Source organism: Methylomonas sp. Uni0009 (genome assembly GCF_054188105.3).
Map to the genome: position 1 here is coordinate 2,126,599 of NZ_JBTAFN010000001.1, position 111,916 is coordinate 2,238,514.

The 111,916-nt window shown below is 52.5% G+C and carries 116 protein-coding genes, 1 other RNA gene and 2 pseudogenes (2 of these 119 running past the window's edge); 71 read left to right on the plus strand and 48 right to left on the minus strand.

The annotated features are described in order from the left end of the window. Nucleotides 1-44, plus strand: partial view of an IS5 family transposase gene (locus ACWAU0_RS10025; protein ID WP_129871393.1) — the final stretch only. Its footprint begins 706 nt before the window's first position; 44 of the gene's 750 nt are visible here — the last part of the coding sequence; its start codon lies off the left edge, out of view; the stop codon is at nt 42-44. Here ACWAU0_RS10025 and ACWAU0_RS10030 read toward each other — a convergent pair. Beyond that, a complete protein-coding gene (locus ACWAU0_RS10030) occupies nt 25-807 on the minus strand; it encodes a hypothetical protein (RefSeq protein ID WP_458139057.1) in 783 nt (260 codons plus the stop codon). The two genes, ACWAU0_RS10025 and ACWAU0_RS10030, sit on opposite strands and share 20 nt — an antisense overlap. A 1,392-nt stretch (nt 808-2,199) precedes the next feature. On the opposite strand from ACWAU0_RS10030, the gene ACWAU0_RS10035 reads away from it, so the two are divergent. Together ACWAU0_RS10035 and ACWAU0_RS10040 are read left to right on the plus strand one after the other, a co-directional pair. After that, a complete protein-coding gene (locus ACWAU0_RS10035) occupies nt 2,200-3,231 on the plus strand; it encodes an agmatine deiminase family protein (protein ID WP_313733325.1) in 1,032 nt (343 codons plus the stop codon). Nucleotides 3,232-3,246: 15 nt separating this feature from the next. Then, on the plus strand, nt 3,247-4,131 hold the full coding sequence (locus tag ACWAU0_RS10040; protein ID WP_101054376.1) for a carbon-nitrogen hydrolase: 885 nt from the start codon (nt 3,247-3,249) through the stop codon (nt 4,129-4,131). Nucleotides 4,132-4,197: 66 nt separating this feature from the next. On the opposite strand, the gene ACWAU0_RS10045 is transcribed toward ACWAU0_RS10040, so the two are convergent. Next, the gene (locus ACWAU0_RS10045) at nt 4,198-6,432 is read right to left on the minus strand and encodes an Rne/Rng family ribonuclease (protein WP_319962391.1); all 2,235 of its coding nucleotides are present in this window, start codon (nt 6,430-6,432) and stop codon (nt 4,198-4,200) included. Between the two features lie 418 nt (nt 6,433-6,850). Here ACWAU0_RS10045 and rluC point away from each other — a divergent pair, with 418 nt between their 5' ends. The 8 genes from rluC to ACWAU0_RS10085 all read left to right on the plus strand — a co-directional run bounded on the left by rluC (nt 6,851) and on the right by ACWAU0_RS10085 (nt 12,563). Continuing rightward, nucleotides 6,851-7,810 carry a 23S rRNA pseudouridine(955/2504/2580) synthase RluC gene (gene rluC / locus ACWAU0_RS10050; protein WP_458139058.1) on the plus strand — a complete coding sequence of 320 codons (960 nt, stop codon included), beginning with the start codon at nt 6,851-6,853 and terminating at the stop codon, nt 7,808-7,810. Next, nucleotides 7,794-8,441 (plus strand): HAD-IIIA family hydrolase, encoded by a 648-nt coding sequence (locus ACWAU0_RS10055; RefSeq protein WP_319962393.1) that lies wholly within the window; start codon nt 7,794-7,796, stop codon nt 8,439-8,441. The genes rluC and ACWAU0_RS10055 overlap by 17 nt, the downstream gene beginning before the upstream one ends. A gap of 7 nt (nt 8,442-8,448) precedes the next feature. Further along, nucleotides 8,449-9,432, plus strand: coding sequence for a signal peptide peptidase SppA (gene sppA / locus ACWAU0_RS10060; RefSeq protein ID WP_458139059.1), 984 nt, complete (start codon nt 8,449-8,451; stop codon nt 9,430-9,432). A gap of 116 nt (nt 9,433-9,548) precedes the next feature. Further along, nucleotides 9,549-9,645, plus strand: an RNA gene (ffs, locus tag ACWAU0_RS10065) — signal recognition particle sRNA small type. Between the two features lie 33 nt (nt 9,646-9,678). Then, nucleotides 9,679-11,277, plus strand: a complete 1,599-nt coding sequence (gene dnaX / locus ACWAU0_RS10070; protein ID WP_458139060.1) for a DNA polymerase III subunit gamma/tau — start codon at nt 9,679-9,681, stop codon at nt 11,275-11,277. A gap of 16 nt (nt 11,278-11,293) precedes the next feature. Further along, nucleotides 11,294-11,617 carry a YbaB/EbfC family nucleoid-associated protein gene (locus tag ACWAU0_RS10075; protein WP_026147014.1) on the plus strand — a complete coding sequence of 108 codons (324 nt, stop codon included), beginning with the start codon at nt 11,294-11,296 and terminating at the stop codon, nt 11,615-11,617. A gap of 2 nt (nt 11,618-11,619) precedes the next feature. Beyond that, on the plus strand, nt 11,620-12,216 hold the full coding sequence (recR, locus tag ACWAU0_RS10080; protein WP_033157800.1) for a recombination mediator RecR: 597 nt from the start codon (nt 11,620-11,622) through the stop codon (nt 12,214-12,216). Nucleotides 12,217-12,224: 8 nt separating this feature from the next. Further along, nucleotides 12,225-12,563, plus strand: a complete 339-nt coding sequence (locus ACWAU0_RS10085; protein WP_033157801.1) for a histidine triad nucleotide-binding protein — start codon at nt 12,225-12,227, stop codon at nt 12,561-12,563. A 67-nt stretch (nt 12,564-12,630) separates the two neighbouring features. On the opposite strand, the gene ACWAU0_RS10090 is transcribed toward ACWAU0_RS10085, so the two are convergent. From ACWAU0_RS10090 to ACWAU0_RS10120, 7 genes are all read right to left on the minus strand, one after another. After that, nucleotides 12,631-13,623, minus strand: coding sequence for a polysaccharide deacetylase family protein (locus ACWAU0_RS10090; RefSeq protein ID WP_051670173.1), 993 nt, complete (start codon nt 13,621-13,623; stop codon nt 12,631-12,633). Beyond that, entirely contained in the window at nt 13,620-14,477 is an 858-nt protein-coding gene (locus ACWAU0_RS10095; protein WP_458139061.1) for a hypothetical protein, read from the minus strand. The genes ACWAU0_RS10090 and ACWAU0_RS10095 overlap by 4 nt, the downstream gene beginning before the upstream one ends. Nucleotides 14,478-14,529: 52 nt before the next feature. Then, entirely contained in the window at nt 14,530-14,796 is a 267-nt protein-coding gene (locus tag ACWAU0_RS10100) for a hypothetical protein (RefSeq protein WP_033157803.1), read from the minus strand. A gap of 30 nt (nt 14,797-14,826) precedes the next feature. Further along, nucleotides 14,827-15,930: a 2-oxo acid dehydrogenase subunit E2 gene (locus ACWAU0_RS10105; protein WP_101054365.1), complete on the minus strand. Its 1,104-nt coding sequence runs from the start codon at nt 15,928-15,930 to the stop codon at nt 14,827-14,829. Nucleotides 15,931-15,939: 9 nt separating this feature from the next. Further along, nucleotides 15,940-17,967: an alpha-ketoacid dehydrogenase subunit alpha/beta gene (locus ACWAU0_RS10110; RefSeq protein WP_101054363.1), complete on the minus strand. Its 2,028-nt coding sequence runs from the start codon at nt 17,965-17,967 to the stop codon at nt 15,940-15,942. Between the two features lie 122 nt (nt 17,968-18,089). After that, nucleotides 18,090-19,001, minus strand: coding sequence for a ribosome small subunit-dependent GTPase A (rsgA, locus tag ACWAU0_RS10115; RefSeq protein ID WP_101054360.1), 912 nt, complete (start codon nt 18,999-19,001; stop codon nt 18,090-18,092). Further along, nucleotides 19,001-20,251, minus strand: a complete 1,251-nt coding sequence (locus ACWAU0_RS10120; protein WP_033157806.1) for a M48 family metallopeptidase — start codon at nt 20,249-20,251, stop codon at nt 19,001-19,003. Before ACWAU0_RS10120 ends, rsgA begins: the two co-directional genes overlap by 1 nt. A gap of 89 nt (nt 20,252-20,340) precedes the next feature. Between ACWAU0_RS10120 and orn the strand changes: the two genes are divergently transcribed. The 4 genes from orn to ACWAU0_RS10140 all read left to right on the plus strand — a co-directional run bounded on the left by orn (nt 20,341) and on the right by ACWAU0_RS10140 (nt 23,454). Next, entirely contained in the window at nt 20,341-20,886 is a 546-nt protein-coding gene (orn, locus tag ACWAU0_RS10125; protein ID WP_033157874.1) for an oligoribonuclease, read from the plus strand. Next, a complete protein-coding gene (gene crcB / locus ACWAU0_RS10130) occupies nt 20,886-21,593 on the plus strand; it encodes a fluoride efflux transporter CrcB (protein WP_033157807.1) in 708 nt (235 codons plus the stop codon). The genes orn and crcB overlap by 1 nt, the downstream gene beginning before the upstream one ends. A gap of 42 nt (nt 21,594-21,635) precedes the next feature. After that, nucleotides 21,636-22,907 (plus strand): serine--tRNA ligase, encoded by a 1,272-nt coding sequence (serS, locus tag ACWAU0_RS10135; RefSeq protein ID WP_033157808.1) that lies wholly within the window; start codon nt 21,636-21,638, stop codon nt 22,905-22,907. Between the two features lie 157 nt (nt 22,908-23,064). Beyond that, complete coding sequence (locus ACWAU0_RS10140) at nt 23,065-23,454, plus strand: group I truncated hemoglobin (RefSeq protein WP_033157809.1); 390 nt, start codon at nt 23,065-23,067, stop codon at nt 23,452-23,454. 52 nt (nt 23,455-23,506) lie between these two features. Here the strand turns inward: ACWAU0_RS10140 and ACWAU0_RS10145 are convergent, their stop codons facing one another. Together ACWAU0_RS10145 and ACWAU0_RS10150 are read right to left on the minus strand one after the other, a co-directional pair. Then, nucleotides 23,507-25,537 carry a methyl-accepting chemotaxis protein gene (locus ACWAU0_RS10145; protein WP_458139062.1) on the minus strand — a complete coding sequence of 677 codons (2,031 nt, stop codon included), beginning with the start codon at nt 25,535-25,537 and terminating at the stop codon, nt 23,507-23,509. Nucleotides 25,538-25,656: 119 nt separating this feature from the next. Beyond that, complete coding sequence (locus ACWAU0_RS10150; RefSeq protein WP_033157811.1) at nt 25,657-25,926, minus strand: hypothetical protein; 270 nt, start codon at nt 25,924-25,926, stop codon at nt 25,657-25,659. Between the two features lie 193 nt (nt 25,927-26,119). Between ACWAU0_RS10150 and ACWAU0_RS10155 the strand changes: the two genes are divergently transcribed. Next, nucleotides 26,120-26,845: a pentapeptide repeat-containing protein gene (locus ACWAU0_RS10155; RefSeq protein WP_458139063.1), complete on the plus strand. Its 726-nt coding sequence runs from the start codon at nt 26,120-26,122 to the stop codon at nt 26,843-26,845. Between the two features lie 38 nt (nt 26,846-26,883). Here the strand turns inward: ACWAU0_RS10155 and ACWAU0_RS10160 are convergent, their stop codons facing one another. Beyond that, nucleotides 26,884-27,666, minus strand: a complete 783-nt coding sequence (locus tag ACWAU0_RS10160) for a symmetrical bis(5'-nucleosyl)-tetraphosphatase (protein WP_458139064.1) — start codon at nt 27,664-27,666, stop codon at nt 26,884-26,886. 564 nt (nt 27,667-28,230) lie between these two features. Between ACWAU0_RS10160 and ACWAU0_RS10165 the strand changes: the two genes are divergently transcribed. Beyond that, complete coding sequence (locus ACWAU0_RS10165) at nt 28,231-28,500, plus strand: hypothetical protein (protein ID WP_033157813.1); 270 nt, start codon at nt 28,231-28,233, stop codon at nt 28,498-28,500. A 224-nt stretch (nt 28,501-28,724) separates the two neighbouring features. On the opposite strand, the gene ACWAU0_RS10170 is transcribed toward ACWAU0_RS10165, so the two are convergent. Both ACWAU0_RS10170 and ACWAU0_RS10175 read right to left on the minus strand, forming a co-directional pair. After that, nucleotides 28,725-29,132, minus strand: coding sequence for a DUF805 domain-containing protein (locus ACWAU0_RS10170; RefSeq protein WP_458139065.1), 408 nt, complete (start codon nt 29,130-29,132; stop codon nt 28,725-28,727). A gap of 45 nt (nt 29,133-29,177) precedes the next feature. Further along, nucleotides 29,178-29,357, minus strand: a complete 180-nt coding sequence (locus ACWAU0_RS10175; protein ID WP_458139066.1) for a hypothetical protein — start codon at nt 29,355-29,357, stop codon at nt 29,178-29,180. Here ACWAU0_RS10175 and ACWAU0_RS10180 point away from each other — a divergent pair. Next, nucleotides 29,351-29,629, plus strand: a pseudogene (locus tag ACWAU0_RS10180) (transposase); the annotation flags it as partial. The gene ACWAU0_RS10175 and the pseudogene ACWAU0_RS10180 overlap by 7 nt on opposite strands. 19 nt (nt 29,630-29,648) lie before the next feature. Here ACWAU0_RS10180 and ACWAU0_RS10185 read toward each other — a convergent pair. Next, entirely contained in the window at nt 29,649-30,398 is a 750-nt protein-coding gene (locus ACWAU0_RS10185) for an IS5 family transposase (protein ID WP_129871393.1), read from the minus strand. 88 nt (nt 30,399-30,486) lie between these two features. On the opposite strand from ACWAU0_RS10185, the pseudogene ACWAU0_RS10190 reads away from it, so the two are divergent. Next, nucleotides 30,487-30,954: pseudogene (locus ACWAU0_RS10190) on the plus strand (IS5 family transposase); the annotation flags it as partial. A gap of 132 nt (nt 30,955-31,086) precedes the next feature. After that, a complete protein-coding gene (locus ACWAU0_RS10195) occupies nt 31,087-32,292 on the plus strand; it encodes a cyclic di-GMP phosphodiesterase (RefSeq protein ID WP_033157815.1) in 1,206 nt (401 codons plus the stop codon). 92 nt (nt 32,293-32,384) lie between these two features. On the opposite strand, the gene ACWAU0_RS10200 is transcribed toward ACWAU0_RS10195, so the two are convergent. From ACWAU0_RS10200 to gpmI, 3 genes are all read right to left on the minus strand, one after another. Beyond that, the gene (locus ACWAU0_RS10200) at nt 32,385-32,726 is read right to left on the minus strand and encodes a hypothetical protein (RefSeq protein WP_033157816.1); all 342 of its coding nucleotides are present in this window, start codon (nt 32,724-32,726) and stop codon (nt 32,385-32,387) included. A 182-nt stretch (nt 32,727-32,908) separates the two neighbouring features. Continuing rightward, nucleotides 32,909-33,706, minus strand: coding sequence for a cobalamin-binding protein (locus ACWAU0_RS10205; protein ID WP_033157817.1), 798 nt, complete (start codon nt 33,704-33,706; stop codon nt 32,909-32,911). 114 nt (nt 33,707-33,820) lie between these two features. Continuing rightward, nucleotides 33,821-35,461, minus strand: coding sequence for a 2,3-bisphosphoglycerate-independent phosphoglycerate mutase (gpmI, locus tag ACWAU0_RS10210; RefSeq protein ID WP_458139067.1), 1,641 nt, complete (start codon nt 35,459-35,461; stop codon nt 33,821-33,823). A gap of 474 nt (nt 35,462-35,935) precedes the next feature. On the opposite strand from gpmI, the gene ACWAU0_RS10215 reads away from it, so the two are divergent. Continuing rightward, on the plus strand, nt 35,936-36,892 hold the full coding sequence (locus ACWAU0_RS10215) for a cupin domain-containing protein (RefSeq protein WP_458139068.1): 957 nt from the start codon (nt 35,936-35,938) through the stop codon (nt 36,890-36,892). 69 nt (nt 36,893-36,961) lie between these two features. On the opposite strand, the gene ACWAU0_RS10220 is transcribed toward ACWAU0_RS10215, so the two are convergent. After that, nucleotides 36,962-37,711, minus strand: coding sequence for a hypothetical protein (locus ACWAU0_RS10220; protein WP_458139069.1), 750 nt, complete (start codon nt 37,709-37,711; stop codon nt 36,962-36,964). Nucleotides 37,712-37,785: 74 nt separating this feature from the next. On the opposite strand from ACWAU0_RS10220, the gene ACWAU0_RS10225 reads away from it, so the two are divergent. Beyond that, nucleotides 37,786-38,523, plus strand: a complete 738-nt coding sequence (locus tag ACWAU0_RS10225; protein ID WP_458139217.1) for an IS5 family transposase — start codon at nt 37,786-37,788, stop codon at nt 38,521-38,523. Nucleotides 38,524-39,131: 608 nt separating this feature from the next. Here ACWAU0_RS10225 and ACWAU0_RS10230 read toward each other — a convergent pair. The 7 genes from ACWAU0_RS10230 to ACWAU0_RS10260 form a co-directional block, all read right to left on the minus strand. Next, nucleotides 39,132-40,097, minus strand: a complete 966-nt coding sequence (locus ACWAU0_RS10230) for an IS110 family RNA-guided transposase (RefSeq protein ID WP_415880128.1) — start codon at nt 40,095-40,097, stop codon at nt 39,132-39,134. A 481-nt stretch (nt 40,098-40,578) separates the two neighbouring features. Next, nucleotides 40,579-41,676, minus strand: a complete 1,098-nt coding sequence (locus tag ACWAU0_RS10235; RefSeq protein WP_458139070.1) for an IS5 family transposase — start codon at nt 41,674-41,676, stop codon at nt 40,579-40,581. Nucleotides 41,677-41,784: 108 nt separating this feature from the next. Then, nucleotides 41,785-42,117 (minus strand): type II toxin-antitoxin system HicB family antitoxin, encoded by a 333-nt coding sequence (locus ACWAU0_RS10240; RefSeq protein ID WP_458139071.1) that lies wholly within the window; start codon nt 42,115-42,117, stop codon nt 41,785-41,787. 33 nt (nt 42,118-42,150) lie between these two features. Next, entirely contained in the window at nt 42,151-42,447 is a 297-nt protein-coding gene (locus tag ACWAU0_RS10245) for a type II toxin-antitoxin system RelE/ParE family toxin (RefSeq protein WP_458139072.1), read from the minus strand. Next, entirely contained in the window at nt 42,441-42,629 is a 189-nt protein-coding gene (locus tag ACWAU0_RS10250) for a hypothetical protein (RefSeq protein ID WP_458139073.1), read from the minus strand. The genes ACWAU0_RS10245 and ACWAU0_RS10250 overlap by 7 nt, the downstream gene beginning before the upstream one ends. A gap of 20 nt (nt 42,630-42,649) precedes the next feature. After that, nucleotides 42,650-46,144, minus strand: coding sequence for a transcription-repair coupling factor (gene mfd, locus ACWAU0_RS10255; RefSeq protein WP_458139074.1), 3,495 nt, complete (start codon nt 46,142-46,144; stop codon nt 42,650-42,652). Between the two features lie 147 nt (nt 46,145-46,291). Beyond that, the gene (locus tag ACWAU0_RS10260) at nt 46,292-47,041 is read right to left on the minus strand and encodes a flagellar brake protein (protein WP_458139075.1); all 750 of its coding nucleotides are present in this window, start codon (nt 47,039-47,041) and stop codon (nt 46,292-46,294) included. 79 nt (nt 47,042-47,120) lie between these two features. Between ACWAU0_RS10260 and ACWAU0_RS10265 the strand changes: the two genes are divergently transcribed. From ACWAU0_RS10265 to rimO, 4 genes are read left to right on the plus strand one after another with little or no spacing between them, the layout of a single operon-like run. Next, nucleotides 47,121-47,441 carry a DMT family transporter gene (locus tag ACWAU0_RS10265; RefSeq protein ID WP_020483456.1) on the plus strand — a complete coding sequence of 107 codons (321 nt, stop codon included), beginning with the start codon at nt 47,121-47,123 and terminating at the stop codon, nt 47,439-47,441. Then, nucleotides 47,441-47,734, plus strand: coding sequence for a DsrH/TusB family sulfur relay protein (locus ACWAU0_RS10270; protein WP_458139076.1), 294 nt, complete (start codon nt 47,441-47,443; stop codon nt 47,732-47,734). The genes ACWAU0_RS10265 and ACWAU0_RS10270 overlap by 1 nt, the downstream gene beginning before the upstream one ends. Next, a complete protein-coding gene (locus ACWAU0_RS10275; RefSeq protein WP_458139077.1) occupies nt 47,725-48,057 on the plus strand; it encodes a TusE/DsrC/DsvC family sulfur relay protein in 333 nt (110 codons plus the stop codon). Before ACWAU0_RS10270 ends, ACWAU0_RS10275 begins: the two co-directional genes overlap by 10 nt. A 21-nt stretch (nt 48,058-48,078) precedes the next feature. Further along, complete coding sequence (gene rimO, locus ACWAU0_RS10280) at nt 48,079-49,389, plus strand: 30S ribosomal protein S12 methylthiotransferase RimO (protein WP_458139078.1); 1,311 nt, start codon at nt 48,079-48,081, stop codon at nt 49,387-49,389. Between the two features lie 38 nt (nt 49,390-49,427). On the opposite strand, the gene ACWAU0_RS10285 is transcribed toward rimO, so the two are convergent. The 5 genes from ACWAU0_RS10285 to ACWAU0_RS10305 all read right to left on the minus strand — a co-directional run bounded on the left by ACWAU0_RS10285 (nt 49,428) and on the right by ACWAU0_RS10305 (nt 58,064). Then, the gene (locus ACWAU0_RS10285) at nt 49,428-49,637 is read right to left on the minus strand and encodes a cold-shock protein (RefSeq protein WP_020483452.1); all 210 of its coding nucleotides are present in this window, start codon (nt 49,635-49,637) and stop codon (nt 49,428-49,430) included. A 458-nt stretch (nt 49,638-50,095) separates the two neighbouring features. Continuing rightward, nucleotides 50,096-51,382, minus strand: coding sequence for a sodium:proton antiporter NhaD (nhaD, locus tag ACWAU0_RS10290; RefSeq protein ID WP_445369922.1), 1,287 nt, complete (start codon nt 51,380-51,382; stop codon nt 50,096-50,098). A 500-nt stretch (nt 51,383-51,882) separates the two neighbouring features. Then, complete coding sequence (locus ACWAU0_RS10295; RefSeq protein WP_458139079.1) at nt 51,883-55,530, minus strand: pyridine nucleotide-disulfide oxidoreductase; 3,648 nt, start codon at nt 55,528-55,530, stop codon at nt 51,883-51,885. 48 nt (nt 55,531-55,578) lie between these two features. After that, on the minus strand, nt 55,579-56,508 hold the full coding sequence (gene secF / locus ACWAU0_RS10300; protein WP_033157829.1) for a protein translocase subunit SecF: 930 nt from the start codon (nt 56,506-56,508) through the stop codon (nt 55,579-55,581). A 98-nt stretch (nt 56,509-56,606) separates the two neighbouring features. Then, nucleotides 56,607-58,064, minus strand: a complete 1,458-nt coding sequence (locus ACWAU0_RS10305; protein ID WP_171697502.1) for a TrkH family potassium uptake protein — start codon at nt 58,062-58,064, stop codon at nt 56,607-56,609. 278 nt (nt 58,065-58,342) lie between these two features. Here ACWAU0_RS10305 and ACWAU0_RS10310 point away from each other — a divergent pair, with 278 nt between their 5' ends. Both ACWAU0_RS10310 and ACWAU0_RS10315 read left to right on the plus strand, forming a co-directional pair. Next, nucleotides 58,343-58,864 carry a phosphatase PAP2 family protein gene (locus ACWAU0_RS10310; RefSeq protein WP_445367882.1) on the plus strand — a complete coding sequence of 174 codons (522 nt, stop codon included), beginning with the start codon at nt 58,343-58,345 and terminating at the stop codon, nt 58,862-58,864. Then, complete coding sequence (locus ACWAU0_RS10315; protein ID WP_458139218.1) at nt 58,864-59,904, plus strand: MJ1255/VC2487 family glycosyltransferase; 1,041 nt, start codon at nt 58,864-58,866, stop codon at nt 59,902-59,904. Before ACWAU0_RS10310 ends, ACWAU0_RS10315 begins: the two co-directional genes overlap by 1 nt. A gap of 7 nt (nt 59,905-59,911) precedes the next feature. Here ACWAU0_RS10315 and ACWAU0_RS10320 read toward each other — a convergent pair whose 3' ends face one another. Continuing rightward, nucleotides 59,912-60,940: an efflux RND transporter periplasmic adaptor subunit gene (locus ACWAU0_RS10320; protein WP_458139080.1), complete on the minus strand. Its 1,029-nt coding sequence runs from the start codon at nt 60,938-60,940 to the stop codon at nt 59,912-59,914. Between the two features lie 166 nt (nt 60,941-61,106). Between ACWAU0_RS10320 and gcvH the strand changes: the two genes are divergently transcribed. The 9 genes from gcvH to ACWAU0_RS10365 all read left to right on the plus strand — a co-directional run bounded on the left by gcvH (nt 61,107) and on the right by ACWAU0_RS10365 (nt 66,912). Then, nucleotides 61,107-61,490: a glycine cleavage system protein GcvH gene (gcvH, locus tag ACWAU0_RS10325; protein WP_458139081.1), complete on the plus strand. Its 384-nt coding sequence runs from the start codon at nt 61,107-61,109 to the stop codon at nt 61,488-61,490. A gap of 9 nt (nt 61,491-61,499) precedes the next feature. Next, on the plus strand, nt 61,500-61,859 hold the full coding sequence (locus tag ACWAU0_RS10330) for a diacylglycerol kinase (RefSeq protein WP_033157835.1): 360 nt from the start codon (nt 61,500-61,502) through the stop codon (nt 61,857-61,859). A 103-nt stretch (nt 61,860-61,962) separates the two neighbouring features. Continuing rightward, nucleotides 61,963-62,895, plus strand: coding sequence for a carbohydrate kinase family protein (locus tag ACWAU0_RS10335; protein ID WP_319961842.1), 933 nt, complete (start codon nt 61,963-61,965; stop codon nt 62,893-62,895). Beyond that, nucleotides 62,892-63,707: a nucleoside triphosphate pyrophosphohydrolase gene (gene mazG, locus ACWAU0_RS10340; RefSeq protein ID WP_319961843.1), complete on the plus strand. Its 816-nt coding sequence runs from the start codon at nt 62,892-62,894 to the stop codon at nt 63,705-63,707. Before ACWAU0_RS10335 ends, mazG begins: the two co-directional genes overlap by 4 nt. Further along, on the plus strand, nt 63,700-64,167 hold the full coding sequence (locus ACWAU0_RS10345; protein ID WP_523070784.1) for a hypothetical protein: 468 nt from the start codon (nt 63,700-63,702) through the stop codon (nt 64,165-64,167). Before mazG ends, ACWAU0_RS10345 begins: the two co-directional genes overlap by 8 nt. 104 nt (nt 64,168-64,271) lie before the next feature. After that, the gene (gene msrP, locus ACWAU0_RS10350) at nt 64,272-65,201 is read left to right on the plus strand and encodes a protein-methionine-sulfoxide reductase catalytic subunit MsrP (protein ID WP_319961845.1); all 930 of its coding nucleotides are present in this window, start codon (nt 64,272-64,274) and stop codon (nt 65,199-65,201) included. A 2-nt stretch (nt 65,202-65,203) separates the two neighbouring features. Continuing rightward, a complete protein-coding gene (gene msrQ, locus ACWAU0_RS10355; protein ID WP_319961846.1) occupies nt 65,204-65,836 on the plus strand; it encodes a protein-methionine-sulfoxide reductase heme-binding subunit MsrQ in 633 nt (210 codons plus the stop codon). Nucleotides 65,837-65,877: 41 nt separating this feature from the next. Then, a complete protein-coding gene (locus ACWAU0_RS10360; RefSeq protein WP_319961847.1) occupies nt 65,878-66,393 on the plus strand; it encodes a 3'-5' exonuclease family protein in 516 nt (171 codons plus the stop codon). Nucleotides 66,394-66,582: 189 nt separating this feature from the next. Then, nucleotides 66,583-66,912 carry a hypothetical protein gene (locus ACWAU0_RS10365; protein ID WP_319961848.1) on the plus strand — a complete coding sequence of 110 codons (330 nt, stop codon included), beginning with the start codon at nt 66,583-66,585 and terminating at the stop codon, nt 66,910-66,912. A gap of 94 nt (nt 66,913-67,006) precedes the next feature. Here the strand turns inward: ACWAU0_RS10365 and ACWAU0_RS10370 are convergent, their stop codons facing one another. Beyond that, nucleotides 67,007-67,456, minus strand: coding sequence for a hypothetical protein (locus ACWAU0_RS10370; protein ID WP_319961849.1), 450 nt, complete (start codon nt 67,454-67,456; stop codon nt 67,007-67,009). A gap of 533 nt (nt 67,457-67,989) precedes the next feature. Here ACWAU0_RS10370 and ACWAU0_RS10375 point away from each other — a divergent pair. The 10 genes from ACWAU0_RS10375 to ACWAU0_RS10420 all read left to right on the plus strand — a co-directional run bounded on the left by ACWAU0_RS10375 (nt 67,990) and on the right by ACWAU0_RS10420 (nt 76,022). Further along, on the plus strand, nt 67,990-69,081 hold the full coding sequence (locus tag ACWAU0_RS10375; RefSeq protein ID WP_458139082.1) for a hydrogenase small subunit: 1,092 nt from the start codon (nt 67,990-67,992) through the stop codon (nt 69,079-69,081). Continuing rightward, nucleotides 69,081-70,877, plus strand: coding sequence for a nickel-dependent hydrogenase large subunit (locus tag ACWAU0_RS10380; RefSeq protein WP_458139083.1), 1,797 nt, complete (start codon nt 69,081-69,083; stop codon nt 70,875-70,877). The genes ACWAU0_RS10375 and ACWAU0_RS10380 overlap by 1 nt, the downstream gene beginning before the upstream one ends. Nucleotides 70,878-70,971: 94 nt before the next feature. Further along, on the plus strand, nt 70,972-71,196 hold the full coding sequence (locus ACWAU0_RS10385) for a hypothetical protein (RefSeq protein ID WP_129871443.1): 225 nt from the start codon (nt 70,972-70,974) through the stop codon (nt 71,194-71,196). Continuing rightward, nucleotides 71,193-71,888, plus strand: coding sequence for a Ni/Fe-hydrogenase, b-type cytochrome subunit (cybH, locus tag ACWAU0_RS10390; RefSeq protein ID WP_033157844.1), 696 nt, complete (start codon nt 71,193-71,195; stop codon nt 71,886-71,888). The genes ACWAU0_RS10385 and cybH overlap by 4 nt, the downstream gene beginning before the upstream one ends. An 89-nt stretch (nt 71,889-71,977) precedes the next feature. After that, a complete protein-coding gene (locus ACWAU0_RS10395) occupies nt 71,978-72,664 on the plus strand; it encodes a hydrogenase maturation protease HybD family protein (protein WP_033157845.1) in 687 nt (228 codons plus the stop codon). Then, complete coding sequence (locus ACWAU0_RS10400; protein WP_033157846.1) at nt 72,664-72,960, plus strand: HypC/HybG/HupF family hydrogenase formation chaperone; 297 nt, start codon at nt 72,664-72,666, stop codon at nt 72,958-72,960. Before ACWAU0_RS10395 ends, ACWAU0_RS10400 begins: the two co-directional genes overlap by 1 nt. Continuing rightward, nucleotides 72,957-73,373 carry a thioredoxin domain-containing protein gene (locus tag ACWAU0_RS10405; RefSeq protein WP_033157847.1) on the plus strand — a complete coding sequence of 139 codons (417 nt, stop codon included), beginning with the start codon at nt 72,957-72,959 and terminating at the stop codon, nt 73,371-73,373. Before ACWAU0_RS10400 ends, ACWAU0_RS10405 begins: the two co-directional genes overlap by 4 nt. A gap of 211 nt (nt 73,374-73,584) precedes the next feature. Then, complete coding sequence (locus tag ACWAU0_RS10410) at nt 73,585-73,824, plus strand: type II toxin-antitoxin system CcdA family antitoxin (protein WP_033157848.1); 240 nt, start codon at nt 73,585-73,587, stop codon at nt 73,822-73,824. Nucleotide 73,825: 1 nt separating this feature from the next. Next, the gene (locus tag ACWAU0_RS10415; protein ID WP_033157849.1) at nt 73,826-74,143 is read left to right on the plus strand and encodes a CcdB family protein; all 318 of its coding nucleotides are present in this window, start codon (nt 73,826-73,828) and stop codon (nt 74,141-74,143) included. Nucleotides 74,144-74,636: 493 nt separating this feature from the next. Continuing rightward, nucleotides 74,637-76,022, plus strand: a complete 1,386-nt coding sequence (locus tag ACWAU0_RS10420; protein WP_458139084.1) for a KAP family P-loop NTPase fold protein — start codon at nt 74,637-74,639, stop codon at nt 76,020-76,022. 72 nt (nt 76,023-76,094) lie between these two features. On the opposite strand, the gene ACWAU0_RS10425 is transcribed toward ACWAU0_RS10420, so the two are convergent. Next, nucleotides 76,095-76,394, minus strand: a complete 300-nt coding sequence (locus ACWAU0_RS10425) for a hypothetical protein (RefSeq protein WP_458139085.1) — start codon at nt 76,392-76,394, stop codon at nt 76,095-76,097. Between ACWAU0_RS10425 and ACWAU0_RS10430 the strand changes: the two genes are divergently transcribed. The 10 genes from ACWAU0_RS10430 (at nt 76,384) to hypD (ending at nt 82,279) form a co-directional block, all read left to right on the plus strand. Beyond that, nucleotides 76,384-77,232 carry a hydrogenase expression/formation protein gene (locus ACWAU0_RS10430; protein WP_033159109.1) on the plus strand — a complete coding sequence of 283 codons (849 nt, stop codon included), beginning with the start codon at nt 76,384-76,386 and terminating at the stop codon, nt 77,230-77,232. The genes ACWAU0_RS10425 and ACWAU0_RS10430 overlap by 11 nt on opposite strands. Next, nucleotides 77,229-77,450, plus strand: coding sequence for a rubredoxin (locus ACWAU0_RS10435; protein WP_033159110.1), 222 nt, complete (start codon nt 77,229-77,231; stop codon nt 77,448-77,450). Before ACWAU0_RS10430 ends, ACWAU0_RS10435 begins: the two co-directional genes overlap by 4 nt. 2 nt (nt 77,451-77,452) lie before the next feature. Next, nucleotides 77,453-77,914, plus strand: coding sequence for a [NiFe]-hydrogenase assembly chaperone HybE (hybE, locus tag ACWAU0_RS10440; RefSeq protein WP_458139086.1), 462 nt, complete (start codon nt 77,453-77,455; stop codon nt 77,912-77,914). Then, nucleotides 77,915-79,060: a nickel-dependent hydrogenase large subunit gene (locus ACWAU0_RS10445; protein WP_458139087.1), complete on the plus strand. Its 1,146-nt coding sequence runs from the start codon at nt 77,915-77,917 to the stop codon at nt 79,058-79,060. It abuts the gene before it with no gap. Between the two features lie 90 nt (nt 79,061-79,150). Next, nucleotides 79,151-79,492: a hydrogenase maturation nickel metallochaperone HypA gene (gene hypA / locus ACWAU0_RS10450; protein WP_020483415.1), complete on the plus strand. Its 342-nt coding sequence runs from the start codon at nt 79,151-79,153 to the stop codon at nt 79,490-79,492. Further along, nucleotides 79,492-80,316, plus strand: coding sequence for a hydrogenase nickel incorporation protein HypB (hypB, locus tag ACWAU0_RS10455; protein WP_033159113.1), 825 nt, complete (start codon nt 79,492-79,494; stop codon nt 80,314-80,316). The genes hypA and hypB overlap by 1 nt, the downstream gene beginning before the upstream one ends. 56 nt (nt 80,317-80,372) lie before the next feature. Beyond that, a complete protein-coding gene (locus tag ACWAU0_RS10460) occupies nt 80,373-80,585 on the plus strand; it encodes an addiction module protein (RefSeq protein ID WP_033159114.1) in 213 nt (70 codons plus the stop codon). Continuing rightward, nucleotides 80,582-80,863, plus strand: coding sequence for a type II toxin-antitoxin system RelE/ParE family toxin (locus tag ACWAU0_RS10465; RefSeq protein ID WP_033159115.1), 282 nt, complete (start codon nt 80,582-80,584; stop codon nt 80,861-80,863). Before ACWAU0_RS10460 ends, ACWAU0_RS10465 begins: the two co-directional genes overlap by 4 nt. Before the next feature lie 82 nt (nt 80,864-80,945). Beyond that, nucleotides 80,946-81,173, plus strand: a complete 228-nt coding sequence (locus tag ACWAU0_RS10470) for a HypC/HybG/HupF family hydrogenase formation chaperone (protein ID WP_033159116.1) — start codon at nt 80,946-80,948, stop codon at nt 81,171-81,173. After that, nucleotides 81,170-82,279, plus strand: a complete 1,110-nt coding sequence (gene hypD, locus ACWAU0_RS10475; RefSeq protein WP_033159117.1) for a hydrogenase formation protein HypD — start codon at nt 81,170-81,172, stop codon at nt 82,277-82,279. The genes ACWAU0_RS10470 and hypD overlap by 4 nt, the downstream gene beginning before the upstream one ends. A gap of 64 nt (nt 82,280-82,343) precedes the next feature. Here hypD and ACWAU0_RS10480 read toward each other — a convergent pair whose 3' ends face one another. The 3 genes from ACWAU0_RS10480 to ACWAU0_RS10490 form a co-directional block, all read right to left on the minus strand. After that, nucleotides 82,344-82,601, minus strand: a complete 258-nt coding sequence (locus ACWAU0_RS10480; RefSeq protein ID WP_033159118.1) for a hypothetical protein — start codon at nt 82,599-82,601, stop codon at nt 82,344-82,346. A 210-nt stretch (nt 82,602-82,811) separates the two neighbouring features. Continuing rightward, on the minus strand, nt 82,812-83,087 hold the full coding sequence (locus ACWAU0_RS10485) for a type II toxin-antitoxin system RelE/ParE family toxin (RefSeq protein WP_458139088.1): 276 nt from the start codon (nt 83,085-83,087) through the stop codon (nt 82,812-82,814). Further along, the gene (locus ACWAU0_RS10490; RefSeq protein WP_445367908.1) at nt 83,087-83,341 is read right to left on the minus strand and encodes a type II toxin-antitoxin system Phd/YefM family antitoxin; all 255 of its coding nucleotides are present in this window, start codon (nt 83,339-83,341) and stop codon (nt 83,087-83,089) included. Before ACWAU0_RS10490 ends, ACWAU0_RS10485 begins: the two co-directional genes overlap by 1 nt. 208 nt (nt 83,342-83,549) lie before the next feature. Here ACWAU0_RS10490 and ACWAU0_RS10495 point away from each other — a divergent pair, with 208 nt between their 5' ends. The 6 genes from ACWAU0_RS10495 to ACWAU0_RS10520 all read left to right on the plus strand — a co-directional run bounded on the left by ACWAU0_RS10495 (nt 83,550) and on the right by ACWAU0_RS10520 (nt 89,400). Next, complete coding sequence (locus tag ACWAU0_RS10495) at nt 83,550-83,843, plus strand: type II toxin-antitoxin system RelE/ParE family toxin (protein WP_101054270.1); 294 nt, start codon at nt 83,550-83,552, stop codon at nt 83,841-83,843. Between the two features lie 3 nt (nt 83,844-83,846). Beyond that, complete coding sequence (locus ACWAU0_RS10500; RefSeq protein WP_033159122.1) at nt 83,847-84,131, plus strand: addiction module antidote protein; 285 nt, start codon at nt 83,847-83,849, stop codon at nt 84,129-84,131. A 145-nt stretch (nt 84,132-84,276) separates the two neighbouring features. Continuing rightward, nucleotides 84,277-84,849, plus strand: a complete 573-nt coding sequence (locus ACWAU0_RS10505) for a hypothetical protein (RefSeq protein ID WP_458139089.1) — start codon at nt 84,277-84,279, stop codon at nt 84,847-84,849. A gap of 163 nt (nt 84,850-85,012) precedes the next feature. Then, complete coding sequence (gene hypE / locus ACWAU0_RS10510) at nt 85,013-86,050, plus strand: hydrogenase expression/formation protein HypE (protein WP_458139090.1); 1,038 nt, start codon at nt 85,013-85,015, stop codon at nt 86,048-86,050. Beyond that, nucleotides 86,050-88,389, plus strand: a complete 2,340-nt coding sequence (hypF, locus tag ACWAU0_RS10515; protein WP_458139219.1) for a carbamoyltransferase HypF — start codon at nt 86,050-86,052, stop codon at nt 88,387-88,389. Before hypE ends, hypF begins: the two co-directional genes overlap by 1 nt. Before the next feature lie 231 nt (nt 88,390-88,620). Then, nucleotides 88,621-89,400 (plus strand): hypothetical protein, encoded by a 780-nt coding sequence (locus ACWAU0_RS10520; RefSeq protein WP_033159125.1) that lies wholly within the window; start codon nt 88,621-88,623, stop codon nt 89,398-89,400. A 90-nt stretch (nt 89,401-89,490) separates the two neighbouring features. Here the strand turns inward: ACWAU0_RS10520 and ACWAU0_RS10525 are convergent, their stop codons facing one another. The 3 genes from ACWAU0_RS10525 to ACWAU0_RS10535 form a co-directional block, all read right to left on the minus strand. Then, on the minus strand, nt 89,491-92,589 hold the full coding sequence (locus tag ACWAU0_RS10525) for an efflux RND transporter permease subunit (RefSeq protein ID WP_458139091.1): 3,099 nt from the start codon (nt 92,587-92,589) through the stop codon (nt 89,491-89,493). 192 nt (nt 92,590-92,781) lie between these two features. Further along, nucleotides 92,782-93,456 carry a PEP-CTERM sorting domain-containing protein gene (locus ACWAU0_RS10530; RefSeq protein ID WP_458139092.1) on the minus strand — a complete coding sequence of 225 codons (675 nt, stop codon included), beginning with the start codon at nt 93,454-93,456 and terminating at the stop codon, nt 92,782-92,784. A 58-nt stretch (nt 93,457-93,514) separates the two neighbouring features. Beyond that, nucleotides 93,515-94,165 carry a PEP-CTERM sorting domain-containing protein gene (locus tag ACWAU0_RS10535; protein WP_415879137.1) on the minus strand — a complete coding sequence of 217 codons (651 nt, stop codon included), beginning with the start codon at nt 94,163-94,165 and terminating at the stop codon, nt 93,515-93,517. A 352-nt stretch (nt 94,166-94,517) separates the two neighbouring features. Between ACWAU0_RS10535 and ACWAU0_RS10540 the strand changes: the two genes are divergently transcribed. After that, on the plus strand, nt 94,518-95,756 hold the full coding sequence (locus tag ACWAU0_RS10540; protein ID WP_171697534.1) for an HD-GYP domain-containing protein: 1,239 nt from the start codon (nt 94,518-94,520) through the stop codon (nt 95,754-95,756). 137 nt (nt 95,757-95,893) lie between these two features. On the opposite strand, the gene ACWAU0_RS10545 is transcribed toward ACWAU0_RS10540, so the two are convergent. The 3 genes from ACWAU0_RS10545 to ACWAU0_RS10555 all read right to left on the minus strand — a co-directional run bounded on the left by ACWAU0_RS10545 (nt 95,894) and on the right by ACWAU0_RS10555 (nt 98,706). Continuing rightward, a complete protein-coding gene (locus tag ACWAU0_RS10545) occupies nt 95,894-96,583 on the minus strand; it encodes a VPLPA-CTERM sorting domain-containing protein (protein WP_458139093.1) in 690 nt (229 codons plus the stop codon). Nucleotides 96,584-96,949: 366 nt separating this feature from the next. Beyond that, a complete protein-coding gene (locus ACWAU0_RS10550; protein WP_458139094.1) occupies nt 96,950-97,513 on the minus strand; it encodes a VPLPA-CTERM sorting domain-containing protein in 564 nt (187 codons plus the stop codon). A gap of 23 nt (nt 97,514-97,536) precedes the next feature. Next, on the minus strand, nt 97,537-98,706 hold the full coding sequence (locus tag ACWAU0_RS10555) for a LamG-like jellyroll fold domain-containing protein (RefSeq protein ID WP_458139095.1): 1,170 nt from the start codon (nt 98,704-98,706) through the stop codon (nt 97,537-97,539). A gap of 344 nt (nt 98,707-99,050) precedes the next feature. Between ACWAU0_RS10555 and dnaB the strand changes: the two genes are divergently transcribed. Next, the gene (dnaB, locus tag ACWAU0_RS10560) at nt 99,051-100,445 is read left to right on the plus strand and encodes a replicative DNA helicase (RefSeq protein ID WP_033159133.1); all 1,395 of its coding nucleotides are present in this window, start codon (nt 99,051-99,053) and stop codon (nt 100,443-100,445) included. Next, nucleotides 100,442-101,554 (plus strand): alanine racemase, encoded by a 1,113-nt coding sequence (alr, locus tag ACWAU0_RS10565; RefSeq protein ID WP_458139096.1) that lies wholly within the window; start codon nt 100,442-100,444, stop codon nt 101,552-101,554. Before dnaB ends, alr begins: the two co-directional genes overlap by 4 nt. Nucleotides 101,555-101,701: 147 nt before the next feature. On the opposite strand, the gene ACWAU0_RS10570 is transcribed toward alr, so the two are convergent. Continuing rightward, nucleotides 101,702-102,382, minus strand: a complete 681-nt coding sequence (locus ACWAU0_RS10570; protein ID WP_458139097.1) for a hypothetical protein — start codon at nt 102,380-102,382, stop codon at nt 101,702-101,704. Nucleotides 102,383-102,537: 155 nt separating this feature from the next. Beyond that, nucleotides 102,538-103,353, minus strand: coding sequence for a DUF2797 domain-containing protein (locus ACWAU0_RS10575; RefSeq protein WP_458139098.1), 816 nt, complete (start codon nt 103,351-103,353; stop codon nt 102,538-102,540). 72 nt (nt 103,354-103,425) lie between these two features. Here ACWAU0_RS10575 and ppa point away from each other — a divergent pair, with 72 nt between their 5' ends. Next, the gene (ppa, locus tag ACWAU0_RS10580; RefSeq protein ID WP_458139099.1) at nt 103,426-103,971 is read left to right on the plus strand and encodes an inorganic diphosphatase; all 546 of its coding nucleotides are present in this window, start codon (nt 103,426-103,428) and stop codon (nt 103,969-103,971) included. A 15-nt stretch (nt 103,972-103,986) separates the two neighbouring features. Here the strand turns inward: ppa and ACWAU0_RS10585 are convergent, their stop codons facing one another. From ACWAU0_RS10585 to ACWAU0_RS10595, 3 genes are all read right to left on the minus strand, one after another. Then, the gene (locus tag ACWAU0_RS10585; protein WP_458139100.1) at nt 103,987-104,754 is read right to left on the minus strand and encodes a diguanylate cyclase domain-containing protein; all 768 of its coding nucleotides are present in this window, start codon (nt 104,752-104,754) and stop codon (nt 103,987-103,989) included. A 345-nt stretch (nt 104,755-105,099) separates the two neighbouring features. Continuing rightward, nucleotides 105,100-105,957, minus strand: a complete 858-nt coding sequence (locus ACWAU0_RS10590) for a transglycosylase SLT domain-containing protein (RefSeq protein ID WP_458139101.1) — start codon at nt 105,955-105,957, stop codon at nt 105,100-105,102. A gap of 461 nt (nt 105,958-106,418) precedes the next feature. Then, on the minus strand, nt 106,419-107,306 hold the full coding sequence (locus ACWAU0_RS10595; protein ID WP_205451355.1) for an NF038132 family protein: 888 nt from the start codon (nt 107,304-107,306) through the stop codon (nt 106,419-106,421). A 285-nt stretch (nt 107,307-107,591) separates the two neighbouring features. Between ACWAU0_RS10595 and coaBC the strand changes: the two genes are divergently transcribed. The 4 genes in view from coaBC to argB are tightly spaced (at most 15 nt apart) and all read left to right on the plus strand, a layout consistent with a single transcriptional unit that may run on beyond the window. Next, entirely contained in the window at nt 107,592-108,803 is a 1,212-nt protein-coding gene (gene coaBC / locus ACWAU0_RS10600) for a bifunctional phosphopantothenoylcysteine decarboxylase/phosphopantothenate--cysteine ligase CoaBC (RefSeq protein ID WP_458139102.1), read from the plus strand. After that, nucleotides 108,775-109,230 carry a dUTP diphosphatase gene (gene dut / locus ACWAU0_RS10605; protein ID WP_101054232.1) on the plus strand — a complete coding sequence of 152 codons (456 nt, stop codon included), beginning with the start codon at nt 108,775-108,777 and terminating at the stop codon, nt 109,228-109,230. The genes coaBC and dut overlap by 29 nt, the downstream gene beginning before the upstream one ends. Nucleotides 109,231-109,245: 15 nt before the next feature. Beyond that, the gene (locus ACWAU0_RS10610; RefSeq protein WP_445367926.1) at nt 109,246-111,783 is read left to right on the plus strand and encodes a phosphomannomutase/phosphoglucomutase; all 2,538 of its coding nucleotides are present in this window, start codon (nt 109,246-109,248) and stop codon (nt 111,781-111,783) included. 12 nt (nt 111,784-111,795) lie between these two features. Continuing rightward, nucleotides 111,796-111,916: the 5' end (the start) of an acetylglutamate kinase gene (gene argB / locus ACWAU0_RS10615; protein ID WP_033159176.1), read on the plus strand. 773 nt of this gene lie beyond the right edge of the window; only the first 121 of its 894 coding nucleotides appear in the window; the start codon lies at nt 111,796-111,798; its stop codon lies off the right edge, out of view.

Consider the following 111,916-nt stretch of genomic DNA (forward strand, 5'->3'; position numbering starts at 1 on the left):
GTGCTATCGCCCTGGCTTGTGCATTTATATGGTTACCGATGTGAAACGGCAACAGCCCCTAGTTTCCTGCATCTGGTAGATTGCATCTATCAGGGAATTGTTACCACCATAGACCTTATTCAAATTGCTGATCGTATCGGCTAGAGTGCTACTGATGCCGTATGTCTTTTGTATCTGGCTGACTGCATTCATCAAGGCACTGTTACCACCGTAGACCTTATTCAAATTGCTGATCGTATCGGCTAGAGTGCTACTGATGCCGTATGTCTTTTGTATCTGGCTGACTGCATTCATCAAGGCACTGTTACCACCGTAGACCTTATTCAAATTGCTGATCGTATCGGCTAGAGTGCTACTGATGCCGTATGTCTTTTGTATCTGGCTGACTGCATTCATCAAGGCACTGTTACCACCATAGACCTTATTCAAATTGCTGATCGTATCGGCTAGAGTGCTACTGATGCCGTATGTCTTTTGTATCTGGCTGACTGCATTCATCAAGGCACTATTACCACCGTAGACCTTATTCAAATTGCTGATCGTATCGGCTAGAGTGCTACTGATGCCGTATGTCTTTTGTATCTGGCTGACTGCATTCATCAAGGCACTGTTACCACCATAGACCTTATTCAAATTGCTGATCGTATCGGCTAGAGTGCTACTGATGCCGTATGTCTTTTGTATCTGGCTGACTGCATTCATCAAGGCACTATTACCACCGTAGACCTTATTCAAATTGCTGATCGTATCGGCCAGAGTGCTGCTGATGTTGTATGTCTTTTGTACTTGATTGATATTTTCAGTCAAAATTCTGCTCCTGCTATCTGCTGTGTAGGCGCTGGTGGGATGCATTTAGGTAAGTCGCGTAGCTCCGATTAGCGCTGGGTAATCGGAGAGAAAAGTGTGATTACCCAAGCTTTTATTTCCTTTAAGTAGGGTACGTCGCACCTTTATTTTGAATGGCAGCTTATTTGCCTTGTTTAGATCGCGGCTGGTGGCGGTTTTCAGTTGCGATGAATGGCTTGGTTTAGGGTGGAATAGCAATCACAAAGGCTCGAAATATTCGCATCTGTTAGCGCGTTGCTTGTTGGTAATCAATTTGGCCTTTGGTTCACTGCATTTGTTCGGGGCGCTATTACTAAAGAATCTACAATTGCGGCAGACGCGCGTGGCTGTGCGGCAGCCGGCGCATTTCGATTCGTACGCATAATCGGTTTGCCGTAGTTTGTAAGCACAGCGCCAGCATTCGCCATTACCCTTGTTACTCATCGCTACCCAGTTCTATCAGAAAATATCTTGATTGGCATACGATTTTCCTGTCCTTTTATCATCTGAGATAGTTAGCCACCAAGCTTTTGTCATTGAAGCAGATCGAACGGCAGACCGCAACGGGCCGCAGTAAGGCCATCGCGCTTTCCAGGCCTGATTTTCAATCCGCGCTAAGCGCTTTATAGCGTCCCAAGGTTATTAGTAAGCGTGCCTAATTTGTTTCTAATTGGTATCAAGTCTAAGGGATACGGCGGTACTTTCAACGTCCAGCTTGATGCCTTAATTGTTGAAATTGCGCCAATAACTCCCGCAAATTCAATATTCCCGCTTGAAAAAATCGGCCGTAAGGCCAGAATGAAACGCAGAGCGCTACTGCGGTGTTAACACTGCGCAAGCGGTCGATGACGAGTGGAACAAATGAGCGGCAACGCGTGTCCTGTCTGAGGATTGAACGTTAGGGGCAATTACCACGTAAAGAGCGGGTACGGAAAGATTCAAATTAGTGCATAGTGGCGTCGAATCCCTCGAGCAATCGTGGTTTCGTATTTTGTTCATAATTGGCTGAAATGATGGCAGATGTCTTGGTTAGTGCGGCCTCACGGTAAATTTCGGGATTTCTGACTGACTACAGACCTCGAGTCTGACCTCGTCAACGGCATCGGCGGTAGGCTGGCGGGTTGGAAACTACAGTTTAGGCTGTCGAATCCCCCGCCGGCGGGCTCATCATCCATCTCCGGTTATTTCTCCCTTCCTGCTTTGCGAACAGCACTTCGGCTGTTTCTCGGTGTTAGCTCAATCCCCTTGCAACCTTGCTTCTGTATCCAGGCATACGCCGCAATGACATTAAAATTCCGTGGAATAGGCCTAACCGGTCAGCATTGATACAATAAGGCATTATTTCTCAAAGCCACATTATCCAGGGAGTACTTCATGATTCGCTTTCCAGCAGAATGGGAAACACAATCAGCCGTCATCATCGCTTGGCCGCACCACAGCGGCGACTTTACCAATCTGTCCGCCGTCGAAGACACCTATCATTTTGTCGCCACCACTATCAGCCGGTTTCAGCCCTTGGTGATTATTTGCAAGGATGGCGAGCATCAGCAGCATATTCAGACGCAACTGGGCCACAACGACAAAATTCATATGGTGCAGGCCGATTACAACGACATATGGCTGCGGGATACGGTGTTTTTGACGATGGAGTGGGAGCATCCCAAAGCCAGCGTGCAGTTGCTTAACTTTCGATTCAATGGCTGGGGTAAAAAATATCCGCATGCGGCCGACGATGCTTTGAATCTGGCGCTGTTTGCGCATCCGATTTTTAAAGGTCATCCGACAGCAACATTAGATTTAGTGTTGGAAGGCGGCAGCGTGGAGTCGGACGGTCAAGGCACCGTGATGACCACCAAAAACTGTCTGCTCAATCCCAACCGCAATCCGGACTTGTCGGAAGCGGCGATTGCCGGGCAGTTGCAAAACTATTTGGGCGCGAAGCGGATTTTATGGGTCGAGCAAAGCAATCTGGCCGGCGACGACACCGATGCGCACATCGACACACTGGCGCGGTTTTGCGACGCCAACACGATTGCTTACACGGCTTGCGAAGACAGCGCAGATCCGCATTTCCAAAGTCTGAAAAATATGGAAGCGCAGTTAAAAACCTTCAAAACGGAAAGCGGCGAAGCCTACCGCTTGGTGGCTCTGCCTTTGCCGAAGCCTATTTTTGACGAACAAGGCCAGCAATTGCCGGCCAATTATTCGAATTTCTTGATTATCAATGGTGCAGTATTGGTGCCGGTTTATGAAGACGCGATGGATGCGGTGGCGCTAGAACGGCTGAAAACCTGCTTCCCTAATCATGAAATTATCGCCACCCCGTGCCGGCCGCTGGTGCATCAATACGGTAGTTTGCATTGCGCCAGCATGCAGGTGCCGGCATTTGTTAAATTGAATTTCTAAGCATCTGTCCGACTCATGAAAAAATCGATTATCGCCTGCGCCGTGCAGCAGCCTTGCAATCGCGGCCGGGAAACCAATCTGGCTTATTCGATTAGTCAAATCGAAACAGCCGCCCAACAAAATGCCGACTTAGTGGTGCTGCCGGAACTGCATCTGGACCATTATTTTTGCCAAAGCGAAGACACCAGCTGTTTTGATTTGGCGCAGCCGATTCCCGGTCCGACTTGCGAAACGCTTGCCGAAGTGGCCAAGGCCAACAAGGTAGTGATCGTCTCGACCATTTTCGAGAAACGTGCGCCGGGTTTGTACCACAACACGGCGGTGGTGTTCGATAAGGACGGCAGCATCGCCGGCACCTTCCGGAAAATGCATATCCCTGACGATCCGGGATTTTACGAGAAGTTTTATTTCACGCCTGGCGACCTGGGTTTTACGCCAATAGAAACGTCGATAGGCAAGTTGGGGGTGTTGATCTGCTGGGATCAATGGTATCCGGAAGCGGCGAGGCTCATGGCGTTGGCCGGTGCTGATGTGTTGATTTATCCCACCGCTATAGGCTGGAATCCCGAGGATGACGCTGTCGAGAAACAACGCCAATGCGATGCCTGGATTACCGTGCAACGTGCGCATGCGGTGGCGAACGGCATTCCGGTGATTTCCTGCAATCGTATCGGTTTTGAAGCGGCGCCGGATCAAGCGCCGGGCATTCAGTTTTGGGGAAACAGCTTTATCGCCGGCCCGCAAGGTGAGATTTTAAGCAGCGCCGACGATAATCAAGATGTGTTGTTATTTGCCGAGCTCGATTCGCAGCGCAGCGAAGATGTCAGACGCATCTGGCCGTTTCTGCGTGATCGCCGGATAGATGAGTATGCGGATTTGAAGAGACGCTTTATCGATTAAAGACTGATGATGTCAGCGCTTTGAGAAAGCCGGACAACAGCTAGAACTGTTGGCCGGCTTTTTTTATCAGTCTTCGCTGGCGCTGCGGCTGACAGGTTCTTGAGGTGTTTCGTTGTGGCGATTGTTGCTGCGCTCGGCGAACTCTCTATCGTAAGAGCGCGGCTGGCTGCTGGCTTCGCCGCTTTCGGAATAGCTTGGAGCTGGGGTTGGACGTTCGCCGCCTTGATTGCCTGTTGAGCTATTTTCGCCCGCTTCGCCACCGGCGCTTTGCTCGGGGCGTCTCTCGCCACCGTTGCGCGGGCCACGTCTGCGGCTGCGGCTGCGGCGGCTGCGTTCTTGGCCACCGTTGCCGTTTTCTCTTTTTGCGGTTGTAGTCGCGTCGTCGGTATTTTCCTGGTCAATCACCACGGCTTGCTTTGGCTCGACTGGAGCGCTGCCCGTAGCTTCGGTATTTGCCGGGTTGTTGGGCGGACGGCGATTGTTGTTACGGCGGTTGTTGTTACGGCCTGATGCTGAGCGCTCGCCCCTCTCTCCTCTGTCGCCGCGATCACCACGGTCCCGGCGATTGTTTCTGCCGGATCTGGGTTTGTCTTCGTTGCTTTTTTCAGAGGCTTCGCCGTTTTCGGCGGCTTTGCTATTCCCGATCAGACGCTGCCAGAAACGTTGAATCAGACCGGCAGAGGTCTTTTTGTTTTGTACGGGGGCCGGGGAGTCCGGTAAAAACTCCTTAATCGCGGCTTTTTCGGCTTTAGGGCCGGCCTGCTTGGCAAATTCCGGTACCGTGATGTCTTCTTCCTTGATATGCAAATGGCTGGCTTTTTCTTCGCTGCTTTCGCCTGCAGATTTGATGCGTTCGATGTCGTAAGACGGGGTTTCCAGGTGTTTGCTCGGCAGCACGATAATGCCGACTTGCAGTCTGGTTTCGATTTCCTGAATCGCCGCGCGCTTTTCGTTGAGCAGGAAGGTGGCGCAATCGATAGGCAAATGGGCGATGACGCGCTCGGTGCCTTTTTTCATCGCTTCTTCCTCGATCAAACGCAATACAGCCAGCGTGACCGATTCCACGTTACGAATCGTGCCTTGGCCTTTGCAGCGCGGGCAGGTCAGTTGTGTGGAGTCGCCCAGCGAGGGACGCAGACGTTGTCTGGACATCTCCATCAAACCAAAGCGCGAGATGCGGCCGGTCTGGATGCGGGCGCGGTCGATTTTCAACGCATCGCGCAGACGGTTTTCCACTTCGCGCTGGTTTTTGTTCGACATCATGTCGATGAAGTCGATGACGAATAAGCCGCCCAAATCGCGCAAACGCAATTGGCGGGCGATTTCGTCGGCGGCTTCCAGATTGGTGTTTAATGCAGTCTCTTCGATGTCGCTGCCTTTGGTGGCGCGCGCCGAGTTGATGTCCACAGAAGTTAAGGCTTCGGTGTGATCGATGACTATCGAGCCGCCGGAAGGCAATGACACTTCCCGGCGATAGGCCATTTCAATCTGGGTTTCGATCTGGTAGCGGCTGAATAGCGGCACGCTGTCCTGATACAGTTTGGCCTTGTGCAGATTATGCGGCATCACCTGCTTCAAGAAGTTATGCACCAGTTTGAAAGCGCCTTCCTGGTCGATCAGGATTTCGTCGATGTCGCCGCGCAAGTGATCGCGCAGGGCGCGGATGATGACGTTGCTTTCCTGGAAAATCAGGAAGGGCGCGGTTTGCTCGGTGCTGGAGCGGTCGATGGCTTCCCACAGTTGCAGCAGGTAGTTCAAGTCCCATTGCAGTTCTTCGACGTTTTTGTCGGAGCCGGCGGTGCGGATGATCAAGCCCATGCTGTCCGGAATTTCCAGCGCGGCCATTGTTTCGCGCAATTCACTACGGTTGTCGCCCTCAATGCGGCGGGAAATGCCGCCCGCTTTGGGGTTATTCGGCATCAGTACCAAATAGGTGCCGGCCAAACTGATGTAAGTCGTTAGCGCCGCGCCTTTGTTGCCGCGTTCTTCTTTTTCAATCTGAACGACGATTTCTTGGCCTTCGCGAATATTGGATTTAGAGGATTTACCCTCTTCGCTGTCGCCGGTCCGGTACTCGGGGGCGATTTCCTTGAACGGTAGAAAACCGTGTTTCTCGGCGCCGTAATTAACGAAGGCGGCTTCTAGGCTGGGTTCTACCCGAGTGATGATACCTTTATAAATGTTGGATTTTTTTTGTTCTTTTGAAGGAACTTCGATGTCGAAATCATAGAGTTTCTGACCATCTACCAATGCCACTCGCAGCTCTTCGGGCTGCGTGGCGTTGATAAGCATTCTTTTCATTAAATTATCCTTATTGTAATTTGTATCCTACTTAGAGCTTAAACAGGTTTGGTTGTCGCGGATAAAGGCGGCGTGTTTCCCCATATGTACTTAAGTGAGCGGCCAGACTGACGGAAAACTGCAATTAGTTGTAGTAATTGTCGCAGCGGGTTATCGGCATTGCCGAGGGTGGCGCTTGAAAAGTGGGAGGTCTGTTATACCGAACTCTATTCTAAGGATGCAGCTCGCTCATCATGGGTTGAGCGATAAAACCCGAAAAAATTCTTTTAGGTCAGCGCGAAGACACAACGCTGAAACCCCGGTCTTTAAATTTTTATAGCTAAAGTCTATCCAAAGATAAACTAGCCTAATATAGCAATGTTTATTGACAGCAGCAATTTTAAACATGGCTGGCGGATATGTTGTTATTATTTGCCGCATGAATACCGCAGAAAATCAGACCAATCCGCAAGTCCAATGGCTGGAAATTACCGAGGCAAACAGCGAACAAAGGCTCGATAATTTTCTGATCACTTATCTCAAAGGCGTTCCCAAAACTCGCATCTATCGCATGGTCAGAAAGGGCGAAGTGCGGGTCAATAAAGGCCGTATCGACGTTAGTTACAAGTTACAGTTGGGCGATATTGTGCGAATCCCGCCGGTCAGAGTCGCGGAAAAAAAAGACGAAATCATCATCCAACCCACCTTGAAGTTCAGCCTGGAAAACCACATTCTTTACGAAGACGACGGCTTTATCGTGCTGAACAAGCCGGCCGGCTTTGCCGTGCATGGCGGTAGCGGCGTCAGTTCCGGCGTGATCGAAGGACTAAGACAGATTCGGCCGCAACAGAAGTTTTTGGAATTGGTGCATAGGCTGGACAAGGAAACCTCCGGTTGCTTGTTGATTGCCAAGAAGCGTTCAGTATTGAAGCTATTGCATGAACTTTTTCGCGGCGATGGTATCCAGAAGACCTATTTGGCTTTATTGGTTGGGCAGTTCCAACGCAAGAAACAATTAGTCGAGGTGCCCTTATTGAAAAACGTCGCCCAGGGCGGCGAGCGGATGGTAGTGGTCAGCCAGGCAGGCAAATCCGCCGAAACCTTGTTCACGCGGCTGAAGCAGTTTCAGGATGTCACCTTGGTACATGCCGCGCCTAAAACAGGCCGTACCCATCAGATTAGGGTACATGCTGCTTGGCTGGGGCATCCGATTGTGGCTGATGATCGTTATGGCGATGACGATACGAATAAAGCCTTTAAAAAGCGCGGATACAAGCGTTTGTTTTTACACGCCGAGCAACTGCAGTTTGCGCATCCCGTCAGCGGTGCCTTGCTGCACTTTACCGCGCCATTGCCCGAGGATTTACAAGAATTGCTGAATCATGAAAAACCGCTTTGATTTAATCATTTTCGATTGGGACGGTACTTTAATGGATTCGGTAGACTGGATTGTGCATTGCATCCAACAAGCTGCGATGAGTTGTGAATGTGCCGTGCCGGAAGCGCAGGCGGTCAGGGACATCGTCGGCTTGAGCATCGAAAATGCGATGAAGCAACTGTTTCCGAATGAAGAGTCCGAGATCCGGCAAAAGATCGCTGCCGATTACGCGGAAACCTTTTTTAGCAAGCAAATCGGTCCTGACGACTTGTTTCCCGGTGTGCATGAAATGTTGAAGCAGTTTCGTGACCAAGGGTATCGCTTGGCTGTGGCGACCGGCAAGAAAAGCGCGGGTTTGCATGCGGCAATGAATGCGACCGGTGCGGCGGATTTGTTTTGTACTACGCGCTGTGCGGACCAAACGGCTTCCAAGCCCAATCCGCTGATGCTGGATGAAATCATGACCGAACTGGGTGTGGATAAACAGCGCACCTTGATGGTCGGTGACTCGGTGCATGATTTGCAAATGGCTTTAAATGCCCAAGTCGCGTCAATCGGTGTCACTTGCGGGGCGCATTGCGCGGCAACCTTGCAAAAATACAATCCCTTGTTGTGTGTGAACTATCCCACCGATTTAATCGGAATCATATAGGAGACAAATGGTGGAGAATAAACAAGATCTTCCCGAAGATATTGCTGAAAACAGCCCCGGTTGGGAAAAGTCGGTGCTGGAGAAGTTGGCGTTTGCCGCAATCGACGAACAGAAAGCGGCGCGCCGTTGGGGAATATTTTTCAAGTTGCTGACGTTTGCTTATTTGGCCGTTGTGCTGGGTATAGCGATTTATCCGAAATTCAAGGAGGATATCGAGTCCGGCACCTCCGAGCATGTGGCTATCGTTGATGTGCTGGGGCAGATTGTCGAAGGTGAGGCCGCCAGTGCTGATGTGGTGATCGAGGGCTTACGTGATGCGGCCAAGGATAAAAACGTCAAGGGTATCATTCTCAATATCAACTCACCCGGCGGCAGTCCGGTGCAATCCGCTTACATTTACGATGAAATCAGGCGCTTGAAAGCCAAGCATCCGCAATTGCCGATTTATTCGGTGGTGGGCGATATGTGCGCATCCGGCGGTTATTATGTCGCCTCGGCTACCGACAAGATATTCGTGAATCAGGCCAGCATCATCGGCTCTATCGGCGTCATCATGAACGGCTTCGGTTTTACCGATGTGTTGGACAAGCTGGGCGTGGAGCGGCGTTTGTTAACCGCCGGCGCACACAAAGCCATGCTCGATCCGTTCTCGCCGGTCAATCAGCAAGAAAGCAAGCATATGCAGTCATTGCTCGACCAAGTACACCAACAATTCATTGGTGCGGTGCGCGAAGGGCGCGGCAAGCGTTTGAAGGAAACCGAAGCGCCCGAGATGTTCTCCGGGCTGATTTGGACCGGCACGGAAGGCGTCAGGCTGGGATTGGCGGATGATTTCGGCAGCGTCGATAGCGTTGCCCGCGACCAGTTCGGTACTGAAGAGAAAGTAAACTTCACTCCTCAAGAGCGCCTGATCGACCGCTTGGCCGGCAAGTTCGGCGCTTCGTTCGGTCATGCTATCGCCAGCCGTTTGCCTGTGCCGGCGATGCAGTAGTCCGGCGCGTGTTATCCATTTATTTACTTAATTTTTGGCAAGACAGTTGCTTATCGATGAACTTTTATGGATAATGCGCCACTCTTCAGCGTCTTGCTGATGTTTTATGGTTACTGTGTCGGTCCTCTCGCAACGATACGCTGTAAACCCCGCCAGGTCCGGAAGGAAGCAACGGTAGCAGCGGACTCGTGTGCCGGGATGTGGCTGGCGCAGTAGCCGCCCAACTCTTGCCTTTCCGCGTTGCTAATGGCTTATCAGGTTCTTGCCAGAAAATGGCGTCCCAGCAACTTCAAGCAGCTTGTCGGTCAGGAGCATGTCAGTCAATCGTTAATGCACGCCTTGCAGCATGATAGATTGCATCATGCCTATCTGTTCACCGGCACCCGTGGCGTCGGCAAAACCACGGTGGCGCGGATTCTCGCCAAAGCCATCAACTGTGAAGATCTAAAAGATTTCAACCCTTGCGGCGAATGCCGGGTTTGCCGAGATTTCGAGCAAGGCCGGTTCATGGACTTGATCGAAGTCGATGCCGCCTCCCGCACCAAAGTCGAAGATACCCGCGATCTGCTCGACAATGCCCAGTACGCACCCAATCAAGGCCGCTACAAAGTCTACTTAATCGACGAAGTGCATATGCTGTCCGGGCATAGCTTTAACGCCTTGTTAAAGACCCTGGAAGAGCCGCCGCCGCACGTCAAATTTCTGCTGGCTACCACCGATCCGCATAAAATTCCGGTCACGGTATTGTCGCGCTGTTTGCAATTTAATCTAAAACGGTTGCTGCCGGAGCAAATCGACGCGCAAATGCAGTTCATCTTGGGCCAGGAGCAAATTGCCTTCGAGCCTGCCGCGCTAAAAATGTTGGGCAGAGCCGCTGACGGCAGCTTGCGCGATGGCTTGAGCTTGCTGGATCAGGCCATCGTTTACGGTAGCGGCAGCGTCACGGCGGAAGCGGTGATCGGCATGCTTGGTACTGTCGCTCAGCAACCTATCGACGAGATGTTGCAGGCTTTGGCGGCAGGCGATGCGCGGGCCTTGCTGGCAAAAATCGCCGATGTCGCCGAGTTGACGCCGGATTTCGCCGATATTTTGCAGCAGATGCTGCGGGTATTGCATCGGGTCGCGTTGTTACAGCAAATGCCGGATTTCGTCGATCAGGAATTTGATAAGCAATTATTGGACACTCTAGCCAAGACTTTATTGCCCGAAGACGTGCAACTGTATTATCAGATTGGCTTGCTTGGCCAACGCGATTTGCCGCTGGCGCCCGATCCGCGTAGCGGTTTTGAAATGGTCATGCTGCGGATGCTGACTTTCCGGCCGCAAACTGCGGAAGCCCAAACGCTTGAGCCGGCCAAATCGCCGGTCGTTAAGTCGGTTGCCAGTACGCCGGCGCCGGTTGCGGTTGTGGAGAGCAGCGCCAAATCCATCGAAGAGCCGCGTCCGTTATCAGTCTCACAAGTCGTCAAACCGAGCAATTGGACCGAGATTATAGCCGCGTTGAATATCAGCGGGCGTACCCGCGAACTGGCGAATAACTGCGTGTTGGACGGGATCGACGACAGCAGTTGCCGCTTGCTGCTCGATCCGAGCTTCCAGCAAGTCGGGACTAAAGCCGAGGACAACCTAAGGGTAGCATTGCAAAATTATTACGGTAAACCCTTAAAACTGTTGATAAGCAAGCAAGTAGAGCAGCAAATGACACCGGCGCTGGAAATTCAAAAAGCGCGCGAAGATCGGCAGCAAGCGGCAGTCGATAGCATTAATAGCGATGAAAATGTGCAGGCTTTGAAAGACACGTTTGGCGCTAGAATCATGCCTGGCAGTATCGAGCCACTGAATTAATATTGGAGAGACAATGATGAAAAATGCGCTAGCGGGCATCATGCAACAAGCCCAAAAAATGCAAGACAACCTTAAAAAAGCCCAGGAAGAATTGGGCGCGATGGAAGTGCAAGGCGAGTCCGGCGGAGGCTTGGTGACGATAGTGATGACCGGCAAACGCGAGGTCCGCAAGGTCAGTATCGACCCGTCTTTGGTGGGTGACGACAAGGATATGTTGGAAGACTTGGTGGCGGCGGCGATCAACGACGCGGTGCATAAAGTCGGTAAAATGAAAAAAGAAAAAATGGCCGATGTTACTGCCGGCATCCCGATCCCACCCGGTTTCCAAATGCCATTCTAAGCATGCAAAACCAAGGTCTGCTGAAAGAGTTGATCCAAAGCCTGTGCTGCCTGCCCGGCGTGGGCCCTAAATCGGCGCAACGCATGGCTTTCCATCTATTGCAGCGCAACCGTGACGGCGGCATGCAATTAAGCAAAATGCTCGCAAAAGCCGTCAACGAAATCGGCCATTGCCGCGAATGCCGGACTTTGACCGAAGCCGAGTTGTGCGAAGTTTGCGCTAATCCGCTGCGCGATGCGGAGACGATCTGCGTGGTCGAAAGTCCTGCCGACGTTTGGGTGATCGATCAAGCCACTACCTTCAAGGGCAAATACTTTGTATTGCATGGCCGCTTGTCGCCGTTGGACGGTATCGGTCCCGATCAGCTTGGCTTTGAGTTGCTCGAGCAACGCATGGCGAGCGGCCAGATCAAGGAAATCATCCTGGCGACCAATTCTACCGTCGAAGGGCAGGCTACCGCGCATTTCATCGGCGAAGTCGCCGGCAAACTCAATATCCGCGCCACGCGCATCGCGCACGGCGTGCCGATGGGCGGCGAGCTGGAATTTATCGACAGCGGCACCTTGGCGCACGCCTTTAACGGCCGCCGCGAATTTTAGGAGGACATATGAGTGATTGTTTGTTTTGCAAGATGGGCAGCGGTGAAATCAAGCCGGATGTGGTTTACGAAGACGAGCAACTACTGGCGTTCAGGGATATACACCCGCAAGCGCCCATGCATGTGTTAATCATCCCTAAGCGCCACGTCGCTAATTTAAATGATCTGGACGATGCCTTGCTGGGCGGATTGATGTTACAGACTGCTGCTAAAATTGCCGGTCAGCTAGGCTATGCGGAAAGCGGTTACCGAACTGTGTTCAACTGTAACGATGACGGCGGACAGACTGTGCACCACTTACATATGCATCTACTGGCCGGCAGGCAAATGCATTGGCCGCCGGGTTAACGCGGATATAAAAAGCATAAAAAAGCCGCGAAATTCGCGGCTTTTTTATGCTTGGGCAACTGCTCCATCAATGTCGTTCCAGCCAGTCCTTGATCTCCAGCGGGGTCATGGTCGCGCCACCCAATTCCCGCATAAAAAAGTCGAAGTAGCGCCGGCATTTTTCCAGAAACCGTTCAAGGTCCGCATCGCTGTTCACGTAAGGTGTGCCGCCCGGCATCACCGACGGCGAATGAAAGCTGAACACAAAGATTCGCACACCGTCGGCCAGTAAGGATTTGGTTAAGCGGCGCATCTCCGGCTCGCTGTAATCTTCAGGGGAAAGCCTAATGCGTTCTAGGAGTCGCAGCCTGGCGACTGCTCCCGAAATCTTGGCTTTGCGCAGCCAGGGATGCATCAGCTGCCGGTAAAGAGGCGTGCCACCCGCCCGCAATGTTCCCACGTAACCGCCCGAGCCGGGCAAGCTAAGCAGGCGGCGCTGATTGCCAAACCAAAACGGGTCACTGGTATAGCTGGAGTAGTCCGGGCCGCCGTCGGCGCTGTAATCAATAGACGCGGCCACGCTGATGTCGACCTCGTAGCCCAGTTCTTCGAGAATCTCGCCGGTATTGGGACCGAAGCCGTAACGGCCCGCGAGATAGGTTAACGGCGAGGTGCCGAACGAGCTTTTGATTTGCTCGGTGAGTATCCTGAGTTTTTCATATTCCAGCGCGCGCGGCAAATTGCCGGGATAGGAGTTGCGGGCGTTCAGTTCTTCATCGTGCGGTGGCGACACCCAGGGATGCAAATGCGCTCCAATCAGTGCTCGTCCCGAATCTGCGTAGGCTTTCAGCGGACCGAAAGCTTCTTCTTGCGAAGCAATCGGATAGTCGACCACATAGTTCGGCACAATCCCAAAACTATCGAAAACCTTCTGTGCCCGGTCGATGTGGCGCATATGCTTAACGCCGGTGGCCTGCCTGTCGTGCGGCTTGTTCCAATCGAACTCCTCCTCGGTATGGATGACTACCGACAAGATGGGGCGGGTTTCGCTGTCTACACGAATCAGTTTTCGTTCGCTCACTGGTTTAGCCCCACGATCTCGGAATAAAAGTTGCTGATGTCGGCTTCAGCCAGGGTGTCGCTGCGAAAGACTTTGTTGCGGTAGCCGGCCAGTTCGTGGCAGAGCAGTGGTAGCCGGGGCAGCAGGCGCGACTCGACTCGGGTGTAAAAACAACCTTTCTGTAACAGGTGTGAGCCGATGCTATTGCGGTAAATCAAAAACAGCTCGGGATCGCTGAATCCCAACACCAGCGCGCCGGGGACGCCTTTTAATCTGTTCGGTTTCCAGGTCACGAGACAATACGCGCCTGGTTTTCCAACTGCCAAGTGTCTAAGCCAGGGCAGGTGGCGGTGGTCATGGAATACCTTGGCATCGGCGGGCGCAAGCGCCTGTTCAATAGCATCGTGATCGGTAATTACACGTACGCCGCCAAGGCTGGCAAATGGCCAGGGAAGATTGGGCCACAGTGCGTGGCGTTCGTTCATGGGCTTGAACTTCAGGAACTGTAGCGTCTTCGATACCACTTCCGTCGGCGTCAGGTCGGTGAAATGGAAGCCGGGTTGCGACACGACAGCCATCGCCAGCCGCATGCTTTGCGAGCGGAAGGCCTCCAGCACGCACCAGCTGGTGATGTTGCAGAATTGTTCCGGTTTACCGTGAATAATTCGCTCCGCATAAATCGCGCCGATGCCAGCGACAATTTTGCCTTCGTCGCGGATCAGAAAACCGTTGTTGGGCTTGGTTACGCCCCAGTTCTGCTGGAAAGCTTGCGCCCATTGCTCGGCACTGCGCTCAGAGCTCAGGTGTTCCGTGAGAAATTGGCAGAAAGCGAGCAGGTCGCCGTCTTGAATCGGTTCCAGCGTCGGCATGGCCATGATTATTCCTTCAGCGCGGTTGCATCAAATAGGCTGCGGTAGATTGTTTGGCTTACGCTTGTTTGCTGGACAGCAGAAAGTCGGTCATCGCATTAATCGAGCCGAGATTGTCGATGTTCATGTCTTCCTGTTTGATCCGAAAGTCGTAGCTGGCCTCAAACCAGACCACAAGTTCCAGAATGGCGCCGGAATCCAGCACACCGGTGGCCGGCAGGATGTCGTCGTCAGTAACGCCTGAGGCGTCCATGTCCAGCGCTTTGGCTAGTTCTATTACCTTGGCGCGTATCGCGGCTTTAATCTCGTCGGGATTTAGGTTCATCTATCGGTGGCCTCTGGTTTATGTGAGTGGTTATGCCGGACGGGATAACGCCAGCAACACCTGTGCGACGTCGAAACCCGTGAGAACGCGGTGATCGTAAGTGGCACCCAGTACGGCCTTATCGGAATTTTTCGGCGCGGCGTGAGCAATAATCAGCGCTGTTTGCGGCGGTAGAATAGGGGTGTGGCGGCTGACATTCCAACGTGCCATGCTCGAAAACGATAGGGTAGCGCCGGTGGCTTCCTGCGGCGGCAGCTTGTGTGCCATGGCGTGGCGTTGTACCTCGCCGAGGGCGCTGATGAATTGTGCTGCGTCCATGTCTTGCGTGTCGCGCACCACGGTTAGGTAAAGCATCGCGCCAGCCTGCACGGTAAAGCCGATATTGACGGGTGTGTATTGAAAGCGCTGACCGTTGACTATCGTGGAGTTTATTATAGGGCGTTCGCGGCCCAATTCCGCCAAACGAAAGGCCATCAATGGCAGCAAGGGCGAGAGCATCAGCTTATGTTCCGCCGCATAGGCGGCGGCGCGTTCTTCCCAGGGTTTGGGGTCGTATTCGACTTCCAGATAGGCCGAGGCCGCAAAATCTCGATGCCAGGCAACTGTATGCAGCATGCCTGCCGATTCCGGCGACAATTCCTGCAAGTCTCCTGCAACCGCAGGTGTATCTTCCCGGCGGTTTACCGTTTGAGTAGTCGCGGCGGCTTTACCGGGCTTACCGCCCTTGCTCAACCAAGTCTCGATGTCGGCTACCGACAGACGTTCGCCGCTGACGGGGACGCGGGACGGGTCGATGTCCAGTTCCTTAAGCATGGCTCTGGCTTTTGCCGTGGGTTGGCGCACGGCGCTTGCTGTTGACGAAGTGTCCTTGGTTTCTTCCGGGATCGCTTCGTCGCGCGTCTCACCCAGCCAGAACATCACGGCGCCGACACGGATTTTTTGCCCCGGTTCGCAGTCGACTCGCAGCACGTAGCCGTCTTGTTCGGCGACCACATCTATCATGGATTTGTCGGTTTCGACGGTGGCGACCACGTCGCCGCTAGTGACGAACTCGCCTTGCTTGACGTCGATGCTGACGACGTCCACGAACTCGTCGTTGATGTTCACGCAGGGGACGGTTTGGAAAGTGGGCATGGCGGTCCTTTAAAAAAGGTCGAGAATTTGCTCGATTATCGATTGTTCGTCGGGAATAATGCTGCGCTCCAGGCTGCGGGCGGAGGCGATGGGCACGGGCGGTGTGCCGATGCGTAGAAACTGGCCCTTGAATCCTGATTCGAGCAAAGCGGCGGCGATTTCGGCGCTGACACCGAAGTCGTGGTGAGATTCCTCGATCACGACCACGCATTCTCGGGCTGCCAGATGCTTGATCAGCGATTCGCGCGGCAACGGCGACAGCAGCGACGGCGAGACGATTTCAACTTCCAGCTCTTCTTCGCTTTCCAGTCTGTTCGCCACGGCTTCGGTCATTGTCAGCATGCCGCCGTAGCTTACTAACGTTACATCAGGTTCATTCGCACCCCGGCGTAGGGTAGGGAACAAGTGGGTCGCCACATCATCCGTGGCCGGCAGCGCGACATAATCCGCCGGGTCCATTTTTTCGCCGTACAGCAGTTTGTGTTCCAGAAACAGCACCGGGTAGTGCCAGCGCAGCACCGCGTCGATTAACAGTTCGGCGACATTGTGCCTATGACTGCCGTAAACCACGGTCAGGCCTGGCACAGACGTAAACAGGTGCTCCGGGCTTTGGCTGTGGGTGGGGCCGTAGCCGCGCCGGCCGCCGCAAGGTGTGCGGATGACTATAGGCACGGAGGTGTCTGCAAACATGCCTGGGAATTTCACGGCATGGTTCAGCAGTTGATCCAGGCATAGCGACAGGAAATCGGCGAACATGATTTCCACGATGGGCAAGTAGCCGTCAAGCGACAAGCCAATAGACGAGCCGGTGATGCCTGCCTCGCTGATCGGTGTGGAAATGACGCGACCGGGAAATTCGCTGGACAGGCCTTGTGTGACTTTGAAGGCGCCGCCGTAGGGGTCGTGCAGGTCTTCGCCGATTAATAGCGTGCGCTGATCGGACTTGAGCAGGAATTGCAAGGCGGTGTTCAAAACCTGCCGCACGTTGCTGCCCGCCGCGATTGGCGGATAACTGGGCACTGGGTATTCAGGTTGAGCGGAGAAGATGTGTGTCGGTGTCTCGGCGAGCGTGGCTTCCGGGGACGCGTTGGCCGCTTGGCGTACCGTTTCCACGAATTCGCGATTGCGGGCTTCGATAGTTGCCAGCGTATCTGCCGGCAACTGCCTGGCCAAGGCGGCCAATGGATCTCGGGCGCGAATTTCTGCGAGTTCGTTTGGATCGCGCAGATCGTCGCCTTTACTGTGCGGGCCCATCCGCCGGGTATCGATTACCAGGAAGCCGGGGCCGCGACTCGCGCGCACTGCGCTGACGGCTTCCGCTACTTTGCGGCAGAATTCAGGATCATCGTCGGCAAGACGCCAAGTGGGTAGTCCGAATGCTGCGCCACGGGCTTGGATGTCGCCGCCCAGATTGTCGCGACTGACGGTAGTCTGAGAAATACCGTTGTTCTCGACCACGACCAGCAACGGTGCGTTCCAGACCGACGCCATATTCATGGCTTCGTAAACCAAGCCTTGGCCGAGTGTGCCGTCGCCTATGATGGCGGCCACGATTCCGGCGCTGTCGTGCAGCTTGCGCGCTAACGCTAAGCCGGCGCCGATGCCCAGCATGCCGCCCTGCACACCGTTACTGTGAAAATTACGATGGACCAGGTGTTGACTGCCGCCCCAACCGCCGCAAGCGCCGGCCTCCCGGCCCATAATTTCGCCAACCAGTCCGACAAAGTCTCCGGAATACGACAGGAAATGGCCGTGATTGCGATGATTGGAAAGCACGGCGTCATCGGGATGGTCCAAGGCGCGCACCACCGATAATGCGGTGAGCTCCTGGCCGATGCAGGTGTGGGTGGTGCCTGAAACGAGGCCGCGGGAAAATTGATCCAGCACCAATTCTTCGGTCAGGCGTATCAGGTGGCCATATGCATAAAGACTTGCCGGGTCGAGCTCGATTTGCGGCTTGCCGTGCTGGTCGCGCGTGAAGCCCGGCACTTGCCAAGTTTTATCGTCCGGAAGGCGAGCTACTGTGTGTGTATCCATGTATTGGTTCCGGCGGTCTTGGCTAGTGCTTTAGTCGAAAGAATATAATTTACGCGAACCTACTGTAGCACGCAAGATGGGATTGAGCTGGTCCGGAATGCAGAATCATGTGTTGGAAGGGACTAGTTGCGATTGCCCGGCGGCATCTTTTCTCTAAGTTTTAAGAAGCGCTGGTAGCGCTCTGCGGCAATTTGGCCCGCTTCTACCGCCAGCCGCACCGCACAATCCTTGTCATTGACATGCCGGCAGTCGTTGAAGCGACATTTGCCGATGTGCGGCTGAAATTCTCTATAACCCCAAGCCAGTTGCCCTTCCGACAAACCGGCCAAGCCAAATATGGCCACGCCGGGGCTGTCGATTAAATCGCCGCCGCCCGGTAAATGGTAAAGCGTCGCGGCCGTGGTGGTATGGCGGCCGTGGCGGGTGATTTCCGATACAGTGTTGGTTCTTAGGTTCCGGTCCGGCAATAGTGCATTCGTCAAAGACGATTTTCCAACCCCGGATTGGCCGGCGAACATGCTGGTCTGCTGTGCCAAAACCTGTTGTAAACCCTGAATACCAACCGCTTGTTTGGCGCTGACTCTATGTAGGCTATAGCCCAAGTTTTGATAATAAGCCAGTTCTGCCTCGACGGCGGGTGATAGCGGCAAGTCGATTTTATTGAGTACTAGCGCCGCATCGATATTGCAGTTTTCGCAAATCGCCAGATATTGATCCAGCAGCAGAAAATCGCATTCCGGTTCGGCGGCGAAGACGATGAAAATGGTATCCAGATTGGCCGCTACCGGCCGGGTGTCGTTGCCGCGGCTCGGGCGTTGCAACACCGAGCGCCTGGGCATTATTTGCTCGATGCGGCCTTGCTCGGGTGAGGACATCGATAGCATCACCCTGTCGCCGACCACCACAGTGTCCAGTTTACGTAGTGTTTGGCAAAGCACGAGCTGCTCGACGGTTACACCGGCATCGTCGCTCACCTCGACAGCAATCCCCTTGCCGAGATGGGCGACGACCAAGCCTTGGTGCAAGTCTGCCATCAGGCGGACTGCATCTTTTGTTCGATATGCGCTATGCGGATCGCGGCGGGCGGATGGCTGTAATGAAATGCGGAGTACAAGGGGTCGGGGGTCAGCGTGCTGGCGTTTTCTTCGTAAAGTTTCACCAAACCGCTGATCATTTTGCTGCCTTGGGCATTTCGGGTCGCAAAGTCGTCGGCTTCGAACTCGAATTTACGTTGAAAATAGGCGCTGATCGGTTGCATAAACGTGGTGAAGACCGGCGATACCAGCATAAATAGCAATAATGCGGCAGCGTTGGAATGGGTAGTGACCCCCAAACCGTCGAAAAACCAGTCCTGGGTAATCAACCAGCCTAGCACCGCAAAGCTGATCAAGGTCATCACCGACGAAGCCACCAGCATCTTGATGGTGTGCTTGCATTTGAAATGGCCCAACTCGTGTGCCAAAACCGCTTCCAATTCTTCCTCGTCCAGCGAATTGACCAGCGTATCGAAGAACACGATGCGCTTGTTATTGCCCAGGCCGGTGAAATAAGCGTTGCCATGGCCGGAACGGCGTGAACCGTCCATAATGAAAATGCCGTTGCTGCTGAAGCCGCAGCGTTCCAATAGGCCTTGAATACGTTGCTTCAAAGAGCCTTCCTGCATCGGCTCGAATTTGTTGAACAGCGGTGCGATCAAGGTCGGAAACAGCCAGCTCATCAACAGAGAGAAACTCATGATGATCGCCCAAGCATATAACCACCATAGGCTACCGATACTGTCCATGACCCATAGAATCAGAGCCAGAATCGGCAAACCTATCGCCAGCGTCAAGCCCATGGACATTAGTTGGTCTTTCACGAACTGCGGCAGTTTGCTTTTGTTGAAGCCGTATTTTTCCTCAATGACAAAGGTTTGGTAAAGGCTAAACGGGATTTCAATTACAGTCATCAGCAGAAAAATGCTGGCCATTGACAACAAGCTGGCCATCAGTGGCGACAAATCGAAGGTTGACCAGAAATCGAACACCAGGCTGATGCCGCCACCCAAGGTCAGCGCCAGCAGAAATACCATGCCGACCACGCTGTCGATGTCGCCCAGTTTGCTTTTCTCTATGGTGTAATCGGCAGCCTTTTGGTGCGCGCTGAGTGACACTCGGTCTTGAAAGGCGGTCGGCACCTGCTCGCGATGCTGTAAAACGTAGGATTTCTGGCGCATTGCCAGCCAAAATTGGATGCCGTAGGAAAGGACTAAAGCCGCTAAAAAAATGCCGGTAAACGTGTTCATCAAGCCTATGTAGGTGGGGTTAACAATTAGCGGTACAGATTAGCTAATGCTACAATTTGCCGCAACATTATTAATACCATGGAATGAAAATGGCTCAAGATGCCGACAATCTTATCTGGATCGATCTGGAAATGACAGGCTTAGATCCTGATAACGATCTGATCATCGAAATCGCCACGGTAGTGACCGACAAAAATCTGCAAATCCTGGCCGAAGGGCCGGTGATGGCGGTGCATCAGTCTGACGCGGCGCTGGCGGCAATGGACGACTGGAACCAGAAGCACCATGGGCAGTCCGGATTGATTCAGCGGGTGAAGGAATCAAAAATCGACGCGGCCGAAGCGGAAGCGCTAACCATCGCGTTTTTGCAAGAATGGGTGCCGGCCAGAACGTCACCGATCTGTGGAAACAGCATTTGTCAGGACAGGCGCTTTCTCTATCGCTACATGCCCAAATTGGAAGCCTATTTCCATTACCGCAACCTGGACGTCTCCACCGTTAAGGAACTAGCCGCGCGCTGGGCGCCGCAGTTAAAGGATGGCTTTAACAAACAAGCCTCGCACAAAGCGCTGGACGACATCATCGAGTCCATCGAAGAATTACGGTACTACCGGGAAACGTTCTTTAAATTCTGATGTTGCAATTGTTCGCGGTCGCTCTTGGCGGCGCCATAGGCTCCATGTTGCGCTATCTGGCCTCCAGCGGCGTATATCTGTGGCTGGGCCGGGGCTTTCCTTACGGTACCTTGACGGTCAATTTGCTCGGCTCATTTTTGATCGGGCTGATGACCGAAGCGTTGATTCTGCAACGTCTGACGATTGCCTTGGAATACCGCACCGCGATTCTGGTCGGCGTGATGGGTGGATTTACCACTTTTTCCAGCTTTTCTCTGGAAACCTTTTATTTGCTGGAACAGGGACAACTCAGCAAGGCCGGTCTGAATATTGTAGCCAGCGTGTTCGGTTGCCTGTTAGCGGTATGGGCCGGTTTGGCGCTAGGCAAAGGCTTGTTTTTCTATTCGCAGGGCACAATTCGTGTGTTCGACTGGCCGTTTCCCTATGCATTGACGCTGGTTAATGGCATCGGCGCGTTTTTGATCGGCATCGTCGCCACGGTGTTGATGCACAAACTGTCCATTTCAATAGAATACCGGGCCATTTTAGTGACCGTTCTGATTGGTTTATTCATCACGCTGTCCGGCTTATATTTGATTCTCTACCTGCTGGAAAGTGGTCATTCCTTCGAATCGCACATGGGTGCGATGCTGACCGTTTTTCTAAGCAACATCGTGTTTTGCGCCGCCGCACTGTGGACCGGCTTGTGGCTGGGCAAGCAGGTATAGCCGTCGTTTTATCTCTTTTTTCAATTCAGGATCTTTAACATCATGCTAGACCCCCGTTTATTTAGAAGCGACCTGGAACTGGTTATGCAACAGCTGCAAAGACGCGGCTTTCAATTCGATGCCGCCGCTTATCAAGCTCTGGAGGACCGGCGCAAAGAGGTTCAGGTCAAAACCCAGGAGTTGCAAAACGAACGTAATACCCGCTCCAAAGCCATCGGCCAAGCCAAAGCCAAGGGCGAAGATGTGCAACCCTTGCTGGATCAGGTGGCGGATTTGGGCGATCAACTGAAAGCAGCGGAATCCGAGTTAAACAACATTCAAAACCAATTGAGCGTGCTATTGGAAGGCATCCCCAATATTCTCGATGAAGCAGTACCTGCCGGTAAAAGCGATGCGGATAACCAGGAAGTGAGCCGCTGGGGCGAGCCGCGCCAATTTACATTTACTCCAAAAGACCACGTCGACTTGGGTGAGCCGCTGGGCATGAATTTCGAGCTGGGCGCGAAAATCGCCAGTGCCCGTTTCGTGGTATTGGCCGGCAAGCTTGCGACCTTGCAGCGCGCTATCATTCAGTTGATGTTGAATACGCATATCAACGAGCACGGCTATCAGGAAACCTACGTGCCGTTCCTGGCCAATGCCGATAGCCTGCGCGGTACCGGCCAATTGCCCAAGTTTGAAGCCGATCTGTTCACGGTCAAAAACGATCCGACGTTTTACCTGATCCCGACCGCCGAAGTGCCGGTCACCAATATCGTCCGCGATGTGATCGTCGAAGCCAAACAAATGCCGCTGAAATTTGTTTGCCATTCGCCGTGTTTTCGCAGTGAAGCCGGTGCCTACGGCAGCGACGTGCGCGGCATGATACGCCAGCATCAATTCGAAAAAGTCGAGCTGGTGCAAATCGTCACCCCGGAAACCTCCGCGCAGGCTCATGAAGAACTCACTGCGCACGCCGAAGCTATTTTGCAAAAGTTGAATTTGCCGTATCGCAAAGTGTTGCTGTGCGCGGGCGACACTGGCTTTTCATCGTCCAAAACTTACGATTTGGAAGTCTGGTTGCCGGGCCAGCAGAAATACCGCGAGATTTCGTCTTGCAGCAACTTCAAGGATTTCCAGGCGCGGCGTCTGCAAGCGCGCTGGCGCAATCCGGAAACCGGCAAGCCGGAGTTGGTGCATACCTTGAACGGTTCCGGTTTGGCAGCCGGCCGCACCTTAATAGCGGTGATGGAAAATTATCAAAACGAAGACGGCTCCATCACCGTGCCGGAGGCTTTACGGCCTTATTTGGGCGGTATCGAAAAGATTCAATAACTTACAATCAGTCAGGTCTTTGGCGGCAGTGAAATAGTTTGGATACGAAACTATCATCGGGTATTATCGCCGCCGAGGCCGTTAAATCAGTCAAAAATCAATAGTTTGCCGATTTAACAGACGCCTCGTAAATTAAAAACTATAACGAGGGGGTATTATGAGTGAAGCAAATGAAGTGCAAGGACCAACTTTGTATGAACGCATCGGCGGCGAAGCGGCGGTGAATGCCGCAGTAGATGTGTTTTACGGCAAAGTGATGGGGGATTTTCGGATCAACCGCTTTTTTGAAAGAACCGACATGGCTAAACAAGCCGAGCATTTAAAAACCTTTATGACGGTGGCTTTCGGCGGTCCCAACAACTACACCGGACGTTCCTTGCGCGACGGCCACGCTCGCTTGGTAAAAATGGGTTTGAACGACTCCCATTTCGACGCGGTCATGGAGCATCTAGGCGCGACTATGCAAGAGCTGAATGTGCCTGCCGAACTCATCGCGGAAGCCGCGGCACTGGTAGAAAGCGTTAGAGGCGAAGTGCTGGGTAAATAGAATGGGTTCCGCTACCTGGGTGCCTGCACAAATCGGGTAGCGGCTTCTCTTGCTAGATGTTCAGTTTGAATTGCGTGGTTAGTTTTTGTAAGTTTTCCGCTAGCTGATTCAGCTGGCGGGCTTCGGCGGTAGTCTGATTAGCCCCGCTACTGGTGTGTTCCGATAAATTGGTAATGTGGACGATATTCCGATTGATTTCCTCGGTCACAGCCGTCTGCTCTTCGGCCGCGCTGGCAATTTGCAGGTTCATCGCGTCGATGGTTTCCACCGATTGGCTGATCGCTTCCAGGGATTGCATGGCCTCCCGAGATTTCTCCACACCTACATTAGCTTGCGTACGGCTTTGCTGCATCACGGTGACCGCTTTGCGCGATCCGGCCTGTAATTCGCCTATCATATTTTCGATTACGGCAGTCGATTCTTGGGTACGGCTTGCCAGGCTGCGAACTTCATCCGCCACTACCGCAAAACCGCGGCCGTGTTCGCCGGCGCGGGCGGCTTCAATGGCGGCATTCAATGCCAATAAGTTGGTTTGTTCGGCGATACTTTTAATCACATCCACCAAAGAGCCTATGGATTCGCTGCTTTTTTCCAGACTTTGAATCACATTGGCAGCACCTTCGATGTCTTTAGCCAATTGGCTGATCGATATTGTGGCGCTGGCCACTACGCTCTGACCGTTTTTTGTTTGCTCGTTAGCGGTGCTGGCCGCTTGGGCCGCAGTATTGGTGGTGGATGCAACGTCCTGGATGGTCGCGCTCATCTGGTTCACAGCGGTCGCAACCGAGGTGATTTCTTCGCGTTGCCGGTCGAGATGAGTCGCACTTTGGTTGGCAACTGTGTAGACTTTTTGCGCCGACGTATGCAATTCGGCACTGGTATGAATGATTTCTTTCAGCAAAGCCGAACTGGTCTCTATCATGGCGTTAAAGTTTTCGGCAATCTCCCGCATTTCATCGTTGGCATCAATATGTATTCTCGCGCTCAGGTCGTTTTGGGCAACGCGCTTAGTTGCGAGGTTAATTGCGGTTATGTTGCGATTGACCGACTTGGTTAAGCCCAGCAATAGCACAATGACCACCAACAACACCCCGATTAGCCCGGCCAGCGTAAATTGTAAAAACTGTTCAGCCGCCGCGCTGCGGGTGCGAAAAAGCAGGTCGAGTTCGGCTATCAGTCCGGTGTAGAGCTGGTAAGACTGGGTGATGGCTTGGGTGGAGGTTTCGAATACTGTATCGCTACCAACAGAAATGGTTTCGCTTTCGACCAATTGCTGGCGTAATAAACCGAGCATGGTTTGCAAGGCTGTTCGGTAGTTTTCATTGGTGCCGCGCATGTTTCGCGACACTTCGGGATTTTCCGCAAACGCCACGGCCAAGCCTTCATCCACCTTTCGGGCATAGGTTTCTATATTGGCCATTAAGATCAACAGCTTGGTCAAGGATTGCGGTGTGTGACTACCTTTGGCGGCGATGCCGGACGCCAGCGCCCGCGTTTGCCCCATCACTTCGATTAATTCGGGCAAATCGGCCGTCAGTACGAAGCCCATATGAAAACTATCCAGCTTGGGGTCGAGGATGATGCCGGACGTGTTCGAAATATGGTTTAGTAGCTTCAAACCATCGGCAATCAACACGTTATGAGCGGTTATCACTGCACTTAACTCTTGATCCTGGGAGTGTGTTTTGATGTCGTTCCACTGTTGGCGGAGCTTGGAAAGCATCTTGTCGGTTTGCAAGGCCTCATGCAGCTCGCGGTCGGTTTTTTCCAGTTCCGCAAAATAGCCGTCGATTTCTTCGCGTTTACTCGTGATGCGTTCCTTAAATTGGGTTGCGCCGTTGCGAAACGCGCTGGTCATGCCCCGATGCTGCTGAATGTGTTCGATTGGTTTTCTGAGGGCGGCGATGTAACTTAGGCCATGGCGTTCTTGCGCCAAGGAGTCGATTTCCGTTTGAAATTGCCTGATCAAGGTGCCGGCCATGAACAGCATGGGGATCAGCACGATGCTGAATAGCAGCGCAAATTTTGCGGGATAGCGCAGCCTATCCATCAGGGCGATTGCGGGCGAAATGACAAAATCCATAGTTAAGATCCTGGCGATGTTGTGGAGGCGCGTGTCTGGGCAACTATAGTTGCTTTATGTTTTTTGGAAAGTATCTAGTAAATTTAATCGGCGGCGTGTTTGTTAAGCAGTTTTATGTTCTATAGGCGGGCAATTAGCAGGATCGCCGCCGAAACGATTAAACAGCTTCCCGCCAGCCAAGCCCCTGGACGGGACGGCTTCTTCGAAACTCGCAACATGATGAGGGTTGTCAGGGAAATCAGTAAGGCCGGATACGCTATCATAATCGCCAACGCCGGCAGCGCGGTGTTTGGGCCGGCTTCTTCAAGCGTGTAATAGCTGAAGCAGCCTAAACCGGGCAGCGCTAGTATCAGCCCCAAAATCAATAATTTATGATAGAAAGCGTTCACGCTAAACAGCCTTTAGTGGTTGTGTTGCCAAAAATATATAACTTGTCAAAACCCTTGATCATGGCTGGCCTGAAGTAGCGCTTCTATAGGGCGGGAAAATTTGCCTAAAGCCTGATTTATTGGATTATGATGCACTGAAACTCGCAAGATGGCGGTTATTTTTTGACCGTCTAACCCGCTTTGAGGAGTAGTTATGCAATACGATTCCGGTGTTTGCCGAACATTGGTAGCTTTCAGTTTGGGTTTTTGGCTATTGCCATGCGCTGCGGCGGAACTCACTCGAGAAGGCGTTATCGCGATTATAGCCGAGGCCGGCAGTCAGCAGCCGAACTTGATCAAGAAAGACCTGTCGGGTTTGGATTTATCCGGAATCGATTTCAATAAAGCCGACCTGTTTTCCAGCAATCTTGACGGGGCAAAGCTAACGGCAGCTAAATTGGTAGGTGTCAATCTCAATCTTGCGCAGATGCGTAATGCGAATTTGCAGAATGCCGATTTATCCTATGCCAGCTTATATGGCGTGCTGATGGATTATGCCGACTTATCCGGCGCGGACCTGAGCCGCAGTCGCGTCACCGGATCGCTGAACAATGTTAATTTCGCCGGCGCCAAATTAAAACAGGCCAATTTAGGTCCCAATTCGGCGAGTCCGCGGCAACTGCGCGATAAGCTGGAAATGAACAATGCGATACTGAACAATGCGGATTTGAGCGAGGCTAATTTTAATTACGCGCTGATGAGCAATACATCGCTCCGCCATGCCAATTTGAGCGGCGGTCAGTTTATCTGGGCGGATTTGTCCGGCGCGAATTTAGATGGCGCGACCATTTCCGGCGCGGATTTTAGAAGTGCCAAGTTTGATGATGCAAATTTGACTAATGTGACAGGGGCCGATACAGCCCTGGGCTTTAAAAAATGAGCGTATGGCCGCCCAGGCTGAGTTCAAGCAACAGCGCATTAAGACATTGCCGCAATCATCGCGCCGGATGTGGATAATCGCAAAGCCGACAACGCGGGCAGCGGATAGAAGCCGGCGCAATTACTATCGGCAAAATGCGCGTCATCGGCAAAAACTAGGTTCAATTGCGATGTTAGCCGGTTGGGGACACGATACCAAGGCATTAAACCGCTCGGTTGAGCATCGGCTGGACCCGTTGCGTTGAAATCCAGCTTGCCTTGTTCATTGCAATAGGCCATTTGCGTATAGGCATTGGCAATAAAATTCAGCCGTTTCCAGCCGCGCAGTTTGGCATGCCAGCGCGACTGGTCTTGCTTGCGGTTTTCCAGAAACGCCGCGTAATTGCTTCCCGATAAAACCGATTCCACTTCATACGCAAAAGTCAGCGCCTGGCTAAAGCTCCATTCGCCGGGAATCCCGGCATGCACCAGCGTAAAATTAAGCTTGGTATCGTGATGAATCAGGCTACGCAGTCGTAGCCATTTCAATAATTCGTCCCGGTCCGGGGCGTTAAGAATTTCATCCAAGGTATCTTCCGCGGCCAATGGCGTATAGCCCAGCGCAACGCTGAGGAGATGGAGTTCTTGTTTGCCCAATACCACAACAGCTGCTTTGCCCAGGCTTTTCACGTAACGCAGTACTTGTAAAGATTCCGGCCCGTGATTGACAAGATTGCCGGCAAACCACAGTCGATCTTCCAATGGGTCAAAGCCGATGGTGGTCAGCCGTTGCATCAGTGCTCGGTAATCGCCGTTTACGCTGCCGATGGCATAGGTAGTCATAGGTATTTAAATTCCAAAGCCAGGTCTGAACAAATCTCCGGCCATGACCAGAAGGTCAGCGCAAAGCCGGCATATTGCCTGAACCCTATCAATTTTGATGCCATTAATCTTGGCGCCGGATTTCAGCGGAAGATGATCCTGCCAACTCACTGATTATGCGTTGGAAATAGATGAAAAATCGGCAATATGCCGATGGGTTTAACTTGGTCAACCTGGTTCGTTCCCCACTAAATCCGCAGTTTTGCCGCTGAAATGTAAAGTAATCGACACGTTTTGCAGCGCTGATTAACTAAGCCCATCATTCCTGCTGGTGATACTCAGACTGCCGCTTTATTCGACAAGCCGGCAAGGAATTCACTATATGTAAAATCTATTGAAGCCATAAAAACAATCAATTTTATTTGCTCCAGTAGTTTGTTCACAATGGTCTCCAAGCTGGATCGGTTGAAGTTTCAATCGGAGTTCCAGTGATTTATTAACCCAGGCCGACATACCGTTCTTATCGAACGAGATGCAGAAACAGATAGGGCCGGGTTCATAACCATTATTACCAGGAGACCTATCATGAAAACCTTAAATACCATCCAATTGGCTATCGTCCTTACTGCCGCTCTTGTCTCGACAAGTGTTCAAGCACAGGGTGATCGCATCGCCTCCGGCGGCTTTTTAAATAGTTGGGTTGCTGAAGTGGTTTACGACAATCCCGCGCACAATCGCGGCATACACAGTTATCCCAATCCGCTTGCGCCGGTTGTGGTAGCGGAAAAAGATATGATTTATGTTGATAAAGCCCATGGTCAAGCTATTTACAGCTATCCCAGAAATACCAAATGAGCTCAACTCACGGCGGACGCCTTCGGGCGTTCCGCCAGTATTGCCCAAATAGTCACTTCGCTGTAATGCTCACGAAAGCGGGAATCCAAGATTACCATTGAGCGAAGATAATTAAGGGCCGGGCTAAAAGAATTTTATCTTCCCGGAAACCAAGGTTTTAGGCGCGTCTAAGGGCGTGGTTGATAATCTTGAACAGGTTCAAACCAGCTGATTGGAATAAGCGCTTACAAAGCCCGTACTAATAGCACAGGCATCCACGGGCTCACCAATAACAGAAAGCCGGTAAACCAGATATCGAAGGTAGGGCGCAACGCCGGAGCTTCCAGTTGGTCGGCGGCCGGATTGCTGGGGGCGAATATTAATACCAAAGCCACCAACAGCATTAGTGGCGGCGCGAACAAAAATCCGAGCAATATTCCCCATGCCGAAGAGCCGATGTCGCGGCAGCGTTTTATCATGGCGGATACCCCGAATAAGCCGCATGCCAGGGCGATAATCAAATAGAACGGCACGGCATATTCGTCGGACGACCCGTTGGTCGTTATCTGATGCGCATACAGGGGTAGCGCCAAAGCATTCAGCAAAGCCGGCAGGCCTAAAGCGATGTATCGAGAACGGTCGTAACGCAGCATGGTTCTATCTATTCCCTAAATTTGCAGTTAACCGGATCGCCTAGGTTAGCTCAGCGGCTGGCGCTTGCCAATTTTTGTGTGTTTTTTGATGATCCCGGCACAATCTTCATAAGCGTTCAGGGATTGTTTTAGGGGCTGTTGCCATTTTGTCATAATCCCTTTGAAAATCGATTGGCGAGCCATATTGATTGAGTTTTCAATCAAACGATAACTAGCGAATGCCACGCCAACTGCTTACAGATACCCACTGGGAAAAGCTAAAAACGATTATGTTGAGTTTCAGCATTTACGACAAACCCGGTCTTCGGCAAACGGTCGAAGGGATTTTTTATCGCTTGCGTGTTGGCTGCCCTTGGCGAGACTTGCCCGTCGCTTTTGGCAAGTGGAATGCCGCGTACAAGCGCTTCAATGCCTGGTCACTGCAAGAAAAGCTGAGGGGTATCTTTCAAGCGCTAGTGATTGAGCCTGATTTGGAATGGCTATTTATTGATGGCAGCATTAGGGGCTGTTGCCGTTTCACATCGGTAACCATATAAATGCACAAGCCAGGGCGATAGCACCTTCAAAATTGCGTTTTAGTTTGTCATATCGGGTGGCAATAGCTCTAAAATGTTTCAGTCGCGCAAATACGTTTTCAACGAGGTGGCGATATTTATAGAGACACCAGTCCATTTCCTCATTCCCGACTATTGAATTTTGTTTTCTTGGGATGATGGGGACTGTGCCTTGGTCTCGAATTTGAATCCGTAACGGCTCGCTGTCATACCCTTTGTCTGCAATCATGTAGCCCGCCTGGGGGAGCTTGGCCACAAATTCCGGCGCTTCTTTGCAGTCATGTACTTCGCCCCCCGTAATCGAGAACTGGATGGGAAGTCCACCGGCATCAACCGCCATATGGATTTTGGTCGTGTTGCCTGCGACCGATTTCCCGATGGCTGTTGGATTTTCATGGGCGCCGCCGCTACTGTGTTGATGGGCTTTAATAATGCTGCCATCAATAAATAGCCATTCCAAATCAGGCTCAATCACTAGCGCTTGAAAGATACCCCTCAGCTTTTCTTGCAGTGACCAGGCATTGAAGCGCTTGTACACGGCATTCCACTTGCCAAAAGCGACGGGCAAGTCTCGCCAAGGGCAGCCAACACGCAAGCGATAAAAAATCCCTTCGACCGTTTGCCGAAGACCGGGTTTGTCGTAAATGCTGAAACTCAACATAATCGTTTTTAGCTTTTCCCAGTGGGTATCTGTAAGCAGTTGGCGTGGCATTCGCTAGTTATCGTTTGATTGAAAACTCAATCAATATGGCTCGCCAATCGATTTTCAAAGGGATTATGACAAAATGGCAACAGCCCCTATTAAAGCCCATCAACACAGTAGCGGCGGCGCCCATGAAAATCCAACAGCCATCGGGAAATCGGTCGCAGGCAACACGACCAAAATCCATATGGCGGTTGATGCCGGTGGACTTCCCATCCAGTTTTCGATTACGGGGGGCGAAGTACATGACTGCAAAGAAGCGCCGGAATTTGTGGCCAAGCTCCCCCAGGCGGGCTACATGATTGCAGACAAAGGGTATGACAGCGAGCCGTTACGGATTCAAATTCGAGACCAAGGCACAGTCCCCATCATCCCAAGAAAACAAAATTCAATAGTCGGGAATGAGGAAATGGACTGGTGTCTCTATAAATATCGCCACCTCGTTGAAAACGTATTTGCGCGACTGAAACATTTTAGAGCTATTGCCACCCGATATGACAAACTAAAACGCAATTTTGAAGGTGCTATCGCCCTGGCTTGTGCATTTATATGGTTACCGATGTGAAACGGCAACAGCCCCTAGTGGCTTTATCGGTTACTGCTCTGACCACGATCACTACTGATACACTTACAGCGAACCCGGTCCTATTCATAACGGGTATGCCGCCATAGTCGCAATCCGCCGGGCAAATGCGCAATGATAAAAAAAATCGATGTAGCCGACCTGAAGCCCAAGATGTTTATCCACGACATCAACTGCCCGTGGATAAACCACCCGTTCTTGCGCAACAGCTTTTTGATCGAATCCGCTCAAGACATCGAAAAAATCGCCGCCTACGGCATTTGCCAGGTCTACATAGACACCACGCTCGGCCCGGATATGCCGGAAGCCCCAACCGTTCATGACATAAACCGGCAGCTTGACGAACATATGCAGCACTTGGGGCGCACGCTCAAGCGCGTGCCGCCGCCGGTTAGCGTCGAAAAAGAACGGGTAAAAGCCAAGCAAGTCTGCCGCGAAGCCAACCGCATCGTACACAACGTCCTTCAGGATTGCCGCTTGGGTAAGCAGGTCGAATTGGAGCAGGTAGAGCCGGTGGTTTCCAATATCATCGATTCGATTTTCCGTAACCCGGACGCCATAGTCAGTCTGCTCAGAATCAAGCAGGCTGATAAATATACTTTTCAGCATTCCGTGGCGGTCGGCACCTTGCTGATTAGTTTTTGCAGAGCTTTGGATATAGACCGCAAGCTTATCGAACAGGTCGGCCTGGGTGGTTTATTGCACGACATCGGCAAAATGCAGGTGCCGAATAACATTCTGAACAAACCTGGAAAACTGACGGAAAGCGAATTTGAGATTATGAAAAATCATGTGCGCTACGGCTGTCAGGTGTTGGAGAAAACGCCGGGTATTTCACCCATCACGCTCAATGTCGCAGCCGAACACCACGAATGCTACAACGGCAGTGGTTATCCACTAGGCCTGAAGGGCGATGAAATCAGCCTTTACGGGCAGATGGCTGCGGTAGTGGACGTATACGATGCATTGACATCCACGCGGGTTTATCACACCGGCATCGAACCCACCGAAGTGCTAAGAAAGTTATTGGAATGGAGCGACCATCATTTCAATCTGACGCTGGTGCATCAATTTATTCGCAGCATCGGCATCTATCCGGTCGGCACCTTAGTACGACTGGAGAGCGGTTATTTGGCCGTCGTAGTTGAGCAACATCATGAAAACCTGCTGCATCCACGGGTGAGAGTGGTATTCAATGCCCGGACGCGCTGCTACACACCTCCCGCAGATTTCGATCTGTCCAAACCCGGTTGTAATGATCGGATTACCTCGTTTGAGGTGCCCGCGAAGTGTGGGGTCGATCCTCAGCGCTATTTATAGTCACAGTGAAGTTGCCGTATGATTTTATGACGCTGTATTGGGCTACCTACGCAGCCCAATACAGGTTTATGCATGTTTTGGCTGGCAATCAGCTATTCAGCTTCTATGGCTATAGGTGCGCCTGATTCATCGACTGGCTGCACAAATTCAAACAACTTGGAGCCGGTATTGATCACTTCGACGTTACCCTGAAAACCACTGCGCGCAGCAACATTTTTGCAAAAGGTTCTTTTGATAAAGCCGGTCGTACATTTATTGGTGCCGTTGCTCAGATCGTCGGCAATGGTCCAGCCATCGGGACAAATAATCGTGGGAATATCGAAGGTTTTACATACCGGTTTAGGTGTGGTGCCGCCACCGGTCGGCTGGGCATGGGCAATGGCGCTGGCGCCGAACAAAACAGTGCTTAGGAAAAATAATTTTGGCGTTTTCATGTGATACCTCTTCGATGATGATCATTGATCAAGCTCCCTGGGGGGGGTGGCATGAAGAATCCCTTTCGAAGAGGAGATTAAGATTTAGGCGCGGGTTTTGATATGAACTATTCCATCCGGCCCGGCGGGATTAATTCACAGCTATAGCCTGCGCTATTGGATTTATTTGAGCACCTATTAGGCTAAGCACAATCTTGCTGCCAATCATTGATGATCTGACATATTTGGGCCAAACCATCGCTAAGTGCCGCCGGTCCTGGCTGTAAAATATCGCAAGATTTAATTTCGTAGACTCGTTGTTGTTGTACGGCCGGAATGCTGTCCCAACCGGGGCGGGCAGCCAGGTGATCCGGGCGGAATTTTTTACCGCACCAGGAGCCGATGATGATGTCAGGCGCGCGCCTTACCACTTCCTGAGGATCGGCGATGATGCGCTGTTTGGCGGAATGTTCCGTGGCCAATTCGGCAAAGCAGTCCTCACCGCCGGCGATGCCAATCAACTCCGATACCCAGCGGATACCGGAAATCATCGGCTCATCCCATTCTTCAAAATACACCTTGGGACGTCTGGCAAAACTTAGGCTGCGCAGGCGGGTGGTTTCCAGTTGTTGCCGGTACTGCGCCACCAGCGTAGCAGCTTTTTCCGGGACGCCGACCATCGCGCCCAGCAAGCCTATCATCTGCAAAATACCGTTGACTGAGCGTTGATTGAACACATGCACAGCAATACCGTTACGGATTAACTCCGCCGCAATCTCAGCTTGCAAATTCGAAAAGCCCAGCACCAGATCAGGCTCTAGCGCTAGGATTTTATCGATTTTGGCGCTGGTAAACGCCGAGACCTTGGGTTTTTCCTGGCGAGCCTGCGCCGGTCTGACCGTATAGCCGGAGATGCCGACGATACGAGCTTGCTGGCCCAGCAAATACAAGGTCTCGGTGGTTTCGTCGGTTAAACAGACGATGCGTTCGGGGTAGTCCATTAGTTTTCCAAATTAGGTCATCAGGGGTTTTTAACGAATTTCCAGCGGCCAATAAAAACCGCCTAACAGCGTATAGCCGAAAGGCGGTGTCATCAGCTCAGAATGCTTTACGGCTTAGCTGGCTTTGATCAAGCTAGGATCGTAATCTTCCGGCGCTTCAAAACCCAGCAGATTCAAAATAGTCGCAGCCACATTCGACAAGCCGGCTTTCGGCAAATCGTCGCGGAGTGCGTAGCCAGGATTTTCCCCGGACACCAACACGAACGGTACCGGATTCAAGGTGTGCGAGGTTTTGGCCTTGGTGCGGCCCTCTGCATTGCGGGTGACATTGCCTTTTTTATCCAGCTCGTACATTTCGTCGGCATTGCCGTGGTCGGCGGTGATGATTGCCGTGCCGTTCATCTCCAAAATCACCGGAATCAGACGTGCCAATTGCAGATCCAGGCCTTGCATCGCGGTTACCGCCGCCTCGAAATTGCCGGTGTGGCCGACCATATCACCGTTGGCATAATTGACCCGCAGGTACTTATATTTGCCGCTACGCACCGCGTCGATCAGGGTGTCGGTGATCTCGGCGCATTTCATCCAGGGCCGTTGTTCGAAAGGCACTACATCGCTGGGGATTTCCACGTACGTTTCGGAGGCTTCGTCGAATTTGCCGGAGCGGTTGCCGTTCCAGAAATAGGTCACATGGCCGAATTTTTGGGTTTCGCTGATGGCGTATTGGCTGATGCCGTTTTTGGCCAGATATTCGCCCAGGGTCCGGTCTATGGTCGGTGGCTCGACCAGAAAGCGTGGCGGCAATTTGGTGTCGCCGTCGTATTGCATCATGCCGGCGTACGTGACTTTCGGCAGCGAGCCGCGCTCGAAGGGGTTGAATTGTTCTTCGGTAAAGGCGCGGGAAATTTCGATGGCGCGGTCGCCACGGAAGTTGAAAAACACTACCGCGTCGCCGTCAACGATGGTGCCCAGCGGTTTACCGTCTTTGGCAATCACGAAACCAGGTAAGTCTTGGTCGATGACGTTGGCTTCGTTGCGGAAGGTTTCGATGGCTTCGTGGGCGCTGGTAAATTGCCGGCCCAAACCCAGCACGTGGATGTCCCAGCCGCGTTTGACCATGCTCCAATCAGCTTCGTAGCGGTCCATCGTGATTTGCATGCGGCCGCCGCCCGAGGCGATAGCCACATCAAAATCCGCGCCGCGCAAGCCGTCCAGATACGCTTCGAACGGATCGACATAGTCCAATGCAGAAGTCTCGCCGACGTCGCGGCCATCCAGCAAAATATGGATTCGTACTTTAGCCACGCCTTCTTGCTTGGCTTGCTCGATCATCGCTTTCAAATGGTCAATGTGCGAATGTACATTGCCGTCGGAGAACAGCCCCAGGAAATGCAAAGTGCCGCCTTGCTTGGCGGTGGCGACCACGTCGTGCCAGGCTTGACCTTGCCAGAGATGGCCGCTGCTGATCGATTCGGCGACCAGTTTCGCGCCTTGGGCAAACACGCGGCCGGCGCCGAAGGCATTGTGGCCGACTTCGCTATTGCCCATGTCTTCGTCGCTGGGCATGCCCACTGCGGTGCCGTGCGCCAGCAGTTTGGTCATCGGATAGCTGGCCATGTAACGGTCCAGGTTAGGGGTGCGCGCGGCTTTAACCGCGTCGCCGTCTTCGCGCGGCGAAATGCCTACGCCATCCAGGACGATGGTAACGACAGGGCCGGGACAGGCGGGAAAACGGGAAGATTTTGCTAGTTTCATGGTGTTATGTCAGTGAGTGGTACGTCAGAAGTTAAAAGAAACAGGGTTTGGCGATTCTGCGTTGTGTTACGAGCGCGGTCAAAATGCCGAGCATCATACCTGATCAGCGATGTCCAGCAGCAGGTCAGGATAAAAGAAGGTGTTGGCAATGGTGACGTTGACTTTCATGTCGGAAATGTAAGCGCGGCAGGGCGTGTCACTTAGTGATTGATCTGCGCGGACGCCTTGCCTTGCAAATAATCTTTTACGCTTAATGTTAATTTCTCTGCCAGAGCCATCTTGGAATTACCTTGGATATACAAACGATTCTAACGGTTGCCGATGCAATGTGGAACCCTTGTGCTAAGTATTTCGTTCGAACTAAGGATCGAAAAAAAATCCGTGCATTTCAAATCCACTTTGTCACATCAGCGAGCGTACAATTTAAACCATCACGCTATTTACCTAGATTGCATACATTAGAAAGGTGCCGCCATGACCATTGTCAAACCGCAAAACCCGCTTGAACCCTTGCTGGAAAATGGCCGCTATTTTGAATATACCCAAGCCGCTGACCCAATTGGCTCCGGCGCTATCACTAAATTGCCGTTCGCCAATTTCGGCAGCGAATTGCATCAAACCGGCGGCACCCGGATTATCCCGCTGGATGTCAGCGAGCAATTGCGTTGTCCCGGTCCGGCCACCAGTCCGGCGCTGTGCGCAAACTTTGTCAGAATTCTGGCCGGCGAGTCGCTGGCGACCGATTTCAACGCCACCTCACTGCTGTTTTACGTGATGTACGGCAACGGCCGCACTGAATTCGACGATCTGACTATCCCCTGGCAAACCGGTGATTTTGTGGTGCTGCCGGTGGGCAAGGATATTCGACATTTTGCTGCCAGCGATTCGGCTTTTTACCTGGTGCACGACCAGCCGCTGTTGACTTACTTGGGTGTGACAGCCGATAGGCAATGCTTTAAACCGACGCTTTATACCGCAGCGGATTCGCTCCACGAGTTGGCCGCGGCGCAAAAAGCGGCGGAGACGGTGAATCGCAACCGCATCAGTGTGTTGCTGGCCAACAAAGCCATGGACCAAACCCTGACCGTGACGCACACGCTGTGGGCGATGCTGGGCGTGCTGCCCAAAGGCGCGGTGCAATTGCCGCATAGACACCAATCGGTGGCCTTGGATTTAATTCTGGATTGCGCGCCGGGTTGTTACACCCTGGTAGGACCGCAGATTTCGGCGAACGGTAAGATCGTCAATCCCACCCGTGTCGATTGGCAACCCTATTCCGCCTTCATTACTCCGCCCGGTTATTGGCACGCGCATTACAACGAATCTGATAAAGAGGCGCATCTGATTCCGCTACAGGATGCCGGCTTGCAGACCTATTTGCGGAGTTTGGATATTAAATTTGTGTTGCCGGATGGGAGTGTTTCGCGGTGAGTTTATATGCCGCAAGGTTCGCGAACGATATGGTGTACGTTGTTTGCGGTATCCAATAGGTTGCCTATTCTAAAAGTTTCTTGATGCGCGTATACCTTCCAGCCAACTGGTAGCAATCTGGCGAACGAATTCTATTGCTTCGTCTTTTGTCATTGGATTGTTGCTATTCAGATTACTGCCGCGAGCGTGTCTTGCCCAACCTCCAGAAACTGTTGGATTATGGATGGCATCCTTAAAGCGATTAAATTGGCCGCTCGTTATATCGAACCGCGTATGAAAATCGCCTCGGTTCCCCGAATATCCTTCAGCTAGCTCATAAATCTTCCAAATCGTATCTCCAGTGGGATTCTCGATAGATAGTAGTTCAAGCACCTTCGCCGCCTTTGAGTTTAGAAAAGCTGGTTCCAGTTTTGCCCGTTGGCTTTCTAACTTGTTTTGATATTGTCGCTCCGTTTGTTCTGTTTGCCACCTAACAAGCTCATCGGCAGATAGTCTTGCTGGCGGTGACACTGATAGCGCAATATCGCCCAAAGATATCTTCTGCGTTAAGGATTCTACTTCAAGGAAATAACTGCGTAGCGGGGGAACGGCAGTGTTATCAATGACTGCGCCTAGTCTAAACTCCGGATCGATTTGAGCGGGCCCAGTGAAGGAGTCGCGAAGATGCCTTGCTTTCTCAATGACATCTTCGGCGTTGTCGCAGCTATCAAAATCTGCTGAAGTGAATGCTGGAAACTTCGTATCATCCAAAAGAGAGAACCCCAATCCTTCGAGTAGGTCCGCAAGGTTTCTTTGCTCTAGACTAGGGGCTGTTGCCATTTTGAAACAATAGCCTTGAAATTGAGCGGCTCTGCCTCATTAGATTGATTTTTCAATCAAAAGACAAGCAACCGATGCCCCGACAGCTATTTACGGATGAATACTGGAATGAACTCAAAGCCATCATGTTAAGCCTAGGGATTTATGACAAGCCATCGCTCCGGCAAACGGTAGAAGGGATTTTTTATCGCATGCGAGTCGGCTGTCCCTGGAGAGACCTGCCTGCCACGTTTGGCAAGTGGAATGCCGTTTACAAACGATTCAATGCTTGGTCGCTTCAAGAAAAACTGATGGGCATCTTTCGGGGACTGATTGTGGAACCGGATTTGGAATGGACCTTTATTGACGGCAGTATCGTGAAAGGGCATCAGCATAGTAGTGGCGCGGCCCATGAACAGGATGCCGCGATTGGGAAATCAGTCGCGGGTAACACTACGAAAATCCATATGGCCGTTGATGCCTGCGGGCTGCCTATTCATTTCTCGGTCACCGGTGGTGAAGTCCATGACTGCAAAGAGGCACCGAAATTAGTGGCTAAACTGCCTTTGGCTAACTACACGGTTGCTGACAAAGGTTATGACAGTGAACCCTTACGGACTCAAATTCGAGAGAAAGGGAGTGTGCCCATCATTCCTAGAAAACAGAATTCAACCATCGGGAATGACGGAATGGATTGGTGCCTCTACAAATATCGCCACCTCGTTGAAAATGTCTTTGCGCGACTGAAACATTTCAGAGCCATCGCGACGCGATATGACAAATTGAAACGCAATTTTGAAGGCGTTGTCGCTTTGGCCTGCGCTTTTATTTAGTTACCCATGTAAAACGGCAACAGCCCCTAGTTTTTTGTAGCTCTACAGCCCATCTCATTTCAATATCTCTTTGCTACAAACGCTGAATAAGGAGTCGGCTGAATCAGACCACGTACGCTGAAAATCTTGGAAACGGAGCGTTAGCGAAGTGAAGATTTTTAGTCCCCGATAGCCGTAGCGCCGGGCGGGTTTTCGCAGCGAAGCGGAGAAAACCTGCAAGGCATCGCGACACGGCGTCAAGTCATGCGAGAGCCAATGTTTCGAACCCCTTGTTGGGCCGAAACGAGGTGACGCGGACGAATCGGGGCCGCCGAAGGCATGAACTGCCAGCAAATTTTTCGCGCTGAAATCGGATGGGACCCATTTCAGCTTTACCGAAAAATGCTGGCGCTCTTGGCTACGATTACGCTACCGCTAATCGTAGCTGCATTTCTAAGCTTTCGCCCCCAACCTTGCCAACAACTTCTCCAAAAATACCACCTTATCCTCCATGTCCTTAAAGGCCTGGGTAAAGCGTAATTTTTCCGCGTCATCGAATTTATAGACCTACGACTGGCTTTGAATCATCAGAATCAACTCGCCAGCCCGCGTAGATACTGTTATCCAAGTCAAGCCAGATGAATAGCCGAATCGAAGGGTTTTGCGGATTTCAAGACACCGAATGCCACATGAATCAATTTACGCATCATGGCACCGATAATCAGCTTATTCGGTTTACCAGCACCGGCTAATCGTCCACGGAATTGTTTACCCCAGGCTGTTTTATAAAGCGTCACCATGGCCGGCATATAGAGTGCTTTGCGCAGGAAGGCATGGCCTATTTTGGAGAGCCTGGGCTTGCCCTTGAGGCTGCTGCCCGATTCGTATTGCCGGGGATCGAGTCCGGCAAAAGCGGCGGCCTGCCGACTATTGGCGAAGCGCGAGGTATCGGCGTAGAACGCGAGGATGATGGCGCTGGTGCGCTCGCCAATGCCGGGAATGCTATCGAGCAGTTCGCGCTGTTGCTTGAGATCGGGATGGCGATCAATGTGATCGTTGATGGCGTCGATCAATTGTTGGATCGCAGTATCCAGCCAATTCAGATGCTGTTGAATGTCCTCACGCACGGCCTCGCGCGCCACTAGCAAGCGGTTGTTTTCCTGGGTGCGCATGGTTTGTAAGGCGTCCAGCCGTAATACTAGTGCGCGCAGTGTGACTTCCGCCTCGCTACGGGGCTGCCAAGCAGGCGGTTGGCGCTCGGCGCAGAAATCGGCGATGAGTTTAGCATCGACCGTATCGGTTTTGCTGCGGGTGAGCCGTGAAGCGCCATAGGCCTTAATTTGTGCTGGATTGACGACGCTCACGGTGAAACCAGCGGTTGCCAGATGCTGAGCAACGTCTTCCCAATAAATGCCGGTCGCTTCCATGCAGACATGAGGCGATTGGGCCTTTTGAGCGGCCAACCACGTCAACAACGTCGCGAAGCCGTCGAGAGTATTGGGAATGACTTTGGCGCGAAACTTACCGCTGGGTAGGCGTAATGCACAATCCAGCTTGGCTTTGGCCACATCGATACCGAGATAAAAATGGGATATGAAAACCTCAAATGATCTACCTTGTGAATGCAGGCTGCCGGAAACCGGGCCGAAGAGACTGTTCGATCGTTGATCGAGGGTGGGTCGCTGCTGCAAAGATCTACGCCGGGGATTTCGAAATCCAAGCTCCGATACGGCATCCAGCGACCCAAACCTGAGGTGCCCCTCAGGTGTGTTTTCATGGTTTATTATCCTTTGAAAAGCACGCTTGGATAATACAAGCTCCGATTAGCGAAGCGTATTCGGAGGAATGAAGGTGTTAGTTCCACCTAAAACCCCTGTGGTAGTTTCCAAGGCGCTTGGCAGGACCGATCTAACAGGCTGGTGAAAAACCCGCCGATATTTCCCCTTACCCACGGTTGCCGTGATTTTTTCGAGTTGAAATCGGTCATGACATCGAGTTTCAAGCGTTTTGCCCCGATTTCAAGGGCTTTTTATTCGCCTGAAGCCGTCTGTGGACGGTTTTCAGGCGAACTTCACCCTAGGCGGGTGCACTCCACGCCGGTTTCGGCGTGAACACCAATAGGTTGAGCATGCGCGTCAGGTTGTAGGCGGCAAAGCAAAACAAGGCCTGACCCGCGACTTTGGCTAAGCCGATGTGACGGGTTTTGCGCAGGCCGCCGACCGTTTTGACCCAGCCAAAGGCTTCTTCGACGATTTTGCGGCGCTTGAGACTTTGGGCGTAACCTTTGCCGCGCGCGGTGCGGCCGTCGACGGCACTGCCAATCTTTTTGCGGGCCACATGGGCTTTGATATCACGGGACTCGAGTCCGTTGACGAACGCCGCTTGGTCATAGCCTTTGTCGGCACTGACGCTGCCACCTTGGGGCACGCGGCGTTTGATCATTTTTTGCGCGGCTTCGATTTCGGCGGTGCCGGTGGCTTGAGTGGTTTCGACATCGACAATCAGGCCGTTGCGATTCTCGGACAAGGCATGGGTGATGTAACGCAGTTTGGCCTCGGTGTATTCGCCTTTCTTGTAAAGCCGGGCTTCGGGATCGGTTGTACTTTGATGGGTGGCGTTGCTGCGCTTTTCGCCACTGAAGTCGATCTCGGGATTGCGGCCGGCGGGTTTATCGGGACCACTACCATCTTTTTTGACGAAGCTTTTGTGCGAGGCCCAGGCTTCAATGAGGCTACCGTCGACACTGAAGTGTTCGTCGGACACCAGATTTTGCCATTCGGCTATGGCCAGTACCCGCTCAAAAAATTCGCGACTCAGGGCTTCGGACAGCAGGCGTTCGCGGTTGGCACTGAACACTGTGCGTTCCCACACGGCGTCGTCGATGCCCAGACCGACAAACCAGCGAAACAACAGGTTGTAGTCCAGTTGTTCCATCAACTGACGCTCACTGCGAACGGTGTACAGCACTTGCAACAGCAAGGCGCGCAGCAGTTTTTCAGGGGCAATCGAGGGACGGCCGGTGTGCGAGTAACGCTCGGCAAAGACGGCATCCATCGAGGCCAATACGCCATCAACCAGTAGCCGTAAACGACGCAACGGATGCTGTTTGGGAATAAGGTCTTCCAGGCTAACATAGCTGAACCAGCTGTTTTGAATGGCATCGTGTCCGCGCATTGAAAGGCTCCAAATTTAGGTAGCCTATTTTAACAGTTGGCCGCTCATCTATGCCTTAGCTTACTTGGCTTTTCGAGTTTTTCACCAGCCTGCTAAGGCTTAATCATGTTAAACATGCGATGCTTCATTCAACACTTCCGCCGCCCACTGATTCAGGCTTTTGCCTTTCGCTTTAGTGGTTAATATTGCTGTCGCATGGATTTCGGGCGGTATGCGCAGCATCAGTTTGCCGCTGGCCGGTTTTTCCGGCGATTTTCCGATGCGGGCGCAAGTTTCCAGATAGTCATCAACCGCTTCCTCGAAAGCGTTACGCAATTCGGTCACGGTATCAGCATGAAAGCCGATCACATCTTGAATGCCCAGCAAGCGCCCAACCAACAAGTTGTCTCTGTCGTCAAAATCGATGCGGGCGGTATACCCTTTATAAGTCATGGTGTTCATGGTGTGATTCGAATCATTGCTGCCTCGTTCGGCTTACGTGATCGCTAAATCCGAATTTTTGAAATCGCGGCGTTTATGAACCACCGTGACAACATAGACTTGGTTATGTCTAATTTGGTAAATGACTCTCCAAGAATGCACGCCGATTTCCCGTAATTCCTCTTGGTCAAACTCGGGCACTTTTTTACCGAGGTAAGGAGACGCCAGCAGGCTGTCGGTTTTTTGTATCAATTTCTGGATGATGCGTTTGGCGGTAAGCGGTGAATCCTGCGCGATGTAATCATGGATGGCTTTGAGGTCTGTTCTGGCGCGAGGCGTCCAAATTACCATTGCTCGATTTCGCGTAGCAAGGTCTCGCTGCTAATGCCCTTGCCTTGCTCTATATCTTCTAGTCCCTGATATATTTTGTTCAGAACGTAGAGCCGATACACGATTTCTTCAAAATCTACCGTGTCGGGCAATAGATTGATGGCGGCAATGGCTTCTTGTTTGGCGGTTTGGCAGTGCGGCATATTCCCTCCCAAAATTAATATCAAGATTTAGGTACCAATCGTACCAATAACTTCTCCAAAAACGCCACCTTATCCTCCATGTCCTTAAAGGTCTGGGTGAAGCGTAACTTATCCGCGCCATCAAATTTGTACACCTGCGACTGGCTTTGAATCATCAAAATCAACTCGCCGGTATCGATTTGCGGGGTGGCGGTAAACACGATGCGGCCGCCGGTGGCGTGGGCTTCGATTTTGCGGATGCCCAGATGCGCGGCTTGTTGTTTTAATTCGGTGATCGCGAACAAGGCTTTGACTTGATCCGGCAATAAACCGAAGCGGTCGATCATCTCGATTTTGAGCTTGCGCAAATCGTCTTCGGTTTCGGCGCTGGCGATGCGTTTGTATAACACCAGACGGGCGTGGATGTCCGGCAAGTAGTCTTCCGGGATCAGCGCGGCAATTTGCAAATCCACTTCCGGGCCGGTATCCAGCGGCGCGTCCAGTTCCGGTTGTTTGCCGGATTTCAAGGCTTTCACCGCGCGCTCCAGCAACTCGGTGTATAGGGTAAAACCGATTTCCTGGATCTGGCCGCTTTGCTCGTCGCCCAGCAACTCGCCGGCACCGCGGATTTCCATGTCATGCGAGGACAGCATGAAGCCGGCACCCAGTTCGCCGGAGGTCTCGAAAGCTTCCAGGCGTTTGATAGCGTCCTTGGTCATCAAGGATTTGGGCGGCACGATGCAGTAGGCATAAGCGCGGTGATGCGACCGGCCGACCCGGCCGCGCAACTGATGCAATTGAGCCAGACCCAGCTTGTCGGCGCGGTTGATGACGATGGTGTTGGCGCTGGGGATGTCGATGCCGCTTTCGATGATGGTGCTGGCAATCAGCACGTTAAAGCGCTGGTGATAAAAATCCAGCATGATTTGCTCCAGCTCGCGCTCGGCCATTTGGCCGTGGGCGATCTGAATCCGCGCTTCCGGCACCAGTTCGCTCAGCTCGCGCATCATTTTCTCCATGCTTTTTACGTCGTTGTGCAGGAAAAACACTTGGCCGCCACGTTTGATTTCCCGTTGGCAGGCTTCCTGCACTTGCGAGTCTATCCATTCGGTAACGAAGGTTTTGATAGCGTGGCGGTTCGGCGGCGGGGTAGCGATGATGGAAATATCGCGCAGGCCGGCCATGGCCATGTTCAAGGTGCGCGGAATCGGTGTCGCGGTCAGGGTCAACAAATCCAGCTCGTGGCGCAGCTTTTTGAAATGTTCTTTTTGGGTGACGCCAAAGCGGTGTTCTTCGTCAATGATCACCAAGCCCAGCGCTTTGTAGCGCATTTCCTTGGATAACAGCTTGTGCGTACCGATGACAATATCGACTTTGCCGTCGGCCAAGTCGTCTGCAATGGCTTTTTGCTGTTTGGGCGTGACGAAGCGCGAGGTGACTTCGATGCGCACCGGCCAGTCGGCGAAGCGGTCGCGGAAGTTTTGGTAATGCTGCTGGGCCAGCAGGGTGGTCGGCACCAGCACCGCGACTTGTTTGCCGCTTTGTACCGCCACAAAGGCCGCGCGCATTGCGACTTCGGTTTTGCCGAAACCGACGTCGCCGCAGACCACACGATCCATGGGCTGGGTGGCGGCCATGTCCTGCAGGATGGCTTCGATGGCGCTGAGCTGATCCGGGGTTTCCTCGAACGGGAAGGCGGCGGCGAAGGCGTTGTAATCGCTGTTATCGATGTTAAAGGCAAAGCCTTCGCGGGCAGCGCGTTTGGCGTGGATGTCCAGCAACTCGGCGGCCACGTCGCGGGCGCGCTCCATGGCTTTTTTCTTGGCCTTGCTCCATTGGTCGGTGCCTAAGCGGTGCAGCGGGGCGTTTTCGGCGCTGACACCGCTGTAACGACCGATCATGTGCAAGGACGATACCGGCACATAAATCTTGTCGTTATTGGCGTATTCCAGCATCAAAAACTCCGCGTCGATGCCGCCGACGTTGAGAATTTGTAAGCCCAGGTAACGACCGACGCCGTGTTCCTGATGCACCACCGGCGAGCCGATGCTCAGCTCGTCGAGGTTGTTGAAAATGTTTTCCAGTGCCCGCGCCGCCGATTTTTGCCGGCGCCGGCGTTGCTGGACTTTTTCGCCGCTAAGCTGGCTTTCGGTGATGATGGCTAGCGGCGGCAATCGTTCCAGACGATTTGCCGCACTTCCACCATCCATGGCGGTCGTGGTTCCATCAAGCCAAAGCCCATGATCCATCGGCGCGACGACGATGCTCGGTGAATGATCGGTTTGTAAAAACTCTGGCCAGCTTTGTACTTGTTTCGCAGTGAGTTTGACGCTTTTTAGTTTGTCGATCAGGCCTTCGCGGTGGCCGGCGGTTTCGGCGACGAACAGGATCTTGCCGTCGAAGCCTTCGATGAACTGGCGCAACCGTTGTGCGGGTTCTTTCAAACGGCTGTCGATAGCGACATCCGGCAGCAACTTGCAGTCGAAGGAGTGGGCGGTTTCTGCTTGGTTATCCAGCACTACGCGACTGAAGCTATCGGTGTGTTGCTGGATTTCCTCCGCTGACAAAAACAGGCGCGTTGGCGGCAACAAAGGGCGATCAGTGTCGTATTTGCGTTGTTGATAGCGTTCGTCGGCTTCACTGTAAAAGCGCTGGGCGTTTTCGGCAAAGTGGGCCGGCAGCACGAACAGCGCTGTTTTGGGCAAATAGGCGAATAGCGATTCGGTGCGTTCGACGAACAGCGGCAGGTAATATTCGATGCCGGCCGGGGCGATTTGCTTGGAAACGTCGAGATAAAGATTATTCTTGGGCGAGGCGTCCGGGAATTGCTCGCGGAAGGCCTGACGGAAGCGTTTGATGGCTTCGTCGGTAAACGGAAATTCGCGGGCCGGAAACAGCTCGACTTTCTGCATTTTGTCTTGCGACATTTGCGTATCGGGGTCGAAGCTGCGGATCGATTCCACATCGTCGTCAAACAATTCGATACGGTACGGTTGCTTGGATCCCATCGGAAACAAATCCAAAATCGAGCCGCGCACCGCAAATTCACCGTGTTGATAGACTTGTGAGACGCATTGATAGCCGACCGCTTCCAGTTTGGCTCGTGTGACTTCCAGGCTCAAGGTGCCGCCGACTTCGATGGCAAAACTGTGCGCCAGGATATGCTCGCGTGGGGCCAGACGATGCATCAGCGTCGCCACCGACAAAATCAGCGCGCCGCGCTTGGTGTCTGGTAGCAAGGCCAGAGTGCGCAAGCGTTCGGAGATAATCTCCGGTAATGGCGAGAATACGTCGTAAGGCAGGGTTTCCCAATCCGGAAAATGCAGAATCGGCAGGCTGTTGTCTAAGAAAAATGCCAGCTCGTGTTCCAGACGCAACGCGGTTTGCGTATCCGGCGTGACAATCACCAGCAGGCGCTTTTCCTGAGCAATCGTTTGCGCCAGCGTCAGTGAGTCGCCGCAGCCGCTCAGACCACTCCAGTATATTGTGGCGCCTTGTTGCGGCAATGCAGTTGCGGGGATTGTTGGTAAGGACATGGCGTTAAGTCAGATTTTTGAAGCACGCAATTATAACTAGTAAGGTCAGGCTTGAAATAAGCATCCGCGCTTTGTCAGTGGCCGGCGTTGGGGGGGGCTTTTGCCGCAATTTCGCGGCCTAAAACCTATGCTCAGCTGTTTTGGGATTTAAATGCTTAGATTCTTTTGCTGTAATTCGATTTCCTGCATGTAGCGTTGGAGGTTGTTTTCGAACACCTGTGGGATGTGGGTGAATTTGCAGCCTATGCGATGTTGATAGGTTGTGGCGCTGGCTCGAACATTGTTCACGCTTTTAATGACAAAACCCACGTGGGCCCTGCTGCCATCGTGCAAATACAAGGCGCATTCGTCTATGACGGTATCCGGCGTTAAAAGGTCGGCAATTTTTGTGTCGGGATTTAAAAACGAAAATCCGGAAATGCTGATGTCTGCCACGCTGAACACTTTGGCTTGCGTATCGACTTCGCCCGCTTCATTTTTTGTGGCAAGGTTGAGTTCGCAGGTGCTGTTTTTATGAGAAAGAGGCACTTTAACGCGATAATACTGGCGGCGTTGCATCCAAAAAATGGCGTCCGGGATAGGCATCGCAAACACCGGGTGACCGTCGCTTTGCGACTTTTTGATTGCTTTGCCGCGGAATGAAACTTTAATGCCTTCGTATTCGGTGCGGAACAGCACTTTGGCTGAGCCTAGCAACTGCTTATTCAGTAATTCCGTAGGCGCAACATCCAGTGTAATCAGATTGGCTTTTTGATCGAGATCGATAATGGTGGTCAAAAATGATTGGTTATGTTCGCCAAAATGCGCGGAGATAATGCATTTCTTTTTGATTAGATCGCTCAAGTGACCAAAAATCAGCCTCGCGCTTCTAACAAGATAGTCGGATTCTTTTTCCATTAAATTACTAAATATTGCGGATAGGTGAGAGCACTGCTGTAAAATACCGCAGATTATAGTGCATAGGAAAGGAGTTTTGATGGGTTGGTTGCTATTGTTCGCCGCGGGTTGCTCGGAAATCGTGTTTGCGATAAGTCTTAAATACAATGACGGGTTTACCAAGCTATGGCCGAGCGTAGTGACCGGCGTATCGGGGGCGGGCAGTTTTTACCTGTTAATGCTGGCTATCAGAACCTTGCCTTTGGGTACGGCTTATGCGGTGTGGACCGGCATGGGCGCGGTAGGTGTCGCGATAATCGGGATTTTTTTGTTTAAGGAATCGGCGGATTGGTTCCGCTTAGCGTCCATCCTGTTAATCATCGTCGGCATCGTCGGTTTGAAGCTGACGCATGTGGAATAATGCTGCATTTGTTATCGCAATTGCCGTTGCAAGCGGCGCTTATCGAGCGCATTGGCAGCGGTGACGATGTTGTCTTGATGGATGGTGCAGTGTGTGCCGCGCGGATCGGGCATGGCGGTAATGCGTTGTTGCGGCAATTGTTGAGTCGGTCGTGTCGGGTTTATGCCTTGCAAGAGATGTTATCGGTTCACGGCGTCCAGCCGCAATTTTTGTTGTCAGGCTTGGAAGCAGTTGATTATGCGGGCTTGGTCGAACTGACCGTGCGGAATCCGGTAATTCATTCGTGGAATTGATTGTCGGCGGTGTTGCGTTGCCAACCAGCGACGATGGCTTTTTGCGCGATGCTGGGCAATGGAATCGAGAGGTGGCCGACGAGTTGGCCCGGCTAGAAGGTATCGAGATTAGCGATGCGCATTGGGAAATCCTGCTGTACATTCGCGATTACTATCAAAAATTCCAACACCTGCCCAATGCACGGATGTTTGTAGCGGCTATCCGCAAACAATTTGGCGAAGACAAGGGCAATAGCCGCTATCTGCAAAAACTCTTTCCGCAAGGGCCGCTGAAATACGCCTGTAAAATCGCCGGCTTGCCCAAGCCGCCCACCTGTTTATAAAAATGTTTTCAAGAGAGTTTCATGAGTAACCCCCGTGTTGGATTTATCAGTTTAGGTTGCCCAAAAGCCCTGGTCGATAGCGAGCAAATTTTGACCAGGCTGCGCAGCGAAGGCTATCAAGTCTCGCCGAACTACAAGGATTCGGATTTGGTGATCGTCAATACCTGCGGCTTTATCGATGCGGCGGTTGAAGAGTCGCTGGATAGTATTGGCGAGGCCTTGGCGGAAAATGGCAAGGTGATTGTCACCGGTTGTCTCGGTGCGCGCCAGGATGAGATTTTGGCGCGTCATCCGCAGGTTTTAAAAATCACCGGCGCCCACGCGACTGACGAAGTGGTATCGGCGGTGCACGAATACTTGCCGCCTGCGCATAATCCATTTACAGATTTAGTGCCGCCGCAAGGTATCAAACTAACGCCCAAGCATTATGCCTATCTGAAGATTTCCGAAGGCTGCAATCATAGATGTACGTTTTGCATTATCCCGTCCATGCGCGGCGATTTGGTCAGCAGGCCCATTGATGATGTGATGTTGGAAGCCGAGCGGCTGGCCGATGCCGGTGTTAAGGAATTGCTGATCGTCTCGCAAGATACCAGCGCTTACGGTTTGGATTTGAAGTATGAAAGCCGGCGCTGGCGCGGTCGGGAAATGCAAACCCGGTTTTACGATTTGGCCGAAGCATTGGGTGAGCTGGGTATCTGGGCGCGGATGCATTACGTCTATCCGTATCCGCATGTCGATGACGTGGTGCCTTTAATGGCGGAAGGCAAAATCCTGCCGTATCTGGATATTCCGTTTCAGCATGCCAACAGCCGAATTTTAAAGCTGATGAAACGTCCGGCGGCAGCGGAAAATAATCTGGAGCGCATTCGCGCCTGGCGGAAGATTTGCCCGAACTTGACGATACGCAGTACTTTTATTGTTGGTTTTCCCGGTGAAACCGAGCAAGACTTTGAAGAGTTGCTGCAATTCCTGAGCGAAGCGCAAATGGATAGGGTGGGCTGTTTTGCTTATTCGCCGGTGAAGGGGGCGGTGGCTAACGATTTGCCCGATGCGGTGCCGGAAGCGCTTAAACAGGAACGCTTGGCGCGCTTTATGGAACATCAAGCGGCTATCAGCGCAGAACGCTTGCAGCGTCGGGTTGGCCGGATCGAAACGGTGTTGGTCGATGAGGTGGTCGAGGAGGGTGCGGTGGCGCGCAGCAAAAGCGATGCACCCGAAATTGACGGCCAGGTGTTTATCGATGGCGCAAGTCATTTGCAGGTCGGCGATTTCGTCGATGTGGAAATCGAGGAAGCCGACGAGTATGACTTGTGGGGTAAACTGATCTAACGAAAAAGCCGCTGGTTAGGCGGCTTTTTCAGTTCAATTTACAGCGGTGTTACGTTTTCCGCTTGTGGGCCTTTTTGACCATTGGTCACTTCCATCGTGACTTTTTGGCCTTCTTTCAAGGTTTTGCGGCCGTTGCCGTTGATGGCGCTGAAGTGTACGAATACATCTTTGCCGCCTTCTTGCTCAATGAAGCCGAAGCCTTTTTCGTCATTGAACCATTTTACTTTGCCTTCTACTTGAACTGACATAAATCTCTCTTGCTAATAAAGTGCTATTCGCTGGTTTGTAACTAGGGTTGGTGAATAAAGCAGGTAGTGGAAAACAATGTTTGTTGATCCGATTGCAGACTTGAAAAGCGACAACGATACCGAGCTAAATCGCCTCCATTATACATCGCAATTGGCGGGTATCCACAAAAACTAGCTAGATTTTGCTTGTTAAATGATTGTGACAATAGGTTGTCGGCTGTCTTTGGGCGGTGCAAATGTCAGGCTAACGTAGGTTGCGGGTGGCTATTGGCGGGCTAAGATATTGAAATGAAGTGATTTTTTTTAGGCTTTTATGGAGAGTCGGCTTGACTGAAATCCGCTTTTGGCCGCTTGCAAATGCAAATTTGATTGCCGCAAAAAAACAAAAAAAATACTGAATTTTGCAATTGGCCTATTGGGCAGGCCATGAAAAAGACTGCCCAATAGAGCTTGTCGCGTCAAAAATAGCTACCGTTAATCAGGAAATGCGTGGCAATGCTACCGAAAAAACCGATCAAAATGACCGGCATCCATTTCAAGTGTGCGCTAAAGGTGTAAAGGCCTTTCATTTGTCCCATCAAGCCTACGCCTGCTGCCGAGCCGATTGCCAATAAGCTGCCGCCCACGCCTGCGGTTAATGTGACTAACAGCCATTGGCCTTGCGAGATGTCGGGATGCATGGTGAGTACCGCAAACATGATGGTACCGTTATCAATGAAAGCCGACAGGATGCCGACCACAATGTTGGCGATGGTGGGATCCATGCCGACGTATAACACATCCGATGCCATGGTTAGATAACCAATGAAACTCAGGCCGCCGACGCTGATCATGACGCCGTAAAAAAACAGCAGGGTGTCCCATTCCAGTGTGGCGACGCTTTTGAATACGTCGAATTTTTGGCTTGGCCTGGCGTCGGGAACCGCAACGTTAAATAATTTATACACATGAGCGAAATCGCTAATTTTGCCGTTGTCTTTATCAGCGGTTTTTTGCAAATAAAAGCCCAGGAATTTTAGATAAGTCAGGCCCGCCAGCATGCCGGCCGCGGGCGGCAGTTTCAACATGTTTTCGAAGCAGACCGCCGTAATAATCGTCAGTAAAAACAGCACGATCATGGTCATTGCGCCGCGTTTCATTTTGGGGGCTTTACCGACTGCTGCAGGTTGCTGTTTGGGTATCCAGAAATGCATGATTATCGCCGGCAGTGCGAAATTGACTATGGCCGGGATGAAAAGCGAGTAGAAATCTTTGAACGGTACAACCCCGCTTTGCCAAACCAATAGTGTGGTGATGTCGCCGAATGGGCTGAACGAACCGCCAGCATTCGTGGCTACCACGACGTTGATGCAAGCCAACGTAACGAATTTGCGATTGTCTTTGCCCATGGCTGCAATCACTGCACCCATCAGCAGTGCGGTTGTCAGGTTGTTGCAAACTGAGGACATGAAAAACGACATGATGCCGGTAATCCAAAACAGCTTTCTGTAGCTGAAACCTTTACTGAGCAACCAAACCCGCAGATTATCGAAAACGCCGCGATCTTCCATTGCGTTGAGATAAGCCATCGACACCATGATGAACAAAAACAGTTCCGCATAGCCTTCCAGACAAGCACGGAATGCGTGTCCGGCCTGCTCGCTCATGCCGTTATTCACGTAAATGCCGGCGATAAAGGCCCAGATCAAGCTCGCGGCTAATACCATGGGTTTGGATTTGTTTAATTCGGTGACCTCTTCGGTCATTGCCAGTAGATAGGCAACGGCAAATATGCCGATAGCCAAATAACCCACCCAATGCTTAGTCAGATTAAGGGCTTGTGCTGCTTGTTCTGCGTCTGCCCAAGCTATTAGTGGTGAGCAGGTGAGTAAAATGAGTAGAAGGATGCGCGAAAACACGGGTGAACTCCTTTCAATAACTGGGTGCTGGACAGCCACGGTAGGGAGTGAGTTCCTCGACCGTGACTGCTTTTGCCGTGCCCGCTTAACTACGGGTTTGGCTATCACGATAGTACAAAGTTTGTAACTTTACAGCGAGTGTAGTTTAGCATCGCTAAAGCCCGGATATTCCGCTAGGAATGCTTCGGTTTTATATGCTTAACCCTGCCATTAAATCCAATATATTCGTCACTCCCGCGGAGGCGGGAATTCGTTAAAGCCTTTTGTCTCCGGCCTTTGCGGGAGCGACGATATGGATCAGGTCTGTAGTCTACCGGGGATAGGCTTAAAGTCTGCCTATTTTGTTATCATTGGGCTTCGAGTAAATACGTCAGCCAGAGTGAGGACAGTTTTTCCTGTACCGTGTTTTGCCGCAGACGGGCTGCCAGATTCGGGAAATCCACATAATCCAGTGCCTGATCCTGGTTGTAACAAGAATACATAAAGCTTTCTTCGCCGCTTTCCGGATCCACGTGTTTGCATAAGCATTGGGCGCAGACGCCTTTCATCATGCATTGCATCGGCGAGTTGATTGAGCCGACCGCCTCGTGGCCTTCCTTCAAGTACGGTTTTAAAGCGGCAAAGCGTGCGGCTTTTACCGCTGCCATCATTCGATCCGAGCCGATAACGATCAGGTGATCCACGTCTTGCAGACGAATGCTGGTGTCACCTAATTTTCCGGTGGCATAGGACACCATCGCTTCGACGATATTGCCGACAAAGGTTTTATCCTGTGGCCGAGTGACCGGAATCGCTTCGTTGCCGGGTCTGTCGTCTACAGCCCAAACAATCACGTCGGACGCTTCTTCAATTTCCGGCACCTTGAACAAGTCTTCACTGTTACGGTAACCGGCGAAATACAGCACCTTGTTGCCGGCATTGCGCATGGCTTTACCGATTGAGAACAATACCGCGTTACCCAAACCGCCGCCCAGCAGCAAAACGGTTTTACCGGTTGGAATTTCGGTCGGGGCGCCTGTTACACCCATCAATACCAGCGGATCGCCGACTTTCCAGGTGGCGCACAAGCGGCTGGAGCTGCCCATTTCCAGGGCAATTAAAGATACCAGACCTTTTTCCTTGTCTACCCAGGCACCGGTCAGAGCCAAGCCTTCGGCAGCCAGTGTGGTGCCTTCGACTACAGGGGCCAGTGATTCGTAATTTTGCACCCGGTAAAACTGGCCGGGCTCAAAATGTTTGGCGGCCGCGGGCGCTTTGATGACCACTTCGATGATGGTGGGTGTCAGACGATTTACTTCGACGACATGTGCCAGGAAGGTTGCATCCAGTCTGTCCTGCAGGTCGCGTAATTGGGCATCGCGTTGTGGTTGCTGGGAGGCATCCAATCCAGCAATTTCGTTGGCGAACAGTTTAACGATATACGGATAACCGTCTTTTGCGCTGGCCATGGCTTTTACCACGTTGCCGGCATAAACCGGATGGTTGTCGCCATAGAAAGTGATGTAGCGGCCGTTGCTGACATAAGACGTAAACGGTGCCGGTTTGCCCACTTTGACTTGCGCTTCATCGGCCATCGGCGCCAGTTGCGCTTTGCCGTCCAACCAGTCGGGCTCGTGACGTTTGTAGAATTTGCCTTCCATCGCGAAAGTGCGCGGATGCTCGGATTGGTAGATCGTGTTGGGTGCGGTGCCGGCGGCGATGAACAGGCCGCGCAGCTTCACTTCCACTTCATCGGTTTTGCGCCATTTACCGTCTTGCTCGGTCAGTCTCTCAAAGCGTACGGCTTGTAAATGGCCGTATTGGTCTTCGATCGCTTCCAATGGGCTCATGCCTTCGGCTAGGTAAATGCCTTCAGAGAGTGCTTCGTGAATCTCTTCGTGGTTTTGGCGGTAAGCGGGTGAGTCTTTGATGCCTTTGCGGTAGAACAGCGTCACGCCGCCCCATTGTTTCAGGAAAGGCAGGAAGTTAGGTGTTTCACCAGCGGCGGCGGCGCGTTCACGCTCCTGTTCGATGACGCGGCCATGCGCCAGGAACTCTTCCAGAATTTCCAGTTCTTCACCATCGTAACGGCTGCGCACCGCCGCTTCGCCGTATTTGGCCACCAGTTTTTCGTAGCGATGCAGAATTTTGCTGACTTGGCCGGGGTAGTAAGCCAGTAATTCGGTGGTGGTATCGATAGCGGTCAAGCCGCCGCCGATGACGCCGGCCGGTAGCCGAACTTGTAGATTAGCCAGCGAGGATTCTTTGGCTGCGCCAGTCAGTTGCAGGCCCATCAAAAAGTCTGAGGCCTTGCGGATGCCACGGGTCATGTTGTTTTTCAGGTCGATCACCGTCGGCTTGCCGGCGCCGCTGGCAATGGCGATGTGGTCGAAACCCATTTCCCAGGCTTCGTCGATGGTGATGGTGCCGCCGAAACGCACGCCACCGTAGCATTTGAAAGCGTTGCGGCGTAGCAAAGTCAGGTAAATGACTTTCAAAAAGTTTTTGTCCCAACGCACGGTGATACCGTATTCGGCCACGCCGCCGAAGCCGAGCAACACACGTTTATCCAGATCTTCGTAAAGGTCTTGGAAGTCCATGATAGGCATAGGCACGTTGTCGCGATCGCCGGTCAGATGTAGAGGCAGCGGCTCGATTTTCAAGGCATCGATACCCACCACGCCAAAGCCTTCATTCAGCAAATAGTGCGACAAGGTATAACCGGCCGGACCCATGCCGGCCACCAGCACATTTTTGCCATTGTATGGCAGTGCAGTGGAGCGCTTGATGTTCAGGGGGTTCCAGCGGGTCAACAGGCTGTAAATTTCAAAGCCCCAAGGCATGAACAATACGTCTGTCAGCACATTGGTTTCGATTTGCGGAATATTCACCGACTCGGTTTTTTGGTAAATACAGCCGCGCATGCAATCGTTGCATATCCGGTGGCCGGTGCCGGGGCACATCGGATTGTCGATGATGATCATCGCCAGCGCGCCGATATTGTCGCCTTGGCGTTTGACCACGTGCATCTCGGAGATTTTTTCTTCCAGCGGGCAGCCGGTCATCAGTGCGCTCAAATGATTGGTTTTGAACGTACCGTCTTTTTTGTTCTTGATGCCTTTGGAGCAGGAATCGTTATCGCGGTCGTGGCAGTAAATGCAATGATCCACTTCATACAGCACCTGACGTTGTTTGAAGCGCTTGTCGGTCAAGGCAAAGCCGTCGCGGCGACGGTGATGGTGATCGTCGCAAGCCCAGACGTCATAACCGTTTTGTGCAACGGTTTCGTGGTCAACCAGATTGTCCAGATTGGTTTTTTCCGGCACCTTGAAACTCACCCATTTGGCGACATAGGCTTTTAATTCCGGGTCGTGCTGGGCGGCAAAACTCCAGCGACGGACGATGTCCAGCAGGCCGGCTACCAGCGCAGCAGGGCTGTCGTAGCCGCTCAATTGGTCTTTGAACGCGGCAAGCTCGGCATCCGTAATGTCAGCCTGTTGCGACAAGCGCCATAAATCGGCGCCGATTTGGCTAATCGCCAATTCCGGATCGGCCTGGAATAAATCCTGTTTGTCAGCAGCGGTCAATAAGCCATTCAGTTGGCTGCGCAGTGCGGCAATATCCCAATCTTCAATGGTTTGCCCTTTGAAAAGCTTGTTCAAATTGCCGACGATTTCGGTGCGATAAACAAATATTGCGTCGAATTCGCCACGAATATGGCCGATTTGTTGGTCGCGCACATCGCTGACATTGAATAAACGCGCGACGAAGGTACCGACTAGCGGTGCCATTCTTACCAATAATTCGGAAACTTCCTCGGGCTTCATGCCTTCGCCGCCGCAGGTGCGGTAAGCAGTAATTTCCGCAAACAAGGCGGCATCGTGTTGCTGTACCGACTGATCGAATACCGTCAACAAATCAGACAGGCGTTTGGCATCGTACAAGTCTTTATAGGCAAATCCGGGAATGCCGAGGGTGAGTTGGGTAAGGTCGCGAGTATTAAGCTTTTGTGTCATCAAGTTATTCCGTGAGCGTTCGCTTGAAGTGATAAATGAAAATTCGGGTTAAGGCATGTCGTCGACGACGCTGTCTTTGGCGGGCGGCATCAGGTCGTCGCGGCTCAAGCCCAGGCTCAAAGCGAGTGAGCTGGCGATGTAAATCGACGAGTAGGTGCCTTTAACGACGCCGATCAGCATAGCAATCGCAAAGCCGTGGATGGTTTTGCCGCCGAGGAAAGCTAGGGCCAACAGTGTTAAGAAGACGGTTAACGAGGTCAGAATGGTCCGGCTCAGCGTGTCGTTCAGCGCGGTATTGACGATGTCGTTAATCGATTCCTTGATGCGACTGGTGCGGACGGTTTCACGAATCCGGTCGTAGACCACGATGGTGTCGTTGATGGAATAACCGATCAACGCCAAAATCGCCGACAACACGGTCATGTCGAATTCCCAGCCAAATACCGAGAAAAAACCCATCGTGATGATACTGTCGTGGAATAAGGCAGCGATCGCGCTCAAGGATAATTTCCACTCAAAGCGAATGCTGACGTAAAACATGATGCCGACAAAAGCGAAGAACAGGGCCAGGCCGCCATCGTTGACCAAGTCATCGCCCACTTGCGGGCCGACGAATTCCACGCGGCGCAGTTCGCCGGGTTGGCTTTGGCTGCTGTTAGCGACATTTAGCACTTTTTCGCTAAGCTCTTTTTGGCTGATGTTTTCTACCGGCTTCAAGCGGATTAACACGTCAGCCGCGCTGCCGAAATGTTGCAGATTGGCATCGGCGAAGCCTTGTTGTTCCAGAGTGCTGCGCATTTTGTCCAGATCGGCGGCTTGGTTGTAATGCAATTCGTAGACGCTGCCGCCGGTAAAGTCTATGCCCAGATCCAGACCCTTGACGAAAAATGAAACAATGGAAATTAACAGCAGCGTGCCGGAAAAGTAAAAGGCCAGCTTTCTTTTACTAAGAAAATCAATATGTGTAGCGGAAGTCATGCCAATGTTCCTGATAAGTGGTGAGTGTTGCGATCCGGTCACGCTAAGTCTATGTTGTTTTTATAGAGGGCTTGCGGACGATAAGGCGACGAATTGTACTATTTTCTCCAGAAAGTGGGTGTAAAAAGCACGATTAGCGTAAAGACTTCCAGACGGCCGAGTAACATGGTTATTGCGCAAATCCAGGTTTGGAAATCACTGAGGCTGGCGTAACTATGTGATGGGCCTAGCTGGTTTAAACCAGGGCCAGCGTTATTAATACAGGCGATTACGGCGCTAAGGGCGGAAATCGGGTCCAGTCCGGTAAAGATCAGGGTGAAAGTCATCACCACGATAGAGATGAAATACAGAAAAATAAACGCCAGAACGGCAAAGATGATTTTGTTGGCAATCGGCGTGTCGCCAATCCGAATGGGATTGACTGCGCGGGGATGCAGCAGGCTGAACATTTCCCGTCCTGCCTGTTTCCACAGCAGTAGGGTTCTGAACATTTTGATGCCACCGCCGGTTGAGCCGGTGCAGGCTGTGATGCAGCTTAAATACAGCATCCACCAAGGGACAAAGGGTGGCCATGTGTCGTAATCGATGCTGGCGAAGCCGCAGTCGGTGGCGATAGAAACCAGGTTGAAAGTAACATGACGCAGAGAAATGAAAAAATCCGGGTAAATATCGAAATGCCAAAGATAGCTGCTGCAAAGTAAGGTACTACAGGCTATGACACCCAGCATCGGTATCGCTTCCGGGTCGGACAAATAAGGCTTAAGGCTGCGATTATGCAGTACCGTGTAATGTGTCGCGAAATTCATCGCGGCGATCAACATGAAAATAGTTAGCACCAGTTCGATAGCTGCCGAATCGTAAAAGCTGATGCTGGCGTCATGCGTCGAAAACCCACCCAGGCCGAGAGTGGAAAATGAGTGGCAAATGGCGTCGAACCAACCCATGCCGGCCAAATTTAATGCCAGGATACAAGCCAAGGTGGCGCCGGCGTAGACAAGCCACAGTAGGCGGGCGGTTTCGGTGATGCGGGGTGTGATTTTGCTATCTTTAACCGGGCCGGCAATTTCAGCTTTGTAGAGCTGCATTCCCCCAACGCCCAATAAAGGCAGAATCGCCACGGCCAGGACGATGATGCCCAATCCACCTATCCAGTTTAGCTCGTGTCGCCAGAGGTTCAGTGACGGTGCCAAATTGTCCAGACCGACCAATACCGTGGCGCCGGTGGTGGTAAAGCCGGAAACGCATTCAAAAAAAGCGTCCGTGAACGACAGGCCGGGTATGCCCCAAATCAGCGGCAATGTGGCCGCGGAAGACATCAATACCCAGAACGAAGCTACCAGCAAGTAGCCGTCTCGGGTTTTCACATCGCCGCGAAAGCGCATGGTCACGCCGGAAAGCAGACTGCCAATCCCTATATTCAGCGACATGCCGTTTACAAAGTGATCGACCATGCCATCCTCGAAATACAGCGAAGTGGCTATGGGTAGCGCGTAGGTCACGCCGAAGACCATCAAGATCAGGCCGAGTACAAAACCTATAGTGCAAAAACGTTGCATAGTGCCCTGATTAAAACCGAAAAGGTTTTGCCGTGTTGTTATAGATCGCCGGTCTCGAACGCGCCAAACAGCCGAGCGCGTCGCAGCCGGCAATTGTAACAAACAATCGCCGAAATGGGCCTGTCACATAAGCTTAAACAAAGCTTCATATTGTTGTCACAAAGCATCTCTAAGCTGGCCTCGTCATCAGGGATCAAAGTGAAACGGAAAATCGACGATTTCCAACTGCTGCGTGAAGATCGCGGTCGACGCGCGCGGCAAACAACGAGGGCCAGACCATGAAGCTGATTTACTCCATTCATAAGTACGACGTGACGATGTTTACCTGGTTGAACAGCGTTGCCATTCATGCCTACCTAGTGCGCTTTTGCCGCATGATTTCCCGCACCGCCGACGGTTTGCTGTATGTGCTTCTCGCGGCTTGGCTGTATTGGGATCAAGGCAGCAACGATGCGTTGTTACGCGCCATGATATTAGCGTTTCTAATCGAAAGACCGGTCTATACGCTGCTAAAAAAAGGCTTTAAACGCAACCGTCCGCAACAAGCGCTGCAGGATTTCCAGAGCGTGATTACGCCATCGGACCAATTCAGTTTTCCCTCCGGACATACTTCGGCCGCATTCATGGTGGCAACCTTAGTGGGCTATTTCGCGCCTGCGTTGCTGCCGGTTCTTTATGTTTGGGCCGCGCTGGTCGGTTTTTCCAGAGTGGTTTTGGGCGTGCATTTTCCCACCGACACGCTGATGGGCGTGGTCTTGGGGGTTGGCGCGGCAATTTTTAGTCTCAATTACATTTTATGATGAAAATTTTTTATGGCGTGCAAGGCACGGGCAATGGTCATATCACCCGCGCCCGAGTGATGGCGAAAGAACTGTATGCGGCGGGTTTTGATGTGACCTTCCAATTTACCGGCCGGCCGGCGGACAAATATTTCGATATGGAGGTGTTTAATGGTTACCAAGTCAAAACCGGCTTGACCTTTAACACCCACAACGGCCAGGTCAGCTACGTGAAGACCGCGTTGGATGCCAGTCCGATCCGTTTTATCAGAGACATCAACAGCCTGGACTTAAGTGCTTACGATTTGGTGATCAGCGATTTCGAGCCGGTCACAGCCTGGGCGGCAAAGCGGCAAAAGAAAAAAGTCTTGGGTATCGGCCATCAATACGCCTTTGGACACAAAATTCCCCGGGCCGGCGGCGATCCGATTGCCGAGCAGGTGATGAAGTATTTTGCCCCGGCGGACATCGGCATAGGTCTGCACTGGCACCATTTCGGCCAACCGATTTTGCCGCCGATTATCGAAACCCCGGAGTTTCCGCAAAATACCCAAGCCAATAAGATTGTGGTGTATTTGCCTTTCGAAGATCCGCAAGTGGTGGTTAAGCTGCTGTGCCCATTCGAAAATTTTGAGTTTCATGTTTACTCGCCGGAACCGGCGGTGTCGAAATATCCGCACATCGTTTGCAAGCAACTGTCCAGAGCAGGTTTCCAGCGGGATTTGTACGATTGCGCCGGCATCATCAGCAATGCCGGCTTCGAATTGGCCAGCGAGTCCTTGCAATTGGGCAAGAAGATTTTGGTCAAGCCTCTGCACGCGCAAATGGAGCAGATCTCCAACGCCGAAGCATTAAAACAACTGGGCTACGGCCATACGATGTTTGATTTGGATGACGCGGTGATCGAGGACTGGCTGCACAATCCGCATGCGGTGCATGTCACCTATCCCAATATCGCTAAAGTGATCGTGCAGTGGCTCCAGGATGGCATGCCGGCGATGGATGCGGAGTTTACTGAGCGGGTGTGGGAATCGGTCCAGGTGCTGCAGATACAACACTAGGCCGGCGCTAATCTTTATCTTCGTCGGGTATCAGTCCTTTCAACTGCTGCGATAACAGCGTTTGCGCGCCAGTGGTGACGATTTCTTCGCCGGGCCGCAAATCGTCGGCCACGAAATAACCTTGGCTAGTGCTGCTGTATTGCTTGAGCGGCCGGCGAATGAAATGCTCGGCATCGGTTTTGATAAACACAAAAGCTTGGCCCAGATGCCAGACCAAGGCTGGTTGCGGGATATTGACGCCGCTACTGGCTTGGCCGCCCTCCGGAACCCAGGCGGTGATGTGGGTGCCGAACGGCAGTTGGCAGTCCGCACACTTGAAAAAATAACGCGGACCTTGCGATACCGGATCCACTTGCGGGGCGGCGGAAATCAGCTCGGCAGGCAAGGCAGCTTGGCGCTGGCCGCGTTCGTGGATATGAATAAGTTTGACGCCGGGATCGAGCCGGCTATTCGCGGGCAGGGTGATTTGCAGTAACTGGGCGCGATGTTCCAGCAGTTGCATGGCGTTTTTATCCTGAGCATGGGTAAACCAGTTGCTCAGGGTGTCGCCCCACACTAGGCGGCTGTTGGCTGCTATGAGTTGCTGCTGATAGCTGTTGGCAGCCAGATTGGCTTTGTCCGCCTGCCAGATAGCTTGCTGTTCCTGCAAGCGGCGGGTGGAAACGATGTCCTGTTGATGCAGGTCGCGGGTGCGGTTCAGGTTTTGCGCCGCTTCGCTGTAACGGGCTTGGGCGCTGTCTTGCTGGGCGCTGGCGGCCAGGAATTGCTGGCGGATGCTCAGCAGTGGTTCCGGATTGACCACCGTGCCGTAAGCGGCAAATTCGGGTGTTTGTTTAACCGCTATCAGTGTTTGGGTTTGAATGCCGGCTAGCTTTTGCGCGGCGCTGTTCAGCTGTAACACGTCGCCGGCGGCGTTGCCGTCGGCCGGTTTAGTTCGGTCGGTGCTTGTGGGGGCGTTGTCATCGTCCGCCCTGGCGGCGGTCGGAGTCAGGCTAACAAAGCCAAGCCAGCCTGCTAGGAAAAGTGCTATGCGCATGAATTTTGTTGAATGTAGTTTGACGTCTTAATGGCCGAACTTGTTGTAAGTGCTTCCCATAGAGTCGGGATTATAAAGTTTGGGCTGGCGTCTGTAATTTTTTGTTGTGTTAAAAAAATAGCCGGTTATCCTTTCGGATTACTGTGACGGCTTGAGGGAAATGCAAATGAGTGAAACACCTGAAAATTTGAAATATGCGCAAACCCATGAATGGGCCAAGCTGGAAGACGGCAATCTGGTGCGCGTCGGTATCACCGACTTCGCGCAGTCCGAATTGGGCGACATAGTTTTTATCGGCTTGCCGGATGTGGGTCGGGTCGTGAAGGCTGGCGAACAACTGGCTGTGGTGGAATCGGTCAAAACCGCTTCCGATTTGTTCAGCCCGGTCAGCGGCAGCGTGGTTGAAGTCAACGAAGCGGTGACGGACGAGCCGGAGTTGGTAAACGACGGCGCGTATCAAACCTGGCTGTTTGCCATCCAAGCCGATAACCCGGCGGAACTGGAACAATTAATGGATGCCGATGGTTATCGGACCCTGATCGAGGAGTAGGAATAAATAATGGCAAATCAAAATGCAAAGGGACTTAAGCGGCTGATTAACGCCTGCTTTTTTTCGGTCGCCGGTTTCAAAGCCACCTGGCAGCATGAGGAAGCATTTCGCCAGGAAGTGGCCTTGTTCGTGGTCACAACGCCGCTGGCGATCTGGTTGGGGCAAACCGCTATCGAAAAAGTCTTGTTAATCGGCAGCGTGGTTTTGGTGTTGCTGGTGGAGTTGCTGAATTCCGCGGTAGAAGCGGTCGTGGACAGGGTTGGTTTCGAACATCACGAGCTATCCGGACGCGCCAAGGATATAGGTTCGGCGGCAGTCATGTTGTCCTTGATTTGGGCCGGCGTGACCTGGGCGTTGATTCTTTTGTAAGGGATAAAGACAAGGAGAGCGGTTGATTTTGTCGCTTTCGTCTTGTGCCTGTTTCAAACATCCGTTACCTTAGGGCGGCTAAAATCGTCAAACAAGGATAATAATGAGTGCATTGATCTGTGGCTCCATGGCCTACGACACCATCATGGTGTTTCACGACAAATTTAAACATCACATCCTGCCAGAGAAAGTTCACATGCTTAACGTGTCTTTCCTGGTGCCGGCCTTGCGCCGCGAATACGGCGGCTGCGCCGGCAACATTGCGTATAACTTGAAACTGTTGCAGGAAGAGCCGTCCATCATGGCGACCGTCGGCCACGATTTCGAACCCTACGCCCAATGGCTGAGCCAATGCGGCATCTCCAGCCGTTATATCAAGGTGCTGGACGATCATTACACCGGTCAAGCCTATATCACCACCGATGTAGACGATAACCAAATCACAGCTTTCCATCCCGGTGCCATGAGTTTTTCGCATTTAAACACCGTGCCGGCCGACTCGGGCATTACCATTGGTATCGTCTCCCCGGACGGTAAGCAAGGCATGCAAGAGCACGCCCAGCAATTCGCCGAGCAAGGCATTCCGTTTATTTTCGATCCCGGCCAAGGCATGCCGATGTTCGATGGCGAAGAATTGTTGGCGTTCCTGGAACTGGCTAATTACGCCACCTTTAACGACTATGAGTCGGAGTTGATGCAGCAGCGCACAGGCCTGACGTTGGAGCAAATTGCCGAAAAAGTCGACGCCTTGATCATCACCTTGGGCGGTAACGGTTCCAAGGTATACACGCGCGGCGAAGTGATCGATATTCCGCCCGCCAAGCCCAAACAACTGCTGGACCCCACCGGCTGCGGAGACGCTTATCGGGCTGGTCTGCTGTATGGTCTGATCAACGATTACGATTGGGATGTTACCGGGCGGATTGCTTCACTGTTGGGCGCGATCAAAATTGAGCACAATGGCACCCAGAACCACACCTTCACGATGGCGGAGTTCAAAAAACGCTATCAGGATACCTTTGGTTCGACGTTTTGAGTTTGACTAAAACCCAGGAATTGCTGGCGTTGATGGTCCGCTTGCGCGACCCGGAGAGGGGTTGCGCCTGGGACGTCAAGCAGGATTTCCATAGCCTGATTCCCTACACCATCGAAGAAGCTTACGAGGTGGCCGACGCCATCGAACGTAACGATTTCGACGATTTACGTGGCGAATTGGGTGACCTGTTGCTGCAAGTCGTGTTTCACTCGCAAATTGCCGATGAGCGCGGTTTGTTCGATTTCGAGCAAGTCGCGGCGGCAATTAGCGAAAAGCTGGTGAGTCGGCATCCGCATGTGTTTGCCGAGGTTAAATTCGATACCGATGAGCAGCGCCAGCAAGCCTGGGACGAGGCCAAAGCGCAAGAACGCCGTTTGAAACAGCCTGCGCAGCACACCGAAAGTGTGTTGGCCGGCGTCGCGCAAAGCCTGCCGGCCCTGGTGCAGTGCGAGAAAATCCAAAATCGTGCCGCTAGCCACGGTTTCGATTGGCCGGAAACCGAGCCGGTATTCGACAAAGTGCGCGAAGAGCTGCAGGAAGTCCACGAAGCCTGGCAATCCGGCGATCAAGCGCATGTCCAGGAAGAAATCGGCGATTTGCTGCTGGTGGTTGTCAATCTGGCTCGGCACCTGAAAGTCAACCCGGAAATCGCCTTGCGCGAAGCCACTAAAAAATTCACCCGCCGCTTCAATTACATCGAAAAGCAAGTGGAAGCCTCCGGCCGAGAGCTGCGCGAATGCGAATTGGCGGAACTGGATGGCTTATGGGACGAAGCCAAGCGTCATTTAAAGCAATTGCAGCCCCATGGCTAGTTTGCGTAGGAGCGATGTCAGTCGCCTAATACACCTCAGTTTGCTTTTTAGCGTTTGGGCATACAGTGAAACAGCCGCGGCCGAATTATTGGGCACAATCTCGGACGACACCGCGCCGGTTGTTAAGCCGTTAGAGCCTAAAACCGGTAAAAACGACGACCGGAAAATTATCTATCGAGTCATTTGCTCGTCTGAAGACCAAGATTTACCCGACTGCGACCGGTCAGCCGTTGATGACGGCAACGACGCTGCCACATTGCCGATGCCGGATTTACCGCCGGATAGTGCAGACCTGGCAGAGCAGTCTGCGCAAACTGACGCCGCGAAACTGACAGCGGAGGAAAAACCGCAGCAATCCGCGCATAAAAAAGCCGCCAAGCTCAGTAAGTCCGCAAAAAAGACGGCCACAAAAAAGGCGACAGCTAAAAAGTCGGACAGCAAGAAAAAGCCACATAAATAGAGCGCGGATGATCATAGCAAAGCCCATGGCCTGATTTTGCCGCAAGCGGAACTGCCGGCCCGGTTTACGGTCGAGTGGTTCTAAACTTTTTAAGAGGCGTCCCCATGAAACTTCCCGGCATCCCCGCAATTCCCGTTTCCGAAATCACGCCACGCGAGTTGTTTTACCAGCGCCGGCATTTTATGCAATTGGCACTCGGCGGCTCTGCCGCGTTGTTGGCGGGAGCTGCGGTTGGCGGGGAAAAACTTACCAGTAGTCTTTCCGAGGCTTACGGCCTGACCGATAAATTGACGCCTCTGGAAGACGTCAGCCAATACAATAATTTCTACGAATTCGATACCAGCAAGGAAGGTCCGGCAAAAATGGCCGGCCGCCTTAAAACCCGGCCCTGGACGGTGAGTGTAGAAGGCGAAGTCCGCAAACCCAAACAATTTGCCATCGAAGATTTGCTGAAATTGGCACCGATGCAGGAGCGCATTTATCGCCTGCGTTGCGTGGAGGCCTGGTCGATGGTGATTCCCTGGTTGGGTTATCCTTTAGCGGAGCTGCTGAAACAAGTGGAACCGACCAACGAGGCGCGTTATGTGGAATTCGTCAGCCTGCACGACCCCGAGCAAATGCCCGGTCAACGGCGGGCGGTATTGGAGTGGCCGTATCGGGAAGGCCTGCGCATCGATGAAGCCATGCATCCCTTGGCTTTGCTGACTTTTGGTTTGTACGGCGAAGTGTTACCTAATCAAAACGGCGCGCCGGTACGTATTGTCGTGCCGTGGAAATACGGTTTCAAAAGCGCCAAATCCATCGTCAAGATTCGTTTGCTCAAGCAGCAGCCGACCACCAGTTGGATGCAGGCGGGTCCAAACGAATACGGCTTTTATGCCAACGTCAACCCGGAAGTCGATCATCCGCGCTGGAGCCAAGCCAAGGAGCGCCGCTTGGGCGAGTTTCTAAAACGGCCGACCTTGCCGTTCAATGGCTATGCCGAGCAAGTAGCCAGTTTGTATGCCGGGATGGATTTGGCTAAAAATTTTTGATTGTGAATTGGAAAACGCTTGACGATAGTCACCTGCGGCGTCTAAAACCGCTGGTGTTTTTGGCGGCTTTACTGCCCCTGGGGTTATTGCTGACGGCGGCCTGGCAAGATCAATTGGGTGCTAATCCCATCGAAAAAATCACCCACAATACCGGTTATTGGACCTTGACGTTTTTGCTGATCAGTCTCGGCGTCACGCCGCTGCGGCAGCTAAGCGGCGCAAATTGGCTGGTCCGGCTCAGGCGGATGCTGGGCTTGTTTGCATTTTTTTATGCTTGCCTGCATTTTTCGACGTATTTGGTGTTGGACCAGTTTTTCGATTGGTCGGCTATAGCCAAGGACATCCTGAAGCGCCCATACATTACCGTGGGCTTTGCGGCGTTTGTGCTACTGATTCTGCTGGCGGTAACCTCTACCAACGCCATGCAGCGCCGGCTCGGCGGCGAAAACTGGAAACGCTTGCACCGTTTGGTTTACCCGATTGCCGCGGCCGGCGTGGTGCATTTTGCTTGGCTGGTCAAAAAAGATCTGAGCCGGCCCTTGCTGTTCGGCGGCATACTGGTTTTGTTACTGGCTTTGCGCTGGTTTTATAAAATTAAATCGGCCCGTTTACGTCGATCTTATTCGTCGATTTAGGCTAGGCTTACACGTTTTACGATTTGCAAAGGGATGCTCAGTTGCAAACCATCAGACCGAATGTCATCGATTTTGAAGCCTCCGGGTTTGGCTTCGATAGTTATCCCATCGAAGTAGGCGTGGTATTGGGAAACGGGCAAAAATATTGCGCGCTGATCAAGCCGGCCAGCGATTGGACTCACTGGGATGCGCAGGCTGAGCGCGTGCATGGCCTCAGTCGGGAGATCTTAATCAATTGTGGAAAACCCGTCGCCCTGGTGGCCAGCGAATTGAATGATTTTTTAGCCGGTAAAACGGTGTATAGCGATGGCTGGGTGGTCGATAAGCCATGGTTATCTCGCTTGTTCTTCCGCTGCGGCGTACAGCCGGGTTTTTATCTCAGCGCCCTGGAAATGATATTAAAAGAAGCGCAGATGGATATCTGGAGCCAAACCAAACGGCAAGTGATGCAGGATATGGCCTTGTTGCGGCATCGGGCCAGTACCGATGCCTTAATCATTCAGGAAACCTATGCCCGTACCCGGCAATTGATCAGCGGTGGCTTAGCGCCGGCTTGATCTTGGATTGATTGTTAAAATTCGCCTCTTGGCGCGTAACGAATCTGCCTAAAGTTGATAACTGGCCTTGGCCTTGATAGCCTATGCCGCCGGTCGAAGCTTAGCGGCCTATTTGGCGGAAAAGATTTAGAGCCAGGGTTGGCGCCAACCCGATAATTATAATAAACGAGAAAATCGAGAGCTCGCATCATGAAACTGGAAACCCAATTTAGCAATCAGCAACTCAAACGCATCAACGTTCAGGGCATTTTGTATATGTGTTCCTGTCCGTCGCAGGTTGGCGGACAAATCGATAGCTTGCGCAAGCTGTTCGACTATCAGGCCAATTGCTCCGAGCGCAGCGGCAGCGAGGTGCAAACCAGAGTACATCAGCGCATTGCCGATGCTACCCAGAAAGCCCATTTGATCATGGAAGAATGCCTGAAAGATGTGCTGGAGCTGGAAGGCTGGGATCCGGAAACCCTGGAAATGCCGGCCGGTCTGCGGACCTTGCTGGAACAAGAAATAGACGGCGAATAAGCCAGGGCCGGCAGTTCCTTTGCAGGGAATGTGGGCGGATGAATCTCTAAGCTAGGGGGTTATTTATCCGAACGGCGGGCGCGAGGCACTTTCCTCATTGCCCGTATTTCTTTTCCAATTCCCGAGACAGGGCGTCGGCTTCTTCATCGGACATATTTTCCAATTCCTGCAGGCTTTTGCCGGTCACTTGTTTTACCGCCGCCGCGCCTTGGCCTTGGCTAAGCGCACTGCGAGCTTCCTGAGCCAAGCGATTGGCCTCGTCTGTGGTTTGTTTGATCTTGGCGTCGTACAAACGATTCACTTCCGCATCCGATTTACCCTTGGCCGCTGCGCCGAGGTTTTTGCGCTTGCTGTCCATCATTTCCCGATTGCCTTTGGCGTTGGCCTCGTCGACCATTTTTTGCGCCTCGCGTTCTCTGGCTTGTTCGGCGCGCTGCGTGGCCTCCCGCTGTGCTTGTTCTTGCGCTTCCAGTTCCGGGTCCCAATCGGCCAGGGCATTGGGATTAAAAATCGTCAGTAACATGAGCAAGATGACGCGGTTCATAAGAGATCTCCTGGCGATGCGGTGGAACGGACTTCGGTGCCGTCTCTGCTTAACTATTTTGGGTTAATCCAGTCTTGAGGACGGTTATTCACTTTAGTGGCCTACGCTCTGGCCTGTCAACCAAATGCGGCATAGGTTTTCGAAGGCTTCATTCTCAAAGTTATCTGTATGTCGTATTTCCGGCAATCGTTGTGTGGTTTTGTTGAGTTTGTTGGTTAGCAGACAGAGGCTAAGCCGAGTTAAACCCTAAAAGTCTTACGAATGCAAAGGTTTTAACGTTGTCCTATGGCCGGCATGGATGTTGCACCGGGTAAGCGGGGCAATGCCGGTAGCGGAAGGCTGTTGGTGCTGCAACTCGAATAATAACAATCAAACGTTTTCAACCGTCCGGGAGTAGCTCGGTCGGAACAGCTGCGGGGGCGGCTTTGAAAACTTGCTGTTGAAGCTACTGGATAACAACAATCAACGCCCAGACTCGCGTGGTGTCGTCAAGCCAGTCACTTCGATTAGCCATAACGACGACTGGAGTATCCATGATCGAAACCTTTTACGATGTGATGCGCCGACAAGGCATCACCCGCCGCAGTTTTCTGAAATTTTGCAGTTTAACAGCTGCCTCGCTGGGCTTGTCTCCAGCATTTGCGCCGAAAATTGCCCATGCGATGGAAACCAAGCCGCGCATCCCGGTGTTGTGGCTGCACGGTCTGGAATGCACCTGCTGCTCGGAATCCTTCATCCGTTCCGGCCATCCCTTAGCGAAAGACGTGATCTTGTCGATGCTGTCCTTGGATTATGACGACACCATCATGGCCGCCGCCGGCCATAACGCCGAAGCCATCGTCACCGAGATCGTCGAAAAATACAAAGGCAACTACATCCTGGCCGTGGAAGGCAATCCGCCGCTGGCCGAAGATGGCATGTATTGCATCATCGGCGGCAAGCCCTTCGTTGATCAGCTGAAATACGCCGCCGAGAGTTGCAAAGCCATCATTTCTTGGGGTTCCTGCGCGTCCTGGGGTTGCGTACAGGCCGCCAAACCCAATCCAACCCGCGCCACGCCGGTCCACAAAGTACCCGGCTTGGCCGACAAACCCATTATTAAAGTCCCTGGTTGTCCGCCGATTGCCGAAGTGATGACCGCTGTGGTGGCTTATCTACTAACGTTCGACAAACTGCCAACCCTGGACAAACAAGGCCGGCCGCAGATGTTCTACAGCCAGCGCATCCACGACAAATGCTATCGAAGGCCGCATTTCGACGCCGGCCAGTTTGTCGAGCAATGGGATGACGAAGCCGCCCGCCAAGGCCACTGCCTGTACAAAATGGGTTGCAAAGGGCCGACCACTTATAACGCCTGCTCCACGGTGAAATGGAACGAAGGCACCTCGTTTCCGATTCAATCCGGCCACGGCTGTATCGGCTGCTCCGAAGACGGTTTCTGGGATAAAGGCAGCTTTTACGACCGCCTAACCGGCATCAGTCAATTTGGTATCGAAGCCAACGCCGATATGGTTGGTGGCACCGCCGCCGCGATTGTCGGTGCCGGCGTCGCCGCGCATGCCGGTTTGACGGCTTTGAATAACGCCAAACAAGCCGGGGATAAACAACCAGGAGCGCAGCAATAATGACAGTTCGAAACACCCCCAACGGTTTTAATTTAAACGATGCCGGCCGTCGCGTCGTGGTCGATCCGGTGACCCGCATCGAAGGCCACATGCGCTGCGAAGTCAATATCGACGACGACAACATCATCCGTAACGCCATTTCCAGCGGCACCATGTGGCGCGGGCTGGAAGTAATTTTAAAAGGCCGCGACCCGCGCGACGCCTGGGCCTTCGTACAGCGTATCTGCGGCGTTTGCACCGGCACCCACGCCTTGACCTCGGTGCGGGCGGTCGAAGATGCGCTGAAAATCAAGATCCCGGAAAACGCCAACTCGATCCGCAACATCATGCAGTTAAGTTTGCAGTCTCACGATCACTTGGTGCATTTTTATCATTTGCATGCCTTGGATTGGGTGAATCCGGTCAATGCCTTGAACGCCGACCCGGTAGCAACCTCGGCCTTGCAACAGCAAATTTCGCCCAGCAATCCCAAATCCTCGCCCGGTTATTTCCGCGATACGCAAAATCGCTTGAAAAAGTTTGTCGAATCCGGCCAGCTCGGCCCGTTCAAAAACGGCTACTGGACCAATCCAGCCTATTTACTGCCGCCGGAAGCCGATTTGCTGGCGGTCACGCATTATCTGGAAGCGCTGGATTTTCAAAAAGACATCATGAAAATCCGCACCATCTTCGGCGGCAAAGATCCGCATCCGAATTGGCTGGTAGGCGGCGTGCCGTGCGCAATCAATCTGGACGGCGTTGGCGCGGTCGGCGCGGTCAATATGGAGCGCTTAAACCTGATTTCGTCGATTATTGACCGCACGATTACTTTTATCGACCAAGTCTATATTCCGGATCTACTGGCGATTGCTCAATTCTACAAAGGCTGGATGTATGGCGGTGGTCTGGCCGGTGCCAGCATGCTGTCTTACGGCGATATTCCGGATAAGGCCAACGATTATTCCGCCGCTAATTTGCTAATGCCGCGCGGTGCGATCATCAACGGTGATCTGACGAAAGTCCACGAAGTCGATTTGACCGACCCCGAGCAAATTAAGGAATTCGTGCCGCACTCCTGGTACAAATATCCAGACGAAGCGCTGGGCCTACATCCCTGGGACGGCATCACCGAACCGAACTACAAAATCGGCGCCAAAACCAAGGGCGACCGCACCAACATTCAGGAACTGGACGAAAGCGCTAAATACTCCTGGATCAAAGCCCCACGCTGGCGCGGCCATGCCATGGAAGTGGGTCCGTTGGCGCGCTATGTGATCGGCTATGCCCAAGGCAACAAAGAAATAACCGAGCAAATCAATTTTGTTCTAAAAACCCTGGACGTGCCTGTCAGCGCCTTGTTCTCCACCTTGGGCAGAACTGCCGCGCGTGGTCTGGAAGCGCAATGGGCCGCCGGCAAGATGCGTTATTTCATGGACAAGCTGATGAACAATTTGAAAGCCGGCGATTTAGCGACCGCCAACGTCGAACGCTGGGACCCTGAAACCTGGCCGAGCAGCGTCAAAGGCGTCGGTTTCACCGAAGCCCCACGGGGCGCTTTGGGTCATTGGCTGAAAATCGAAGACACCAAGATCGCCAACTACCAATGCGTGGTGCCGACCACCTGGAACGGTTCGCCGCGCGACGAGCAAGGCAATATCGGTGCGTTCGAGGCTTCGTTGATGAACACTAAAGTCGAGGTGCCGGACGAACCGGTGGAAATTTTGCGCACGCTGCATAGTTTCGACCCTTGTCTGGCTTGCTCAACGCATGTGATGAGTCCGGACGGTACGGAATTGACACGGGTGAAAGTCCGATAACCATAAAAATGTAGGGCGGATAAGCGTAGCGCATCCGCCTTTTTCAAATTCCATGGTGGATGCGTTTGCCTTATCCACCCTACCGGGAGAGCTTATGAACAAAATATTGCCATCCATCGCCTTGTTACTGGTTTTCGGCCAAGCCGAAGCCCACAGCCACCCCGGCATCGATGCCTTGACGCACAGCCTGGAACATATGCTGACCGCTTACTCGGCCTGGCTGCCGCATCTGTTTACAGCAGTTTTATCGATAGCGGCGGCAGCACTGCTGCGTAGCCTTTGGCTTCGCAGCAAAGCATTGGGCCGGAGACCGCAATGAGCGCACCACTCGCTCCGGTTTACGTTTACGAACTGCCGGTTCGACTCTGGCATGCTATCAATGCGCTGGCGATCACCGTGCTGGCTGTAAGCGGCTATTTGATCGCATCGCCATTATCTTCAACGGTCGGCGAAGCCTCCGAGCATTTTCTGATGGGCTATATTCGCTTCGCGCATTTTGCCGCGGGCTATGTGTTGGCGATCGGTTTACTGGGGCGTTTGTACTGGGCCTATGCGGGCAACGAACATGCTCGGCAGATCTTTCTGCCGCCCTTGCTGCAAGCGCATTTTTGGGACGGCGTTTTGCAGGAACTGTTGTGGTATGCGTTTTTGACCAAAGCACCGCGCCACTACATCGGTCACAACCCGCTGGCAATCTTGGCGATGCATTTTGTATTGGTGTGGGGTTCCTTGTTCATGATCTTCACCGGCTTTGCCTTGTATGGCGAAGGCGAGGGGCAGGGCAGTTGGCAATATGCGCTGTTCAGTAGTTGGTTGCTGCCGCTGTTCGGCGACAGTCAAACCGTGCACACCTGGCACCATCTGGTGATGTGGTTCATCGTCTGTTTCGTGCTGATTCATATTTATGTCGCGGTGCGCGAGGACAAATTATCCGGGCAGAGCATGCTGTCCACCATTGCGACCGGCTGGCGGACCTTTAAAGATGACAAGCCGGTGGACGATGCGCATTAAATTCGTAGGGTGGGCACTGTTTTGGTGCCCACGCGGAACAGAACGGTGGGCACTTAATTGTGCCCACCCTACGCTTGCCTGAGCGAGCTATGGCAAATACTCCAGCCAACATCCTGCTACTCGGCATCGGCAACCTGCTTTGGGCCGACGAAGGCTTTGGCGTGCGCGTTATCGAACATCTGCAAAAACACTACCGTTTTCCGGATAACGTGCAAGTGGTGGACGGCGGTACGCAGGGCGTCTATCTGATCGAGCATGTCCAGGCGGCGGATGTATTGGTGGTATTTGATGCGGTCGATTATGGTCTGCCACCGGCCACCATGAAGCGCGTTGAAAATGACGAGGTGCCGAATTTCCTCGGTGCCAAGAAAATGAGCCTGCATCAAACCGGTTTTCAGGAAGTATTGGCGCTGGCGCAAATGCTGGGTGAATATCCCCAGCATTTATTGCTGATTGGCGTGCAGCCGGAAGAACTAGAAGATTACGGCGGCAGCCTGCGGCCCGCCGTCAAAGCGCAAATTCAACCGGCTATCGAGATGGCTCTGTCTTATCTGCAAAGGTTCGGCGTCGTTGCTGAGTGCGTGGACACACCGCAAGCATTGGCCGACCCGATCTTGAATATCCAACGCTACGAACAAGAACGGCCGTCGCCCGAACAAGCCTGTCGGTTGGGTGACGAACGTATCGTGTTATCCGCGGCTTTTGAGGTGAAGCTGCCGCCGGCTTCTGACCTGCCCAGTCTGCAAGTCGATGTCGATTATCGGGGCAAATACTGATGTGTATCGGCATCCCCATGCAAGTCATAGAACCGCGCGGCGATTCGGCACTTTGCGAGTATCGCGGCCAAACCACGCTGATTGACATGATGTTGGTGGGCGAACAAGTCGCCGGCACTTGGTTGCTGGTGTTTCTAGATGCTGCCCGGGAAGTCATCTCCGCAGAGCGCGCCGCACAAATCGCCGATGCCTTAGAAGCCATGCGCTTAGCCATGCAAGGCGAAACCAATTTCGATCATTTATTCGCCGACCTAGTCGACCGTGAACCCGAACTGCCGGAATTTTTAAGAACATGAGCACGCCCTTGCTGGAACAATTGCAAACCCGCCACGGCCTGCCGCTGCTGGATGCCGAGAGTTACGACAACTTTATTTACGGCCACGACACCGTGGTGCTGTTCTTTGCCAACGATCCGTTGCTGTTCCCGGAAAGCCACGATCTGGCCGTGATTTTGCCGGAGCTGTTAAAAGCCTTTGCCGGGCGCTTGCACGGTGCGCTGATCGATAAATCCATCGAACGCGAGTTACAGGCTAGGTTTAGATTTACCAGTTGGCCGTCCTTGGTGTTTTTGCGCGGCGGCGAGTATTTGGGCGTGATTACCGGGATCAAAGATTGGGCGGAATACGGGCAGGAGTTTGCCAGGATTTTGGCCTCCGAGCCGGGGCAGCCGCCGGGGTTTGATCTGGGTAAGGTTTGTGGTGCTGGGTAGGCTTAGTTAGTTTTTGAAGTCGCTTGCTATCGGCGCTTTAAGGCGTTGCGTAATTCAGCGGTCTGATTTCTTCTCCCCTTGGGAGAGCGCTAGGGTGAAGGGAATCTCACCGGCTCTTTAACAATTTGGTGTCACTATTGCGCAGTACTCCAACAGTCTTTATGTTGGAGTACAATGCGCATGCTAAAGCCATATTCATGGAGACAACATCATGGCAGTCACGAACAGCGCCTCAAAGAAAGCCACCAATATCACCTTGTCTGCCGATGTGCTGGCCGAGGCCAAGGCATTGAATATCAATATTTCGCAGGCCTGCGACCGACATCTGCGCGAGTTAGTGCGCGGCGAAAGAGAAAGGCGTTGGCAGCAAGAGCATGCCGAGTTTATCGCAGCCTACAATCAAACGATTGAGCAAGACGGTTTGCCGCTAGACGAATGGCGGTCTTTCTGACATGGCGCGTTTCGATGTTTACCGCAATAGCAGTGCAACGTCTGACGACGTACCGTATCTGCTAGATGTGCAAAGCGATGTCTTGAGTTCTCTGGACAGCCGAGTCGTCATACCGCTGCGCCGGCTTGATCGCTTTCCGGCAGTCAAGTTACCCACTAATTTGAGCCCGATTGTGGTGGTCGATGGTCTTGAGTGTGTGTTGGAAACGCCGAAATTGGCAGCTGTTCCGGCTCGGATTTTGAAATCACCGATTATGTCGTTGGAAGCGCAGCGGTTTGAGATTGGGGCAGCGTTGGATTTTTTGTTTCAGGGGTTTTGAGTTTTAGGTGTCGCTATCGCGACGGATGTTTTGAAGTCGGGTCTCGGCCCGACGGCCGAGATATTTTCTTTTGCTTGGCCAAAAGAAAGTATCCAAAGAAAAGGCCACCCGACATTCCACCTCAATCCTGTGCTTTTACGAAAACCATCCATGGTTTTCGCCCTCCGGGCTAGCCTATCGGCTGTTCAAATTTGCTCCAGGCAAATTTGTCGCTTTTGGCGAGGGTTTTCGGAAGGGGCTTCCCAGCCCATCCGAAAACGAGCGGCATCCCTGCCGCTCCCCTGCGGGCTAATCTCGCCAAAAGCTGCGATGCTCGGGGCGGAATAACGGGAACAGTCCACTCCAACGGTTATTGTGCGCAGCAAAGATTTTTTGGTAGGCTGGGTTGGAGCGACAGTGTAAACCCAGCTATGGCCTATATCGCTGGGTTTCGCGTTGCTCTACCGAGCCTACAGACTTAGCCAAAAATTGTTCGATAACAGGTAAGTTTTAAATGAATATAGAAATTATAGAAGGAAACCCATTTGCAAATGATGAATTAAATCGAAAAGGGAGTGCAGAAGTACTCACGCAGTTTGTACTATCTGCTGATAAATCTCTTGTTATTTGTATTGATGCACCATGGGGACAAGGAAAAACAACATTTTTGCGAATGTGGGAGCAGCATTTAAAAGACAATAAAATTCCTACAATTTATTTCAATGCTTGGGAGAATGATTTTACTGATGACGCACTAGTGTCTTTGATTGGGGAAATTGGTTTTGCTATTGATAAATTGGCTGAGCATGGTGATAGAGAAAAAGCCTATGAGTATTTGGATACGGCAAAAAAACTAGGCGTTGGACTGTTAAAAAAAAGCATTCCAGTTGCTGCCAAGATTCTGACTGCCGGAGCGCTCGACCTGGATCAAGTAACAGAACAGGCTATTTCCACGCTCTCAGAAGCTGTAGCCAAAGAGCAATTAGAAAAATATGAAAAGTCAAAAGTTAGCTTGAAAGCATTTAGAAATTCGTTGAAAAATTTGGCTTCAAGTTTTGCGGCTACTAATGATAAAAAACCATTAATTTTTATTATTGATGAGCTTGATCGTTGTAGGCCTAATTTTTCAATAGAACTTTTGGAAAAAGCAAAGCATTTTTTCAATGTTGAAAACATAGTTTTTGTTCTAGGGGCAGACAAAGATCAATTAAGCCATTCGATCAAGGCAGTTTATGGGACAGGGATCGATGCGAATGGGTATTTAAGAAGATTCATAGATTTTGATTACTTGTTGCCTCCACCAGAGAAAAATGTTTTTGTAAAATCATTATTTAAAAATTATGGATTTTATGAGTATTTTAATTCAAGGCTGTCACCATCAATTAAATATGATGGGGAGCAGGCGCTCAGCATGTTTTCTGATTTGTTTGAAATATTCAGGCTAACGCTACGTGAGCAGCAACATTGCTGCTCACTTTTAAATGTTTGCATAAAGACAACTCCAAATAGTCAAAAGTTGTTTCCAATATTTCTATGTTTTTTGATTGTCCAAAAAATTAAAAATCCACATATTTATAAGCAGATTGTGAGCGACCATATAAAACCGGAATTGGTAGTTGAAGTGATATCTGAAGCGCCAGGCGGGAAAGCTTTATTGGAATCGAATTATGGTATGGCATTGGAGGCTTATATCGTTTCGAGCAACTCCGAAAAATATGAGCATAATAATATTGTAGAAAGATATCGAGCCGTAAAGGATTTTTCAACTACAACCGAAGCTGAAAAACAAAGGGTAACTTGGATAGCAGATTTAATTTCCGGACATGATTGGGATGGAGGGAAAAGAACACTTGGATTGCTAATAAATAAAATGGAGGTGGCTTCAAGATTTAAAGCTTAGTTTATGAGTTTTAAGGTCGGAAGGTGCACTCTTTATTTGTATTTCTTTAGTTAGCGGAACGTTTTATTCCCGTTATTCCGCCCCGAGCATCGCAGCTTTTGGCGGGAATAGCCCGATAGGGGAGCGGCAGGGATGCCGCTCGTTTTCGGAGGGCCAGGGATGGCCCTTCCGAAAACCCTCGGCAAAAGCGAGAAGCGCAGGATTAAGGCGGAATACCGGGTGGCTTTTTCTTTGAATACTTTCTTTTGGCCACGCAAAAGAAAGTATTTCGGCTGTCGGGCCGAGACCCGACATGCAAAACCAGCCTCGCGATAGCGACACCAATAAAACAAACACCCCGAAACCAACAAACAACCAAAACATGACCAGCATATCCCTCCCAATTTTCGGCCAAGGCAGCCAACCCGCCGAGGAAGACGGCGTCGAACTCGACTATCTGGCGATGCCGGAAGAAATGACGACCTATCGGATGCCGACGATTTCGGTGGACTTGAATGCGGCCGATCTGGCGCAGGCCAAAACCGCCTTGCAGCAACTGGAACAGGATTTAGCCGCGTACCCGGCAAACAGCCAAACCATAGACTTGATAAGCCTAGACCAAACCAATCGCCAGTTCGTCGACGAACTGCTCGGCGAAGGCGAAGTCAGCATGCTGTGTAACGGCGCGCAAATCCTGCGGATTCAGGAATCGGTGCTGGCCGGCGTCTGGCGTTCGCAGCGTCTGGATGGGCAAAAACAGATCGTTACTGACACCTTGGAAGTCGGCATCATCCCTCAAGACATCTTGCAAACCGCATTCGCCGATGCAGCTAAACACATCGACGCCGACATGAGCGCCTTACCGGACGGCGTGATGAACGCGCCGCCGCTGCTGGCGGAGTTGAATGCCAAAATCGCCGAGTATCAACCCGGTGCCGAAGCGCATATCATCAACCTGAGTTTGCTGCCACAAACCGAGCAGGATTTGACCTTACTGGAACAGCGTCTGGGGAAAGGTGCGGTGACGATTTTGTCGCGCGGTTACGGTAACTGCCGGATCGACGCTACCGCCACCCGCAATGTCTGGTGGGTGCGGTATTTTAATTCGCAAGACACGTTAATCCTGAATACCCTGGAAGTCAGCGAGGTGCCGAACGTAGCTTGCGCGTCGGCGGAAGACATCGCCGACAGCCACCAGCGTTTGCAGGAAATTTTGCAGGTGTATTTGTGAACGAAGGCTTTTTCGCCGGGGCTTATGGCGGCGATGCCTCGCGCTTGCCGGCGGAGGCCAAGCTGGAATGCAAGATTTGCTGGCATGTTTACGATCCGGCCGAAGGCGACGCCATCTGGCAAGTGCCGCCCGGCACGGCCTTTGCCGATTTGCCTGACCATTGGACTTGCCCGCAATGCGGCGCGCCCAAACAAGGTTTTTTGGTGCTGGACGACTAAGCATGCACTGCCAGGACAGTGAGCAGATTCGGCAAACGCTGGAAGCGGTGTTTAACGACATCCTGGCCCAACGGATGCGCGACATGCCGGTGCTGAATCCGGTATTGGCGGTGCGGGCGCTGGGTTTTGACCGCTACCACGCCGATTGGGTGGGGGTGTTGATTACGCCTTGGTTTATGAACCTGTTGCTGCTGCCAGGCGCGGATAGCCAATGGCCGACGCAAGCGCCAGGAACCAAGTTTGACCAGGCTTTTCCGTACGGCAGTTTCGAATTTGTCGTCGCTGATGAACGGCAACTGGGTCGGTATGCGCAATGTTCGCTATTTTCGCCGATGTTTCAATTTGCCGATCAGGCGGCGGCCGTGGCGGCTGCGGAAAGCGCATTGCAAGCTTTGCTCGCCACTCCTGCGCCGCGCGCGATCAGCCGCCGTGATTTGTTGCGCGGCAATTTGGTAAGGCCTTAAGTGACGCCGGCGGGCGAGGTTACTATCGAACTGACGCATCAAGCCGGCCAGGTCGATTCGGTGACGATAGCTTCAAGCCGGCCCGAGGCGGCGCGAGCCTTGGTCGGTAAAACCCCGGAGCAGGCGTTGAGCATGGTGCCGCTGCTGTTTTCTTTATGCGGCAATGCCCAGGCCTACGCCTCACTATTGGCTTGCCGCGCCGCCTTGGGGTTGGCTGCCGAGCCGGAAGCCGACGCCGCTCGGGATTGCTTGGTGCAACTGGAAACCGTGCGTGAACATGCTTGGCGGGTATTGCTGGACTGGCCGGCTTTATTGGGAAGGTCCGCAGATAAAGCCGCTATGGCGGCCTTATTGAAACTGGATAGGCAATTTAAAGCCTGTTTGTTTGCGGATGGCGAGGCGTTTAGCTTGGATAGCCGCTTGCAGATTGATGTGTCGGGTTTTAACGGCTTGAGCGCCGAGCTGACTGACTTAATCGATCACGCGATTTTCGGCGGTGACTTAGGCCGATTTCTGGCGATTTCCGACGAAGCGCATTTGCGAGACTGGTTGGATAAAAATACAGGATTGGCAGCGCAACTACTGAATGCTGTATATCAACGCGAATGGCCGGCGCTGGGGAACAGCCTAGTGGTGGGTTTGCCGGAATTGGAGCCGGCCGAACTGAACAGGCAGATGCAAAACACGGATCTATTGGTCTTCTGTCGGACGCCACAGTGGCTGGGTCGCTGTTTTGAGACGACGCCATTGAGTCGTCAGCAAGCGTCGCCCTTGCTCGCGGATTTGCGTAGCCGTTACGGCAATGGTTTGTTGCTGCGCTTTGTTGCCGTGTTAATGGAAGTGGCTGTAATCCCGCGGGAAATAACAGCAATGGCTGGCATGATGTCGGCGACCGCCGGCGATGGCCTTGGTCTGGCCCAAGTCCAAGCCGCGCGCGGCTTATTGATTCATCGCCTGGAGTTGCGCCAAGGCAGGGTGTACGATTACCGCATAGTGGCTCCGACCGAATGGAATTTTCATCCGGACGGTGTCTTGGCACAGGGTTTAATGGCTTTGCAGGCGGCCGATGCCGATGATTTGCGGCAGCAAGCGGAATGGTTAATTCATGCGGTGGACCCTTGCGTGGCCTATCGGGTGACATCGTAAAACAGTAGGGGACGCACCGCTTACCATCCGACAGTTTGACAGGTACGCTGTGCGTACCCTACGGCTGGCAAATATTGACTGGTAACCATCATGCACGAAATGTCGCTCTGCGAGAGCGTGTTACAGATTATCGAACAGCAGGCCAAGGCCCAGCAATTTGCCAAGGTCAAAACCGTGTGGTTGGAGATTGGCGCCTTGTCGGGCGTGGAGCCGGAGGCGATGCAGTTTAGTTTTGAAGTGGTGATGCAAGGCTCGTTGGCCGATCAGGCCCGCTTGGAAATTATCGACGTGCCGGGTGTGGCATGGTGCATGCCCTGCGGCTGCGAGGTGCTGGTGAGACAGTTATACGACGAATGTCCGCACTGCGGTAGTCATCAATTACAGATCGTCGACGGCGATCAAATGCGAATTAAAGAACTGGAGGTAGAGTAATGTGCGGCGTATGCGGCTGCGGCGAGGGCCATACCCACTCGCACGACGAATCAAACGATCACGAGCATGCTCATGATCACCACCACGGTCATGAGCATGGCCATCATCATCACGAACACAGCGCGGAACACGCGCACGCGCCGGGTTTAACCCAAGCGCGGATGGTGCAGATCGAGCAGGATATTCTGGCCAAGAACAATCGTTATGCCGACGAAAACCGCCGCTATTTCAGCGAGCGCGGCATGCTGGCTTTGAATCTGGTGTCCAGTCCCGGCTCCGGCAAGACCACGCTGTTGACTGAAACCATTCTGCGTTTGAAAGACGAGTTGAGCATCGCGGTTATTGAAGGCGACCAACAAACCGCGCGAGATGCCGACCGCATTCGCGCCACCGGCGTGCCGGCGCTGCAAATCAACACCGGCAAGGGCTGTCATTTGGACGCGCATCGGGTCGGTCATGGCTTGGAAAGTCTCAATTTGCCTGAGCATAGTCTGCTGTTCATTGAAAACGTCGGCAATCTGGTGTGCCCGTCAGCGTTTGACTTGGGCGAAGCGCACAAGGTGGTGATCCTGTCGGTCACCGAAGGCGAGGACAAACCAATCAAATATCCGGACATGTTCCATGCCGCCGATTTGATGATCTTAAACAAAACCGATTTGCTGCCGTATCTGGATTTCGACAGCGCGCAATGTATCCAGTACGCGAAACAAGTTAACCCGCGCATCAAGGTCTTGTCGCTATCGGCCAAGACCGGCGAAGGCATGGACAACTGGCTGACCTGGCTGAGGGCGGAGATGGCTTTGCAGCGGATTGAGTATGCTTAAATCACTATGCGGTAAGATTTTTTCTGACCGTTTACCTTCATTTTCGAGGAAAGGATATGCCGGCTAGCCAAGAAATTTACCAACAAATCAGGCACTTAATGCCATTGGAGAAATTGCGTTTAGCAGAGATGTTGCTTGCCGATCTGGATGCGCCGAATCCGGAAATCGATGCTGTCTGGCGCGACGAGGCGCAAAAACGTTGGCAAGGCTATAAAGATGGCAAGCTAAAAACAGTCAGTTATGAAGCGGTTATGCAGAAATATAAATGAAGGTTGAATTTCTCGAAGCCGCGCAAGCCGAGCTCGAACTGGCCTTTGAATGGTATGAAATACAGCAAAATAATCTAGGTCTACAGTTTTTACACGAGTTCGATGCAATTACCGCGTATCCAAAATCCTATACTTTGATTGGCAATGAGATAAGACGCTGCCTGATAAAACGTTTTCCGTATGGTGTTTTGTACGGCCTTGATGAAGGAAAAGTTATCGTAATTGCAGTAGCGCATTTGCATCGAAAACCTGATTATTGGATGGAAAGAATTGGGTAATAAGGTCTCAACCTGAAGCCCTCATGCAAAAAGTGATGCTAAAGCAAGCGCCGAATTAATCTACAACATCAACAATCAGCTTATGTGCCTAGCCCTCCCTGCCCAAATTACCGACATTGATTTTTCAACACAGATGGCGACGGCGTCAGTGGACAACGTCAAAGTGGAAGTGTCGCTGGCCTTGGTCGATGATGTGAAAGTCGGCGACTATGTGCTGGTCCACGTCGGTTATGCGCTGAATAAAATCGACGAGGACGAGGCCCTGAAAACTTTGGCCTTGTTTGCGGAAGCCGGTCTAACCGCCTCATGAAATACATCGACGAATTCCGTCAGCACGATCTGGCCCAGCAACTGGCTAACAGCATTGCGCAAACCGTCAATCCGGACCGCCATTACCGGCTGATGGAGTTTTGCGGCGGCCATACCCACGCGATTTTTCGTTATGGCGTGCAGGATTTAATGCCGAGCAATGTCGAGTTCATTCACGGCCCCGGTTGCCCGGTGTGTGTGTTGCCAACGGGACGCATCGACAACGCGATTCAATTGGTCGAACAGCACAACGTAATCCTCTGCACTTATGCCGATCTGATGCGGGTGCCGGGCGGCGGCAGACAAAGTCTGCTCAAAGCCAAGGCGGCCGGCGGCGATATTCGCATGGTTTATTCCACCCAAGACGCCTTGAAAATCGCCCGGGATAACCCGGACCGGCAAGTGGTGTTTTTTGCGATTGGTTTTGAGACCACTACGCCGCCGACTGCCGTTGCCATTAAACAGGCACAGGCCGAAGGACTGACTAATTTCTCAGTGTTTTGTAACCATGTGCTGACGCCGGCCGCGATGCAAGCCATTTTGGATGCGCCGGAGCCGGTACAAATCGACGCCTTTCTCGGCCCGTCGCACGTCAGCAGCGTGATCGGCAGCAAACCCTATGAAGCCTTTGCTCAGGATTACGCCAAGCCCATCGTCATCGCCGGTTTCGAGCCGCTGGACGTGATGCAATCGGCCTTGATGTTGATCCGCCAACTCAATGCCGGTCAGCATACAGTGGAAAACGAATACAGCCGGGCAGTGACCCGCGACGGCAATGTCAAAGCCCAAGCCTTGATGGCCGAGATATTCGAGTTACGGCCGCACTTTGAATGGCGCGGTTTGGGGTTGATCCCCCATAGCGCGTTGAAACTAAAAGCCGAATATGCTGAGTTCGACGCCGAACAGCGCTTCCGTATGCCGGCTATCCAAGCTAGCGACGTCAAGGGCTGCGAGTGTCCGGCCATCCTGCGCGGAGCCAAAAAACCGCAAGATTGTAAATTGCTGGGCACGGTCTGCACCCCGGAAAACCCGATGGGCTCGTGTATGGTGTCGTCGGAAGGGGCTTGTGCGGCGTATTGGAGTTACGGGCGGGTGAGGCAACGTTAGGAAAAGCGGGCGCTATTTAACGCCCGCTTGGGTGGCCCGTGTTTAGCGGACTAAGTGATGCGGCTTATTTATAGATTTCTGCTGCCGCCGCTTTCAGTTTCGCTTCGTCGCCCTGCATCGGTTTCATCATGGGGTTTGTCGACGCTTTGGCGCCAGCAACCAACTCGTCGGCGGTTTTGAATTTAGCTTTCAAGGCATCCACGGCCGGTGCGACCGAGCCGTTATGGCAACCTTTGCAAGTAGCCGCCGCATCGGCGCTGGCCAGTGAAGGCGTGATGGCAACAGCTGCCAGTGTCAATATAGCGAGTAGATTTGTTTTCATGAACGTTACCTCGTGTTAATTATTATTTTTAGACTACGGTCCGGACAAGCGTCCTAACCGCTGGTGCGGATGATTTTAGGCATCGGCATGGGTTTTCTACCATAGCCGGAAATTCCAGGCAATCGCTTAAGGGTTTTGGAGTGGGGATAAGCAGTGTCGCGGGGTATGGAGGAAAGTCTTTGCCGACTGTTTACCAAACAAACTGCTTGCTTAATAAACCGCGTCGTGATTGCCAATATTGATGGGAATGATGCGGCCGTCTTCGATCAATAATTCCAGGGTAATGCGGTAAGACAAATTGATGGAAACCGAATGCAGCCCAGCCAACTTGCCTTGCGGTGGATGCAAACGGAGCGACGGGTGAAACGGATTAACTTCCAGTAACTGCAAGGTCTTTAAATACGGTCGCCGGAGTGCCGGATGGCGTTTGATAAAGCGTGCGGCTTTTTTGTCGTATTGCTCGGTAAAAACCAAGGCATACGCCATTACAGGGTGTCCAGCCGAGCCAAATGCGCTTCCGGAGACTCCTGCGTGAAGCGGCCGGCCGCCAAATCCGCGCGGGTTTGCGCCAGCGCTGCATCCAGTTCGCATTCGCGCAAATAATGGTAATGGGCGATGTCCATCACCACAAAACGCTCCTTGCCGCGTACCGACACCACCGCTTCCGGTGCCTCGGCCAGCGCCGCCTCGATAGCAGCGATACCTTTGGTTTTTAAGTCGTTGGCGCTAATTTGCGACATGGCTATTCCCCGCAGTTAATTTAGGATGTCAATGGTGTGCTTAATCGTGCGGTTAAGCAAGCGATCTTTTATACTCAAAAAAGCAGGACTATATGTCGCTCAGCATCTACTGCCTGTACACCATTGGTCATGGAAGGGCTTTTGGGTATGTTTCAAACGTGCTTGAGTTGCGGTTGAATGCGCGTATCTAAATGGATACAATTGGCCCGTGAATTATTTTGTGCAGCAAACGGAATCGTTTGCAAAATGGCTGGCGTCATTAAAAGACCTGCGCGCCAAAACTGCAATCTACCGCCGCATTGACCGGGCGCAGGCTGGCAATCTTGGCGACACCAAAGCGGTGGGCGAGGGTGTTTCCGAGATGCGCATCGATCTCGGAGCGGGTTACCGCGTTTATTACACAATACGTGGCGGCATGATGATAATTTTGTTGGTGGGCGGCGATAAGTCCACCCAACAGTCTGATATTCAACGCGCGATTAAACTGGCTAAAGAGGTTTAAAACATGAGTGAACAACTACTGCCCTTCGACATGATCACGCTATTGGATAGCGACGAAGCAGTCAGCGAATACCTTAACCAAGTGCTGGAAGAAGGCGATAGCGACGAACTTATAAGAGCCTTGGGCTATATCGCCAAAGCCAAAGGCATGGCCATGATCGCCAAGGAATCCGGTCTGGGCCGCGAAAGTTTGTACAAAGCGTTGGCCCCCGGTGCAAAACCGCGCTTCGACACGGTGTTGAAGGTTATTCGGGCATTGGGTGTTAAGTTACACGCGGAGCCGGTTTGATGCTGCCCGTCCGCAAGCTTGGCAGGCAAAGGCTTGATGCAAGGATTAGCCAAATTGTAGGATGTGCCGAACAACGTGGGGCGCGTCGTTCGCGATCGATTCGCTTGCGCTCAGCACATCTTATGTGTCCTATGGAGATAGTATCGTGAATAGGATAATAAATACGGTACAGAAAGTTTTAATATTAACTGTCTGGCTTTTTTCGGGGTTTATTTTATACGTTCCTGCTCAGCCTTTCTTATGTAAGGTTTATAGTCATTTTGTAAACTTCCCTAAGCTTAAAGATGCTGTTGTTTACGAGGGAACTGTATACGTAGAGGGGGAAGAAAAATGCAGAAGAGGTTCATGCACACCTCCCAATTATTATGTAGTCAACTCTTCCGGTAAACATGAGATTTATTGGGGCTTACCAGGTGCTAGATATGAACGATTTCCAAAAAATGGTATACAAGGTGCGACTGGTAAATTTTGGTTTCATCCAATATACGGCTCACTCCAAGAAAACTTCACAATTCATAAAAACGAATTTAACAATCCAGATACCTGGGATGGACAAAGCTTCTTTCATGGTATAGAGGAAACAAGAGATTTGTTCGAGCAGCATTTTGATTACACAAAACATATGTTAATGGCGTTTCCTTTTTTCATATTCCTAATCTTTTTTTATAAGGCCATGAAAAAACTTTTTTTAACCACTAAATCCACTTTGGAAGGATAAACTCGGTAAGTATGATTACCTCAGCCAAGACTTCGTAGGTTCGATTAGCCAAGTAGGGTATGCACCGCATACCTTTTTTGCGTTCCAATTGTCGTGGCCTCATAGGTACGCGGTGCGTACCCTACACCCAATCCATTCGCTCGAACTTCAATAACTCAAACCCATGTCCTACTCCCATACACTCAATCTAAAATCCGGCCAAGTCGATCTGACCCACGGCGGTGGCGGTCGGGCGATGGCGCAATTGATTAATGAATTGTTCGTCAAGCATTTCGACAACAACTTGCTGCGCCGGCAGAACGATCAGGCCTTGTTCGACGTGCCGGCCGGTCGCTTGGCGATCAGCACCGACGGCCATGTGATTTCGCCACTGTTTTTCCCTGGCGGCGACATCGGCTCGCTGGCGGTGCATGGCACGCTTAACGACGTGGCGATGTCCGGCGCCAAGCCGCTTTACCTGAGCGCCGGCTTCATATTGGAAGAGGGCTTGCCGTTGGCCGACCTGGAACGCATCGTCATCAGCATGGCCGCTGCCGCCAAGGCCGCCGGTACGCCGATTGTCACCGGCGACACCAAGGTGGTGGAGCGCGGCAAGGGCGATGGGGTGTTCATTACCACCACCGGCGTCGGCATCGTGCCGGACGGGGTGAACATAAGCGGCGATAGCGCCGAAGCCGGTTGCGCGATTCTGCTCAGCGGCAGCATCGGCGACCACGGTGTAGCTATCATGGCTAGCCGCGAGAATCTGCAATTTGAAACCAGCATCGTCTCCGACTCGGCGGCGCTGCACGGTTTGGTGGCCGAGATGGTGGCCGTGGCGCCGGCGGCGATTCGATGTCTGCGCGACCCGACCCGCGGCGGTTTGGCGACGGTCTTGAACGAACTGGCCGGCCAATCCGGCGTCGGCATGGTCATCGACGAGGCGGCGATTCCGGTCAAAGCTCAGGTCAAGGCGGCTTGCGAAATCCTCGGCCTCGATCCGCTGTATGTCGCCAACGAAGGCAAACTGGTGTGCATTTGCGACGTCGCTGCCGCCGAGACTTTGCTGGCGGCGATGCGTCAGCATCCCTTGGGCCGCGACGCGGCCATCATCGGCCAAGTCATCGCCGACCCGCACCATTTCGTGCAAATGACCACCGCTTTCGGCGGCCGGCGTATCGTCGATTGGCCGGTCGGCGAACAACTGCCGCGCATCTGCTGATGCCCGGCAAGGCCATCCGCGCGCGCGGCGTGGTGCAGGGCGTCGGTTTTCGGCCGGCGATTTGGCATCTGGCGCGCGAGTTTGGTTTGGCGGGATCGGTGTGGAACGACGCCGAAGGCGTGATGATTCATGTCTATGGCAATGCGGTCGCTCTGGAATGCTTCGCCGCAGCCATTCCCAAACAGCTGCCGCCGCTGGCGGGTTTGGATGCCTTGGAAATCACTGATTTAGCAGGGGAAGCGGCGGACAGCGAATTTCGTATCGTCGCCAGCCAATCCGGCCGCGTCGAAACAGCAATCGCCGCCGACGCCGCCACCTGCCCGGATTGTTTGGCGGACATAGCCGATCCCTGCAACCGCCGCTACCGCTACCCATTCACCAATTGCACGCACTGCGGGCCGCGCTTGTCCATCGTCGACAGCGTGCCTTACGACCGCTGTCATACCAGCATGGCGGCGTTTGAGATGTGCCCGGAATGCCAGCGCGAATACGACGATCCTACAGACCGGCGCTTTCATGCCCAGGCCAACTGCTGTCCGGTGTGTGGGCCGAAGTTGTGGTTGGAAGCAGCCTCCGGTCCCTCGCTTGGCGTGGGAGTCATGAACGCGGGCGTGATGAACGATGTCATCCGCCAAATCGCGGACCTGATTCGTCAAGGCCACATCGTTGCCATCAAAGGTTTGGGTGGCTTTCATCTGGCTTGCGACGCCGGCAATGCCACGGCAGTGGGAGAATTGCGCCGGCGCAAGCGCCGTTACGCCAAGCCGTTTGCGTTGATGGCGCGGGACGTCCACACGATACGCCGCTACGCGGCAATCAACGACGCCGAACTGATCGCTCTGCAATCGACGGCCGCGCCGATTGTTCTGCTCCAAGCGACTGGGAAAAAATTGGCGGAAGGCATCGCGTCGGGCGACGATAAACTCGGTTTCATGCTCCCATACACGCCGCTGCACACGCTACTGACGGCGGAATTGGACAACCCTATCGTGCTGACTTCCGGCAATGTGTCAGACGAACCGCAGTGCATCGACAACGACGAAGCCCGGGAAAAGTTGGTCGGCATCGCCGACTTTCTGTTGTTCCACGACCGCGGCATCGTCAATCGTCTGGACGATTCGGTAGCGAGACTGATGGCCGGTGACATCCGCCTATTACGCCGCGCGCGCGGCTACGCGCCGGAAGCGCTGACATTGCCGAAGGGCTTCGAATCCGCCGCGCCGGTTCTGGCGATGGGCGCCGAGTTGAAAAACAGTTTTTGCTTGCTGAAAAACGGCCAGGCGCTTGTCAGCCAACATATCGGCGATTTGGAAAACGCCGCCGTGCAGCAGGATTACCGGCACGCTATCGACTTGTACCTAATATTGAATGATTTCACACCCAAGCGCATAGCTGTCGATAAGCATCCAGGTTATTTGTCGACTCAGTATGGCCAGACTTTGGCTGCTACGGAATCCATCGATTTAGTTAGTATCCAGCATCATCATGCTCACCTGGCGGCTTGTTTGGCCGAACATGGCGTGGGTCTGCAGGAGCCACCGGTATTGGCGGCAATCTTCGACGGTTTGGGGCTAGGCGATAATGGCGAGTTATGGGGCGGCGAGTTTTTGCTCGGCGATTATCGCCGTTACACCCGGCTCGGGCATTTTCAGTCTATTGCCTTAATCGGCGGCGCACAGGCCATGCGTGAACCCTGGCGGAATACTTATGCGCAACTACGGCATTATTTCGATTGGCCGGTATTGCAACGCGACTATGCGGATTTGGAGATCATGCGCTTGTTAGCAGGCAAGCCGTTGGCAACGCTGGATACGATGACTGATAAGAAACTCAACTCGCCGCTCAGCAGTTCTTGTGGGCGCTGGTTTGATGCTTTTGCTGCTGCTTTGGACTTACATCCCGAGCAAGTGCATTTCGAAGGCCAAGCGGCGATTGCCATGGAAGTGTTGGCGACGCCGGTATTTAATGAAGAACAGGCTTACCCGGCGACCTGGTCTATGAAGCTGAACGGCGACCTTCTGGTATTAAGTTGGCGAGACCTCTGGAAAGCGGTATTGGACGACCTGACATGCTGCACCGATAAGGCTCTCATAGCCGCTCGTATCCATCATACCCTGGCTGCCGGGACGGTCGAAGTGCTGAATCGATTGAGTCGTCAAACCGGCGCAGATTGTATTGTCTTGAGCGGCGGCGTGTTTCAAAACCGCTTGTTGCTGGAATCGGTCTGCGAGCAATTGCGCCAACACGGCAAAACCGTGTTATCGCCGCAACGCTATCCGATGAACGACGGTGGATTGGCCTTGGGGCAGGTGGTGATCGCGGCGGCCGCACATGGATGATATGCAGTGTTGATAAGGTTGAATTGCGGACCATGTCGTCTAGCAGTTAATCTGTGCGGGAGACAATTGGCGATCGATGTCGGTTGATGATTTGCGTTAGAATGTTTTGCTGTTTCCGTTTCAACGCAAAAGCGTCAGGTAGTTCCATAAAATGGCAGCAATACTCATCACTTTGAAACACATTGTCAGTAAATCTTACTCAACGAGGCAATTATGAAAGCAAGAGGACGAATGAAAAAGCTATTAATGTCAGGCCTGTTTTTCGCTTGTATCCCTTATTCCGAGGGTTATGCCGCAACCACGCTTTATACCCAAGACTTCGAAAATCCCAATGCCGGCGCATTTGTGAACGATAGCGGTGATGTCAATATTTTTAATCCTATCAACGCCCTTTATGGTGGGCAGCCGGCCGGTTTCCAGTTCGCTCAAACCTTTACCGTGGAAACATTGCGAATTGGCGGCACACAGGCTTGGGGGACCGGGTTTCTCGACCCGCAAGCGCGGGGGGGAAACTATGCGATCAGTATGCTTTCGAGCGTCCAGAACGATCTTTTAGGTCTGTCCTTTAATATTGGAACACACAAATATCTGAATTTTCAGATGGATGTGTCCTCGATAGATTTGGATAGATGGGGTGGCCCTTTTGTAGCTTCGGGAGGCGTTGCGCCAGTGTTTCGTTTCTCGCTTTTTGACAATCCCGGCGGCGGTACAGGCGTAACTGGGGGAACATTGTTAAGTTTTGCGGATGTGACTGGAACCGCAACGGCACTTAAGAACACTTTCGATTGGACTAACCACATCATAGCGCTTGATGCGACAGGGAACACCAACGGCAACGTGATATTGCAAATCGATGAGTTACAAGGCGGTTATGCAGCGCTGGATAATTTTGTGATCGCGGCATCCGATAAACCGGGTGATGTTGGTCAAGTGCCCCTCCCGGCCGCTGCTTGGTTGTTTGGTAGCGGTTTGCTCGGACTGCTGGCTCTGAGGCCAAGCAAGCGCGGTTAGGTTGTAGGTTTAGCTATCGTTCAACTGGCGAGGCGGGTTCGCTAGTTGATCAGACAGGGCGAGACCAATGTCTCTCCCTGTCTGTCGTCGTCAAACCTGCTTCTCAAACGCCACCTCAAACCGGCCATAACGCTGCAAAATCGCCGGCAACAGCAGTAAATTCAGCATGGTCGACGAAGCCAAACCGCCGATGATGATGGCTGCCATTGGCCCCATGATTTCCCGGCCCGGATTATCGCTGCCTATCGCAATCGGCAGCATGGCCAGTGCGGTGACCAGTGCGGTCATCAGGATGGCCGGCAGGCGTTCCTGGGCACCGCGAATCAAGGTCTCCGTCGACCAAATCTGGCCTTCCAGTTCAATCAAATGCCGGTAATGGGAGATCAGCATGATGCAGTTCCGCACGGTGATGCCGAACAAGGTGATGAAGCCGACGAAGGAACCGACCGACAGCGTGGCGTCGGTGATGACTACCGCGGCGACGCCGCCCAATAGGGCAAAGGGCAGGTTTAGCAAGGTCAGTAGCATGTGCCGCAGGCTACCCAAGGCGATGAACACGAAAATCAACACGCCGGCGCCGGCCAGCAGGGCGTGGATGATCAACGTTTCACGGGCCTTTGCTTGTTCCAGCGCCGCGCCGATGAACTCCGGGTAACTGCCGTCGCGCCAGCTGAGCTCGTTTTGCACCCGTTGTTTCAATTCGATCATAAAGGCGTCCATGTCCCGATCTTCCACCTTGCAAGTAACGGTCTGTATGCGCTGTGCGCCTTGATGCAGGATGTTGTAGCGGCCTTCGCCGTGGCGGATTTCGGCCACTTCGCCCAGTAGCACCCGCTGGCCTTCCGTGTTTTTCAAGGGCAGCTGAGCCAGGTAATCCGGCTGACTGCGCCATTCCAGAGCCAGCGCTACCGCCACATTGAAAATCCGGTTGCCTTGCAGATGCTTGCCGACGATACGGCCTTCGTAAGCGGTTTGTAGGGCTGTCATCACTTGCGCCGGGCTGATGCCGCGAAATTTTAACTGCTCCAGGTTCAGTTCGACTTGCAGCATGGCGGTGGCGGGCGGCGAGCGAAGTTGCACGTCTTCCGCGCCGGGCAGCGTATTGATCAGTGCGGCGAGCTGTTGGGCTTTACGATCCAGCTCAGCCAGGTCGTTGCCGTAAATATTGACGACCACCGGCGCGGTGTAGCCGGAAATAGTTTCATCGACCCGTTCAGTTAAAAAGGTGTTGGCTTCGTAATTGATGCCGGGGAATTGTTCCAAAACCTCGCGCAAACGCTCCAGGATCTGCTGTTGTTCTTGGCCGGATGATGGTTTTAAGCGTACTTCGTATTCGCTGTAGTGGCTGCCGTAAGTGTCGGCGCCGCGTTCGGCACGACCGGCCCATTGCGATACCGATTCCACACCGTCGATTGCCATGATTTGCTCGGTGAGTAAGTTGCCGACGCGGATGGATTCTTGCAACGAAGTACCCGGTACGCTGGCGGTGTGGACGATGAAATGGCCCTCGCGCAATTCCGGTAGAAATTTATGATCCAATCTTAGAAAGGCGGCTATGCCGATCAGGCAGGCAAGCGCGCCTATCATCGCCACGGTTTTGAAATGCTTGATAGCCCAGAGTAATTGCTGGGCATACAGTGGTTTAAGATGGCGCAACACGGGTGGATCGCTGTCGTCCGGCAGCTTGTTGCGAAACATTAAATGGCATAGAGCCGGTGTCAGCGTTAGCGCCACCAGCAATGACATCAAAATCGCCAGGATATACGACACGCCCAGCGGCGCGAACAAGCGGCCGCTGACGCCGTCCAGCGTCAGCAGCGGCACAAACACCAAAGCCACGATGAAGCTGGCATAAACCACCGAACTGCGAACTTCCAGCGAAGCCTGATAAATCACCGTTTCCACGCTATCCGGGAAGATTTTTAAGCGGTTTTCGCGCAGGCGTCTAAAGATGTTTTCGGTGTCTATAATGGCGTCGTCCACCACCTCGCCCAGCGCAATCGCTAGCCCGCCCAACACCATGATATTCAGATTGACGCCAGATTCCAGCAGCACCAGCGCAGCGGTCAGCAACGACAATGGAATGGCGGTAGCGGCAATGAAGGCGCTACGCAGATTGAACAAGAACACATATAGCACTACCAGTACGAACAGCCCGCCGATCAGTAGATGCCCGGACAGGTTATGCACCGAGGTTTCGATGTAATCGGCCGGCCGGAATAAATGCGAGTAGAAATCCACGGCCTGTTGCTTGAAGATGGGTTGAAACTCTTCCAACACGGCCTCGACCTGCCGCGACACCGACAAGGTATTGGCGCCGTACTGGCCGATCACCATCATCACGATGCCGGGTTTACCCATGATTTGCGCCGCGCCGATGGGCGGTTCCGGCCCATAACCGATCTGCGCGACATCGCCCAAGGTTACATTCATACCCTCCTGGCGTTTGACGATCAGTTGCTTGAATTGCTCGGGATTGACCGGCTGGCCGCTGATTTGCAGCGTAAAGCGTTGGTTGGCGTTTTCGATAAAGCCGGCGCCATTCATTTCCGCCGCGCCGGCCGCCGCGTTGACAATGTCGTCTATCGATAGATTGAAACGCTGTAAAGCTGCCGGTTGTAACTGCACTTGTAGTTGCTGAATGTCGCCGCCGAATACATTCACATCGGCCACACCCGGCACCGCCAGCAGCCGCGGCACCAAGCTCCAATCCACCAAGCCGCGCAGTTCCATCAAGGTTTTGCTGTCCGAACGGATGCCTATCGTCAATACTGTTGCCGACGAAGAAGACAAGGGTACGGCAATCGGCATTCCCACGCCAGGCGGCAGTTGCTGACTAAGGCCGTCCAGCCGTTCGCTGATCAATTGCCGGTTGCGGTATACGTCGCTAGTTTCGTTGAAGGTGGCGGTGACGATGGAGAGACCTTGAATCGATTGCGAGCGTAAGGTTTGCAGCCCAATTAAGCCGCCAACGCTTTTTTCGATTTGCTGAGTCACCAGCACTTCCACTTGCTCGGCAGCCAGGCCGGGGGCTTCGGTCTGGATGATGACTTGTTTGGGCGAAAATTCCGGAAAAATATCCAGACCGGCGTTAGCCAGACGGTAACTGCCGTAAACGAACAGCAGTAGCGCCAGGGCCACGACGATGCCGGAATAACGAATGGAAAAGCGGACCAAAAGTGCGAGCATGAGCGGCGAGAAGGGGTGAAATAGCGGGCTATTGTGCCTTGTCGGTCAGGATTGGTCCATGTTGATACGCAGCTTTCCTGGCTATGCGGATAGAAAGAAGGCTAAGCTCTGCGGTGACTTTCGAACGGAATGGTGCTTAAAAGATCGCCTCCGCGCTAGTCGCGGAGGTGAGCGTTGTCGGTTTTTTGAGAATCAGGAAAGCGATTTTTTGCGGGACACGGCGATGAAGCCCAATAATGCCGAACCCATTAAGCCAAAGGTTGCCGGCACAGGAACTGGGGTTGTGGTGGTTAATAGTCTGAACTGTCCATCCCATTTTGTCGGGCCGGTGAAGTTCAAGCGAAAACTATGCAGGCTGGCAAATACCGCAGGATTGGTAAAGTCGCTGAAACTTACCAAGTAATTATTGTTGCTGGTAAACGTTTTGATACCGGAACTTGAGCTGCCGTTGGCTACCATTTCCACGTTGACACCCAGATCGATTGCCAACACCTCCAGCAGGATGCCGTTGCCGTGAGCGGTTAAATCGAGCGGATCGAAATTCCACAGAATGGAAGCGCCACCGGCCGAACGGCCATCATTCGATATGATCAGCTGGTTGCCGCCGGAAACGATTTCCGTGGTGTTGGCTGAGGCGGTTCCCGAGGCTTGAGCGATAAAGGTCCTCGAGGCATTACTCAGGTCCGTGCCGGTAAGAGCAGACACTGTATCGCTGGTAGAGCCTGCGCTACTGCCGTCGTCGAATGCGGTTTGAGCATGGCTGAAATTATCAAGCGTCAATATGCCTGCTTGGCTTTGGCCGGATAGCGCTAAGCCCAAGCTTAGAAGCAAAGGTGCGAGGTTTTTGTGAAAATGTTTAGCATTCATGTGAGTTATCCGTGAGCAGAATTGAAGTTTGGAAATCAGAAAATTTTGACGGTAGGCGTTAAACCGCTACTAGTTTTTGGCGTTTGCCGCCGACAATGCCCAACGCGCCTATGATCAATAACGCCGTGACGGAAGGTTCCGGGACCGTTGATAATTGGCTGAAGTCAGCGTCCCACGCGGCATGGGTGCCGCGCAATTTCAGCTCCAGACTGTTTAGATTCTTGAAAGCCGCAGGATTCGAAAATTGTGAAAAATCAAATCTAATAGTGCTGGGTGAACCGATTGCAACGCTGGTCAAGTTCTGAAAACTTAGCAGCGAAGTACCGTTGGCGATCATTTGAATTTGGTAACTGGCGTCGCTAGATTCTGTCGTCAGCAATATCGCGTTAGCGAAAGTAGTGAAATCGACCGCAGCGAAGTTGTAAAAGATACTAGCGGTGCCGGTTGAATTGCTGCTGTTACCGACCGTTAACAAGCCGTCTTCTACAAAAATTCTGGTGGTACCGCTAGGGGTAGGGCTGGAATTTAAGGTTCGTTGCAAATTGCTTAGATCAGATCCGGATACATTAACTGGGCCATTGACGGTGTTTGTAGTGGACTGACGGGTGGCAAAATTATCGATCACTGTTGCCGACTCGGCGGCTTGAGTGAAGAAGGCTAAAATCAGGATTAATCCGGATAAGGGCATTTTCGGCATTACAGCGTTCATGTCGATTCCTTTTTGTCAGTGGCTGAAAGATAAGTGATTCGCGTGCAAGCCATTGGGTTGCATAGTGCGTCACTCTAACTAAGCATTAGTGATGCCAACTTAATTTAGATTAATCCAATCAATTATTTAAATGTGATTTGGTAGCGCTTTTTCAGCTGAGCTGCTGACAGCCGGGGCAGATGTTACGACAGATTTGGCAGGATGGCATGGTGCTGTCATGCGCGGCATTTAATAATGAGCGCAGTTGCTGCTTGTGGTCTTGGTGAGTGAGTGGGAATGTTTCCGATACTTTGCCGATCCTTTCAAAGTGCGATAGCATCGTACTAACACCTTCAATCTGGAGTTCAGCCTCATGGATAGCCAACATATCGATTTGCACCGCTCCATTATCTCCCTGAGTTGTGCGCTGGATTTAGTCGGTATCGACGAAGTGAAGCACGGTAAGCGGGTCGCGATGATGGCTTGGCACATTGCCGGCAAGCTCGATTGGTCGGCTGTTGATAGATTAAGCATTCTATACGCCGGTATGCTGCACGATTGCGGGGTGGCAAAGGTTCGCGAGCATAGGCATTTGACCGAATCGCTGGAGTGGGACGGTGCGGAGGCGCATTGTTTACGCGGTGCGGAATACTTGCAAGCCTGCCCGCCGCTGGCCTATCTGGCGGAGGAGATCCGCTATCATCACACGCGCTGGGAGCAATTGGTTGAATTGCCGCTGGTGCCCCGGATAAAGCTGCGTGCCAATCTGTTATTTCTGGCTGATCGGATTGACGTGTTGCAAGCCCCGTATTTGGCCAGCGAGCAAATTCTGGTGGCTGCGCCCAAAATAGTGGAGCGCTTACTGAGTTATTCGGGATCGCTGTTTGCGCCCGAGCTGTTGGCTGCATTTGCGGAACTGGCGAAAAGTCAGGCGTTTTGGCTGGCGATGGACCCGGATTATCTGGATGAGGATTTACGCGAATTGGGGCGTGATTTGCCGACGGTAGACTTGACTTATCCCTCGCTTCGGGAAATGGCGCGGCTGTTTTCGCGAGTGGTGGATGCGAAAAGCCCGTACACCGAGCAGCATTCTGAACGGGTTGCGCAGATCTCCAGACAATTGGCATTGGATTTGGGCGTGACCGGCTGCGATCTGGAGCAGGTGGAAATTGCCGGTTTATTGCACGACATTGGCAAATTGCGGGTTTCCGAGGACATCATAGACAAGCCAGGCAGCTTAACTGCCGAAGAGCGGGCCTGCATGCAGCGCCACAGTTATGACACGTACCGAATTTTGCAAAGAGTGTTTACCGACTCAAAAATTCCGCAATGGGCGGGTTTGCACCATGAAAATCTGCGTGGCGAAGGATATCCGTTCAAGACCATCGGCAAGTCTTTGGAGTTGGAGTGCAGGGTTATCAGTGTGGCCGATATTTTTCAGGCCTTGGCCCAGTCCCGTCCATATCGCGAGGGCATGTTACTGGCTGACATTATCCAGCACCTCAGGCAGCGCGTGGCGGAAGGGGTTTTGGATGGCGAGGTGGTTGCCAAGTTGATCGAGAATGCGGACTTTTATTACGAATTGGCGCAAGGCAATTACTCGATGGATTAAACCGGCGGCCAAAGGGCTATGCTTGTCCGCGACATCCAGGCCTGGGCCTTTTAAAATATTCGCTCGAAGCCGAAAACACAAAAGCCGGAGACATCTTTACGCCTCCGGCTTTTAGCGACAGCGAGCTAAATGGCTGATTACGCTTGGCGTTGTTTTCTGGTATTGAAGCCTATCAGACCGAGTAAGCCGGAACCCATCAGCCAAGCTGCGGCAGGCACCGGTACTGAGGTAATCGGGCCACTTCCGCCATTGTTGTCGAGGCAATATTCAACATAGAGCTCGGCAGCTTTGAAAAAATAATCTTTGCTACCATAATCCTTCACGCCCAATACGGCCGTCAATGAAGCGAAGCCGGTTTTGGAAAGAAAATCGCTAACATCCAAGCTGATATATTGTTTGTAGCCATCGACTTCGGTCCAGCTTGTGGAAACGTTGGAGCCGTTAATCGAGGTTATACGAGCGTATTCGTTTTTGTCTTTTAACAGGCCATTTAAGATGATGGAGTCGTCGGCCGATGTTGAGTCGTCACGCAACCATATTTTCAGCAGAGCGCTGTTGATAAAGGTGGTGTCCAGCTGATAGTTGAAGTTAAGGGTGTAGCTATCGTTACTGCTAATGTTGTCGGCTTTCGAAATTAGCGTGCCGTTGCTGCCGCCTGATAACGTCAGGCTCAGTTTTTCTAAATCGCAAGGCGCTTGAGTGCCGCAGCTACCGTGTTCTGGCTGATTGTCGTGTTCATGTTCGTGTTCAAACCAATTTGACGCAAAGGCGGAGGAAGTGAATAGGGCCGAAGATAATAGGATGGAAGCAGTAAACAGCGTTTTCATAGCAAGTACCCAGAAGTAATGAATGGAAATTTATCGGAGGTGATTGGACGCAGAACAGGATGTGTGCGGCAAATCATCTGGTGATCAGTTTATCTGGGGTTGTAACGTCGTTTAATTGTCCGTTCGTGCCATGACAATTTTGTCATGGCGGACGGTTGGGGCGGAGTGCTTGGATAGCGGGATCGCTCAGGTGCGGTATGGGTTACCTTCCATCCGAGTCGACTGTTGAGCAGTAAGAACAACTAACAGAGCTGAATGCGGCATCACAAACCGCGAATTGCCCGCTCATTTGCTTGCAGAGGTGGCAGAGAATATTTTGCGAAAACACCGCCTCAATTTTGCAGGCGGTGTTTATTTTGAGTTCTCTCAGATGCGGCGTTGTCCGATAAATCCCAATCCGGCCAGTGCCGCGCCAAACAGCCATGCGGCTGCAGGTAACGGCACGGTCGTGATCTTGATCGAGGCATTTGCCGTCAATACATTACCGTTTGACAGCGTGTCGGTGTCAGGATCGAACGAGGGATTAAACGGGCTGCGGGTGAATAAATCGTAAGTCAGTACAATTTGGCCGAAGACGGTGCCTTGCGCGGCGTTGTCGGCAATTCTAAAACTACCGACGCCGGTTTGGCTGGCGGCATCGAACGTTTGCCCCCATACGGTGCTGGCGCCAAAGCCCGGGCCTACAACGAAGAAATTGTCGGGTGCGCTGATAAAGTCCGTGAATACGCCTGGGGAGGTAGAGGACTGAAATTCCGCTCCTGTCACCACGAGGTAGTTTTGCGTGTTGGTGAGCAGGAAGCCCCAGCCCACGGTATCGCCCGCATCGCCTTCGATTAAGCCGTTTGTCGGCTCTAATTGTAGCGAGGTTGCTGCTTGGGTGCTGGGAAGAATAAGCAGCAAACTGGCTAACAGGATAAGTTGTTTGATCATCAGAATATCTCCTTAATTAAGGTCTAGCGGAATTGGTTGGTCAAGGTTTTCGATCCGGTTACTTCGCCGTTATTGCTGCTAAACGGGATGACAGCTTTAAATCTGGCGCTATTCGGGCAGCCGCTAAAATTGATTGTGGTGGTGCCGCTCACTTTAGCTCCTGCCTGGATGTTGCCGACGCCTAATGGAAAAGATAAGGGGCTTGTAATAACCGGGGTACAAGCGGCTCCGGAGGTTTGCGTAAGGGTTAAGTCATCGATCTGGGTATTTTCGGCGATACATCCGCTCTTGTTTGATAGGGTGATAGTCCAACGGCGTTCAATTTGAGTACCCGATTTAGCGGTGATAGATGCAAACAACTCAGGAAGTTCACCTACTCCACAACCCACAGGGTTTTCTATAAACCGGTCAGAAAAATCAGTTTTAACATCGTCCCAGACAATTAAATTGTCAATTGCAACACTAGCGCCTGAGATATTGTAAAAGTAGGCGAGAGCAAGGCGTGAGCCATCAGGTATGGCACCCCATGGTGAGGCATCATGGTAGCGCTGTGTTGTAACAAGGTTTCCATCAAGATAAAGATAAAGCTTACGTCCACCAAATTGCGCAATACCTGTTTCATTCCATACCATCGCATAATGGTGCCAGGCTGAACGGTCACCAAGAATGCTATCTAATGTTCCGGATTGGGTTGCAGTATCCACTAGCCCACTACAAAAGCTATTAGTTGCGACCCCTACTGTCCCGTAAAAGCCGAAGCCACCACAGCCGTTATTAGACCCAAACCCCATTCTCCAATGAAATACCGGCAAACTAGGTGGAGGCACGTAAAAAATCATAGTCACTGCATCAAAAAAGTTACTTGGGAAATTACTGAGTTTTGCCCAGAATTCTATTGTTCCCTTACTTTTTGACACAACGGATGTGGCTGGAAAAGTTAAGGCAAACACGTTTGAGTTCCCAACGTCATTCACAAAAGACTGACCAAAATTAGCAAAAGGGCCTGGCGCGAAATGCCCAGCTGTTTTTTGGCCTCCAGGCCCCACTTCGCTATTCGCAATCTCAGCATCACTGCCCAATTTGTTCCATAACACCACATTACCGTTTTCAGCTTGGGCTGTAGGGTTGAACAAACCGAGTAAAGCCAGCAGGCATGCGACGGCAGATAGAGTTTTGCGTTTAATTCCGTTCATAGAATCCTCCTTTAGGGAGTCAAGAAATACAATTTGCCGCAACCCGTTTATGGTGTCGGTTAGCCGGGTAGGGCAGGCGAATAGTTAGAATTATTGTAAGAAAAGAGGATGGAGCGAAGCGCCATGGCCGGCAACAAGCCGATAAAAGCCAGGATAGGCGCCAAAATTTATGGTACGAAATATAAGGTAATTACGCAATCGATAACTAGTGAGTTAATTCTGTGGCTTGATGACATTTAGGGTTGATTTGTTTGATTTACCGCCATTCGGCAAAGCGCTCGGCGCTGCCGCTAGGGGCATAGCCGGGTATAATCCGCGGCTATTGTTGACAACCCTTCTCCGCCATGTCCGAAGACTACTATTTCACTCCCGATCAAGCCGTCGAATCCCTAAAAGTGCCGCCGCATTCCATTCAGGCCGAGCAGTCGGTGCTGGGCGGTTTAATGCTGGATAACCAAACCTGGGATTCGGTGGCAGACAAGGTGGTCGAGACCGACTTTTATCGCCGCGACCATCGATTGATTTTCCGTGCCATCGCCCAGTTGGCCGAAAAGCAGGACCCGTTCGACGTGGTGACTTTGTCCGAGGTGCTGGAAACGACCGGCGAATTGCAGGATGTGGGCGGTTTGGCTTATTTAAGTACGCTGGCGCGAGATACGCCCAGCGCCGCGAATATCGTGGCCTACGCCAACATCGTCCGTGATCGTTCGGTTTTGCGGCAACTCATCCATGTCGGTACCGAGATTTCCGATTCGGCATTTACCACCGAGGGCCGGGAAACCGCCGATTTGTTGGAAAATGCCGAACGCAAGGTCTTCGAAATTGCCGAGCAACGCCAGCGCGGGCAAGGTGGGTTTAGCTCGATCAAGTCCTTGCTGGCAAAAGCCGTTGATAAAATCGAAACCCTCTACGAACTCGACGGCGATATAACCGGCGCCAGCACCGGCTTCACTGATCTGGACGAAAAAACCTCGGGTTTGCAGCCCGCCGATTTGATCATCGTCGCCGGCCGGCCGTCGATGGGTAAAACCACGATTGCGATGAACATGGCCGAAAACGTCGCGCTGAAAAGCGGCATGCCGGTGGCGGTGTTCAGTATGGAGATGCCGGGCGAATCCTTGGCGATGCGGATGATGTCGTCGCTGGGCCGCATTGACCAGCATAAAGTCCGTACCGGCAAATTGGACGACGATGATTGGCCGCGTTTGACCTCGGCGATCAACTTGCTGGCGGAAACCAAGATGTTCATCGACGACACGCCGGCCTTGACCCCGACCGAAGTGCGGTCGCGCGCCCGCCGTTTGACTCGGGAGCACGGTCAGCTTGGCCTGATCGTGTTGGACTATTTGCAGTTGATGCAATCGCCTGCAAGCGGCGATAACCGGGTGCAGCAGATTTCCGATATTTCCAGGGGCTTGAAGGCGCTGGCCAAGGAGCTCAATGTACCGGTGATCGCGCTGTCGCAGTTGAATCGGAATCTGGAGCAGCGCCCCAACAAGCGGCCGGTGATGTCGGACTTGCGCGAGTCCGGGGCGATTGAGCAGGATGCCGACTTGATCATCTTCGTTTATCGCGATGAGGTCTACCACGAAGACAGCCCGGACAAAGGCATCGCCGAAGTGATTATCGGCAAGCAGCGGAACGGACCTTTGGGGACGGTGCGATTGACTTTCCTGGGCCAATACACCCGTTTCGAAAACTTTGCCGGCGTTTATAACGGCCCCGAGGATTACGAATGACGCCTGCGGCTTTTGTGCGTCTGGATCTGGAAGCCGTGCGCCACAACTTGGTGCAAGTGAAGCGTTACGCGCCGGACAAAAAAATCATGGCGGTGATCAAGGCCAACGGTTACGGCCATGGCATGACGCGGGTAGCCACCGCTTTGGAAGCGGCGGATGGTTTTGCCGTCGCGCGAGTGGACGAGGGCGTCAGACTGCGGCAAGCCGGATTTAAACAAGCCATCACCGTGCTGCAGGGCTTTGTTTGCGTGGATGAATTGGATCAGCTGTTGAAGTATCAATTGGCGGCGGTGATCCACACTCCCCAGCAAATCGCTATCTTGCAACAGCAAACCGCCGACGAAGGCAGACTTGGCGTTTGGCTGAAAATGGATACTGGCATGAATCGTTTGGGCTTTAAAGGTGCCGATTTCAACGCTGCGTACCAGCAATTGCTGGGCTGTGTGCGGGTCGAGCAACCGATCAATCTGATCACCCATTTTGCCAATGCCGACGATTTGCTGGACGATAAAACCCGCCGGCAAATCGATTTGTTCAACGATGCGGTAAAAGACTACCCCGGCGCGTGCAGCATCGCCAATTCGGCCGGGATTATCGGCTGGCCGAATGTCCGCTTCGGCACCGCTCAGGAACGCAGTAGCGATTGGGTGAGACCGGGATTGATGCTCTATGGCTGTTCGCCGTTTGCCGGTAAAACCGGTGCGGACTTTGGTTTGCAGCCGGTGATGAGTTTGCATTCACGGCTGATCGCGGTCAAGGATGTCGCCGCCGGCGAAACGGTCGGTTACAGCGGTACTTGGCAATGCAAAACCGCGACTCGGCTGGGCGTAATCTCCATCGGCTACGGCGACGGCTACCACCGCCACACCAAGAGTGGCGCGCCGGTGTTGGTAAACGGCCAACGGGTGCCGTTAATTGGCCGGGTATCCATGGATATGATCACCGTGGATCTCAACGAACAAGCGGATGCACAGCCCGGCGATCCGGTCACTTTATGGGGCGATGACTTGCCGGTCGAAGAAATCGCCCGCTACGCCGAAACCATCCCCTACACCTTGCTGTGCGGGATCACGCAGCGGGTGCAGGTCATCGAGCAGGGGACGGAATAAGTGCGAAGGTTCCTTAATTCTTAATGATTGAGCTTTTTTGGGCTATTCAGTTTTTAACTCGAGTATCCGGATATGGGCGATCACTAATCGGTGCGAGCTCGTTTCTTCCATGTTCTGCAAAGAGCGGATAAAAATGGCTTAATTGACTTACCGGTAATTTTTTCTTAGTGCCAGAAAACCGGCTATGCCGGAAATAAAGAAAAACAGTGCTGATGGAATTGGAACAGGCGATGCCAATAAAAGACCTTGGCCATTTCCCAGTTTTCCCCAGGTCACATCCTTTGCTGTCAAGTAAGCTGGAATTAAATCAACAGCCGATACAGTATCGGGCAAATTCCGCAAAGCTATTTGCATAAACGACGGACGCACGGATTGTGCGTAGGCATATTGCATTCCAAAAATAATGCTGCTTGCACTCCAAGGATTGATGTTATACGCAACACCAGAATATGGCGTAACGCCAAGATACCAAGTTGAAGAGGGATCTTCAGAATCGAAATAACTTACTCTAGATAAGAAAAAATTAGGCTCTGTTGGGTTTGAAGCATCCTGTCTTTTTATGTAAGCAATTTCAGGCAAAAACTCAAAATATAACTGTTCAAACATTCCATTTGGGTTCGACAGAGAGATATCTATGTTAATAGAGTTACTAGATACGTCAGTTATTGTTACTTCAGAAAATGGCGGATTTAAGTTTTCTATGTCATGGTCTGTCGCGTAGATCGATGGGACGTTTTTGAAAAAAGAATAAGAAAAAGTGCTTCCTGAACAAATACTACTAAAACTAAATAAAGAAATAAGAAATACAAAAATTGATAACTTCCTCATGATGTTTTTTCCCTGTAGGTAAAGTTGTGTATTGATTAAAACGCTATAGCCGAAAACTTCAAATCGGGTTATCCGGCCTTACGTTGGCGGAACACATTTCAGGTGCCGATTACCACAAATTATTGCAAGCCCAAAACGAGCCCACTTTATCAAAGTTATACCCCCATCTCCACTTCGTACCCCGAATATTTGCGGATATTGATCACGCCGCTGTCGAAGATCAAATACTGGCCTTTGATGCCTTCCAAAATGCCGGACACTAATGGCTCTTTATCGAAATTAAACGATTTCACCTTGCTGGGGTATTGCAACACCGGATAGTCGAGCGTTAGCGGTTGGGCATCGCTGAGCAGCTGCGGCGGACTGTAGGGAAATTGCACGGCGATGTTTTGTAATTGTTCGGCGCATTCGGTGAGCAAGCCGTCGCGGATGGCCGGCAAATCCAAGGGAGCGGTGTTGTTTTTCAACATTTGCTGCCAGCTGGTTTTGTAGCTGACGTGTTGCGCCAAGGTGACTTCGATCAAACCCGACAGATGGCGGGAAGCGACCTTAAAAATGGGTAAGGCTTGCACCGCGCCTTGGTCGATCCAGCGGGTTGGGGTTTGCGATTGGCGGGTGATGCCGACTTTGATACCTGATGAGTTGGCTAGGTAAACGATATGCGGTTGAAAGCAAAACTCCTCGCCCCAACTCGGTTCGCGGCAGGTGCCGGCGGCGTAGTGGCAGGTTTCCGGCTTCATGATGCACATATCGCACTGCGCCAGTTTGATGAAACACGGGTAGCAATAGCCTTGATTGAAGCTTTTGTTGGTTTTTTTCGCGCAATGCACACAAAAGATTTGGCCGGTGTAACGTAGCGTGAGTTTTTTACCCAACAGCAGGTTCAATTCGATTGCCTGCTCGCCGACCGGCAAGCGGTATTGCACTGGCGCGGCCAACGCGCTGGTCATTTTCTGCAGACTGCCTAACACTTGATTTAATCCCGATAGCTGAATAACGGCGGCTATAATGACAGCGTTTCCAGCGTACTCAAAGAGGATTCGATGTCATTCATGCAAGTTGCTGCGGGTGGCAATATTCCGTTTGAAATAAATGTGGTGGTCGAGATTCCCGCATTCAGCGATCCGGTCAAATACGAGGTGGATAAACATACCGGCGCCCTGACAGTGGACCGTTTCATGGGCACCGCCATGCAATATCCCTGCAATTATGGGTACATCCCGCAAACCTTGTCCGAGGACGGCGATCCGGTTGATGTGATGATCATCACGCCGGCACCTTTGCTGAGCGGTTGCGTGATCAATTGCCGGCCGGTAGGCGTGTTGAAAATGGTAGACGAAGCCGGCCCTGATCCCAAGCTGTTGGCGGTACCTGTGCCGCGTTTGACGCCGTTTTACAATCACGTCAACGATTACAAGGATTTGCAACCGGACAAGTTGGCCAAGATCACCCACTTTTTCCAACATTACAAAGACCTGGAGGAAGGCAAATGGGTCTGCGTGGAAGGTTGGGGCGGCATCGAGGATGCGCGGCAGGAAATTCTGGAAAGTGTCGGCCGCTATAAAACCTCGCATAGCAGCCGTCGCTAATCCGTTGTACTTTGGTTAGCTGTTCGTTTGGGATAATTTCAGTTTTTTCGCACGGTACATCGCGCTATCGGCTCGGCTTAGTAGGTCAAGACTGCTTTGGCCGTCGTGGTGATAGATGGCCGCGCCTATGCTGGCACTGATCGAAACCGGCTTGCCCGCAATGCTGCAAGTTTCGGCCAAATGGGACTGAATTTTTTCTATCACCGCCGCTACGCTGTGATCAGCATCGACTTCACCCAACAACACCAAGAATTCGTCGCCGCCGTAACGGCAAGCGGTGTCGCCGTAGCGAAGACAAGCCGACAAGCGTCCTGCAACTTCTTTCAGTAATTGGTCGCCGGCCGCGTGGCCGAGTTCGTCGTTGATGTTTTTGAATTCGTCCAGATCGATAAACAATAGTGCGACTGGCCGTTTCTGACGATCCGCTTGGGCCATGGCCTGTTGCAGTCTATCCAGCAATAAAACTCGATTGGGTAAGCCGGTTAACTCGTCGTGGTGTGCGCAATGCAGCGCTTGCCTGTAATTCTCGTTACTTTCCAGTAACTGCTGTTCCAAGGTTTTGCGAGTGGCGTTCAGCGACTCGATTTGTCGGCGGGCGTCGGCCAGCTGTTGCTGACTAATCGCCAGGGCGCGTTCCAATGCGGCAAGCTCGGCTCGGGATTGATTCAATTGACAGCATTCGCTGTCGCTTTCGCATACCGGTGTTTGGTTAAGCCAGCGCTGGGCGACGATGGGTGAAACAACAGTGTATTTATGTTGCTGGACTCTGATTCGGTTATCCATCACAGCGCCTCCATTAAGTCAGCGGCTGAATCGATGGTAGTCAACACTGCGCTAGAGAGGATCGAATTATCAAATTTCATGACAATAACCCATATGAATTGAGTGGCCGGAAATCTCGTTAACCGAGGTTTGTTGGCTTAACTGGATCAATTCTCGTGCCAGACGCGCGGGCTTTAAAGCTGTTGTTGGGTAACTGCCTGTTGTTGAAGGAGTTTGGCAGGAATGAAAAAATGGAAGAGGGGCTGGATAATGCGGGATATGGGGTCTAAGTGCAGACGGTATTTCGTCAATATTACGAAATACCGTATTCCCAGGCTTGGATAACTGGGGAGAATTGACGGTAACTTAGGTTTTTTGCTCGATAACCAAGTTTTTTTGCAATTCTTGTGGCGGTACCGGATGGATCGGCTTCTGATACGCTGCCAGAATTTGCTTAACGTAATTGCGAGTTTCTTGATAGGGAGGGATGCCCTGATAGCGCTCTACTGCGCCTTCGCCGGCGTTATAAGCGGCCAGCACCAAATCGACTTTGCCTTCGAAATGTCTTAACAGCCAGTGTAGATAAGCCGTGCCGCCTTTGATGTTTTGGATCGGATTCCAGCTGTCTTTTACCCCAAAACGCTCGGCGGTTTCCGGAATAAGTTGCATCAGGCCCTGGGCGTTTTTACCGGACAGCGCGCTGGGGTTGAAAGCCGATTCGGCCTGAATCACTGCCATGATCAGTTGCGGATCGATGCTGTAAATGGGGGCAATTTCTTTTACCCAAGCCTCTACCCGTTCGCGGTTAGGGTTGGGATCGGCGACCAGTTTAACCTCGGGTTCTGGAGCCTGTGGTTGGCAGGCGGGGTCTTCACTTTGTGTGACATCGCCAAAGCGGCTTAGCATTTGCTGAGCATGCGTGTCGCCATATTCCGCAGCTTGCTTAAACCAGTGGCTGGCTAACGAAATGCTACGGGTTACGCCGCGGCCGTTGAAATACATAAATCCGATGCTGTAAGCCGATTCGGCATCGCCTTGCAGCGCGGCTTTGCAGTACATATCAAATGCTTGACGGTAATCTTGTTTGACAGTGCGGCCGTGTTCGAAATCGGCAGCGGTCTTGCGGATTTGTTCCAGATTAACCGGCGCTACGTCCTGAGCATTAGCGATTTGGGTGGTGAGGCTCAAGCACAGGGCAAGTAGCGATTGGCGTTTCAAGTTCATAAAATTCTCGTTCTGTATTGCTGAGACTAGGCTCTTCTAAACCCGGCCGGAAAAGGATTGAAGCGTCAATCCTCCAAGCTTCCAGCTACCGTATACATTGCAAGTGCTTGATCGCCCATATGGCCGAGTTTCCGTGCAATTGCGCTTCATTGCATCCCGCAGGATGTTGGCAAACCTTGAAATAGTTCCGGGGCTGCTGAGGGTGTTAGCTTTACCGGAACTGCTTCAAGGTTGGCCGCACTATACCGCCTGTTTTGCTGAGGCTATATTGCCCATATGGGCAGGTGAGTCTGGCGCGAATATATCACAGGGTTGATTTTACGGCGATTTAAACTGTTGTTTTTGATGTGGTTGTGGCGGATCTGCCGGCGCGGAGCCTGGTTTGGCTCTCGGTTTTCATTAGTACAGAGCAGACAAAATCATCCCCTGATTTCTTATCGAGATGACTTGCCGCAGAATTTTCAGGATTGGCCGGCAAATTTGCTCCTACGAGAAATTGCGCTGACTAAGCCCATGCCCAAAGACATCAGCAGGAAGCCGCCAGGTAGAGGCACCGTCGCGGGTGGCGGCACTATTGTGACACCGCTGAAATTCACTTGCTGTAGTCCGCCAAAATCAAAAGCAAGGGCGGTATCAAACGCTTCGTCGCCCCAGTTGATCACCCCAAACTCAAGAAAATACGATCCGGTTGCGGTGAACGAGTAAGCGGACTTAATCCAGCCGGTCGGGCCGCAGGTGTTGGCGTTATCCCAGCAAATGCCGCTTGAACCACCCAACGGTATCCAGCTTGTGCCAGCCGCAGCAAAGCCAATGGTGTTACCGTCATTCAATACCGCATCGAGCTCATCCGGTAAGTTGTTATCTACCTGACGATTCAACACGTTACCGGGCACGACATTACCGTTAGCAGAATTGGTGCTGCGGGCTGTAAACAACCAGGCGGCAGTGTTGTGGGTATCCGCATTGACCAAGCGCGCCCAGGCGTAGTCGTCATAACCACGGCCATCGGTTGAAATGTAATTGAATTGCAAAGTCAGCGTGTCATTCGCATTGGCACTGAAAGCATTCGATTGAATTTTCGAGCCATTGGTTTGGTTCTCGGTGCCGCGTCCTTCATCCCTCAGAACCAAAGGCGAAACACCATAAACACCGCCGGATGTCGACACGTAACCGAACTGAGCGTTTCCAGTCGGTGAGTTATTGACCGTATTGTCCCCGTAAATCAGCCCAGCTGCGCCGCTTGCCGTCCAGGTGTTATTGCTTAAGGAAATATTGGCAGCTTGCGCGGTAGGTAGCACAAGCGCCCCGCTTAAACTGAGGGCGATGAGGGGAGTGCGCGTAATTTTCATGATTTTACCTTTTTATTCTGTGTATGGATAAGGCTCAGGGTTTTAATGAATAAGCCGCACCAATCTCATTAGATCGTGCTGTTTGCCTGGTTCGTCGGCGAAACTTATTTCGCGGTGTATTCCATGTGGCGGCAAAAAGGTTCAATGCAGGAGGTCGGTTTTCAGCAAGGCAACTTTAGAATCTAAGGTTTAAGCTTTGGCGGCGCGGACTGCTTGCAAAATAAGCTGTTCCTATACATCAAAGGTCGAGTTTGCCATAATTCCAAGAACTGATCTTTTTGGGGCATGAACATTAACAAGCGAATTTTGTTGGGGGTTTGCGGCGGTATCGCGGCTTATAAAGCGGCGGAGCTGGTGCGCTTGTTGCGGAAGCAAGGCCATGAAGTTCGCGTGGTGATGACTGCCGCAGCCCGCCAGTTTGTCACACCCCTGACTTTTCAGGCCTTGAGCGGCCATGCCGTGCATAGCGATTTGCTGGATGTCGAGCAGGAACAGGCCATGAGCCATATCCATTTGGCACGCTGGGCAGACCTATTGCTGATTGCGCCGGCGACCGCCGATACCTTGGCGAAAATGGCGCATGGTTTGGCGGATGATTTGCTGTCTACCTTGTATCTTGCGGCCGAGTGCCCAGTATGGGTCGCGCCGGCGATGAACCAGGCAATGTGGCGTAAATCGGTAACCCAAGAGAATGTTGCCAGGCTGCAAAGCCATGGTGTGCAATGCATCGGCCCGGCGGCTGGTGAGCAGGCTTGCGGCGAGCAAGGTTTGGGACGCATGGTCGAGCCGGCCGATATTTGTCGGCAACTGCTGACGCCTGAACAGCCCGGTTTTCTGTCGGGCATTAACATAGTCATCAGTGCCGGACCGACGCGAGAGCCGCTTGATCCGGTGCGGTACATCACTAACCGCAGTTCGGGCAAAATGGGTTATGCCTTGGCCGTCGCCGCCCTCTCAGCCGGTGCCAACGTGACACTGGTCAGTGGCCCGGTCAGCTTAGCCGTGCCGGCCGGCGCTAAACTTATTCCAGTGGAAACCGCCTCGCAAATGTATGATGCAGTGATGATGCATAGCCGGATTGCAGATGTTTACATCGGTGCGGCGGCGGTAGCGGATTACCGGCCGCAACAGCTGGCTGACAGCAAGATAAAAAAGGCTGGCGACACCAGCAATATAGCCTTGGTAAAAAATCCGGACATCATTGCCGCGGTGGCTGAATTACAACCAAAACCTTTGGTTGTGGGATTTGCCGCGGAAACCGACGATCTGGAAAATTACGCCAAACACAAGCTGCAAAGCAAACACCTGGACCTGATCGCCGCGAATTGGGTTGGGCAGGTTGAAGGTGGTTTCGAGAGTGATCGCAACGCCTTGCATGTATTTTGGTCGGGTGGTCAACAAATCCTGCCGATGACCGATAAACATACCTTAGCCGCACAGCTGCTTAAACTGATAGCCGAGAAATTGCATGAAAAAAATCCAGTTAAAAATTCTTGATCCGCGTCTGGGCCGGGAGATTGCTTTGCCCGCCTACGCTACCCAAGGCTCTGCGGGGCTGGATTTGCGCGCCTGTCTGGATCAGGCCTTGACCTTGCAGCCGGGCGAAACGGCCCTGATACCTACCGGCCTAGCCATTCATATCGACGATCCGCATTTTGCGGCGGTATTGCTGCCGCGCTCGGGCCTGGGGCACAAGCACGGCATCGTGCTGGGTAATTTGGTGGGTTTGATCGATTCTGATTACCAGGGGCAGGTGTTTATCTCCTGCTGGAATCGTGGCAATAGCGCATTTACCGTCGAGATAGGTGAACGCATCGCGCAAATGGTGTTTGTGCCGGTGGTGCAGGCCGAGTTTGAGTGCGTCGCCGATTTCGACGAAAGCCATCGCGGCAGCGGCGGTTTTGGACACAGCGGCCGGCACTAAGCGGAGTCGCGACGGATGGGACGCATATTTAGCATAGTAGCGGGCATCGCGGCGCTGATGGTGTTATTGGCCGGTGGCGGCGCCTATTGGTTTTCCGCGGCCCAGGTCAGGGAAACCCAGCAAACCAGTACCACTGCAATCGCCAGCGGCATGACAGTCAGCATTGTCAGCCAGATTGAGACCTTGCAGCGGGTCATCGACGGTCTGGCGCAGGCGCCGGATGTGGTGGCGGCACTTGCCAGCGATAGCCATAATCCAGCGACCTTGGATAATGTCGCTGCCAGGCTACAGAATACGATTCCACAAGCGCTGCGTGTGCGCTTGTTGCCGGCGACGGTCAGCGAGCCGGATCTTAGCCAAGTGCCGAATATGGGCTTTGCCGATTTGGAAATGGTGCGCGCCACGCTGACCGCCAAGCAAAAGCCCTTCGTGCAAGGCGAGGGCGAGCATCGGCATTTGGCAATGACGGCTGCGGTCAGTCAAAACCAGCAGGTAATCGGCGTGATTTTGGTTAGTTTAAAGCCGGATTTATTGCAACAGCTGATTAGCAAGACTACTGTCGGCAACGGTTATGTGGAGATCAAGCAAGAGCAGGCGGTATTGGCTAGTGTCGGCATGCAGGAATTGAAGGCGGAGGAGCCGCAAGTGATGCCGCTGACTAACAGCCGGTGGTCGTTGGAGCTTTCCATAGGTGGCGGCACCAGTACCGACGACATCATTTTATTTTCCTGCATTATCTTGATCCCCGCTTTGTTGGGTTGTTTGGCGTTTTTTATCGGTTATCGTAAATTGGCCGATTATCTGCACCACGATCAAAGCAGTATTTTAAAAGCTGCCAAGGACATGATGACCGGTAAGCAGGTTGGTCACTATCCGGTGCAACTCGATGAAATGCGGCCGATTATTTCGACTTTGGCGCAGTTTAAACGCATCCTGGAGCAAGAAAAAAGCCCGAGTAAAGTTCCTGACGAATTGGGCGAATACGACTTTTTCGACGAGTCGTTCGACATCGATTTTATCGAAGAGTCGCCTAAAACCGCCGAACACTATGCCAGTGTGCCGGTCAGCTTGGGCACGGCGCCTATCAGCGTGGCCGAGCAGGCGCCGCTGAGTGCGGTTGCTCCCGCCGAGAAATCGGCACCCGTGGCGATGCCAAACGTTGCGCCGACGGCAGGCGAGTCTTTTGCCGATATTTTCCGTACTTATGATATTCGCGGCATTGTCGGGCGCGGCTTGACGCCGGAAACGGTGCGCAATATTGGCCGGGCTTTGGGCAGCGAAGCCAGGCAGCTAAATATCAAGACTATTGTGATGGGCAGGGACGGCCGGCTATCCAGCCCCGGCTTGGCGGATGCGTTGGCAAAAGGCATTACCGAAGCAGGTTGCGATGTATTAAACATTGGCTTGGTACCGACGCCGCTGCTGTATTTTGTCACCCAGCACAGCGAAGGCCGTAGCGGTGTGATGATTACCGGTAGCCATAATCCCGCCGACTATAACGGCCTGAAACTGGTTTTGAACGGCGAAACTTTATCCGGTGACAAGATTCAACAACTGAAAAAACGCATTGAGGCCGGCGATTTTAGCGAAGGCACGCCGGGTTCCATCGAGCTGAATAGTCTATTCAGCAACGAATATATCGGCATGATTTCCGACGATGTGCATTTGGTTAGACCGATGAAAGTGGCTGTCGATTGCGGCAACGGTGCGGCCGGACAACTGGCACCGATTCTGTTGCGCACGATGGGTTGCGAAGTGATCGAGTTGTATTGCGAGATTGACGGCAATTTTCCCAATCATCATCCCGATCCCAGCAAGCCGGAAAATCTGGGCGATCTGATTAAGGCTGTGAAGCATTACGAGGCCGATATAGGCGTAGCGTTCGACGGCGACGGCGACCGAATTGGCGTGGTCGATTCCGGCGGCAAAATTATTTGGCCGGATCGGCAAATGATGCTGTATGCCCGCGATGTCTTGGCCAATAAACCGGGAGCGGAAATCATTTACGACGTGAAATGCTCCCGGCATTTGCACGATCAAATCGTCAAACGCGGCGGTCGGCCGTTGATGTGGAAAAGCGGACATTCGCTGATGAAAGCCAAACTCAAGGAAACCACGGCGGCGCTGGCCGGTGAGATGAGTGGACATATTTTCTTTAACGACCGTTGGTTTGGTTTCGACGACGCCTTATATGCGGCGGCGCGGCTGATTGAAATACTGTCTGCTGATATGCGTAGCAGTAGCGACGTATTTGCCGAACTGCCGGATAGTATCAATACACCGGAGCTGCATGTGCCGATGGCTGAAGGCGAAGGCATCCGCTTCGTGGAACAGCTATTCAGCCAGGCCAAGTTTAAGGACGGCAAGATCATCAATATCGACGGCATGCGCGTCGAATTCGCTGACGGCTGGGGCCTGGTCAGAGCCTCTAATACCACACCGGTTCTAACCGTGCGTTTTGAAGCGGATAGCCAGGATGCGATGCAACGTATTCAAGCTCAATTCAGGCAGCTGATGCTGCAAATCAAACCCGATATCAAACTACCTTTTTAATTGTTAGTGATTATGAAAGAAAAAACCGCGCACCAGATTGCCCACGTTCTTATCGAAGCCTTGCCGTATATTCAAAAATTCAAGGGTAAAACCGTTGTGATTAAATTCGGCGGCAACGCGATGGTCGATGATG

Bases quoted from the DNA above. Each gene is read 5' to 3' on its own strand.
- ACWAU0_RS10035 (WP_313733325.1), top strand. From the start codon at position 2,200: ATGATTCGCTTTCCAGCAGAATGGGAAACACAATCAGCCGTCATCATC.
- ACWAU0_RS10040 (WP_101054376.1), top strand. From the start codon at position 3,247: ATGAAAAAATCGATTATCGCCTGCGCCGTGCAGCAGCCTTGCAATCGC.
- ACWAU0_RS10045 (WP_319962391.1), bottom strand. From the start codon at position 6,432: ATGAAAAGAATGCTTATCAACGCCACGCAGCCCGAAGAGCTGCGAGTG.
- rluC (WP_458139058.1), top strand. From the start codon at position 6,851: ATGAATACCGCAGAAAATCAGACCAATCCGCAAGTCCAATGGCTGGAA.
- ACWAU0_RS10055 (WP_319962393.1), top strand. From the start codon at position 7,794: ATGAAAAACCGCTTTGATTTAATCATTTTCGATTGGGACGGTACTTTA.
- sppA (WP_458139059.1), top strand. From the start codon at position 8,449: ATGGTGGAGAATAAACAAGATCTTCCCGAAGATATTGCTGAAAACAGC.
- dnaX (WP_458139060.1), top strand. From the start codon at position 9,679: ATGGCTTATCAGGTTCTTGCCAGAAAATGGCGTCCCAGCAACTTCAAG.
- ACWAU0_RS10075 (WP_026147014.1), top strand. From the start codon at position 11,294: ATGAAAAATGCGCTAGCGGGCATCATGCAACAAGCCCAAAAAATGCAA.
- recR (WP_033157800.1), top strand. From the start codon at position 11,620: ATGCAAAACCAAGGTCTGCTGAAAGAGTTGATCCAAAGCCTGTGCTGC.
- ACWAU0_RS10085 (WP_033157801.1), top strand. From the start codon at position 12,225: ATGAGTGATTGTTTGTTTTGCAAGATGGGCAGCGGTGAAATCAAGCCG.
- ACWAU0_RS10095 (WP_458139061.1), bottom strand. From the start codon at position 14,477: ATGGCCATGCCGACGCTGGAACCGATTCAAGACGGCGACCTGCTCGCT.
- ACWAU0_RS10100 (WP_033157803.1), bottom strand. From the start codon at position 14,796: ATGAACCTAAATCCCGACGAGATTAAAGCCGCGATACGCGCCAAGGTA.
- ACWAU0_RS10105 (WP_101054365.1), bottom strand. From the start codon at position 15,930: ATGCCCACTTTCCAAACCGTCCCCTGCGTGAACATCAACGACGAGTTC.
- ACWAU0_RS10110 (WP_101054363.1), bottom strand. From the start codon at position 17,967: ATGGATACACACACAGTAGCTCGCCTTCCGGACGATAAAACTTGGCAA.
- rsgA (WP_101054360.1), bottom strand. From the start codon at position 19,001: ATGGCAGACTTGCACCAAGGCTTGGTCGTCGCCCATCTCGGCAAGGGG.
- ACWAU0_RS10120 (WP_033157806.1), bottom strand. From the start codon at position 20,251: ATGAACACGTTTACCGGCATTTTTTTAGCGGCTTTAGTCCTTTCCTAC.
- orn (WP_033157874.1), top strand. From the start codon at position 20,341: ATGGCTCAAGATGCCGACAATCTTATCTGGATCGATCTGGAAATGACA.
- crcB (WP_033157807.1), top strand. From the start codon at position 20,886: ATGTTGCAATTGTTCGCGGTCGCTCTTGGCGGCGCCATAGGCTCCATG.
- serS (WP_033157808.1), top strand. From the start codon at position 21,636: ATGCTAGACCCCCGTTTATTTAGAAGCGACCTGGAACTGGTTATGCAA.
- ACWAU0_RS10140 (WP_033157809.1), top strand. From the start codon at position 23,065: ATGAGTGAAGCAAATGAAGTGCAAGGACCAACTTTGTATGAACGCATC.
- ACWAU0_RS10145 (WP_458139062.1), bottom strand. From the start codon at position 25,537: ATGGATTTTGTCATTTCGCCCGCAATCGCCCTGATGGATAGGCTGCGC.
- ACWAU0_RS10155 (WP_458139063.1), top strand. From the start codon at position 26,120: ATGCAATACGATTCCGGTGTTTGCCGAACATTGGTAGCTTTCAGTTTG.
- ACWAU0_RS10160 (WP_458139064.1), bottom strand. From the start codon at position 27,666: ATGACTACCTATGCCATCGGCAGCGTAAACGGCGATTACCGAGCACTG.
- ACWAU0_RS10165 (WP_033157813.1), top strand. From the start codon at position 28,231: ATGAAAACCTTAAATACCATCCAATTGGCTATCGTCCTTACTGCCGCT.
- ACWAU0_RS10170 (WP_458139065.1), bottom strand. From the start codon at position 29,132: ATGCTGCGTTACGACCGTTCTCGATACATCGCTTTAGGCCTGCCGGCT.
- ACWAU0_RS10185 (WP_129871393.1), bottom strand. From the start codon at position 30,398: ATGCCACGCCAACTGCTTACAGATACCCACTGGGAAAAGCTAAAAACG.
- ACWAU0_RS10195 (WP_033157815.1), top strand. From the start codon at position 31,087: ATGATAAAAAAAATCGATGTAGCCGACCTGAAGCCCAAGATGTTTATC.
- ACWAU0_RS10200 (WP_033157816.1), bottom strand. From the start codon at position 32,726: ATGAAAACGCCAAAATTATTTTTCCTAAGCACTGTTTTGTTCGGCGCC.
- ACWAU0_RS10205 (WP_033157817.1), bottom strand. From the start codon at position 33,706: ATGGACTACCCCGAACGCATCGTCTGTTTAACCGACGAAACCACCGAG.
- gpmI (WP_458139067.1), bottom strand. From the start codon at position 35,461: ATGAAACTAGCAAAATCTTCCCGTTTTCCCGCCTGTCCCGGCCCTGTC.
- ACWAU0_RS10215 (WP_458139068.1), top strand. From the start codon at position 35,936: ATGACCATTGTCAAACCGCAAAACCCGCTTGAACCCTTGCTGGAAAAT.
- ACWAU0_RS10220 (WP_458139069.1), bottom strand. From the start codon at position 37,711: ATGGCAACAGCCCCTAGTCTAGAGCAAAGAAACCTTGCGGACCTACTC.
- ACWAU0_RS10225 (WP_458139217.1), top strand. From the start codon at position 37,786: ATGCCCCGACAGCTATTTACGGATGAATACTGGAATGAACTCAAAGCC.
- ACWAU0_RS10235 (WP_458139070.1), bottom strand. From the start codon at position 41,676: ATGCGCGGACACGATGCCATTCAAAACAGCTGGTTCAGCTATGTTAGC.
- ACWAU0_RS10240 (WP_458139071.1), bottom strand. From the start codon at position 42,117: ATGAACACCATGACTTATAAAGGGTATACCGCCCGCATCGATTTTGAC.
- ACWAU0_RS10245 (WP_458139072.1), bottom strand. From the start codon at position 42,447: ATGGTAATTTGGACGCCTCGCGCCAGAACAGACCTCAAAGCCATCCAT.
- ACWAU0_RS10250 (WP_458139073.1), bottom strand. From the start codon at position 42,629: ATGCCGCACTGCCAAACCGCCAAACAAGAAGCCATTGCCGCCATCAAT.
- mfd (WP_458139074.1), bottom strand. From the start codon at position 46,144: ATGTCCTTACCAACAATCCCCGCAACTGCATTGCCGCAACAAGGCGCC.
- ACWAU0_RS10260 (WP_458139075.1), bottom strand. From the start codon at position 47,041: ATGGAAAAAGAATCCGACTATCTTGTTAGAAGCGCGAGGCTGATTTTT.
- ACWAU0_RS10265 (WP_020483456.1), top strand. From the start codon at position 47,121: ATGGGTTGGTTGCTATTGTTCGCCGCGGGTTGCTCGGAAATCGTGTTT.
- ACWAU0_RS10270 (WP_458139076.1), top strand. From the start codon at position 47,441: ATGCTGCATTTGTTATCGCAATTGCCGTTGCAAGCGGCGCTTATCGAG.
- rimO (WP_458139078.1), top strand. From the start codon at position 48,079: ATGAGTAACCCCCGTGTTGGATTTATCAGTTTAGGTTGCCCAAAAGCC.
- ACWAU0_RS10285 (WP_020483452.1), bottom strand. From the start codon at position 49,637: ATGTCAGTTCAAGTAGAAGGCAAAGTAAAATGGTTCAATGACGAAAAA.
- nhaD (WP_445369922.1), bottom strand. From the start codon at position 51,382: ATGACCGAAGAGGTCACCGAATTAAACAAATCCAAACCCATGGTATTA.
- ACWAU0_RS10295 (WP_458139079.1), bottom strand. From the start codon at position 55,530: ATGACACAAAAGCTTAATACTCGCGACCTTACCCAACTCACCCTCGGC.
- secF (WP_033157829.1), bottom strand. From the start codon at position 56,508: ATGACTTCCGCTACACATATTGATTTTCTTAGTAAAAGAAAGCTGGCC.
- ACWAU0_RS10305 (WP_171697502.1), bottom strand. From the start codon at position 58,064: ATGCAACGTTTTTGCACTATAGGTTTTGTACTCGGCCTGATCTTGATG.
- ACWAU0_RS10310 (WP_445367882.1), top strand. From the start codon at position 58,343: ATGAAGCTGATTTACTCCATTCATAAGTACGACGTGACGATGTTTACC.
- ACWAU0_RS10315 (WP_458139218.1), top strand. From the start codon at position 58,864: ATGAAAATTTTTTATGGCGTGCAAGGCACGGGCAATGGTCATATCACC.
- ACWAU0_RS10320 (WP_458139080.1), bottom strand. From the start codon at position 60,940: ATGCGCATAGCACTTTTCCTAGCAGGCTGGCTTGGCTTTGTTAGCCTG.
- gcvH (WP_458139081.1), top strand. From the start codon at position 61,107: ATGAGTGAAACACCTGAAAATTTGAAATATGCGCAAACCCATGAATGG.
- ACWAU0_RS10330 (WP_033157835.1), top strand. From the start codon at position 61,500: ATGGCAAATCAAAATGCAAAGGGACTTAAGCGGCTGATTAACGCCTGC.
- ACWAU0_RS10335 (WP_319961842.1), top strand. From the start codon at position 61,963: ATGAGTGCATTGATCTGTGGCTCCATGGCCTACGACACCATCATGGTG.
- ACWAU0_RS10345 (WP_523070784.1), top strand. From the start codon at position 63,700: ATGGCTAGTTTGCGTAGGAGCGATGTCAGTCGCCTAATACACCTCAGT.
- msrP (WP_319961845.1), top strand. From the start codon at position 64,272: ATGAAACTTCCCGGCATCCCCGCAATTCCCGTTTCCGAAATCACGCCA.
- ACWAU0_RS10365 (WP_319961848.1), top strand. From the start codon at position 66,583: ATGAAACTGGAAACCCAATTTAGCAATCAGCAACTCAAACGCATCAAC.
- ACWAU0_RS10370 (WP_319961849.1), bottom strand. From the start codon at position 67,456: ATGAACCGCGTCATCTTGCTCATGTTACTGACGATTTTTAATCCCAAT.
- ACWAU0_RS10375 (WP_458139082.1), top strand. From the start codon at position 67,990: ATGATCGAAACCTTTTACGATGTGATGCGCCGACAAGGCATCACCCGC.
- ACWAU0_RS10380 (WP_458139083.1), top strand. From the start codon at position 69,081: ATGACAGTTCGAAACACCCCCAACGGTTTTAATTTAAACGATGCCGGC.
- ACWAU0_RS10385 (WP_129871443.1), top strand. From the start codon at position 70,972: ATGAACAAAATATTGCCATCCATCGCCTTGTTACTGGTTTTCGGCCAA.
- cybH (WP_033157844.1), top strand. From the start codon at position 71,193: ATGAGCGCACCACTCGCTCCGGTTTACGTTTACGAACTGCCGGTTCGA.
- ACWAU0_RS10395 (WP_033157845.1), top strand. From the start codon at position 71,978: ATGGCAAATACTCCAGCCAACATCCTGCTACTCGGCATCGGCAACCTG.
- ACWAU0_RS10400 (WP_033157846.1), top strand. From the start codon at position 72,664: ATGTGTATCGGCATCCCCATGCAAGTCATAGAACCGCGCGGCGATTCG.
- ACWAU0_RS10405 (WP_033157847.1), top strand. From the start codon at position 72,957: ATGAGCACGCCCTTGCTGGAACAATTGCAAACCCGCCACGGCCTGCCG.
- ACWAU0_RS10410 (WP_033157848.1), top strand. From the start codon at position 73,585: ATGGCAGTCACGAACAGCGCCTCAAAGAAAGCCACCAATATCACCTTG.
- ACWAU0_RS10415 (WP_033157849.1), top strand. From the start codon at position 73,826: ATGGCGCGTTTCGATGTTTACCGCAATAGCAGTGCAACGTCTGACGAC.
- ACWAU0_RS10420 (WP_458139084.1), top strand. From the start codon at position 74,637: ATGAATATAGAAATTATAGAAGGAAACCCATTTGCAAATGATGAATTA.
- ACWAU0_RS10430 (WP_033159109.1), top strand. From the start codon at position 76,384: ATGACCAGCATATCCCTCCCAATTTTCGGCCAAGGCAGCCAACCCGCC.
- ACWAU0_RS10425 (WP_458139085.1), bottom strand. From the start codon at position 76,394: ATGCTGGTCATGTTTTGGTTGTTTGTTGGTTTCGGGGTGTTTGTTTTA.
- hybE (WP_458139086.1), top strand. From the start codon at position 77,453: ATGCACTGCCAGGACAGTGAGCAGATTCGGCAAACGCTGGAAGCGGTG.
- hypA (WP_020483415.1), top strand. From the start codon at position 79,151: ATGCACGAAATGTCGCTCTGCGAGAGCGTGTTACAGATTATCGAACAG.
- hypB (WP_033159113.1), top strand. From the start codon at position 79,492: ATGTGCGGCGTATGCGGCTGCGGCGAGGGCCATACCCACTCGCACGAC.
- ACWAU0_RS10460 (WP_033159114.1), top strand. From the start codon at position 80,373: ATGCCGGCTAGCCAAGAAATTTACCAACAAATCAGGCACTTAATGCCA.
- ACWAU0_RS10465 (WP_033159115.1), top strand. From the start codon at position 80,582: ATGAAGGTTGAATTTCTCGAAGCCGCGCAAGCCGAGCTCGAACTGGCC.
- ACWAU0_RS10470 (WP_033159116.1), top strand. From the start codon at position 80,946: ATGTGCCTAGCCCTCCCTGCCCAAATTACCGACATTGATTTTTCAACA.
- hypD (WP_033159117.1), top strand. From the start codon at position 81,170: ATGAAATACATCGACGAATTCCGTCAGCACGATCTGGCCCAGCAACTG.
- ACWAU0_RS10480 (WP_033159118.1), bottom strand. From the start codon at position 82,601: ATGAAAACAAATCTACTCGCTATATTGACACTGGCAGCTGTTGCCATC.
- ACWAU0_RS10485 (WP_458139088.1), bottom strand. From the start codon at position 83,087: ATGGCGTATGCCTTGGTTTTTACCGAGCAATACGACAAAAAAGCCGCA.
- ACWAU0_RS10490 (WP_445367908.1), bottom strand. From the start codon at position 83,341: ATGTCGCAAATTAGCGCCAACGACTTAAAAACCAAAGGTATCGCTGCT.
- ACWAU0_RS10500 (WP_033159122.1), top strand. From the start codon at position 83,847: ATGAGTGAACAACTACTGCCCTTCGACATGATCACGCTATTGGATAGC.
- hypE (WP_458139090.1), top strand. From the start codon at position 85,013: ATGTCCTACTCCCATACACTCAATCTAAAATCCGGCCAAGTCGATCTG.
- hypF (WP_458139219.1), top strand. From the start codon at position 86,050: ATGCCCGGCAAGGCCATCCGCGCGCGCGGCGTGGTGCAGGGCGTCGGT.
- ACWAU0_RS10520 (WP_033159125.1), top strand. From the start codon at position 88,621: ATGAAAAAGCTATTAATGTCAGGCCTGTTTTTCGCTTGTATCCCTTAT.
- ACWAU0_RS10525 (WP_458139091.1), bottom strand. From the start codon at position 92,589: ATGCTCGCACTTTTGGTCCGCTTTTCCATTCGTTATTCCGGCATCGTC.
- ACWAU0_RS10530 (WP_458139092.1), bottom strand. From the start codon at position 93,456: ATGAATGCTAAACATTTTCACAAAAACCTCGCACCTTTGCTTCTAAGC.
- ACWAU0_RS10535 (WP_415879137.1), bottom strand. From the start codon at position 94,165: ATGAACGCTGTAATGCCGAAAATGCCCTTATCCGGATTAATCCTGATT.
- ACWAU0_RS10540 (WP_171697534.1), top strand. From the start codon at position 94,518: ATGGATAGCCAACATATCGATTTGCACCGCTCCATTATCTCCCTGAGT.
- ACWAU0_RS10545 (WP_458139093.1), bottom strand. From the start codon at position 96,583: ATGAAAACGCTGTTTACTGCTTCCATCCTATTATCTTCGGCCCTATTC.
- ACWAU0_RS10550 (WP_458139094.1), bottom strand. From the start codon at position 97,513: ATGATCAAACAACTTATCCTGTTAGCCAGTTTGCTGCTTATTCTTCCC.
- ACWAU0_RS10555 (WP_458139095.1), bottom strand. From the start codon at position 98,706: ATGAACGGAATTAAACGCAAAACTCTATCTGCCGTCGCATGCCTGCTG.
- dnaB (WP_033159133.1), top strand. From the start codon at position 99,051: ATGTCCGAAGACTACTATTTCACTCCCGATCAAGCCGTCGAATCCCTA.
- alr (WP_458139096.1), top strand. From the start codon at position 100,442: ATGACGCCTGCGGCTTTTGTGCGTCTGGATCTGGAAGCCGTGCGCCAC.
- ACWAU0_RS10570 (WP_458139097.1), bottom strand. From the start codon at position 102,382: ATGAGGAAGTTATCAATTTTTGTATTTCTTATTTCTTTATTTAGTTTT.
- ppa (WP_458139099.1), top strand. From the start codon at position 103,426: ATGTCATTCATGCAAGTTGCTGCGGGTGGCAATATTCCGTTTGAAATA.
- ACWAU0_RS10585 (WP_458139100.1), bottom strand. From the start codon at position 104,754: ATGGATAACCGAATCAGAGTCCAGCAACATAAATACACTGTTGTTTCA.
- ACWAU0_RS10590 (WP_458139101.1), bottom strand. From the start codon at position 105,957: ATGAACTTGAAACGCCAATCGCTACTTGCCCTGTGCTTGAGCCTCACC.
- ACWAU0_RS10595 (WP_205451355.1), bottom strand. From the start codon at position 107,306: ATGAAAATTACGCGCACTCCCCTCATCGCCCTCAGTTTAAGCGGGGCG.
- coaBC (WP_458139102.1), top strand. From the start codon at position 107,592: ATGAACATTAACAAGCGAATTTTGTTGGGGGTTTGCGGCGGTATCGCG.
- dut (WP_101054232.1), top strand. From the start codon at position 108,775: ATGAAAAAAATCCAGTTAAAAATTCTTGATCCGCGTCTGGGCCGGGAG.
- ACWAU0_RS10610 (WP_445367926.1), top strand. From the start codon at position 109,246: ATGGGACGCATATTTAGCATAGTAGCGGGCATCGCGGCGCTGATGGTG.